Source organism: Xanthomonas theicola, assembly GCF_014236795.1.
GTDB classification, from domain to species: Bacteria; Pseudomonadota; Gammaproteobacteria; order Xanthomonadales; family Xanthomonadaceae; genus Xanthomonas_A; species Xanthomonas_A theicola.
Genome location: NZ_CP049017.1, coordinates 1,643,344 through 1,756,376, shown reverse-complemented (window position 1 = coordinate 1,756,376; position 113,033 = coordinate 1,643,344). Strand labels below are relative to the sequence as shown.

Annotated in this window: 93 protein-coding genes, 5 tRNA genes and 18 pseudogenes (2 of these 116 only partly in view); 52 read left to right on the top strand and 64 right to left on the bottom strand. The window is 67.0% G+C overall.

Annotated elements, in window-relative coordinates:
- From G4Q83_RS08025 to G4Q83_RS08010, 4 genes and pseudogenes are all read left to right on the top strand, one after another.
- Positions 1-234, top strand: partial view of a response regulator transcription factor gene (locus tag G4Q83_RS08025; RefSeq protein WP_128421527.1) — the 3' portion only. Its footprint begins 333 nt before the window's first position; only the last 234 of its 567 coding nucleotides appear in the window; its start codon lies off the left edge, out of view; its stop codon occupies positions 232-234.
- An 85-nt stretch (positions 235-319) separates the two neighbouring features.
- On the top strand, positions 320-2,107 hold the full coding sequence (locus tag G4Q83_RS08020) for a sensor domain-containing phosphodiesterase (RefSeq protein ID WP_128421528.1): 1,788 nt from the start codon (positions 320-322) through the stop codon (positions 2,105-2,107).
- Positions 2,108-2,230: 123 nt separating this feature from the next.
- A pseudogene (locus G4Q83_RS08015) lies at positions 2,231-2,446 on the top strand (IS481 family transposase); the annotation flags it as partial.
- Positions 2,447-2,898: 452 nt separating this feature from the next.
- Positions 2,899-5,070 carry a methyl-accepting chemotaxis protein gene (locus G4Q83_RS08010; RefSeq protein ID WP_128421529.1) on the top strand — a complete coding sequence of 724 codons (2,172 nt, stop codon included), beginning with the start codon at positions 2,899-2,901 and terminating at the stop codon, positions 5,068-5,070.
- Positions 5,071-5,428: 358 nt separating this feature from the next.
- Here the strand turns inward: G4Q83_RS08010 and G4Q83_RS08005 are convergent.
- A pseudogene (locus tag G4Q83_RS08005) lies at positions 5,429-6,205 on the bottom strand (IS3 family transposase); the annotation flags it as partial.
- A 201-nt stretch (positions 6,206-6,406) separates the two neighbouring features.
- Between G4Q83_RS08005 and G4Q83_RS08000 the strand changes: the two are divergent.
- A pseudogene (locus G4Q83_RS08000) lies at positions 6,407-7,092 on the top strand (IS3 family transposase); the annotation flags it as partial.
- 267 nt (positions 7,093-7,359) lie between these two features.
- Positions 7,360-9,333 (top strand): PhoX family protein, encoded by a 1,974-nt coding sequence (locus tag G4Q83_RS07995; RefSeq protein WP_128421327.1) that lies wholly within the window; start codon positions 7,360-7,362, stop codon positions 9,331-9,333.
- 193 nt (positions 9,334-9,526) lie between these two features.
- On the opposite strand, the gene pgi is transcribed toward G4Q83_RS07995, so the two are convergent.
- The 6 genes from pgi to pcnB all read right to left on the bottom strand — a co-directional run bounded on the left by pgi (position 9,527) and on the right by pcnB (position 15,390).
- Positions 9,527-11,041, bottom strand: coding sequence for a glucose-6-phosphate isomerase (pgi, locus tag G4Q83_RS07990; RefSeq protein WP_128421328.1), 1,515 nt, complete (start codon positions 11,039-11,041; stop codon positions 9,527-9,529).
- Positions 11,038-11,418, bottom strand: coding sequence for an aspartate 1-decarboxylase (gene panD / locus G4Q83_RS07985; protein ID WP_128421329.1), 381 nt, complete (start codon positions 11,416-11,418; stop codon positions 11,038-11,040). The genes pgi and panD overlap by 4 nt, the downstream gene beginning before the upstream one ends.
- Positions 11,419-11,830: 412 nt before the next feature.
- Complete coding sequence (panC, locus tag G4Q83_RS07980; RefSeq protein WP_128421330.1) at positions 11,831-12,670, bottom strand: pantoate--beta-alanine ligase; 840 nt, start codon at positions 12,668-12,670, stop codon at positions 11,831-11,833.
- Entirely contained in the window at positions 12,667-13,485 is an 819-nt protein-coding gene (gene panB, locus G4Q83_RS07975; RefSeq protein ID WP_128421331.1) for a 3-methyl-2-oxobutanoate hydroxymethyltransferase, read from the bottom strand. Before panB ends, panC begins: the two co-directional genes overlap by 4 nt.
- 31 nt (positions 13,486-13,516) lie before the next feature.
- On the bottom strand, positions 13,517-14,029 hold the full coding sequence (gene folK, locus G4Q83_RS07970) for a 2-amino-4-hydroxy-6-hydroxymethyldihydropteridine diphosphokinase (protein ID WP_128421332.1): 513 nt from the start codon (positions 14,027-14,029) through the stop codon (positions 13,517-13,519).
- A complete protein-coding gene (pcnB, locus tag G4Q83_RS07965; RefSeq protein ID WP_128421333.1) occupies positions 14,026-15,390 on the bottom strand; it encodes a polynucleotide adenylyltransferase PcnB in 1,365 nt (454 codons plus the stop codon). The genes folK and pcnB overlap by 4 nt, the downstream gene beginning before the upstream one ends.
- Before the next feature lie 82 nt (positions 15,391-15,472).
- Here pcnB and G4Q83_RS07960 point away from each other — a divergent pair.
- Positions 15,473-15,547: transfer RNA gene (locus G4Q83_RS07960), tRNA-Glu, on the top strand.
- Between the two features lie 229 nt (positions 15,548-15,776).
- Here G4Q83_RS07960 and G4Q83_RS07955 read toward each other — a convergent pair.
- Both G4Q83_RS07955 and G4Q83_RS23190 read right to left on the bottom strand, forming a co-directional pair.
- A pseudogene (locus G4Q83_RS07955) lies at positions 15,777-16,022 on the bottom strand (GTP cyclohydrolase, FolE2/MptA family); the annotation flags it as partial.
- A 25-nt stretch (positions 16,023-16,047) separates the two neighbouring features.
- Positions 16,048-16,167 (bottom strand): annotated as a pseudogene (locus G4Q83_RS23190) (IS1595 family transposase); the annotation flags it as partial.
- A 95-nt stretch (positions 16,168-16,262) separates the two neighbouring features.
- Between G4Q83_RS23190 and G4Q83_RS07950 the strand changes: the two are divergent.
- Positions 16,263-17,365 (top strand): IS3 family transposase gene (locus G4Q83_RS07950; protein WP_128421334.1). Its coding sequence is split into 2 segments (ribosomal slippage): positions 16,263-16,521 and positions 16,521-17,365, totalling 1,104 coding nucleotides; the frame shifts between segments, so codons are not numbered across the junction.
- Here G4Q83_RS07950 and G4Q83_RS07945 read toward each other — a convergent pair.
- The 4 genes and pseudogenes from G4Q83_RS07945 to G4Q83_RS07930 form a co-directional block, all read right to left on the bottom strand.
- Positions 17,362-17,550: a hypothetical protein gene (locus G4Q83_RS07945; RefSeq protein WP_128421335.1), complete on the bottom strand. Its 189-nt coding sequence runs from the start codon at positions 17,548-17,550 to the stop codon at positions 17,362-17,364. The genes G4Q83_RS07950 and G4Q83_RS07945 overlap by 4 nt on opposite strands.
- A gap of 63 nt (positions 17,551-17,613) precedes the next feature.
- A complete protein-coding gene (gene xylA, locus G4Q83_RS07940; protein WP_128421336.1) occupies positions 17,614-18,954 on the bottom strand; it encodes a xylose isomerase in 1,341 nt (446 codons plus the stop codon).
- A gap of 29 nt (positions 18,955-18,983) precedes the next feature.
- Positions 18,984-20,477 (bottom strand): xylulokinase, encoded by a 1,494-nt coding sequence (xylB, locus tag G4Q83_RS07935; RefSeq protein ID WP_128421337.1) that lies wholly within the window; start codon positions 20,475-20,477, stop codon positions 18,984-18,986.
- 718 nt (positions 20,478-21,195) lie between these two features.
- Positions 21,196-22,346, bottom strand: a pseudogene (locus G4Q83_RS07930) (IS3 family transposase).
- A gap of 63 nt (positions 22,347-22,409) precedes the next feature.
- On the opposite strand from G4Q83_RS07930, the pseudogene G4Q83_RS24540 reads away from it, so the two are divergent.
- Positions 22,410-22,536 (top strand): annotated as a pseudogene (locus G4Q83_RS24540) (IS5/IS1182 family transposase); the annotation flags it as partial.
- 117 nt (positions 22,537-22,653) lie between these two features.
- Here G4Q83_RS24540 and G4Q83_RS24065 read toward each other — a convergent pair.
- Positions 22,654-22,782, bottom strand: coding sequence for a hypothetical protein (locus tag G4Q83_RS24065; protein WP_281402009.1), 129 nt, complete (start codon positions 22,780-22,782; stop codon positions 22,654-22,656).
- A 124-nt stretch (positions 22,783-22,906) separates the two neighbouring features.
- On the opposite strand from G4Q83_RS24065, the gene G4Q83_RS07920 reads away from it, so the two are divergent.
- The 5 genes from G4Q83_RS07920 (at position 22,907) to G4Q83_RS07900 (ending at position 27,862) form a co-directional block, all read left to right on the top strand.
- The gene (locus G4Q83_RS07920) at positions 22,907-23,893 is read left to right on the top strand and encodes a LysR family transcriptional regulator (RefSeq protein WP_128421816.1); all 987 of its coding nucleotides are present in this window, start codon (positions 22,907-22,909) and stop codon (positions 23,891-23,893) included.
- A 158-nt stretch (positions 23,894-24,051) separates the two neighbouring features.
- A tRNA-Ser gene (locus tag G4Q83_RS07915) sits at positions 24,052-24,141 on the top strand.
- Positions 24,142-24,387: 246 nt separating this feature from the next.
- Complete coding sequence (locus G4Q83_RS07910) at positions 24,388-24,870, top strand: hypothetical protein (protein WP_128421817.1); 483 nt, start codon at positions 24,388-24,390, stop codon at positions 24,868-24,870.
- Positions 24,867-27,353: an HsdM family class I SAM-dependent methyltransferase gene (locus G4Q83_RS07905; RefSeq protein ID WP_128421818.1), complete on the top strand. Its 2,487-nt coding sequence runs from the start codon at positions 24,867-24,869 to the stop codon at positions 27,351-27,353. The genes G4Q83_RS07910 and G4Q83_RS07905 overlap by 4 nt, the downstream gene beginning before the upstream one ends.
- A gap of 5 nt (positions 27,354-27,358) precedes the next feature.
- Positions 27,359-27,862, top strand: coding sequence for a PIN domain-containing protein (locus G4Q83_RS07900; RefSeq protein WP_128421819.1), 504 nt, complete (start codon positions 27,359-27,361; stop codon positions 27,860-27,862).
- A 450-nt stretch (positions 27,863-28,312) separates the two neighbouring features.
- Here G4Q83_RS07900 and G4Q83_RS07895 read toward each other — a convergent pair whose 3' ends face one another.
- Complete coding sequence (locus tag G4Q83_RS07895) at positions 28,313-29,296, bottom strand: IS5 family transposase (protein ID WP_185817191.1); 984 nt, start codon at positions 29,294-29,296, stop codon at positions 28,313-28,315.
- Between the two features lie 457 nt (positions 29,297-29,753).
- On the opposite strand from G4Q83_RS07895, the gene G4Q83_RS07890 reads away from it, so the two are divergent.
- The 4 genes and pseudogenes from G4Q83_RS07890 (at position 29,754) to G4Q83_RS07880 (ending at position 32,241) form a co-directional block, all read left to right on the top strand.
- Positions 29,754-30,341 carry a type IIL restriction-modification enzyme MmeI gene (locus G4Q83_RS07890; RefSeq protein WP_343068483.1) on the top strand — a complete coding sequence of 196 codons (588 nt, stop codon included), beginning with the start codon at positions 29,754-29,756 and terminating at the stop codon, positions 30,339-30,341.
- A 42-nt stretch (positions 30,342-30,383) separates the two neighbouring features.
- A pseudogene (locus G4Q83_RS07885) lies at positions 30,384-31,182 on the top strand (IS5 family transposase).
- A gap of 64 nt (positions 31,183-31,246) precedes the next feature.
- Positions 31,247-31,516: pseudogene (locus tag G4Q83_RS24535) on the top strand (transposase); the annotation flags it as partial.
- Between the two features lie 47 nt (positions 31,517-31,563).
- A complete protein-coding gene (locus G4Q83_RS07880) occupies positions 31,564-32,241 on the top strand; it encodes an IS5 family transposase (RefSeq protein WP_211288376.1) in 678 nt (225 codons plus the stop codon).
- Between the two features lie 73 nt (positions 32,242-32,314).
- Here the strand turns inward: G4Q83_RS07880 and G4Q83_RS24530 are convergent.
- The 5 genes and pseudogenes from G4Q83_RS24530 to G4Q83_RS07860 form a co-directional block, all read right to left on the bottom strand.
- Positions 32,315-32,755 (bottom strand): annotated as a pseudogene (locus tag G4Q83_RS24530) (IS3 family transposase); the annotation flags it as partial.
- Positions 32,756-32,763: 8 nt separating this feature from the next.
- Entirely contained in the window at positions 32,764-32,940 is a 177-nt protein-coding gene (locus G4Q83_RS07875; RefSeq protein WP_158255007.1) for a hypothetical protein, read from the bottom strand.
- Between the two features lie 260 nt (positions 32,941-33,200).
- Positions 33,201-33,276, bottom strand: a tRNA-Glu gene (locus G4Q83_RS07870).
- Between the two features lie 46 nt (positions 33,277-33,322).
- Positions 33,323-33,398: transfer RNA gene (locus G4Q83_RS07865), tRNA-Ala, on the bottom strand.
- 361 nt (positions 33,399-33,759) lie between these two features.
- Positions 33,760-33,846 (bottom strand) — tRNA-Leu (locus G4Q83_RS07860).
- 135 nt (positions 33,847-33,981) lie between these two features.
- Here G4Q83_RS07860 and G4Q83_RS07855 point away from each other — a divergent pair.
- Both G4Q83_RS07855 and G4Q83_RS07850 read left to right on the top strand, forming a co-directional pair.
- Positions 33,982-34,362: a response regulator gene (locus G4Q83_RS07855; RefSeq protein WP_128420068.1), complete on the top strand. Its 381-nt coding sequence runs from the start codon at positions 33,982-33,984 to the stop codon at positions 34,360-34,362.
- Positions 34,363-34,471: 109 nt separating this feature from the next.
- The gene (locus G4Q83_RS07850; RefSeq protein ID WP_246432319.1) at positions 34,472-38,317 is read left to right on the top strand and encodes a PAS domain S-box protein; all 3,846 of its coding nucleotides are present in this window, start codon (positions 34,472-34,474) and stop codon (positions 38,315-38,317) included.
- 56 nt (positions 38,318-38,373) lie between these two features.
- On the opposite strand, the gene G4Q83_RS07845 is transcribed toward G4Q83_RS07850, so the two are convergent.
- Entirely contained in the window at positions 38,374-40,734 is a 2,361-nt protein-coding gene (locus tag G4Q83_RS07845; RefSeq protein ID WP_128420069.1) for a Tex family protein, read from the bottom strand.
- A 163-nt stretch (positions 40,735-40,897) separates the two neighbouring features.
- A complete protein-coding gene (locus tag G4Q83_RS07840; RefSeq protein WP_128420070.1) occupies positions 40,898-41,113 on the bottom strand; it encodes a hypothetical protein in 216 nt (71 codons plus the stop codon).
- Between the two features lie 175 nt (positions 41,114-41,288).
- Here G4Q83_RS07840 and G4Q83_RS07835 point away from each other — a divergent pair, with 175 nt between their 5' ends.
- Positions 41,289-42,500, top strand: coding sequence for an NAD(P)/FAD-dependent oxidoreductase (locus G4Q83_RS07835; protein ID WP_128420071.1), 1,212 nt, complete (start codon positions 41,289-41,291; stop codon positions 42,498-42,500).
- Between the two features lie 15 nt (positions 42,501-42,515).
- On the opposite strand, the gene G4Q83_RS07830 is transcribed toward G4Q83_RS07835, so the two are convergent.
- The 6 genes from G4Q83_RS07830 to G4Q83_RS07805 are packed head-to-tail and all read right to left on the bottom strand — an operon-like array spanning position 42,516 to position 46,485.
- Complete coding sequence (locus G4Q83_RS07830; RefSeq protein ID WP_128420072.1) at positions 42,516-42,968, bottom strand: hypothetical protein; 453 nt, start codon at positions 42,966-42,968, stop codon at positions 42,516-42,518.
- Positions 42,965-43,168 (bottom strand): PspC domain-containing protein, encoded by a 204-nt coding sequence (locus G4Q83_RS07825; RefSeq protein WP_128420073.1) that lies wholly within the window; start codon positions 43,166-43,168, stop codon positions 42,965-42,967. The genes G4Q83_RS07830 and G4Q83_RS07825 overlap by 4 nt, the downstream gene beginning before the upstream one ends.
- A 28-nt stretch (positions 43,169-43,196) precedes the next feature.
- Positions 43,197-43,589, bottom strand: a complete 393-nt coding sequence (locus tag G4Q83_RS07820) for a YfeK family protein (protein ID WP_386273474.1) — start codon at positions 43,587-43,589, stop codon at positions 43,197-43,199.
- Between the two features lie 40 nt (positions 43,590-43,629).
- Positions 43,630-44,706 carry a class III poly(R)-hydroxyalkanoic acid synthase subunit PhaC gene (locus G4Q83_RS07815; RefSeq protein WP_128420074.1) on the bottom strand — a complete coding sequence of 359 codons (1,077 nt, stop codon included), beginning with the start codon at positions 44,704-44,706 and terminating at the stop codon, positions 43,630-43,632.
- Positions 44,703-45,824 (bottom strand): class III poly(R)-hydroxyalkanoic acid synthase subunit PhaE, encoded by a 1,122-nt coding sequence (gene phaE, locus G4Q83_RS07810; protein ID WP_128420075.1) that lies wholly within the window; start codon positions 45,822-45,824, stop codon positions 44,703-44,705. The genes G4Q83_RS07815 and phaE overlap by 4 nt, the downstream gene beginning before the upstream one ends.
- 46 nt (positions 45,825-45,870) lie before the next feature.
- The gene (locus G4Q83_RS07805; protein WP_128420076.1) at positions 45,871-46,485 is read right to left on the bottom strand and encodes a CDP-alcohol phosphatidyltransferase family protein; all 615 of its coding nucleotides are present in this window, start codon (positions 46,483-46,485) and stop codon (positions 45,871-45,873) included.
- 137 nt (positions 46,486-46,622) lie between these two features.
- Here G4Q83_RS07805 and G4Q83_RS07800 point away from each other — a divergent pair, with 137 nt between their 5' ends.
- A complete protein-coding gene (locus G4Q83_RS07800) occupies positions 46,623-47,381 on the top strand; it encodes a 3-hydroxybutyrate dehydrogenase (protein WP_128420077.1) in 759 nt (252 codons plus the stop codon).
- Between the two features lie 260 nt (positions 47,382-47,641).
- Here G4Q83_RS07800 and G4Q83_RS07795 read toward each other — a convergent pair whose 3' ends face one another.
- The 3 genes from G4Q83_RS07795 to ppsR form a co-directional block, all read right to left on the bottom strand.
- Positions 47,642-48,130: an NUDIX hydrolase gene (locus G4Q83_RS07795; protein ID WP_128420078.1), complete on the bottom strand. Its 489-nt coding sequence runs from the start codon at positions 48,128-48,130 to the stop codon at positions 47,642-47,644.
- A gap of 85 nt (positions 48,131-48,215) precedes the next feature.
- Positions 48,216-48,686 (bottom strand): DUF1249 domain-containing protein, encoded by a 471-nt coding sequence (locus tag G4Q83_RS07790; protein ID WP_128420079.1) that lies wholly within the window; start codon positions 48,684-48,686, stop codon positions 48,216-48,218.
- A 138-nt stretch (positions 48,687-48,824) separates the two neighbouring features.
- Positions 48,825-49,646 carry a posphoenolpyruvate synthetase regulatory kinase/phosphorylase PpsR gene (gene ppsR, locus G4Q83_RS07785; protein WP_128420080.1) on the bottom strand — a complete coding sequence of 274 codons (822 nt, stop codon included), beginning with the start codon at positions 49,644-49,646 and terminating at the stop codon, positions 48,825-48,827.
- A 146-nt stretch (positions 49,647-49,792) separates the two neighbouring features.
- Between ppsR and ppsA the strand changes: the two genes are divergently transcribed.
- On the top strand, positions 49,793-52,186 hold the full coding sequence (ppsA, locus tag G4Q83_RS07780) for a phosphoenolpyruvate synthase (RefSeq protein WP_128420081.1): 2,394 nt from the start codon (positions 49,793-49,795) through the stop codon (positions 52,184-52,186).
- A pseudogene (locus G4Q83_RS07775) lies at positions 52,186-53,142 on the top strand (mechanosensitive ion channel family protein); the annotation flags it as partial. The gene ppsA and the pseudogene G4Q83_RS07775, both read left to right, overlap by 1 nt.
- A gap of 47 nt (positions 53,143-53,189) precedes the next feature.
- On the opposite strand, the gene orn reads toward G4Q83_RS07775, so the two are convergent.
- The 3 genes from orn to mntR form a co-directional block, all read right to left on the bottom strand.
- Positions 53,190-53,768, bottom strand: a complete 579-nt coding sequence (orn, locus tag G4Q83_RS07770; protein WP_128420083.1) for an oligoribonuclease — start codon at positions 53,766-53,768, stop codon at positions 53,190-53,192.
- 113 nt (positions 53,769-53,881) lie between these two features.
- Positions 53,882-54,379, bottom strand: coding sequence for a tRNA adenosine(34) deaminase TadA (gene tadA, locus G4Q83_RS07765; protein WP_128420084.1), 498 nt, complete (start codon positions 54,377-54,379; stop codon positions 53,882-53,884).
- On the bottom strand, positions 54,376-54,840 hold the full coding sequence (gene mntR / locus G4Q83_RS07760) for a manganese-binding transcriptional regulator MntR (protein ID WP_128420085.1): 465 nt from the start codon (positions 54,838-54,840) through the stop codon (positions 54,376-54,378). The genes tadA and mntR overlap by 4 nt, the downstream gene beginning before the upstream one ends.
- 147 nt (positions 54,841-54,987) lie before the next feature.
- Between mntR and G4Q83_RS07755 the strand changes: the two genes are divergently transcribed.
- Together G4Q83_RS07755 and G4Q83_RS22545 are read left to right on the top strand one after the other, a co-directional pair.
- A complete protein-coding gene (locus G4Q83_RS07755; protein ID WP_128420086.1) occupies positions 54,988-56,340 on the top strand; it encodes an Nramp family divalent metal transporter in 1,353 nt (450 codons plus the stop codon).
- Positions 56,341-56,948: 608 nt separating this feature from the next.
- Positions 56,949-57,404, top strand: coding sequence for a transposase (locus G4Q83_RS22545; protein WP_211288288.1), 456 nt, complete (start codon positions 56,949-56,951; stop codon positions 57,402-57,404).
- On the opposite strand, the gene G4Q83_RS07745 is transcribed toward G4Q83_RS22545, so the two are convergent.
- Positions 57,376-58,764, bottom strand: coding sequence for an FAD-binding oxidoreductase (locus G4Q83_RS07745; RefSeq protein WP_128420087.1), 1,389 nt, complete (start codon positions 58,762-58,764; stop codon positions 57,376-57,378). The genes G4Q83_RS22545 and G4Q83_RS07745 overlap by 29 nt on opposite strands.
- 318 nt (positions 58,765-59,082) lie before the next feature.
- On the opposite strand from G4Q83_RS07745, the gene serA reads away from it, so the two are divergent.
- The gene (gene serA, locus G4Q83_RS07740; RefSeq protein WP_128420088.1) at positions 59,083-60,324 is read left to right on the top strand and encodes a phosphoglycerate dehydrogenase; all 1,242 of its coding nucleotides are present in this window, start codon (positions 59,083-59,085) and stop codon (positions 60,322-60,324) included.
- A 181-nt stretch (positions 60,325-60,505) separates the two neighbouring features.
- Here serA and G4Q83_RS07735 read toward each other — a convergent pair whose 3' ends face one another.
- Both G4Q83_RS07735 and G4Q83_RS07730 read right to left on the bottom strand, forming a co-directional pair.
- Entirely contained in the window at positions 60,506-60,790 is a 285-nt protein-coding gene (locus G4Q83_RS07735; protein WP_170069157.1) for a hypothetical protein, read from the bottom strand.
- A 116-nt stretch (positions 60,791-60,906) separates the two neighbouring features.
- Positions 60,907-61,458 (bottom strand): NUDIX hydrolase, encoded by a 552-nt coding sequence (locus G4Q83_RS07730; protein WP_128420089.1) that lies wholly within the window; start codon positions 61,456-61,458, stop codon positions 60,907-60,909.
- Positions 61,459-61,627: 169 nt separating this feature from the next.
- Between G4Q83_RS07730 and G4Q83_RS07725 the strand changes: the two genes are divergently transcribed.
- The 8 genes and pseudogenes from G4Q83_RS07725 (at position 61,628) to G4Q83_RS07690 (ending at position 69,753) form a co-directional block, all read left to right on the top strand.
- Complete coding sequence (locus tag G4Q83_RS07725; RefSeq protein WP_128420090.1) at positions 61,628-63,097, top strand: amino acid permease; 1,470 nt, start codon at positions 61,628-61,630, stop codon at positions 63,095-63,097.
- 85 nt (positions 63,098-63,182) lie between these two features.
- Complete coding sequence (locus G4Q83_RS07720) at positions 63,183-64,619, top strand: amino acid permease (RefSeq protein ID WP_128420091.1); 1,437 nt, start codon at positions 63,183-63,185, stop codon at positions 64,617-64,619.
- Between the two features lie 9 nt (positions 64,620-64,628).
- Positions 64,629-65,270, top strand: a complete 642-nt coding sequence (locus G4Q83_RS07715) for a methylthioribulose 1-phosphate dehydratase (RefSeq protein WP_128420092.1) — start codon at positions 64,629-64,631, stop codon at positions 65,268-65,270.
- 104 nt (positions 65,271-65,374) lie between these two features.
- Positions 65,375-65,941 (top strand): 1,2-dihydroxy-3-keto-5-methylthiopentene dioxygenase, encoded by a 567-nt coding sequence (locus tag G4Q83_RS07710; RefSeq protein ID WP_128420093.1) that lies wholly within the window; start codon positions 65,375-65,377, stop codon positions 65,939-65,941.
- A gap of 3 nt (positions 65,942-65,944) precedes the next feature.
- Positions 65,945-66,643 carry an acireductone synthase gene (gene mtnC / locus G4Q83_RS07705; protein ID WP_128420094.1) on the top strand — a complete coding sequence of 233 codons (699 nt, stop codon included), beginning with the start codon at positions 65,945-65,947 and terminating at the stop codon, positions 66,641-66,643.
- A 56-nt stretch (positions 66,644-66,699) separates the two neighbouring features.
- Positions 66,700-67,824, top strand: a complete 1,125-nt coding sequence (locus G4Q83_RS07700) for a C13 family peptidase (protein WP_128420095.1) — start codon at positions 66,700-66,702, stop codon at positions 67,822-67,824.
- A 294-nt stretch (positions 67,825-68,118) separates the two neighbouring features.
- Positions 68,119-68,384, top strand: a pseudogene (locus G4Q83_RS07695) (integrase core domain-containing protein); the annotation flags it as partial.
- A gap of 385 nt (positions 68,385-68,769) precedes the next feature.
- Positions 68,770-69,753 carry an IS5 family transposase gene (locus tag G4Q83_RS07690; RefSeq protein WP_185817191.1) on the top strand — a complete coding sequence of 328 codons (984 nt, stop codon included), beginning with the start codon at positions 68,770-68,772 and terminating at the stop codon, positions 69,751-69,753.
- A gap of 120 nt (positions 69,754-69,873) precedes the next feature.
- Here the strand turns inward: G4Q83_RS07690 and G4Q83_RS23180 are convergent.
- Together G4Q83_RS23180 and tnpA are read right to left on the bottom strand one after the other, a co-directional pair.
- Positions 69,874-70,134, bottom strand: a pseudogene (locus G4Q83_RS23180) (transposase); the annotation flags it as partial.
- Between the two features lie 226 nt (positions 70,135-70,360).
- Positions 70,361-70,792 (bottom strand): annotated as a pseudogene (gene tnpA / locus G4Q83_RS07680) (IS200/IS605 family transposase).
- A 906-nt stretch (positions 70,793-71,698) separates the two neighbouring features.
- Between tnpA and G4Q83_RS07675 the strand changes: the two are divergent.
- From G4Q83_RS07675 to G4Q83_RS07660, 4 genes are read left to right on the top strand one after another with little or no spacing between them, the layout of a single operon-like run.
- Complete coding sequence (locus tag G4Q83_RS07675; protein ID WP_128421391.1) at positions 71,699-74,092, top strand: TonB-dependent receptor plug domain-containing protein; 2,394 nt, start codon at positions 71,699-71,701, stop codon at positions 74,090-74,092.
- A 22-nt stretch (positions 74,093-74,114) separates the two neighbouring features.
- Positions 74,115-75,578, top strand: a complete 1,464-nt coding sequence (locus G4Q83_RS07670) for a DUF3526 domain-containing protein (protein ID WP_128421392.1) — start codon at positions 74,115-74,117, stop codon at positions 75,576-75,578.
- Positions 75,575-76,933 (top strand): DUF3526 domain-containing protein, encoded by a 1,359-nt coding sequence (locus tag G4Q83_RS07665; protein WP_128421393.1) that lies wholly within the window; start codon positions 75,575-75,577, stop codon positions 76,931-76,933. The genes G4Q83_RS07670 and G4Q83_RS07665 overlap by 4 nt, the downstream gene beginning before the upstream one ends.
- A gap of 28 nt (positions 76,934-76,961) precedes the next feature.
- Positions 76,962-77,654, top strand: coding sequence for an ABC transporter ATP-binding protein (locus G4Q83_RS07660; RefSeq protein WP_246432318.1), 693 nt, complete (start codon positions 76,962-76,964; stop codon positions 77,652-77,654).
- Here G4Q83_RS07660 and G4Q83_RS07655 read toward each other — a convergent pair.
- The 3 genes from G4Q83_RS07655 to G4Q83_RS07645 are packed head-to-tail and all read right to left on the bottom strand — an operon-like array spanning position 77,651 to position 80,467.
- Positions 77,651-79,501, bottom strand: a complete 1,851-nt coding sequence (locus tag G4Q83_RS07655) for an asparagine synthase-related protein (protein ID WP_128421395.1) — start codon at positions 79,499-79,501, stop codon at positions 77,651-77,653. The genes G4Q83_RS07660 and G4Q83_RS07655 overlap by 4 nt on opposite strands.
- Positions 79,502-79,514: 13 nt before the next feature.
- Positions 79,515-80,285: a lasso peptide biosynthesis B2 protein gene (locus G4Q83_RS07650; protein WP_246432317.1), complete on the bottom strand. Its 771-nt coding sequence runs from the start codon at positions 80,283-80,285 to the stop codon at positions 79,515-79,517.
- Between the two features lie 11 nt (positions 80,286-80,296).
- Positions 80,297-80,467, bottom strand: coding sequence for a hypothetical protein (locus G4Q83_RS07645; RefSeq protein WP_170069199.1), 171 nt, complete (start codon positions 80,465-80,467; stop codon positions 80,297-80,299).
- 239 nt (positions 80,468-80,706) lie between these two features.
- Here G4Q83_RS07645 and G4Q83_RS07640 point away from each other — a divergent pair, with 239 nt between their 5' ends.
- A complete protein-coding gene (locus G4Q83_RS07640; protein ID WP_128421396.1) occupies positions 80,707-81,633 on the top strand; it encodes a ParB N-terminal domain-containing protein in 927 nt (308 codons plus the stop codon).
- A gap of 12 nt (positions 81,634-81,645) precedes the next feature.
- Here G4Q83_RS07640 and G4Q83_RS07635 read toward each other — a convergent pair whose 3' ends face one another.
- The 14 genes and pseudogenes from G4Q83_RS07635 to hisS form a co-directional block, all read right to left on the bottom strand.
- Positions 81,646-83,301, bottom strand: a complete 1,656-nt coding sequence (locus G4Q83_RS07635; RefSeq protein WP_128421397.1) for an ABC transporter ATP-binding protein — start codon at positions 83,299-83,301, stop codon at positions 81,646-81,648.
- Positions 83,302-83,362: 61 nt separating this feature from the next.
- On the bottom strand, positions 83,363-83,677 hold the full coding sequence (locus tag G4Q83_RS07630) for a transposase (RefSeq protein WP_128421398.1): 315 nt from the start codon (positions 83,675-83,677) through the stop codon (positions 83,363-83,365).
- Positions 83,678-83,822: 145 nt separating this feature from the next.
- Positions 83,823-84,973, bottom strand: a pseudogene (locus tag G4Q83_RS07625) (IS3 family transposase).
- 140 nt (positions 84,974-85,113) lie between these two features.
- Complete coding sequence (locus G4Q83_RS07620; protein ID WP_128420009.1) at positions 85,114-86,700, bottom strand: calcineurin-like phosphoesterase C-terminal domain-containing protein; 1,587 nt, start codon at positions 86,698-86,700, stop codon at positions 85,114-85,116.
- Between the two features lie 76 nt (positions 86,701-86,776).
- Positions 86,777-87,406, bottom strand: coding sequence for a bifunctional phosphoribosyl-AMP cyclohydrolase/phosphoribosyl-ATP diphosphatase HisIE (gene hisIE, locus G4Q83_RS07615; protein WP_128420008.1), 630 nt, complete (start codon positions 87,404-87,406; stop codon positions 86,777-86,779).
- Positions 87,396-88,172, bottom strand: coding sequence for an imidazole glycerol phosphate synthase subunit HisF (gene hisF / locus G4Q83_RS07610; protein ID WP_128420007.1), 777 nt, complete (start codon positions 88,170-88,172; stop codon positions 87,396-87,398). The genes hisIE and hisF overlap by 11 nt, the downstream gene beginning before the upstream one ends.
- Positions 88,166-88,900 carry a 1-(5-phosphoribosyl)-5-[(5-phosphoribosylamino)methylideneamino]imidazole-4-carboxamide isomerase gene (gene hisA / locus G4Q83_RS07605; RefSeq protein WP_128420006.1) on the bottom strand — a complete coding sequence of 245 codons (735 nt, stop codon included), beginning with the start codon at positions 88,898-88,900 and terminating at the stop codon, positions 88,166-88,168. Before hisA ends, hisF begins: the two co-directional genes overlap by 7 nt.
- Positions 88,897-89,499, bottom strand: coding sequence for an imidazole glycerol phosphate synthase subunit HisH (gene hisH / locus G4Q83_RS07600; protein ID WP_128420005.1), 603 nt, complete (start codon positions 89,497-89,499; stop codon positions 88,897-88,899). Before hisH ends, hisA begins: the two co-directional genes overlap by 4 nt.
- Before the next feature lie 43 nt (positions 89,500-89,542).
- Complete coding sequence (gene hisB, locus G4Q83_RS07595; protein WP_128420004.1) at positions 89,543-90,616, bottom strand: bifunctional histidinol-phosphatase/imidazoleglycerol-phosphate dehydratase HisB; 1,074 nt, start codon at positions 90,614-90,616, stop codon at positions 89,543-89,545.
- On the bottom strand, positions 90,613-91,722 hold the full coding sequence (hisC, locus tag G4Q83_RS07590; RefSeq protein ID WP_128420003.1) for a histidinol-phosphate transaminase: 1,110 nt from the start codon (positions 91,720-91,722) through the stop codon (positions 90,613-90,615). Before hisC ends, hisB begins: the two co-directional genes overlap by 4 nt.
- Entirely contained in the window at positions 91,719-93,014 is a 1,296-nt protein-coding gene (gene hisD, locus G4Q83_RS07585) for a histidinol dehydrogenase (RefSeq protein WP_128420002.1), read from the bottom strand. The genes hisC and hisD overlap by 4 nt, the downstream gene beginning before the upstream one ends.
- A complete protein-coding gene (gene hisG / locus G4Q83_RS07580; protein ID WP_128420001.1) occupies positions 93,011-93,925 on the bottom strand; it encodes an ATP phosphoribosyltransferase in 915 nt (304 codons plus the stop codon). Before hisG ends, hisD begins: the two co-directional genes overlap by 4 nt.
- Positions 93,926-93,934: 9 nt before the next feature.
- The gene (locus G4Q83_RS07575) at positions 93,935-94,258 is read right to left on the bottom strand and encodes a YerC/YecD family TrpR-related protein (RefSeq protein WP_128420000.1); all 324 of its coding nucleotides are present in this window, start codon (positions 94,256-94,258) and stop codon (positions 93,935-93,937) included.
- A gap of 258 nt (positions 94,259-94,516) precedes the next feature.
- The gene (hisS, locus tag G4Q83_RS07570; protein ID WP_128419999.1) at positions 94,517-95,938 is read right to left on the bottom strand and encodes a histidine--tRNA ligase; all 1,422 of its coding nucleotides are present in this window, start codon (positions 95,936-95,938) and stop codon (positions 94,517-94,519) included.
- 102 nt (positions 95,939-96,040) lie between these two features.
- On the opposite strand from hisS, the pseudogene G4Q83_RS07565 reads away from it, so the two are divergent.
- A pseudogene (locus tag G4Q83_RS07565) lies at positions 96,041-96,794 on the top strand (Crp/Fnr family transcriptional regulator).
- Positions 96,795-97,077: 283 nt separating this feature from the next.
- Here the strand turns inward: G4Q83_RS07565 and G4Q83_RS07560 are convergent.
- Complete coding sequence (locus G4Q83_RS07560; protein ID WP_128419998.1) at positions 97,078-97,416, bottom strand: transposase; 339 nt, start codon at positions 97,414-97,416, stop codon at positions 97,078-97,080.
- Between the two features lie 31 nt (positions 97,417-97,447).
- Between G4Q83_RS07560 and G4Q83_RS07555 the strand changes: the two are divergent.
- The 6 genes and pseudogenes from G4Q83_RS07555 to G4Q83_RS07530 form a co-directional block, all read left to right on the top strand.
- Positions 97,448-97,615: pseudogene (locus tag G4Q83_RS07555) on the top strand (recombinase family protein); the annotation flags it as partial.
- A 236-nt stretch (positions 97,616-97,851) separates the two neighbouring features.
- Positions 97,852-98,823 (top strand): DUF6662 family protein, encoded by a 972-nt coding sequence (locus G4Q83_RS07550; protein ID WP_128419997.1) that lies wholly within the window; start codon positions 97,852-97,854, stop codon positions 98,821-98,823.
- A gap of 100 nt (positions 98,824-98,923) precedes the next feature.
- On the top strand, positions 98,924-99,445 hold the full coding sequence (locus G4Q83_RS07545; RefSeq protein WP_128419996.1) for an FMN-binding protein: 522 nt from the start codon (positions 98,924-98,926) through the stop codon (positions 99,443-99,445).
- On the top strand, positions 99,420-100,277 hold the full coding sequence (locus G4Q83_RS07540; RefSeq protein WP_128419995.1) for an FAD:protein FMN transferase: 858 nt from the start codon (positions 99,420-99,422) through the stop codon (positions 100,275-100,277). The genes G4Q83_RS07545 and G4Q83_RS07540 overlap by 26 nt, the downstream gene beginning before the upstream one ends.
- Positions 100,274-100,744 carry a hypothetical protein gene (locus G4Q83_RS07535; protein WP_128419994.1) on the top strand — a complete coding sequence of 157 codons (471 nt, stop codon included), beginning with the start codon at positions 100,274-100,276 and terminating at the stop codon, positions 100,742-100,744. The genes G4Q83_RS07540 and G4Q83_RS07535 overlap by 4 nt, the downstream gene beginning before the upstream one ends.
- A gap of 137 nt (positions 100,745-100,881) precedes the next feature.
- Entirely contained in the window at positions 100,882-101,208 is a 327-nt protein-coding gene (locus G4Q83_RS07530; protein ID WP_128419993.1) for a hypothetical protein, read from the top strand.
- 46 nt (positions 101,209-101,254) lie between these two features.
- Here the strand turns inward: G4Q83_RS07530 and thrC are convergent, their stop codons facing one another.
- On the bottom strand, positions 101,255-102,550 hold the full coding sequence (gene thrC, locus G4Q83_RS07525; RefSeq protein ID WP_128419992.1) for a threonine synthase: 1,296 nt from the start codon (positions 102,548-102,550) through the stop codon (positions 101,255-101,257).
- A gap of 230 nt (positions 102,551-102,780) precedes the next feature.
- Here thrC and G4Q83_RS23175 point away from each other — a divergent pair, with 230 nt between their 5' ends.
- Together G4Q83_RS23175 and G4Q83_RS23170 are read left to right on the top strand one after the other, a co-directional pair.
- A complete protein-coding gene (locus G4Q83_RS23175) occupies positions 102,781-103,008 on the top strand; it encodes a helix-turn-helix domain-containing protein (RefSeq protein WP_246432316.1) in 228 nt (75 codons plus the stop codon).
- Between the two features lie 396 nt (positions 103,009-103,404).
- Positions 103,405-103,698: pseudogene (locus G4Q83_RS23170) on the top strand (IS30 family transposase); the annotation flags it as partial.
- 228 nt (positions 103,699-103,926) lie between these two features.
- On the opposite strand, the gene zipA reads toward G4Q83_RS23170, so the two are convergent.
- The 5 genes from zipA to rpsF form a co-directional block, all read right to left on the bottom strand.
- Positions 103,927-104,664, bottom strand: coding sequence for a cell division protein ZipA (gene zipA, locus G4Q83_RS07515; RefSeq protein ID WP_128419991.1), 738 nt, complete (start codon positions 104,662-104,664; stop codon positions 103,927-103,929).
- Between the two features lie 58 nt (positions 104,665-104,722).
- Entirely contained in the window at positions 104,723-108,226 is a 3,504-nt protein-coding gene (gene smc / locus G4Q83_RS07510) for a chromosome segregation protein SMC (RefSeq protein WP_128419990.1), read from the bottom strand.
- A gap of 229 nt (positions 108,227-108,455) precedes the next feature.
- Positions 108,456-108,905 (bottom strand): 50S ribosomal protein L9, encoded by a 450-nt coding sequence (rplI, locus tag G4Q83_RS07505; RefSeq protein WP_128419989.1) that lies wholly within the window; start codon positions 108,903-108,905, stop codon positions 108,456-108,458.
- Between the two features lie 142 nt (positions 108,906-109,047).
- Positions 109,048-109,278: a 30S ribosomal protein S18 gene (rpsR, locus tag G4Q83_RS07500; protein ID WP_005926280.1), complete on the bottom strand. Its 231-nt coding sequence runs from the start codon at positions 109,276-109,278 to the stop codon at positions 109,048-109,050.
- 11 nt (positions 109,279-109,289) lie between these two features.
- Entirely contained in the window at positions 109,290-109,724 is a 435-nt protein-coding gene (rpsF, locus tag G4Q83_RS07495) for a 30S ribosomal protein S6 (protein ID WP_128419988.1), read from the bottom strand.
- A 425-nt stretch (positions 109,725-110,149) separates the two neighbouring features.
- Between rpsF and G4Q83_RS22540 the strand changes: the two genes are divergently transcribed.
- Complete coding sequence (locus G4Q83_RS22540; protein WP_246432315.1) at positions 110,150-110,929, top strand: 4'-phosphopantetheinyl transferase family protein; 780 nt, start codon at positions 110,150-110,152, stop codon at positions 110,927-110,929.
- Positions 110,930-110,941: 12 nt separating this feature from the next.
- Here G4Q83_RS22540 and G4Q83_RS07485 read toward each other — a convergent pair whose 3' ends face one another.
- Positions 110,942-111,277, bottom strand: a complete 336-nt coding sequence (locus G4Q83_RS07485; protein WP_128419987.1) for a HesB/IscA family protein — start codon at positions 111,275-111,277, stop codon at positions 110,942-110,944.
- Between the two features lie 141 nt (positions 111,278-111,418).
- Between G4Q83_RS07485 and asnS the strand changes: the two genes are divergently transcribed.
- Both asnS and G4Q83_RS07475 read left to right on the top strand, forming a co-directional pair.
- On the top strand, positions 111,419-112,819 hold the full coding sequence (gene asnS / locus G4Q83_RS07480) for an asparagine--tRNA ligase (protein ID WP_128419986.1): 1,401 nt from the start codon (positions 111,419-111,421) through the stop codon (positions 112,817-112,819).
- A 4-nt stretch (positions 112,820-112,823) separates the two neighbouring features.
- Positions 112,824-113,033, top strand: partial view of an ADP-ribosylation/crystallin J1 gene (locus tag G4Q83_RS07475; RefSeq protein WP_128419985.1) — the 5' portion only. 165 nt of this gene lie beyond the right edge of the window; only the first 210 of its 375 coding nucleotides appear in the window; it begins with the start codon at positions 112,824-112,826; the stop codon falls past the right edge of the window.

The window sequence follows — 113,033 nt, the reverse complement described above, 5'->3', positions numbered from 1 at the left end:
ACGATCCTGCGCGCGCTGAGCCTGGAGGCGGGCAGCGCCGAGGACGGCGATGCGGCGGACCTGCCGGACGCGATGACCCCGTTGAGCCGGCTGCAGTGGGAGCACATCCAGCAGGCCATGCACGAGACCGGCGGCAACGTCTCGGCGGCCGCGCGCCTGCTCGGCATGCACCGCCGCTCGCTGCAGCGCAAGCTGTTCAAGCGCCCCAGCTCGCAGCGCGAGCGGCCGCGCTGACCGGGCCGCCGCCGCGGCGCTCGATGCGCGCGGACGGCGCCTTGGGTAGGATTCAAGTCGTCCGTCTGCGGGCCGCTAACCAGACATGCACCTCTCGCCGTCTCCGCCGCGTCCCGACGAAGCCACCCGACTGGCCGTCCTGTCCAAGCTGTGTTTGCTCGACACGCCGGCGGACCGGGTGTTCGATCTGATCACCGGGCTGGCCGCGCGCAGCCTGGGCACGCCGATCGCCCTGGTCTCGCTGATCGACGAGCAGCGCCAGTGGTTCAAGTCCAGGATCGGCCTGGACGTGGCGCAGACTCCGCGCAGCCAGGCCTTTTGCGCCTACGCGATCGACAACCCCGAGCTGATGCTGGTGCACGACGCGCGACAGGATCCGCGTTTCTGCGACAATCCGCTGGTCACCGGGCCGCCGTACATGCGCTTCTACGCCGGCGCGCCCTTGCTGATGGCCGACGGCGTCAGCCTTGGCACGCTGTGCGTGATCGACACCGAGCCGCGCGCCGAGTTCGACGACGCCTCCCGCCGCACCCTGCAGGACCTGCGCGACCTGCTGCTGCTGCGGATCGAGACCCTGCGCAACACCGGTTTCGTGGATGCGTTGACCGGGCTGCCCAACCGCAGCCGCTTCGACGAAGACCTGAGCATGTGGATGTCGACGCAGCGTGCGAACCAGCCCGATACCGGGGTGGCGATCGATGTCTGCGGCATCGAGTACTTCCGCGACATGGTCAAGGCGCTGGGCTGGGAATACGCCGAGGGCTACCTGCTGGCCACCCGCGACCGCCTGCTGGAGGCGCTGGACGGGCTGCCGGCCTACCGCATCGACACCACCAGTTTCGCCTTCGTGGTGAAGGACGGCGACCAGGCGCAGCTGGCGCAGCGCTGCGAGCGCGTGTACGGCGCCTTCGCCGCCGCGATCGAACACCAGGGCATTCCGCATGCGGCGACAGCGTCGATCGGCGCGGTGCGCCTGGACGGCGCGCTGAGCGCCAACCATACATTGCGCTCGCTGACCACCGCGGTGGACATGGCGCGTCAGCACGGCCAGCCGTGGAGCCTGTACGAGCGCAGCCACGACGCCAGCCAGCGCAATGCGTTCCGCATCCTGGCCGCGCTGCCGGAGGCGCTGGCCGCGCCCGACCAACTGAGCCTGCACTACCAGCCGCGCGTCAGCATGCACAGCGGCGACTGCATCGGCGTGGAGGCGCTGCTGCGCTGGCGGCATCCGCTGCTCGGCGCGGTCGCGCCCAACGAGTTCATCCCGCTGGCGGAAAAGACCGCGCTGATGAGTCGGGTCACCGCCTGGGTGCTGCAGGCCGGCATCGCCCAGGCCGCGCTCTGGCAGCAGCGCGGGCATGGCTTCAGCGTCGCGCTGAACGTGTCGGCGGTGGACCTGGAGCAGGCCGGTTTCATCGCCATGCTGCGCGAGCTGCTGGCGCGCCATGCGCTGGAACCGGGCCGCATCGAGATCGAATTCACCGAGAGTGCGATGATCCGGCATCCGCAAGGCGTGGCCGAACAGTTGCAGGAAATCAGTGCGCTGGGGGTGAAGATCGCGATCGACGACTTCGGCACCGGCTATAGCAACCTCAGCTACCTCAAGCGCATTCCCGCAAATGCGCTGAAGATCGACCAGTCGTTCATCCGCTCGCTGCCGAGCAGCCGCACCGACAGCATGATCGTGCCGTCGATGATCCGCCTCGGCCACGACTTCGGCCAGCAGGTGGTGGCCGAAGGCATCGAGACCGAGGAGATCTACGAGATGCTGCGCGCCTGGGGCTGCGACGAGGCCCAGGGCTACTGGATCGCACGGCCGATGCCGGCGATGGCGCTGGACGCGTGGCTGGCCAAGCCCTGGCGCGCGCCCTGAGCGCGCCCCGCCCCAGGAACCGGCGGCGGCGCCGTTCATGAGAACACCGCGTACAGCGCGATCAGCTTTCCCCTGTTATCGACGTCCCTGTCGCGGCGGGACAGGGATTGGGCGCATGTCCGCTTATCCGTGGAGGATGAGGCGGCAATCCTGGCCTTCCGCAAGCCCACCTTGCTTCCCCTGGACGACTGCCTCTACGCGCTGCAGCCGAGCCTGCCGCAGCTGACTGGCTCCTCGCTGCATCGCTGCTTGCAGCGCCATGGCGTCTGGCGGCTGCCCGAGATCGGGGGCGACAAGCCTGCCAAGCAGCGGTTCAAGAGCGACCCCATCGGCTGCTTCCCTACCAAGCAGGTACCGGCGCGCATCGATCGGCGCCGAGATTTTCCACGTCTAGTGCGAGCACGCCCGCTTACGGATTACTGGAGATGCGGCCGACCGCTCATCTCTTGCGGCGTGCAGACAAAGATCGCATACAGGCGACTCATAAGCTCATTATGCAACGCATGTCTCATTTATTTTTGTAAAGACTGCGTGATGGCGGCCGTTATTGAGAGAGCGCCTAGCTCCCGAATGCGATCAAGGTTGCCGCCGACATACGGAAGCCGACCCCGATAGGGCGGCATCTCCATGCGTCGCACATCGATTGCTGATGCGCTAGCTGACGTTGCACGCATCCGACGTTCTTTAGTGCCGACACGGAAGACGCAACTGGGTTGGTTTGGCTCGCAGGCTTCACTGATCCCTGCCAGCATTTTCTTGCGCCGCCCACACTTACCACCACGAGGCCCAAAATGCTATCCACCATCAAAAACAAGTTCCTACTTGCGTTGTTGGGAACTCTCATCCCGAGCATCCTTCTCTGCCTGTCCCTGCTTAACAGCTTGCACACGTCCAAGGAAAGTGTGGGTGCCCTCTACACGCGGGACTTCACCGGCTCCGCACTGGCCAGCGATGTCGACGGCCAGCTGACCCGGGTAGACATCAATATCCTGCGCATGATCGCCATCGGTACGCCCGAACTGATCGCGCAGTGGAAGCAGGAGAACGACAAACGCTTCACAGGGGTCGAAGCCAGCATCGCAGAACTCACCCGTTTGCTGACAAACGAGCAGGAGCACAAGGCGCAACTGCAGAAAATCAAGGCCAGTTATGGCCTGATGCGCTTGGGCATGCAGCGCCAAGTGGCCTTGATCGAAGCCGGCGATATCGCTGGCGGTGCGGAAGTGAACCGCACCCAAGTCAAGGACAACGCCAACGCCACCTTCGCCGGGCTTGCCGCGTTGCGGGCAGACCTGAGCGCTTCAGCCAAAACGCGCTACCAGGATCAGCAGGCCGCGGATGCGCGGGCCATGATGCTGTCCGCGGTCGCGCTGTTGCTGATCGCGCTGGCCGGCATCGCCATTGCGCTACTGCTGGGCAACGCCATCTCTCGCTCGATCAGGCAGGCAGTGACGGCGGTCCAGCAGCTGTCGCGCGGCGTGCTCGATGTCAACGTCAAGGTGACCGGCAAAGACGAGACGGTGCAGTTGGCCAGCGCCGTGTATCTGATCCGCGACCGCCTGCAGGGAGTCATCGCCGCGCAGCTGGACATGGCGCGCCGCCACGACGCGGGCGAGATCGGCTACCGCATGGATGAAAGCGCGTTCCCCGGCGACTACGAGCACATGGTGCGCGGTGTCAACGCGTTGGCAGGCTCGCATATCGCGGTGATGATGCGCCTGGCGCAGATCATGGGCCGTTATGCGATCGGCGATCTTTCCGAGGACATGGACCGGCTGCCGGGCGAGAAGGCGGTGCTTACTGAAACGATGGAAACGGTCAAGCAGAACCTGATCGCGATGAATCGCGAGATCGGCCAGTTGGCCGCGGCCGCAGCCGCCGGCGACTTCAGCGTGCGCGGCGACGCCGAGCGCTTCCAGTATGACTTCCGCGCGATGGTCGAAAGCCTCAACACCTTGATGTCCACCGCAGACGGCAACCTTGAGGCGCTGTCCAAGCTGCTGCGGGCCATCGCCGCCGGCGACCTGACGGTGCGCATGCAGGGCGATTTCCATGGCGTGTTCGCGCGTATGCGCGACGATGCCAATGCCACAACCGAGCAGCTGGCCGATATCGTCGGCCGCATCCAGCTGGCCGCCGGCAACATTAATACCGCCTCCAGTGAGATCGCCAACGGCAACGATGATCTGTCGCGCCGCACCGAGCAGCAGGCCGCCAGCCTGGAAGAAACTGCCGCCTCAATGGAAGAGTTAACCTCTACGGTCAAGCAGAACGCCGAGCACGCGCGTCAGGCCAACCAGCTCGCAGTCGGAGCGGCGACGGTGGCCTCGCAGGGCGGCGACGTGGTCGGCCAGGTCGTGGCCACCATGAACGGCATCGAGACTTCGTCGAAGAAGATCGCCGACATCATCTCGGTCATCGACGGCATCGCCTTCCAGACCAACATCCTCGCGCTCAACGCCGCGGTGGAAGCGGCGCGTGCCGGCGAACAGGGCCGCGGCTTCGCCGTGGTCGCCTCCGAAGTGCGCACCCTGGCCCAGCGTTCGGCCGGTGCGGCCAAGGAGATCAAGGGCTTGATCGACGATTCTGTCGCCCAGGTCAGCAAGGGCTCGAGTCTGGTCGGCCAGGCCGGGCAGACCATGCAGGAAATCGTGTCCTCGGTGCAGCGCGTCACCGACATCATGGGCGAGATCTCCGCAGCGTCGCAGGAGCAGTCCGCCGGTATCGAGCAGGTCAATCAAACCATCACCCAGATGGACGAAGCGACCCAGCAAAACGCGGCGCTGGTCGAGGAAGCCACCGCGGCGGCGCGCTCGATGGAGCAGCAGGCCGGACAGCTGACCGATGCCGTGTCGGCATTCAAGATCCGCGCGGGTCTGACGCAACCGCAGCGCCTCACCGCGCCGACAAGGCTGAAGTCGGTTGGACCCAGAGCGGGCGCGGCGCTCCCAACGGTTCGCTGAAGGCCCGAACCACACGCGGCCGATTGGCGTCGGCCGCGGCAGTGCCTTTGGCAAATGCTGCTCCGGGCAACTTGCGCGGAGTGGTCAGGTCGAGTGGCGCACGCCAGCGCACCTACTCGGTTAGGTTGGTGCGCGCGCGGAAAACATTTGTCTATCCTCGTAGACGTTTTGAGCAGCCTGGAGTTGGCGCTTGTGCGCGACGGCATCGAGGGCCAACCAGACCCGGGTCATTGCCGAGGCTGTATTCGGATGGGCGACGTGTTCCGGCCCGTCGCTGGGCGAACGGTTGCTGCTGGCGAAGAACAGGAAATCCAACTGCCGATCGCGCACCACGAGGCTGCCATCGGCCGCGTCCTCCGCCGCGACTGTGCGCCAGCCGGTCCAGCACGCGCGCAACGCCTTGTCCCGAGATCGCGCGCTCCACGTCGCTGGCGACCGCTTCGTGCGTCGCGTCGTCCACGATCACCAGACACTGGATCACCCGACCTTCGGCAGTGCGGTCGAACACGAAGTCCATCGACCACACCTCATTGGCCTGCGATGGCCGCAACAGCGGCTGACGCTCGCCCACTGGCACCTTTTTGCGTCTGCGGCGTCGGACCTGCAGCTGCTGCTCGCGATACAACCACTCCACACGTGTGTCGTTCGCCAGCCGTCCTTCCTGTCGCAGTTTGAGATAGATCATCCCCACGCCGTAGCGGCGATGGCGATGCGCCAGCGCAAGGATGCGTTCGCGTAGATCGATGTTGCGGTCTTCGCGCGGGCGATAGCGCAACGCACTGGCGCTCATGCCGATCGCTGCCAAGGCGCGACGCTCGTTGGCGCCATGCCCGATTCACTCGCGCACCAGCGCACGACGCGCCGGTGCGCTCACCACTTTTTTTCGCAGCGCATCCTTGATCAGGTCGTTCTCGAACACCTGCTCGGCCAGCAACTTCTTCAGCCGTGCGTTCTCTGCCTCCAGGTCCTTGAGCCGCTTGGCATCGGGCACGCTCATCCCGCCGAACTTGCTGCGCCACAGATAGTAGGAGGCCTCGCTGAAGCCATGGCGCCGGCACAGGTCCTTGATCGCCACGCCCGCTTCGGCCCCACGCAGGAAGCCAATGATCTGTTCTTCGGAAAAACGCTTCTTCACGTCCAATCTCCTTGGGGTAGGGAATTGGACTCCAAACGGGGGCGCTACTCAAAATCGGGGGGGACGTCGCCCAGATCGTGTTGCCGTTCGGGTAGTCGACATGCTTGATGCCGGTGCGCTGCCAGTTGAATCGCCCCGGCTTCCCTAGACATCCTCGAGCCTCAAACCTGAGGCCCAATAGGAGGTGCCATGACGAGCAAGTACCGCAAGCTGACGCTGGACATGCGTGATCTGGGTGAACGCTGTGGCAAGCACCGCGTGGCGCGTCTGCTCAAGCTGGAAGGGCTACGGTCGCAGACCGGCTACCGTCGTCGACCCGGCAGACGCGCGGGCAAGCCTGCTGTCGTGGCGCCCAACCCCCTGCAACGCCAGTTCACGGTGGCTGAGCCCAATCAGTCCTGGGTCACCGACATCACCTACATCCGCACTCATGAGGGCTGGCTCTACCTCGCAGTCGTGGTCGATCTGTTCTCGCGCCAGGGGGTGGGCTGGTCCATGGGCAGCCGCATCGATACGGGTCTGGTCCTCGATGCACTGCTGATGGCCTTGTGGCGTCGCCAGCCCAGTGGGCCCGTGACAGTGCATTCGGATCAGGGCAGTCCGTTCACCGGGCATGCCTGGCAGGACTCGCTGCGCGACCACAACCTGATCTCCGGCATGAGCCGCCGCGGAAACCGCCACGACAACGCCGTCGCCGAGAGCTTCTTCCAGTTGCTCAAGCGCGAACGCATACGTCGCCAGATCTACCCAACCCGCAGCGATGCACGCACTGTTGTCTTCACCACATCGAGATGTTCTACAACTCCCGACGACGTCATTCGTCCGCTTCCGGCCTGGCACCGGTAGAGTGCGAACAGCAACATTCCCAACGGCTCAGAAGTGTCTAGGGAAGCCGGGGCGGTTCAAGTTCAGCCTCAGCCACTGCGTCGGGCTGGCGTCTTACTTGCCGCCGGGATCGGAATTGCCGCCGGCCAGCACCGAACCGATGTGGTAGATGTGGACTACGCAGTCCACGGCATTGAGGCGCGGCATTGTCGGCGCAACTGCGGTCGCCGGTTTCAAGAAAGCGTCACAAAGCCCGCCTAAGCTTGGAGCGGAGTCGGCGGTGCGTAGGGGGGCCTGCCATGCATTCCCACCCTCTGGAGAACCTCCCGATGTCACAGCTACCCGATTCCGGTCGCCGACGCGCCCTGCGCCTGCTTGCAGGCACGCCCTTGCTGCCCCTCGGCACCTTGTCCGCTGCAGCGCTGTTGAGTGCTTGCGACGCCGTAGGCGGCACGCCCGGCCATGGCGGCAGCGCGCCACCTCCACCGCCCGGCTCCCCACCCAAGCCGCGACTGCGCTCGGTGAGTTTCGACGGCATGGCCGCGCCCTCGCTGGCCGATCCCGCGGCGATGGCCACCACCACGGTGCGCTCGCACGTGGACATCGTCCTCGGCGACGGCAGCCGGCACCGCTACGCCCTCGCCTATCACCCGTTCTTCGTCACCGGCGACCAGGTGCCCGATGGTGCCGGCGGCAGCGTACTGGCCGGCGGCTACTACGACATCCACAACCGACCGATCCTGGACCGCTCGGTCCCCGGTGCCGAGCGCCCGTTCTTTTCCGATTGTCCGGATGGCTCCTCGCTGCTGATCCTGCCGCAGGCGCGCGTGGCCGGCGTGCACGGCAACACCGTGTTCGCGGTGGTGCAGTTCGAGTACACCACGCGCGACCTCGCCGGCAACGGCACCTCTCGCCAGTTGCCGGCGCCGATCGCGGTGCTGACCCTGGACCAGGATCCGCGCACCGGCCAGTTGCGCCTGGTCAAGTACCACAACGTCGATACCGCGGCGGTGCATGGCCTGTGGACCACCTGCGGCGCCAGCCTGTCGCCATGGAACACGCACCTGTCCAGCGAGGAATACGAGCCCGACGCGGCCAGCATCGCCAGCAACACTCAGTTCCAGCGTTTCAGCGAACATCTCTATGGCGACGCCACGCGCGCCAATCCCTACCACTATGGCCATTTGCCGGAAGTCAGCGTGAACGCGGACGGCACCGGCAGCATCCGCAAGCACTATTGTCTGGGTAGGATATCGCACGAGCTGGTGCAGGTGATGCCCGATCGCCGCACCGTGCTGATGGGCGATGACGCCACCAACGGCGGCCTGTTCCTGTTCGTCGCCGACCGCGAATGCGACCTGTCCAGCGGCAGTCTGTACGTGGCCAAGTGGCAGCAGCTGTCGGGCAGCGGCCCCGGCGCGGCCGCACTGCGCTGGATCCGCCTGGGCAGCGCCAGCAGCACCGAGATCGAGGCCATGGCCGGCGCGCTGCGCATCGCCGACATCATGGACGTGGCCATCCGCGATCCCGGCGATCCCAGCTATACCCGCATCCCCTACAGCGGCAGCTTCAACTGGATCCGGCTGCGTCCGGGCATGGAGCAGGCCGCCGCGTTCCTGGAGACCCACCGCTATGCCGCCCTGGTCGGCGGCAGCCTCGGTTTCACCAAGATGGAAGGCACCACCGTCAACGTGCGCGACAAGATCGCCTATTCGGCGATGTCCTACATCCAGAGCAGCATGCTCGACGGTTCCGGCGACATCCGCGTCGAAGGGCCGACGTCCGGCGCGGTCTACGCGCTCGACCTGCGCGGCGGCCAGCACGACCGCGACGGCCAGCCGATCCGCAGCGACTGGGTGCCGGTGCACATGGCCGCGCCGAGCGCCCTGGTCGGCCGCGACCTGCCCAGCGCCGACGCGCTGGGCAACCTCGCCGACCCCGAGCGCATCGCCAACCCGGACAACATCAAGTTCTCCGAGCGCCTGCGCACGCTGTTCATCGGCGAAGACAGCGCCATGCACGTCAACAATTTCCTGTGGGCCTACAACGTCGACACCGGCAAGCTGTCGCGCCTGCTGTCGGTACCGGCCGGCGCCGAATCCACCGGCCTGCACGCGGTCGACGAGATCCACGGCTGGACCTACGTGATGAGCAACTTCCAGCATCCCGGCGATTGGGAAAGCCCGCTGCACGACAAGGTCAAGGCGCAGCTCGACCCGTTGGTGCGCGCCAACTACAAGGACCGCTACGGCGCGGCGGTGGGCTATCTCACCGGCGATGTGGTCGGGCTGCGATTGGGCTAGGACGCGTCATTCATCCATTCCCGGGTCGACCGCGTTAGGCCGGCCAGGCCGTCAGCGGATGCCGCACGGCGCCGGCTGGCGGCCTGGTCGGCCCACGATGCCGACATGCTCTGCTGCCGCCGCGCGACGTCGGTGACGCCGCAAAAAGAACGGGGCCCGCAAGCCCCGTTGTCATGACGACCGAACCCGCGTCTCAGCCGCGCAACCGCGCCAGCACCGCGCGCGTCACCGGGTCGGCGACCTCGGTGGTTTCGCCCTGCAATGCCGGCAGCAGCTGGCTGGCCAGTTGCTTGCCCAGTTCCACGCCGAACTGGTCGAAGGCGTTGATGCCCCAGATCACCGACTGCACGTAGACGCTGTGTTCGTACATCGCGATCAGCGCGCCCAGCGCCTGCGGGGTCAGCGCGTCGAGCAGGATCAGCGTGCTCGGGCGGCCGCCCGGGTAGTCGCGGTGCGGGTCGTCGCTGCCCTGCCCGTTGGCCAGCGCCTCGGTCTGCGCCAGCAGGTTGGCCAGCAGCGCCTGATGGTTGACCGTGTACGGATCGTCGTTGCGGATGCAGCCGATGAAGTCGGCCGGCACGATGCTGGTGCCCTGGTGCAGGGCTTGGAAGAAGCTGTGCTGCACGTCGGTGCCGGCACCGCCCCACCACACCGGCACGGTATCGGCCTGCACCGGGCTGCCGTCCAGGCGCACGCGCTTGCCCAGGCTCTCCATCACCAGTTGCTGCAGATAGGCCGGCAGCAGCGCCAGACGCTGGTCGTAGGTCATCACCGCCTGCGTGGCGTAGCCGAGCACGTTGCGGTTCCACAGCGTGGTCAGCGCGTGCAGCACCGCCACGTTGCGCTCCAGCGGCGCGCTCAGCGCGTGCGCGTCGAACTGCGCGGCGCCGGCCAGCAACTGCTCGAAGCCGTCGGCGCCGATCGCCAGCGCGATCGGGAAGCCTACCGCCGACCACAGCGAGTAGCGCCCGCCGACCCAGTCCCACATCGGCAGCACGCGGCCGGCGGCGATGTCGAAGGCCTTGGCGGCGCGCTCGGGGTTGGCGCTGACCGCGTACAGGCGCTCGCTGCCGCCGAGCCAGTCGCGCAGGATCTGGCCGTTGAGCAGGGTTTCCTGGGTGCCGAAGGTCTTGGAGATCAGCACGCTGGCGGTGCGCGCCCGATCCAGCGCGGCCAGCGTGCGCTGCATGGCCGCGCCGTCGACGTTGGAGACGAAATGCACGCGGAAACGCGCGCGGTCGACCGGACGCAGCGCGTCGGCGACCAGGCGCGGGCCCAGGTCGGAGCCGCCGATGCCGACGCTGACGATGTCGGTGACTTCGGTCTGCGCCAGCGCGTCGATCAGCGCGCGCATGCGCTGCTGCACCTCGCGCGCCGCGGCATGCGCCTGCGCCGCGACCGGTGCGTCGCTGAGATCGCCGCGCAGCGCCGTATGCAGCGCGGCGCGGCCTTCGGTGGGGTTGACCGTCTCGCCGCGGAACAGGCGCTGGAACGCGCCTGCCACCTCGTGCTCGGCGGCCAGCGCAAACAGCGCGTCAAGCGCGGCGCGGTCGTATTTCTGCCGCGCGAAATTGCAGTACAACGGTCCGACCTGCACTGCCAGAGCATCGGCGCGGCCGGGTTCGGCCGCCAGCAGTTCGGGAAGGCGCGCCCCGCGCAGGCGCTGGGCGTGGGAATGCAGTGCGTCGAAACCGTTGGACTGTGTCATGCGGCCTGCTTCGGAATGCTGTGGTTAGTGTGGGTGATCTTGTTCTGGCCGTCCACGTAGACCAGGGTCGGCTGGAAGCGCGCGGCCTGCTCTTCGCTCATGCCGGCGAAGGCGGCGATGACGATCAGGTCGCCGACCTGCACGTGGCGCGCGGCGCCGCCGTTGAGCGAGACGATGCCGCTGCCTTCGTCGGCGCGGATCGCGTAGGTACTGAAGCGTGCGCCGTTGCTGACGTCCCAGATGTGCACCTGCTCGAACTCGCGGATGCCGGTGGCGTCCAGCAGCAGCCCGTCGATGGCGATCGACCCTTCGTAGTTGAGTTCCGAGTGGGTGACGGTGGCGCGGTGGATCTTGGTCTTCAACAGGCTCAGGTGCATGCTTGCGGTACTACGGCGAGGAAAGACGCGCGAGTTTATCAGCCGAGGGGTTAAACGGCAGTGGCGGCAAGGGCTGGCGGCGCATGCGGCGTTGTCCGGCATGCGTCCCGGCCTATCGGTGACAGGACAGGGTTTGACCTTTGCAGGAACGCCATCGAAGCGACGGCGGATGGCTCCGGGCCGTCGCTCACGACAGGCGACACCGTCGAACGTCCGAATCCGCAAAGCCTCGGGGGTGAAGCCCCTCCCACAGTGCGCCCAGCCGGCTTGCCGCAAGCCCCCTGCAGGAGCGGCTCCGGGTGGCCTCGGGCCATCAGCCGCGACGGGCGACCCAACCGACATGGCGCACGCTCAGCGGCGTCCAGCACCGTATCGACGCATGCGCTGCGGCAGCCGCCACCCGCTGCCGCGCTCAGAACTCCAGGTTGTCGATCAGCCGGGTGCGGCCCAACCGCGCGGCGATCAACGCCACGCGCGGGCCTTCATCATCGTGCGGCTCGCTCAGGTCGGGCAGGCGCAGCACGGTGTAGTCGACGTCGAAACCGGCGGCCTGCAGCTGCGCGCTCGCCGCCGCCTCGATCTCGGCGCGCGGGCGCCCGGCCACCTGGCCGTCGCGCATCGCCAGCAGGGCCTGGCGGATCTGCGCGGCGCGCGGCCGCTCTTCGGACGACAGGTACTGGTTGCGCGAGCTCATCGCCAGGCCGTCGGCCTCGCGCACGATGCTGCCGCCCAGGACCTCGATCGGGAACGCCAGATCGGCGACCATCTGCCGGATCACCGCCAGTTGCTGGTAATCTTTCTTGCCGAACGCGGCCAGGTCCGGCTGCACCTGGTTGAACAGGCGCGCGACCACGGTGCAGACGCCGTCGAAATGGCCCGGCCGGCAGGCGCCCTCCAGTACTTCGCTGACCCCGGGCGTGTGCATGCGCAGCGCCAGCTCCACGCCCAGCGGATACATGCTCTGCACCGTCGGCAGCCACAGCACGTCGCAACCGGCGCCTTCCAGGCCGCTGGTATCGGCGTCGGGGCTGCGCGGATAGCGGGTGAAGTCCTCGTTCGGCCCGAACTGGGTCGGATTGACGAACACGCTGGAGACCACCCGATCGGCGTACTGCCGGGCCAGCATCACCAGCGAGAAATGCCCGGCGTGCAGGTTGCCCATGGTCGGCACGAAGGCCACCCGCAGGCCCTGCCGCTTCCAGCCGGCGACGACGGTGCGCAGCCGCGCCAGGTCGGTGATGGTTTCGATCATTTGGCGTAGGCGTGTTCGACGTCGGGGAAGCTGCCGGCGCGCACCGCATCGGCATAGGCGCGCACGGCGCCGGCGACGGAGCCGCCCTCGGCCAGGAAATCCTTGACGAAACGCGGCCGCCGGTGGCCACTGTCCAGGCCCAGGAAATCGTGCAGCACCAGCACCTGGCCGTCGCAGTCGGGACCGGCGCCGATGCCGATGGCGGGGATGTCGAGCGCAGCGGTGATCCGCGCGGCCAGCGGCGACGGCACGCATTCGAGTACCAGCAGCGCGGCGCCGGCGGCGGCCGCGGCCTTGGCGTCGGCGAGCAGCTTGGCCGCCGCGGCCTCCTCGCGGCCCTGGATCTTGTAGCCGCCGAAGGTCAGCACCGACTGCGGGGTCAGGCCCAGGTGCGAGCACACCGGGATGTCGCGTTCGCTGAGAAAGCGGATCACCTCCAGCTTGTGCCCGGCGCCTTCCAGCTTGACCATCTCCGCGCCCGCCTGCAGCAACCGGGTCGCCGCGTCGAGCGCGCGCTCGGGGGTGGCGTCGGACTGGAACGGCAGGTCGGCCACCAACAGCGCGCGCTGCAGCACCCGCGCGACCGCGGCGGTATGGTAGGCGATGTCGTCCACGGTCACCGGCAGCGTGGAGTCGTGGCCCTGCACCACCATGCCCAGCGAATCGCCGATCAGGATCATGTCCACCCCGTTGGCGTCCAGCACGCGCGCGAAGCCGGCGTCGTAGGCAGTCAGCATCACCAGTTTCTGCTGGCGGCGCTTGGCCTCGGCCAGGGCGGGAACGGTCCAGGGCTTGCTGTCGAGGTGGCTGCTCATAGGCTCATGCGGCACGGTGATTAGCCGGTCATTATCTACCGATTGCCACGATCCCGTCGCTTCCGATGCGGTCGCGTACGTCACGCACCGTTCCATGGCCGGGGATGGTCGCCTCCGCGGCGATCTCGGCCAGCGGCAGCAGCGCGAAACCGCGCAGGTGCAGGTAGGGGTGCGGCACCTGCAGCCCGGGCAGGTCGATCACCGCGTCGGCGTACAGCAACAGGTCCAGATCCAGGGTGCGCGGTGCCCAGCGCTCGCCGCGGGCGCGCTGGCGGCCATGGCGACGTTCCAGCGCCAGTAGCACCCGCAGCAGCGCCGGCGCCGGCAGCGCGGTCTGCAGCACCGCGGCGGCGTTGACGAAGTCCGGCTGCGTCTGGTTGCCCCAGGGCGGGCTGCGGTACAGCTGCGAGGCCCGCAGCAAGCGGGTCTGCGGCAGCGTGTCCAGCGTGGCCAGCGCCGCACGCAGAGTGGCGACCGCATCGCCGAGGTTGCCGCCCAGGCCGATGCAGGCCTGCACCGGCGCGGCGCGCAGCGGCCCGCTCACTCGGCTGGGATGGCGGCATCCGGCCGGCGCCGCCGGCGCCGCCGGCGCTTGGGGGTTTCCTCGCTGTCGGCCGGGGCCACCGCCACCTCGTCGCCGACATAGTCGATCTCCGGGTCGAAGCCGCGCGGCGGCGGCGCATAGCCGGGCTGCTGCTGCAGTTCGCGCCAGTAGGCGATGTCGGCCTCGTGCTCGGCCGAGGCCGACTGGCGCAGGATCAGGAAATCGAACGCGGCGCGGAAGCGCGGGTGCGACAGCGTGCGCAGCGCCCGCTTGCGCTGGCGCGAGGTGAAGCGCGACTGCAGCAGCCAGATCTCCTGCATCGGCAGCGAGAAGCGCCGCGGCAGCGCAACCGTGCTCAACTGGTGCAGGGTCACCCGGTCGGCGGCGCGGCGCTGCGCCTCCTCCACCTGCATGCCCTGCTTCTGCAGCGCCATCAGCGCACGGCAGTAGGCCGGCCACAGCAGCAGCGCGAACAGGAACGCCGGCGACACCGGCTCGTCGTTGGCCACCCGCGCATCGGTGTTGCGCAGGCCCTGGACCAGCATCCGGCGCAGTGCGCCGCTGCGGTTGCAACGCAGCGCCGCCGCGCTTTCCGGGAACAGCGCGGCCAGCAATCCGTAGCGCTCCAGGCCCTCGAAGCTGGCCACGCCGTTGCCGGACAGGAACAGCTTCAGCACTTCCTCGAACAGCCGTGCCGGCGCCGCTTCGGCCAGCAGCCCGGCCAGGCGCGGGAGCGGCTCGGCAGTGGCCGGTTCGATCTCGAAACCCAGTTTCGCGGCCAGGCGCACCGCGCGCAGCATGCGTACCGGATCCTCGCGATAGCGCTGTTCGGGATCGCCGATCAGGCGCATCAGCCGCGCCTGCACGTCGGCGAAGCCACCGGTGTAGTCGCGCACCGAGAAATCCTCGATCGCGTAGTACAGCGCGTTGCAGGTGAAGTCGCGTCGCACCGCGTCGTCCTCGATGCTGCCATAGACGTTGTCGCGGACCAGGCGGCCGTTGTCGAGCTCGCGGTCGCCGCTGCCGTCGTCGACGTTGGCGCGGAACGTGGCTACCTCGATGATCTCGCGGCCGTAGACCACGTGCGCCAGGCGGAAGCGGCGGCCGATCAGGCGGCAGTTGCGGAACAGCTGCTTGACCTGCTCGGGGGTGGCGTCGGTGGCGACGTCGAAGTCCTTGGGCTGCAGGTCGACCAGCAGGTCGCGGACCGCGCCGCCGACCAGGTACGCACCGAAGCCGGCTTCGCGCAGCCGGTACAGCACGCGCAGCGCGTTGGGACTGATGTCTTTGCGCGAAACGTTGTGCTGATCGCGCGGGGTCAGGTGCAGAGTGAACGGCGATGGAACTGGCGGATTGATGATGGCGCTTCCGTATCGAGTTGCGGGATTGCCGGCGGGCGGCTAGCTCCATATACTAGCGCCCTGCAACCGACGCGACCAATACGCTCCCTTCGTCTAATGGTTAGGACGTGGCCCTCTCAAGGCTAAAACAGGGGTTCGAGCCCCCTAGGGAGCACCACCGCCGCTTTGTCTGCAGTGAAGACCGCAAAAGCCCCGCCTCGCCGGGGCTTTTGCGTGATGGGCAACGCACTGCGGCCTGGTTCGCGGAGACGCCGTCGGACGACGCCCTGGTGTAGGACCAGGCAGGCGCGCTCGTCGGCGATCACCGGGGCGCCGCGCCCGCTGCACCAGGACGGATCGTCGGCTCCCTCGCCGGCCGCGAACCGGTCTGGAGACGCGGCGCCGCGGTCTCTGCTCTCGGCCACCGCATCGTGCGAGTGCAGGCTTTCCAGGTGACGTACCTGGATCCGCACGCCGTCGTAGCGCATCGCCAGCGTCTGCTGCAGGCGCCACGCCGCATCCTCTAGGACACATCAGGTTGGCGTCGTTGAGACGGGCGAATGCCTGTCGTCGGCGCGTCGCACCGCCGCCTGCACCGGCGTGGGCAGGCTCTGCTCGGCCAGTTCGATCAGCGCGTCCAGGTCCAAACGCACCACGCCGCCGAGCATCCGCCCCCGCTTCCCGTTCGTCCATGGCCTGCATCCGCTTGTGCTTCATCCGCCAGGCAGCTGGACAGCTCACCCCACGATGCCGCATCAACTCCAAAGCCGACAGGTTCGTCTTGCTCTGGCCCAGCAGCAGTCCAGTCCTCAGCGGCAGCCGGCGACGACATCCCCCGATTTTGAGTAGCGCCAAGGTTTGGAGTCCAATCCCCGCCGATCAGGAGATTGGACATGAAGAAGCGTTTCAGCGAAGAACAGATCATCGGCTTCCTGCGGGAGGCTGAGACCGGCGTGGCGGTCAAAGACTTGTGCCGGCGGCACGGGTTCAGCGATGCCTCCTATGACCTGTGGCGCAGCAAGTTTGGCGGGATGAGCGTGCCCGATGCCAAGCGCTTGAAGGATTTGGAGGCCGAGAACACGCGCTTGAAGAAGCTGCTGGCCGAGCAGGTGTTTGAGAACGACCTGATCGAGGATGCCTTGCGAAAGAAGTGGTGAGCGCACCGGCGCGGCGTGCGCTGGTGCGTGATTGGAAGGACAAGGGGCTGAGCGAGCGACGGGCCCTTGCTGTGATGTGCATGAGCGCCAGCGCGCTGCGTTATACGCCGGCCCAGGACCGCAATGTGGAGCTGCGCCGGCGGATCGTGGAGCTGGCGTATCGGCACAAACGCGACGGTGTGGGAATGATCTATCTCAAGCTCCGCCAGGAGGGATGGCTGGTGAACGACAAGCGCGTGGAACGGCTGTATCGGCAAGCGCAGTTGCAGGTGCGGCGGCGCAAGCGCAACAAGGTGCCATTGGGCGAGCGCCAACCGTTGCTCAAGCCCGAGGCCGCCAACCAGGTGTGGTCGATGGACTTGGTGTTTGATCGCACCAGCGAAGGCCGAGCGCTCAAGTGTCTGGCCATTGCCGATGATGCGACCCATGAGGCGGTCGCGATCGAGGTCGAGCGGGCCATCTCGGGGCATGGCGTGTGCCGTGTCCTGAACCGCCTGGCCGTGAGCCGCGGGCTGCCGCAGGTGATCCGCACGGACAATGGCAAGGAGTTCTGCGGCAAAGCGATGGTGGCCTGGGCACACGAAGGTGGCGTACAGCTTCGTCTGATCCAGCCAGGCAAGCCCAACCAGAACGCCTACATCGAGTCGTTCAACGGCCGCCTGCGCGAGGAGTGCCTCAACGAACACTGGTTCCCAAGCCTGCTGCATGCACGGACGATCATCGAAACCTGGCGCAGGGAGTACAACGAGGAACGGCCCAAGAACGCACTGTGCGGGCTGACGCCCGCCGCCTACGCCAAACAGCTGGCCAACACCGATATCATCAACCCCGGACTCTAAAGTCGACCGCTACTCAAGGCGGGGGGATGTCGCATCGGCGCTGACCGCACCCGGTCCTTGCCGCTGATGACGCCGCTGTCGAACCCGAACAGGAAGCCGCCGATGGTGGCCACGCAGCTGATCAGGATGATGAAGCGGGTGTTTTCGCCGGCGCCGGCGGTGCGGTCGAGGGGAACGCTGGACATGGAGTCGCTTGGTGTCGTGCAAGGAAGGGCCGGCGCATGTGGCGCGCCGGCCCGGGGACCGCGTCAGCGGAGCAGGTACTGGTTGATCAGGTTCTCGTAGGCCTCCTGGCGGCCGCTGCGCTGCTGCGGCGCGCCGCTGCGGCTGGCGTGGGCGTGCAGGTCGGCCAGCGAGCTGCGGCCGGCGGCGAAGTCGGCGCCGGCGCCGACTTCGAAGCTGGCGTAGCGCTCGCGGCGCCAGGTCTCCAGCGGCGAGGTCGTCAGCAGTGCGTGCGCCACTTCCAGGCCGCGCGCGAACGCGTCCATGCCGCCGATGTGGGCCAGGAACAAGTCCTGCGGATCGGACGACTCGCGCCGCACCTTGGCGTCGAAGTTCAGGCCGCCCGGGGCCAGCCCGCCCTGCCGCAGCACCACCAGCATGGCGCCGACGGTGTCGTACAGGTCGGTCGGGAACTGGTCGGTGTCCCAGCCGTTCTGCGGGTTGCCGCGGTTGGCGTCGATGCTGCCGAGCAGGCCGGCGTCGGAGGCCACCTGCAGGTCGTGCTCGAAGCTGTGCCCGGACAGGGTGGCGTGGTTAGCCTCGATGTTGAGCTTGAAGTCCTGGTCCAGGCCGTGCTGGCGCAGGAAGCCGACCACGGCGGCGCTGTCGAAGTCGTACTGGTGCTTCATCGGCTCCATCGGCTTGGGCTCGATCAGGAAATTGCCGGTGAAGCCGATGCTGCGGCCGTAGTCGCGGGCGATCGTCAGGAACCGCGCCATATGCGCCTGCTCGCGCTGCATCTGGGTGTTGTGCAGGCAGGCGTAGCCCTCGCGGCCGCCCCAGAACACGTAGTTCTCGCCGCCCAGCTCGACGGTGGCGTCGAGCGCGGCCTTGACCTGCACCGCGGCGCGCGCGACCACGTCGAAGTCGGGATTGGTCGAGGCCCCGTTCATGTAGCGCGGGTGGCTGAACAGGTTGGCGGTGCCCCACAGCAGCTTGACGCCGGTGTCGGCCTGGCGCTGCTTGGCGATCGCCACCATGTGCCGCAGGTTGGCCTCGTACCCGCCGATGTCCTCGGCATCCGGCGCCAGGTCCACATCGTGGAAGCAGTAGTACGGCACGCCGAGCTTGGTGAAGAACTCGAACGCGGCATCGGCCCTGGCCTCGGCGCGCGCCAGCGGCGTGGCCGCCTGGTTCCACGGATAGGCGCGCGAGCCGGGGCCGAACGGGTCGGCGCCGTCACCGCAGAAGCTGTGCCAGTAGGCTACGGCGAAGCGCAGATGCTCGGCCATGGTCGTGTCGCCGATGCGCTTGTCGGCGTCGTAGACCTTGAACGCCAGCGGGTTGTCGGAGCCGCGGCCCTCGAACGGGATGCGGCCAATGCCCGGGAAGTACTCGCGGGCGCCGATGAAGACGGAAGTGCTCATGAAGGGGCCTTGTTGCTCGGGGGAAAGGATCAGCCGGCGTAGAGCGGGCCGACGGCATGCAGATGGGAGAGGAACGTACGGTAATGCACCTGGTAGCGCATGACGCGCTGCGGGTGCGGGGTGGCCGCGAGGTCGGCGTCGACCTGCTGGTGCGCCAGCACCGCCGTCGCCAGATCCGGCTCGCCGCCGTCGTCACGCTCGCACGCCCACAGCGCCTGCAACGCGGCGCCGAAGGCCGCGCCTTCCGGCTCGCGCGGCACTGCCACCGGCAGGTCGAACACGTCGGCGACCATCTGCCGCCACTGCGCGCTGCGGCTGCCGCCGCCGGTCAGCAGGACCGTGTCGAAGCGCAGCCCGGCCGTGGTGAAGGCATCGTAGCCGTTGCGCAGGCTGTAGGTCGCGCCCTCCATCGCTGCGCGATAGACGTGCGCCGGCGTGGTGTTGTGCAGGTCCATGCCGAACAGGCAGGCGCGCGCGGCCGGCAGGTCCGGGGTGCGCTCGCCGTTGAAGAACGGCAGCATCAGCAGGCCGTCGGCTCCCGGCGGCGTGGCCGCCACCGCGGCCTCGGCCTGCGCGCGGTCGAGCCCGAACAGCCGCATCGCGGTCTCGGTGGCGACGGTGCAGTTCATGGTGCAGATCAGCGGCAGCCAGCCGCCGCTGGAGGAGCAGAACGCGGCCCAGCGCGCCGCCGGGTCCACCACCGGGCGGTCGGCATAGGCGAACAGTGTGCCGGAGGTGCCCAGGCTCATCGTCAGCCGCCCGGGCACCACGTTGCCGGTACCGATCGCGGCCATCATGTTGTCGCCGCCACCGGTGGTGACGCGCACCCCGGCCGGCAGCCCCAGCGGCTGCGCGGCGGCGGCCGACAGCGCGAACACCGTGCCCAGGTCGACCAGCGGCGGCAGCGCGTCGGCGAGGTTGCGCAGCGGGTCCACCGCCTCGAGCATGGGCGCAGACCACTGCCGCGTGCGCACGTCCAGCCAGCCGGTGCCGGAGGCGTCGCCGACCTCGGCGAAGCGCTTGCCGGTGAGCCAGAAGTTCACGTAGTCGTGCGGCAGCATCACCGTGGCCATCGCCGCGTACGCCTTGGGCCGGTGGCTGCGCGTCCACGGCAGCTTGGAGGCGGTGTAGCCGGCCAGGATCGGGTTGCCGGCGACCGCCACACTGCCGGCCACGCCGCCGACCGCGGCCATGATCGCCTCGCACTCGGCCTGGGTGCTGGTGTCGCACCACAGCTTCACCGGCGCGGTGACGCGGCCGTCGGCGGCCACCGGCACGAAGCCGTGCTGCTGCCCGGACACCGCGATGCCGCGGACGCGCGCGCGCTGGCCGGCATCCAGCCCGGCGAAGCAGTGCACGATGCCGTCGATCCACCACTGCGCCTGCTGCTCGCGCGTGCCGTCGTCGCGGCTGACCAGTTGCATCGGTGCGGCGACGGTGGCGACCACCTCGCGGCGCTGCGGATCGTAGGCCACCAGCTTCACGCTCTGCGTGCCCACGTCCAATCCCACGTACAGACTCATCGTTTCACCAGTCGGTTGTTGTAGTCGCAGTAGCGCGATTCCACGCCGAGGCAGCTCTCGTTGCGGGTGTCAAGCAGGTTCACCCCGTCCAGCGAGATCGACGGGGCATCATAAAAGCAAACCGTCCGACGACGCATCGTTATGCCTAAAGCGCTGTCAAAACGGAGGTGGACCATTGGCTTCAGGACGAATCGGGGCGATACCTGCTTACGGACCAGATGGCAGCCGGTGTATAGACGGCATGATCTCAATACAGGCTTCGGTACGGAACGTGAGAACCTTGTTCCAGATGCAAAGGGAAATGACGAGTGGCCGACACCATGAGGAAGAATACCGACGCTGGGATGAGGGGCGGAGCCTCCCGTAGTAGCGATGAAGCCTCTGTCATGGGGGTGGAGCGAAGGGGCGGCGTTATCCTGCCGACGAAGGTCGCCAACCTCCGGGGATGAGCGGCGTGAACTCGGCGAAACCTTACGGCATAGCGAAGCGGACGGTATGGGAGGCATACCAGCAGGTCAAGGCCAACCGCGTGCGGCCGGCGTCGACGATGAGACCATCGCCGACTTCGAGCAGGGCCTGTCGAAGAATCTGTACAAACATGTGGAACCGGATGTCGTCGGGGTCTTACTTCCCGCCGTCGGTCAAGCAAGTGGAGATTCCAAAGGTATCGGGAAGCACGCGAAAGCTGGGAGTGGACCGGCCAGATTTCCGTAGACACTCAGTCGCCGCTCTGCGCGTAGCGCCTTTCAAACTCTACCGGTGACACGCCGCCAGCGGAACCATGCCGGCGGATCGGGTTGTAGAACATCTCGATATAGTCGAACACGTCCGATGCCGCCATGGCGCGTGTCGGGTAGATCCGACGCTTGATACGTTCCTTCTTCAAGACGCTGAAGAAGCTCTCGGCCACGGCGTTGTCATGGCAGTTCCCGCGTCGGCTCATGCTCGGCACCATCCGGTGCGCCTTCAGGAACGACTGCCAATCGCTGCTGGTGAACTGCCAGCCCTGGTCGGAGTGCACCATCACGCCAGGACCGGGCTTGCGCCGCCACGCCGCTGCCACCAGTGCCTGCAGCACCAGATCGCTGGTCATTGTCGAAGCGGTTGCCCAACCCACGATCTGGCGCCAATACAGCTCCATTACCGCTGCCAAGAACAGCCAGCCCTCGTAGGTGCGGAGATAGGTGATGTCCGTGACCCAGACCTTGTTCGGGGCCTGCGGAATGAAGTCCCGGTTGAGCACATTCGCCACCACGCCGACCGGACCTCCCCGCTAACGCGGCTTGCTGCCGTAGCCAACCTGCGCTCGCAAGCCTTCGGCCTTCATCAAGCGCCGCACCCGGTGACGGCTGCAACGCTCGCCGGCCTCACGCAGATCCAGGGTGAGCTTGCGATAGCCGTACACCGCGCCGCTGGCCAGCCAGTGGTGCTTGATCAGGCCCAGCAAGCGCTGGTCCTCGCGTTCGCGGACGCTGGTGCCGTTGCGCAGCCAGGCCTAGTAACCACTGCGATGCACGCCCAGCACCCGGCACATCGTCGCCAGACGAAACTCCCGGACGTGCGCACGCATGAACGCGTACTTCGCCCTTACCCCTTGGCAAAGTACGCGGCGGCTTTTTCTAGGATGTCGCGCTCCTCGGTTACCCGCCTCAGTTCGGCCTTGAGCCGGCGAATCTCCGCTGAGTCGGTCGACGCCGCTGCAGCGCCGGCTGCCGGCGCCATCTTCCTGGCGGCCTGCACCCACCCGTATAGCGTGTGCTTGGGAATCCCGATTCGGGAGGCCACATCCACCACCGTGAAGCCGCGTTCGATCACCTGCTTCACCGCCTCGGCCCGGAACTCATCCGTGTACTGCTTGCTGTTGCCCATAAACACCTCGGTCATTGCCATCAATTATGGCGTCCGGATGTCTACGAAAGGCTGGCCGGTCCAATCAAGCGCCAGTTCGGCGACACCCAGGTCCGCTATCGCGGCCTGGCCAAGAACTCGGCCAGGTGTTGACATTTTTGCGCTGTCCAACCCATGGATGGTGCGCCGGCAATTGCTGCCGACCAGGGGGATGCTGCCTGGCGGCAGGATAAGCCGCCAGTTAAGCTGCATGATTTACGCGATTCGAGCCAGCTGCACCCCTCCTCTCAGCGATGATGATTGAAGCAGAGAGATGCTGGTCAGTTGCTCAGACCTTCCCTAAATCGGGCGAGATCACTACTTCAGCAAAACGCGCCGCTGGATTGTCCTCGACCGCGCCCGCCTGAAAGCACCCAATCACGCTCGCCACCGAGCGGTGCCGGGTCATCGCCATCACGGTCGGCAGGGGCACTCCTTGCTTGCCGGCCTCCCGGTCACACCGCATGTATCGTGGTGGGAGTAGAGAGTAGGTAGAATGACCCTGACGCGATTTCACCCACCGTTCTAAATATTGAAAGAACATGCACGATCTCAACGACCTGTACTATTTCGCGATGGTGGTCGACCACGGCGGCTTCGCCGCGGCCGAGCGAGCCCTGGGCATCCCCAAGTCGCGTCTCAGCCGCCGCATCAGCCAGTTGGAGACCGACCTGGGCGTGCGCCTGCTGCAACGCTCCACCCGCCGTTTCGCCGTCACCGACCTGGGCATGAGTGTGCATCGCCATGCGCAGACGATGCTGGCCGAGGCGCAGGCGGCGCGCGAGGTGGTGGATCGGCTCAGTGCCGAGCCGCGCGGGTTGGTCCGGGTCAGCGTGCCGGTGTCGCTGGCGCAGATGCAACTGCCCCGTTTGTTGCCGATGTTCCTCGACCAATACCCCAAGGTGCGGTTGCAGCTGAACATCAGCAACCGCCGCGTCGACATCATCAACGAAGGCTACGATGTCGCGCTGCGCGTGCGCTCACGCCTGGACGACGACGGTAGCCTAGTCATGCGCAGCTTCGGCCACGTGCAGGAACTGCTGGTCGCCAGCCCTAAGTACCTCGACCGCGCCGGCCGTCCCAAGGATCCAGAAGAACTGAATTCGCACGTGACCTTGAGCATCAGCGAGGACGAAGCGAGGCAGCGCTGGGAACTGCACGGGCCGGCCGGCGAAGTGCACCGCGTCGATCTGCAGCCGCGCGTGGCCGGCTTCGACTTCCCGCTGCTGCAATCGATGGTCAAGGACGGCTTCGGCATCACCCTGCTGCCGGAGACCGTCTGCGCCGATGCGGTGCGCAACGGCGAACTGGAAGTGGTGCTGCCGGAATGGTCGCTGCCGCAAGGCATCTGCCATGCCGTGTTCGCCTCCCGCCGCGGCCTGCTGCCGGCGGTGCGCGTGTTCATCGACTTCCTCGCCGAACACCTGCCGCGGCAGATCGAGGCCTCGCGCCTGGATTGCAGTAGCTGTCCGGAACGGGCCAAGGCCAAGCATTCGACCCTGGGCGCGATGGCGGTCGAGGCCGGCTGAGCAAAACCCATGCGATCGTGCGAAAATGCGCGGCCGCACATGTACCCTACCCTCCCGCGCTGCATGGCCACGCGCTCCACGACACGTGGCGGAAGCGAGTGCAGGGGCAGGCACAGTGAGCGTCGCGGCGCGGAAGTGCGCCCGGGTTGCTTGCAATCGGAGAGATGGCCGAGCGGTTTAAGGCACCGGTCTTGAAAACCGGCGAAGGGTCAAACCTTCCGTGGGTTCGAATCCCACTCTCTCCGCCAAACACCGCCGATTACCGCACAAATTGGTCAGCTATCTCTTTGATTATCAACCAGGTAGCGTCTTTTTGTTGGCTGCCCTGCCGACACCGGTTCTCGCACAGGCCCTACCAATTCCGTAACCCTCGTCGGGTTGCACCGCCACCACCGCTCCGCTCTCGCAGCAGTGTCAACATCGCCTAGAAGGGCTTGCGCGCCGGAAGCAAACAGGGCATCTTGTGGTCAGCAACATGTTGATAGCGCCACGAAATGACAGTTTTCTACACACCGGGCCAGTTAAGGAGCGCCGTCTCGATTGCGCCGGAGACATATCGGCACTGGAAAAAGGCCATCGTTTCGCTTGATCGCGGTCGCGGACATAGCCCCTGTTTCAGCTCAGGCGACATGGTCGCCGCGTCGGTCATTCGAGCGCTTGCTATCGACCTTTCGGTTCGTGTTGGTGCACTCGCTCCGATGGCGGAAACACTGTTTGAGCTGTGCAACAGATCACCGTGGCCGGTTCTCGAACGTACTAAGGTTGTCTTAAATTTGCAGGAGGCGGAGGTGCGCCTCGCTGAAGAGCTGGCGGAAGCGCACAGCGATCAACCGCTGATAATCATTCCTCTGAGAGCGATTGTTGCGCACTTGCGCGAGCAACTGCTTGCAGCAACCGATCATGTGGAGCGACGATCTTTGCTCTTTCCACCCATCCCGATCGCGAGCGCTGCAACGGCGCAACGAGGTCGGCCATGAGCGCGCTCGATCAGATAGCCTTGGCTGCACACCGCGCGGGGTATCGTGCCGAAGCCGTGGTGCGGGACTATGCGTTTGCTGATGTGCTTGCGGAAGGCAACGATACGCGTACCGTGCCACTGGTTGCGTTCACACGAACCCCTCCGTCTTATCGTTCGGCTGCCTTTGGCGTAGTTGAAAGTGACGGACGCTCCACCATCGAGCTCGTCCAGTCGCACCGTGCGCTCGGTGCGCCGTTGTTGTTTGTCATCGACCGCGATGATGTCACGGTCTGGCAAATTCGCAGCGAAGGGCCGCCGAGAGCGATCGAGAAGGTCAAGGTTGACCAGCTCACCCACCTATTCGAACGCAACCAAGCGGACTGGCATCCTGATGCGATCCATCGCGCAAAGGCGGTGGGGAGCCCCGCAGCCGGCCATCAGCTTGACTTCGTCGACCTAGGGCTCCTGCCGGCGATTGAAGGGGAAATCCATCTCAAGCTTGACCGCCTGCTTATCGAGACGCTCGATCTGGCCCGCAAGGCACCTGGTGGGGGTCGGCTCGACGTGCGAACCATGTTCAGGGTGGTATTCCGCTTGTTGGCCGCTAAGGTTCTAGAGGATCGCCGCCACCCGTTCTCGGCGGAGTGGAATGCGGACAATCTGTCTTCGGTTCTGACGGCTATCGAGCGTTATTATAGCCTGTCACAAATCGATGGGCGGACTAATCCCATACTGACACGTATGTTTGGTGCGGCATGGGCACATCTTCGCGCTGGAATTAACTTTTCCAACATCTCCTCGGACGATCTTGCATTCGTGTATGAGAATACGCTGGTGACGCCGGAGGCCCGCAAGCTGTTCGGGACGCACAGCACGCCGCGCCAAGTGGCTGAGTATATCGTTCAGCGACTAGAGTTGCACCGCTATAATCCGAGCGACCTTCAGATCTACGAGCCATGCGCTGGTGCAGGCGTCTTTCTAGTATCGGCGCTCAGACACTTGCGCGACCTGCTTCCCGTGGGATGGTCGGATCAAGAGCGTCACAACTTTCTGATCGAGCACATCGCGGGTGATGAAATCGATCCCTTCGCCTGCGAGGTGGCAACGCTTTCTTTGATCCTTGCTGACTATCCCAACCACAATGGCTGGCACATATGTGAAGCGGATCTATTCGTCGACGGTGCGTTGGCAAAGGCGCTGGTCGGCAAGAATGTGATCGTCTGCAACCCTCCTTTCGAAGCGTTCACCCAAGAAGAAAAGGAGCGTTATCCGGAAGCGAGCCGGAAGCCGACCAAGGCGGTCGCAATGCTCAGCGCGGTGGTTGATGCGCAGCCGCTCGCCATCGGGTTCGTATTGCCGCGGTCCTTCATACTGGAGAAGCAGTTCTCGGAACAGCGTCGCCGCATCGAAGATCTTTACGGCTTCGTCGAGATTGTTGAACTGCCGGACCGGATTTTTGGCGCATCGAGCGTCGAGTCCGCTGTACTGGTCGCGCGCGATCTGCGAGCCGAAGGATCGACGCGTGTTACAATCCGGTCAACAGAAGTTGCCGACCGAGATCGGGCGGAGTTCCTGAGAACTGGCCGCACGACGGTTCAGCGCGAGACCACTCGGGAAGTCGTCCAGCCGGCGGGGGAGCTTTGGATTCCGCCCCTGCACGATTTGTGGTCTTATCTTGCAGAAGCTCCGCAGCTCGGAACGATTTTCAAACCAAGATGGGGGCTCCGCTGGAATTATGAACAGGATCTCGCTGCAAGCGATGCCGAGAAGGAAGGCTTTCGCAGAGGGTATCTGAATGCCCGACGCTTCCAACAATATGTCGGCGTTCACGCTACCTGGCTGGATTTTAATCTAGAGAATCTGCGTGAGGGCTATGAGCAGGATTGGTCGAAGCCGAAGCTCATCATGAATGCGACACGGCTTAGCCGAGGTCCCTGGCGGGTAGGTGCGGTCGCCGATCGGGAATCGCGCCTCTACTCGCAGCAGTTCTTCGGGCTGTGGCCGCTCACCGACATGACGCCGGAAAGTCTGCTTGCTTTTAGCGCAGTTATGAATGGCCCAATCGTCAATGCCTATCTTGCTGTTCATTCACCAAGGGATCGCTTCCGTTCAAACGTGGTCGCACAGGCTCCGATGCCGAGCTACATTCCGAAGGAGCTGCCCGAGCTTGTCCACGAATATCTAAGTGTCCTAACCAAGGGTCGTCTCTTTGCAGAAGGCAGTGCGGATCTTGCCCATCTGCTCGCGGCGATCGATGCCGCCGTACTGCGTGGGTATGACCTGCCGCTGCGGCATGAGCGCCAGTTGCTGAACTTTTTCCGGGGTGCCGAGCGCCCGGTTCCTCATCAATGGGCGCATTGGGACGACTTGTTTCCGGTGCCGGGACTGACGCTTGCCGAGCGAATCTCCGGCCGGTTCCGGGCGAGTGGCGACTGGGTCAGAAAGGTCTTTCGTGCACTTCCCGATGAAGAGGTTACGCTGCTACGCGACTATGTGGCTTGACCAGGATGGACGCTTATTTCCTCGATACGACCGTTTTATCGATTTATCTTGATCTGACGCATCCGCTTCATGCTGAGAAAAGCCAATCTTTGAACGCGTTGCCAGCCGAAGCGCCACGCTTCGTTTCTACGGTCGCGCTTGCCGAACTCGCGTTCGGGACGCGCCTCGCGGCCGTTATCGGCAAGGGAAATCTTCCCGCACTTGACGCCATCCTTGCAGAAGCGCGGACCTACGCCGTCCTAGATATCACTCACCATACCGCGGCTGCCTACGCCGATCTGAAAGCTCGAATCGCGCAAAAGTATCTCGCCAAGGTTTTGCGAAAGGATCGTCCGAAATATATTGAGGAATGGGTAGACAAGGCCACAGGCAAAAAACTCGGCATCGACGAAAACGATCTGTGGATGTGCGCGCAGGCCAAGGAGCGCGACCTCGTTTTCGTGACCGCCGACGCGCGCATGAAGCGCATTCCCGATGCGGATGACGAAGTTAGAATGCTGATCGTCTAAACGACAACCATGATGAGACCGCACGACCTGAAATTATTATGGCCCTCTTGCATGTATTTGCTGTTGACTGGCCAAATGCTGTAGAAGAATGCGCTAAAATCAAATTGAAAATAGATCTGTCACCCGGCGTCAATCGATTCGGCGGCGGAACGCGACAGATGCGAACAGCAACAAGGCTAGGAACAAGTCGAAGAATATGCTGACACCGGGGGAAATATACTCCAATCTTGACGATCTCGCCGCGAAGCCTCCAGCAGGAGGCGAGTTCGGCTTGGCGTTGATGGAGGCGGTGGGCGCACCGCGTGCTACCATCACGAAACTGCGCGATACCGCTAAGGATAGTCTGATCAACGCGGTCGGAGGATGAGGCAAGCCATATCGACCACGCCCACGGCGCTCAGACCCTCGGTTTTTCGCCGTTTCCGGCGCATTTCCGGGGTATTTCCCGGATTACAGGCACACCCTCCCCACGACAGGCAGCAACTGCTTTCGCTTCAGCCACAGGTTCGACAGCGCAAACAGCGTCAGCACTTGCGCCGTGTTCTTCGCCAGGCCGCGATAGCGCACCTTGACGTAGCCAAACTGGCGCTTGATCACCCGGAACGGATGCTCCACCTTCGCCCTCAGGCTGGCCTTGGCGTGCTCCCAGCGCTGTGCCCACTTCAATTCGCGCTTGCTCTTGATCTGCTTCAGCTTCGAGGGCTTCTCCGCGATCAGATAGCGCAGCTTGCGCTTGCTCGCCATCTCCTCGCGCTTGGCCAGCCCGGTGTAGCCGCTGTCGCCGCATACCGTGTCTTCCTTGCCGTGCAGCAGCTTGTGCGCCTGGGTGATATCTGCGGCGTTGGCCGCCGTGCATTCCAAGTGGTGCACCAGCCCGGACTCATCGTCCACGCCGATGTGCGCTTTCATCCCGAAGTAGTACTGATTGCCCTTCTTGGTCTGGTGCATTTCCGGGTCGCGCTCGCCGTTCTTGTTCTTGGTCGAGCTGGGCGCGGCAATGATCGTGGCGTCCACGATGGTGCCGCCGCGCAGGCTCTGGCCCTTGCGCGATAGGTGCGCGTTGACCCGGTTGAACAGCGTGCGCGCCAGATCGTGCGTCTCCAGCAACCGGCGGAAGTTGAGGATCGTGGTCTCGTCCGGCACCTCATCCAACCCGCCGATCCTGGCGAAACGGCGCATCGACGCCGTGTCGTACAAGGCTTCTTCCGCGCCCGGGTCGCTCAGTGCGTACCACTGCTGCAGAAAGTGGATGCGCAGCATTGTCTCCAGCGGGTACGGCTGACGGCCCGGATGGCCCGACTTCGGATAGTGCGGCGCGATCAGCGCCAGCAGGTCTTTCCACGGCACCACCTGATCCATCTCGGCCAGCAACCTTTCGCGCCGCGTCTGCTTGCGCTTGCCGTTGTACTCCGCGTCGCCGAAAGACAATTGCATCGTCGTTGTCCTGTTGGGCTTTGTACGATTGTCGCAGGATCAGAGGGAGTTGTTCAGACCATCCCTAAAGACGGTGCATTCTTGTGGGCTCGGATGCTCCGTTTCGAAGCGACCGGACATGGAGGGGCGGACGCGGCGCTGGACCGGATACGCGTGGAAGCTGACGCTGCACCTAAGGGACGACGTCCTCGGATATTGCTCGTCTATGATGGTGAGCGCATCGCTGCCTATGATACAAGCCCGAAGTTCGACGAGGAACCGCTGCGTGTCGGCCTCGATATGCTCTCGCTGGAGGGCGACGTTTTTTTCCGCTTGGCGGACACGAGCGATACGTTCCGAAAAAAGAGCGCATGGCCGATGTGCGGGCCACGCGATTCATTTCGCGCTTCCATGACGCGGTACGGTACGCGACGCCAATCCTGGTTGGAAGACAGATGCGGATCGTCACGCGCTTAATATCTTCATGGCGCGCATACTATTTTGCCTGTTCTCGGATGATGTCGGCATCTTCGATAAGGACGTGTTTGAAACCGCTGTGCGGCAGTCGAACGTGGATGGCAGTGATCTTGCCGCGTTTTTTGACAGCGCTTTCAAGTACATGGACACATCACCAGAGAAGCGATCGTCAGAGACGCGTCCTTGGTCGAAGCTGAAGTATGTAAACGGCTCCTTGTTCGAAGAAGACGTGCCCATGCCGGTGCTGGATGGGCGTTGCCGCAAGCTTCTGCTCGACTGTGCAGGGCTGAATTGGAAGCTCATCAATCCTGACATCTTTGGCTCAATGCTTCAGGCCGTTGTTGACGTTGAGAAGCGCGGCGAACTGGGGATGCAGCATTACACATCGCCAGCCAACATCATGAAGGTGCTGGAGCCCATCCTTCTCGATTCACTGCAAGCGGAGTTGGAACGGGCTGGAGCGAACATGGGGCGCCTGCGCGAATTCCTTGAAAGGCTCGGCCGCATCCGCGTGTTCGACCCGGCATGTGGCTCCGGCAACTTTCTGATCCTCGCCTACAAGGAGCTGCGGACTCAAGGGCACCTCTAAGAACCTGTTCACGATCTTTCCCGGGTAGTGCAAACTCTGCGGATGCGCACAAAGACGTATCCGAGTGACATGAGCCGGGAGCGGTTCGAGCAGATCCGCTCCATTCTGGAGCAGGCGCGCAAGCGTACCAAGCCACGGACCGTGGATCTGTAGGACGTATGGTGCGCGGTGCTGTACCTGCTGCGCACCGGCTGTCAGTGGCCAGCGCTGCCCAGCGACTTCCCGAAGTGGCGCACCGTGCACTGCTACTTTGCCAAGTGGAGCGAACCAGACGATGAAGAAGTGAGCCTGCTGGAGCGGGCGCTCAAAAAATCAGGTTGGCGCGGCCCGCCAGAGACAGGGGCGCAACGCTTGCAGCACGTTCTTGATCGTGGACGCACAGAGCGTGAAGAACACGGACACGGCCGGCCAGAAGGGTTATGACGCGGGCAAGAAGGTCTCGGGGATCAAGCGTCGCATCGCCGTCGATACCCAAGGCCTGCCGCATGCGGTCGCGGTGACGAGGGCGGAAGTGACCGACCGCAAAGGCGCGCTCCAATCCCTGGATCGTTGCAAGCCGAACCTGGGACACGTGCAAAGCCTGTTGTGCGATAGCGGCTATACCGCAGAACCATTCGCCGAAGGCGTACGAGAGATCCTGGGCAAGCAAGTCACGGTGCAGATCGCCAAACGCAGCGAACTGCACACCTTCAAGGTCATGCCCAAGCGCTGGAGCGTCGAACGCAGCTTTGCGTGGCTGGAAAAGAACCGAAGGCTATGGAAGAACTGCGAGCGTAAGCTCAACACCAGCTTGCAGTTCATCCACCTGGCATGCCTGACACTACTACTCAAAAGATCGTGAACAGGTTCTAAAAACCCCCGATTCTTGGCATCATGATTTTATTGCCATCGAGGGGTAAGTGCCGATGATCAGTCTGTTTGCCGGAGCCGAGCGCGAAGCCAAGCGCGAGCAATTGAGCGATCCACTGGAGTTGCTGTGGCGGCACATCGACTTCGCCGCGATCGCAGCGGTGATCGATGGCCGACTTCGCCTGGGCACCGGCCGCAAGGGCGGCCGCCCGGCGTGGCCGACGGAGTTGATGATCCGGCTGCTGTTGCTGCAACAGTTGTACAACCTGTGCGAGGAGGCGCTGGAGTACCAGGTACTGGACCGTCGCAGCTTCCAGCGCTTCCTGGGACTGGAGCACAGTGGCAAGGTGCCCGATGCCAAGACGATCTGGGTGTGGCGCGATCGGCTCAAGAAGCAGGATCTGATCGGCGAGATCAGCGGGGCGGGTTCATTGCCCGGGGCGGACAGATCGTCGATGCGAGCATCGTCAGTGCGCCGATCCAGCGCAACACGCCGGAGGAGAACGCCCAGATCAAGCAGGGCCAGAAGCCGCAAGGCTGGAGCGATGCCAAGCGAGGGCAGAAAGATGTACAGGCGCGCTGGACGCGCAAGCATGGCAAGGCCCATTACGGCTACAAGCTGCACGCCAACACGGATCGGCGCAGGGGCTTCATCGGCCGGCACGAGGTGAGCGCGGCCAACGTGCACGACAGCCGGCACTTTGAGACGCTGCTCGATCCGGCCAACACCGGGCGTACGGTAGGGGCCGACAGCGCCTATGCCAACCGGGCCCGGGAAGCCGAGCTCAGGCGACAAGGCTACCGAGCGGACATCCAGCACAAGGGCCAGGCGGACCAGCCGCTCAGTCCGGTCCAGCAGCGTCGGAACCATCGCATCGCCAAGGACCGGGCGTTGGGCGAACACCCGTTTGCCCGGCTCACCCAGCAGGGCGGCAAATGCCGACGGACGATTGGCCTGGCGCGTGCCCAGGTGGTGATCGGCCTGAAGGTCGCCGCGCACAACCTGATGCGGCTGGCGCGGCTGCAGAGCCAGGGGATCGTGCCCGCGTGAGCGGAAACGGCGGCTGGCAGACCCGCTTGGCGGGCATCGTCGGGGCCATCGCCCAGCCCACGATCTTGCGCGAGTACAGGTCCAGCACGGCGGCCAGATACAACCAGCCGCGTTCTGTGCGGATGTAGGTGATGTCGGCCACCCAGGCGTGGTCGGGTGCGCTGGGCTTGAAGCGCCGGTCCAGGACGTTGGCCGCCACGGGCAAATCGTGCCGGCTGTCAGTGGTATGGATGAACTTGCGTTTCCAACGCGCCTTCAGTCCTTGCTGCTTCATCAGCCGGCGGACCCGGTGGCGGCCAGCGGGCAGGCCCTGGGCCTTCAAGCTGGCGCTCAACCGGCGACTGCCGTAATTGCCGCCGCTGGCCTGGAAGGCGGCCTGCAAGGCCGCCACGAGCGCGCCAACGCGCGGGGCTGACCGCCGTCGGCGCGCCGCGTACACCCCCGAACGACTCACTCCCAGCAACCGGCACAGCCGGGCAGTCTGCTGGGCCTTCTCCTGCCACTGCTGGATCACCTGCTGGATCACTTCAGTTCTCGGGCGAAGAAGGCCGATGCTTTTTTTAACAGGCTGTTGTCCTCACGCAGCCGCTGGTGCTCCCGCTCCCATTCACGGATGCGTTGCTGCTCCTGCGTCAGCAGCCGGCCTTGTCCCGGCTGGCCGCTCTGCTCTGCCTGGTGCTGGGCCAGCCAGCGACGCACGGCACTATCGACCAAATCCAGATCGCGGCATCACTGGCCCACGCTCAGGCCCTGGTCTCGGATCATCTGCACTACCTGCAGCTTGAAGGCACTATCGATGTTTCTACGCGGGCGGGAGGTCATGTCGGGCTCGGTTCTCGTTGGGGATGATCTTCCCCTATCGAGGTGTCCACGAGAATTAGACTAGGACACTCTCCACCCGGTTGGGTGAAGAACCAAAAAAATCCGGCATCGCCGGACTTGGGGTTCTTGCGAAAATGTGGCGTCCCCACGGGGATTCGAACCCCGGTCGCCACCGTGAAAGGGTGATGTCCTAGGCCTCTAGACGATGGGGACGCTGATAACGATGTCGCTTTGCGGACAGGCCTGACGCCCGAAAAGTTGGTGGAGCCAGCCGGGATCGAACCGGCGACCTCTTGCATGCCATGCAAGCGCTCTCCCAGCTGAGCTATGGCCCCACGTGTGCTGCGAGGAGCAGAATAGTAGCGATAGCATCGGAGGCGCGCAAGCGTTTTTTGAAGCTTTTTTAACGCGGCGGACACGCGACGACGCCGTCGGCATTGGTCAGCGTCGCCGCGGCGTTGACGCAATCCCCTGCGATTGCGCAAAACGTCGCGCGCATGGGAGCGAACTGGTCGGGCGGCAGGGCCGTTGGCAAAGGCTGCACGGCTTTTCAGCAGGAAGATGCCGTGCGCATCCGCTGCAACGCCTGCACCGCTGCACGTGCGCCGACCGCTACCGGCACGCGCGCACGCTGCGATCGTCGTGGGATGGCACGTCGCGGAAATGAAAACGGCAGCCGAAGCTGCCGTAAGTCATTGGTGCCGAAGGTGGGACTCGAACCCACACGCTTTTAAGGGCGGCGGATTTTGAGTCCGCTGCGTCTACCGATTCCGCCACTTCGGCGCGGCTGATCAGTATAGACGAGTACAGGAACCAGCGACAGTGGTAAATGCTTCATCTTTACCGGGATCGGCGTCTCGACGAGGCGATCATGGCTGCCGCTATACTTTTATTTTCCAAGACCTTAACGAGCAAGCGATGTCGGCATTGCGGGGCCTGCGTATCCTGGTGGTTGAGAACGACGCGATGAACGCCACACTGTTGGAGTTGCAACTTGCTCAGGCTGGCGCCGAGGTCGTGGGCCCGGCCGAGTCGGTACAGCAGGCGCTGTCGATGATTGAACGCGAACGACCGAACCGTGCGGTGCTCGACTTCCGCTTGGCGGCCGGCGAGACCAGCGAGCCGGTTGCCAGGGTACTGAGCGAGCATGCAATCCCGTACGTCCTGGCCACGGGCGTCGCCGCCGACTCGCTGCCTGTCGGCTTCGCCGCCGGTGTGGTGCTGACCAAGCCCTATCTGTCCGAACAGCTGATCAAGGCGCTGCACGATGCTCACGCAAAAATGACCGGTCGACCTTGATACTCCTACGTTTGCAGCCTGCACTGCGGCAGGGATCGATTCGAGGAATATCGCCATCAACGCCCACGAATGCCCGCCCTCCCCTGTCAGGCTCCCTGCCGGCAGCGCCATGGGAGAGTTGCTGCGCGCCACGGATTGGTCACGCCACGAACTGGGACCGATGGAGAACTGGCCGCAAAGCCTGCGCTCGGCACTGTCGATCTGCCTGAGTTCGCGCTTTCCGATGGTGATCCGCTGGGGCAAGCGGCTGATCAATCTGTACAACGACGCGTATATCCCGGTGCTGGGGATGCGTCATCCCCATGCCTTCGGGCGTGCGGTGAGCGAGGTGTGGCCGGACGTGTGGCCCGCGTTGGCGGGCCAGGCCGAACAGGTGCTGGCGACCGGCGAATCGACCTGGAACGAGTACGTGCCGTTCGTGATGATGCGCAACGGCTACAGCGAAGACGTGTACTTCACTTTTTCCTACAGCCCGATCTTCGACGACGACGACGGCGTCGGCGGAGTGTTGTGCGTGTGCATCGAGGACACAAAGCGGATCAAGCTCGAGCGCGAGCGCGATGCGCTGCTGAAGGCGCTGGACGCGCAGCGCGCACAGATGACGGAAGCGTTCGAGCAGTCGCCGGCGGCGCTGGCGATCCTGCGCGGCTCGGATTACGTGGTCGAGCGCGTCAACCAACGGTACCAGCAACTGGTCGGCCCGCGCGATGTGGTCGGCAAGCCGTTGGCCGAGGCGATCCCGGAGACCCTGCAACAGGGCTTCATCGGACTGCTCAACAACGTCCGCGCCAGCGGCCAGGCGCTCGCCGGCAGGTCGATGACCTTCAACCTGCGCCGCACCCCGCAAGAGGCGGCGTCGGAGACGACGCTGGAATGCGTGTACCAGCCGATGGGTGACGCCGAGGGCAACGTTACCGGGGTGCTGATGCACGGCATCGATCGCACCGAGCAGGCGCGCGCGCAGGCCCACGACAGCTTCCTGCTGATGCTCGAGGATGCGCTGCAGAACCTGGACAGCGCCGAGGCGATCTGCGAAACCGGTGCCGCCTTGCTCGGCAAGCACCTGCATGCGAGCCGCTGCGCGTATGCAATCGTCGATCCCGACGAGGATGCATTCGACCTGCGCGCCGACTACGTCGATGGTGCGACGCATGTGATCGGCCGCTTCCGCTTCAGCGATTTCGGCAGCGACCTGCAGGAGTGCATGCGTGACAACCGGCCATGGGTGGTGCAGGACACCGAGGCCTATGCACCACCGATGCGCTTCGACGATCCCGGCTACCGGCGCCTGGGCGCGCGCGCGATCCTGACCGCACCGCTGCACAAGGCCGGCCGCCTGGTCGCCGCGATCGGCGTGCATCAGCTGCAGCCGCGGGCGTGGACCTCGGCGGAAATCGAACTGGTGCGGCTGGTCGCGGCGCGCTGCTGGGAGTCGATGGAGCGCGCCGGCGCGCAATCGGATCTGGCGCGCAGCGAGGCGCGCCTGCGCGAGCTAGCCGACGCGATGCCGCAGATCGTGTTCACCGCCACGGCCGATGGCAATGTCGACTATTTCAACCAGCGCTGGTACGAATACACCGGCCTGCCGGCCGGCGAGTCCGGCTACGAAAGCTGGCGCAAGGTGCACACCGAGCAAGGCCTGGCGCAGGCGATGCAGGCCTGGCCGGAAGCCGTGCGCAGCGGCCAGCCCTATGAGATCGAATATCCGCTGCGCCGCCACGATGGCAGCTATCGCTGGCATCTGGGCCGCGCTCTGCCGATCCGCGATGGCGACGGCCGGGTGGTGCGCTGGATCGGCACCAACACCGACATCCACGATCGTCGTGTGGTCGCGCAGCGCCTGCAGGAAAGCGAGCTGCGCTTCCGCACCCTGTGCGACAACGCGCCGGTGCTGATCTGGATGGCCAATGCCGATGGCGATTGCGAGTATGTCAGCCGCCAATGGTATCTGTTCACCGGGCAGACCGAGCAGGAGGCGTTGGGATCGGGCTGGATGGAGAAGATCCATGCCGACGACGTCGCTGCCGTGGGCGGCGTCCTGGCCCGCAGCGCCGCCGATCGCCGTGCGTTCACCATCGAGTACCGGCTGCGCCGCCACGACGGCGAGTATCGCTGGTGCGTGGACACCGCATCGCCGCGCTTCAGCGCCTCGGGGCAGTTCCTGGGCTTCATCGGTTCGCTGCTGGACATCGCCGAGCGCAAACGCATCGAGAACGCCACCGCCGCCGAGCGCGCGGCGCTGGAGATGATCACCACCGGCAGGCCGCTGAGCGCGGTGCTGGAAGCGATCGCGCGCGGCATCGAGGCGCAGAGCGACGTCGGCCTGCGCTGCACGATCATGCTGGTCGACGAGTTCCGCCAATACCTGCTGGAAGGCGCGGCGCCGAGCATGCCGGCGTCCTTCCGCAGAAGCATGCATCGCCTGCCGATCCGCAAGGACAGCGCCTGCTGCGGCCGCGCCGTGGCGCTGCGCCGGCAGGTGATCTGCAGCGACGTGCGTGCGGACGCGAACTGGCGCGAGTACCTGATGGCGGTGACCGAGGCGGACATCGTGGCCTGCTGCTCCACGCCGATCATGACCGGCGATGGCCAGGTGCTGGGCGTGGTCGCGCTGTATTACCCGTTCGTGCACTACCCCTCGGCGCACGAACAGGACCTGGCGCGCTCGGCGTCGCATCTGGCCGGCATCATCATCGAGCGCCGCGAGACCGACCAGCGCCTGCAGCAGTTGCTCTCGGCCGAGCAGAGCGCGCGCGGCGAAGCCGAGCGCGCCAGTCGGATGAAGGACGAGTTCCTGGCCACCCTGAGCCACGAGTTGCGTACCCCGCTCAACGCGATCCTCGGCTGGTCGCGGCTGATGCAGGGCGATGCGGTACGCGAGAAGGACCTGGCCAAGGGCCTGGAGGTGATCGAGCGCAGCGCCCATGCGCAAGCGCAGATCATCGACGACCTGCTCGACATGAGCGCCATCCTGTCCGGCAAGGTGCGTCTGGAGGTGGCCGAACTGGACCTGCGCGCGTTGCTCACCGGCGCGATCGACGCCGCCCGGCCCAGCGCCGAGAGCAAGGGCATCGACATCGCCCTGGCGCCGTCCACCGGCGATGCCGCCCTGCCCTATCTCGGCGATGCGGTGCGCCTGCAGCAGGTGCTGACCAACCTGATCGGCAACGCGATCAAGTTCACCCCCAGCGCGGGCGCGATCACCCTGGCATTGGACAGCAGCGCCACCCGCGTGCGCATCAGCGTCAGCGACAGCGGGGTCGGCATCGATGCGGGATTCCTGCCGCACGTGTTCGACCGTTTCCGCCAGGCCGATGCCAGCAGCACCCGCAGCGCCGGTGGGCTGGGCCTGGGCCTGGCGATCGCCAAGCAGCTGGCGGAAATGCATCACGGCCAGTTGTCGGTGAGCAGCGACGGGATCGGCATGGGCGCGACCTTCACCCTGCTGCTGCCGCGCAACGATCTGGCGGGTACGCGCCCGATGCGTCGCGGCGATGGCTGGGCGGCCATCCTTGCCCACGGCGGGATACGGCTGAACGGCCTGCGCGTGCTGGTGGTCGACGACGACATGGACTCGCGCGGCGTCACCCAGCGCTTCCTGCAGGAAGCCGGCGCGGTGGTGGAGGCCGCGGTCTGCGCCGACGACGCCGAGGCCCTGCTGCGCGAGCGCCCCTACGATCTGCTGGTCAGCGACGTGGGCATGCCGCACCGCGACGGGCACAGCCTGATCCGCAGCGTGCGTGCGCGCGGCGCCGGGGCGGTCAACCGCATCCCGGCGATCGCGCTGACGGCCTATGTGCGCACCGAAGATCGTTCACAGGCGCTGGATGCCGGCTTCAACGCGCACCTGGGCAAGCCGGTGGATCCGGTCAAGCTGGTCGCACTGGCCGCCTCGCTGACTCAGTCGCAGACTCCCCGCGAGCAGGATCCTAACGCGCGCGCCGCACCGGCCTGAACCGGCGCGGCGGCGCATCGCCGGGCGGGCGCCGTGGCCGCGGGGGCACAGCCGGCTCAGTCGCGCTTGGCGCGGGCGAAGGCGTCGGCCAAGGCGCTGTTCACTGGCGCTGCGGCCGGGCTGCGCTGCTTGCCGCCGCCGCCATTGCCGCCGCGCGCATCGCGCTCGCGGCGCGGCGCGCCGGGCATGGGGCGCCCGCCAGCGTCGCGATCACCCGCGCGCGTCGGCGCGGGCGCGTCGTCCAGGCGCCGGGTCAATGCGATGCGCTTGCGCGCCACATCCACTTCCAGCACCTTGACCTTGACGATGTCGCCGGCCTTGACCACCTCGCGCGGATCCTTGACGTAGCTGTCCGACAGCGCCGAGATGTGCACCAGCCCGTCCTGGTGCACACCGATGTCGACGAAGGCGCCGAACGCGGCGACGTTGCTGACCACGCCTTCCAGCACCATGCCCGGACTGAGGTGCTTGATGTCCTCCACGCCCTCGGCGAAGCGCGCCGCCTTGAATTCCGGGCGCGGATCGCGGCCCGGCTTCTCCAGCTCCTTGAGAATGTCGCGCACGGTCGGCACGCCGAACTTCTCGTCGATGAACTGGTCCGGCTCGAGCGCGCGCAGAAAGCCGCCGTCGCCGATCAGCGCCTTGATCGGCTTGCCCGTGGCGCCGACGATGCGCTCCACCACCGGGTACGCCTCCGGGTGCACCGCCGAGGCGTCCAGCGGCTCGTCGCCGTCGGCGATGCGCAGGAAGCCGGCGCATTGTTCGAAGGTCTTGTCGCCCAGCCGCGGCACCTTCATCAGGTCCTTGCGGCGCTTGAACGGGCCGTTGTCGTCGCGATGGCGCACGATGTTCTCGGCCACGCTGGCCGACAGTCCGGACACGCGCGACAGCAGCGCCGCCGAGGCGGTGTTGACATAGACGCCGACCGCGTTGACGCAGTCCTCTACGCGCGCATCCAGCGCCCGCGCCATGCGGTACTGGTCCACGTCGTGCTGGTACTGGCCCACGCCGATCGCCTTGGGCTCGATCTTGACCAGTTCCGCCAGCGGATCCTGCAGGCGCCGCGCGATCGACACGGCGCCGCGCAGCGACACGTCCAGCTGCGGGAACTCCTTGGCCGCGAACTCGGACGCCGAGTACACCGACGCGCCGGCCTCGCTGACCACGATCTTCTGCAGCTTCAGCTGCGGGTTCTGCCTGATCAGGTCGGCGGCGAGCTTGTCGCTCTCGCGGCTGGCGGTGCCGTTGCCGATCGCGATCAGCTCCACCCCATGCTGCGTGCACAGCCGTGCGAGGGTGTGCAGCGACTGGTCCCATTGCTTGCGCGGCTCGTGCGGATAGATGGTATCGGTGGCGAGCAGCTTGCCGGTGGCGTCGACCACCGCGATCTTGCAGCCGGTGCGGATGCCCGGATCCAGGCCCAGGGTCACCCGCGGACCGGCCGGCGCCGCCAGCATCAGATCCTGCAGGTTGTCGCCGAACACCGCGATCGCCTCCGCCTCGGCCTTCTCGCGCGCCTGGTTGAACAGGTCCAGCAGCAGGTGCATGTGCAGCTTGGCGCGCCAGGTCAGGCGGCACGCGTCGAGCAGCCAGCGGTCGCCGGGACGGCCCTGGTTGGCGATGCCGGCGCGCAGCGCGACGCGGCCTTCGGCGTACTGGTGGCCGGCCTCGGCGTCGCTGCCCGGGTCCAGTTCCAGGTAGACGACTTCCTCGCGGCGGGCGCGGAACAACGCCAGCAGCCGGTGCGAGGGAATCCTGGCCAATGCCTCGGCATGGTCGAAGTAGTCGCGGTACTTGGCGCCTTCCTGTTCCTTGCCCTCGGCCACGCGCGCGCGGATCACGCCGACCTCGCCGAGCCAGCCGCGCAGTTCGCCGACCAGCGCAGCGTCCTCGCCCCAGCGCTCCATCAGGATCGCACGCGCGCCTTCCAGCACCGCCTTGACGTCGGCAACGCCCTTGTCCGCATCGACGAAACAGGCCGCAGCCAGCTCCGGCGCCTGCGACGGATCGGCCAGCAGGCCGTCGGCCAGCGGTTCCAGCCCGGCTTCGCGGGCGATCTGCGCGCGAGTGCGCCGCTTCGGCTTGTACGGCAGGTACAGATCCTCGAGCCGCGACTTGGTGTCCGCAGCGGCGATCTCCGCGCGCAGTTCATCGCCGAGCTTGCCTTGCTCGGCGATGCTGGCCAGCACCGCGGCACGCCGCTCCTCCAGTTCGCGCAGGTAGGTCAGGCGGACTTCCAGGTTGCGCAGCTGGGTGTCGTCGAGGCCGCCGGTGACCTCCTTGCGGTAGCGCGCGATGAACGGAACGCTGGCACCTTCGTCGAGCAGGGCGATGGCGGCGCGGGCCTGGGCCGGCTGTGCGCCGATCTCGACGGCGATGGTGGTGGCGATCTGCTGGGCGAGCTGAGTGTCGTGCATTGCGTCCGGCCGGAGCCGCCTTGCGGGAAACCGCCATTTTCGCAGCGTGCCTGCCGTCGGGGAACCCGTTGACAGGCGGGCACCGACCTGTTTGCATCGGCGCGACGCAGCGGATCGCCACCGGCCCCGGCCGGGCGTCGCCGGTGCGGGGGGCACGCCACGCTCAAGGCGCGTAGTAGCTGTGCAGCCGTTCCGCCACGATATCGTCCTGCAGCGATTCAAGCGCCATGATCCGGACCCGACGATCACGCAGCGCGAGCACGCGCTCGACGTAGATTTCCGGCCCCGACGCGGTTTGCTTCATCGATTTGCTGAAACCGTAGGGCATCACGCCCTTCTCGCCATCCTTGCTGCCACCGATATACAGAACGACCGACATGACGCTTCCTCTGTTGGGAGTTCTCGAACTGGCGCGCAGCCTACACAGTGCGTCGTGAGAGCAATCTGCACGCAGGTTAATCGCGACTGTTTGCCTGCAGATGACGCGCATCCGCCTCACGCCGGCTTAACCGGACCTGCGCATTAGTCGCGCACCCCTTCGGTGGCGAACACGCATGGATCTCAAGAGCGGCTACCCCTTCTGGTCGGTACGCAACGGCCTGATGCAAGCCTTTCCGCAATTGCGCGGCGACCTGCGCTGCGACGTGGCGGTGGTCGGCGGCGGCATCACCGCGGCCTTGATCGCCGACGAGCTGGCGGCCCACGGCCATGACGTGGCGGTGCTGGAACAGCGCGACATCGGCTGGGGCAGCACCGCGGCCAGCACGGCGCTGCTGCAATACGAGATCGACACGCACATGCTCGACCTGGCCGAGCGCTACGGCGAGACCGCCGCCTCCCTCGCCTACCGCTCCTGCGCGCAGGCGCTGGAGCAGTTGCGCTCGCTGGTGCGGCCGCTGCGCGACGTCGACTTCGGCTGGAGCGACAGCCTGTACTACGCCAGTCGCCGCCGCCACGTGCGTGTGCTGCAGCAGGAACTGCAGTTGCGCGCACGCCATGGGCTGGAGGTGGAGTGGCTGGATACACAGGCGCTGCGCGCCGAGTACGGCGTCGCGGCGCACGGGGCGATCCTCAGCCGCCAGGCGGCGCGGGTAGATCCCTATCGCCTGACCTATCGCCTGCTCGGCCGCGCCCTCAAGCGCGGCGTCGGGGTCTACGACCGCACCCGCATCGAGCACATCCAGACCAACGGCCGCGGCGCCACGCTGCACACCGACCAGGGCGTGCAGGTGCGCGCCGGCCATGTGGTGATGGCGGCCGGCTACGCCAGCCAGGACTGGCTGGACCGGCGCGTGGCCAGGAACCGCAGCAGCTACGCCTTCGTCAGCGATCCGCTGGACGACGCGCAGCTCGGCGCGCTGAAGGACACCATGGTGTGGGAAAGCGCGCGCCCCTATCTGTACCTGCGCACCACCGGCAACGGGCGCATCGTCGCCGGCGGCGAGGACGACAGCGTGGACATCCCGGTGCGCCGCGATGCGCGCGTGGACAGCAAGGCCCGCAAGCTGTGCCGCAAGATCGCCAAGGCGCTGCCTAGCCTGGAACTGCAGCCGGCCTTCGCCTGGGGCGGCACCTTCGCCGAGACCGCCGACGGCCTGCCGTTCTTCGGTCCGCACCCGCAGCACGGACCGCGCATGCAGTTCGCGATGGCCTACGGCGGCAACGGCATCACCTACAGCATGCTCGGCGCGGACCTGTTGCGCGCGCAGATCGAGCGCCGCGCGCATCCGCTCAAGCAACTGTTCGGTTTCGCCCGGCTGGACTGAGACCCGTGCCGAGGCTCAACGCCGCCCCGGCCACCAGCCGTGGCCGTGCAAGGCATAGCGATCGGCGGCGCGCTCGAGCGGATTGCGCACGCTGACCCCGCCGCAGGCGAAGTACACCGGCAGGAACAACGGGCCCAGCAGCAGGTATTGCAGCACGTGCGCACGCTCGTGGTCGCCCAGGCGCACGTTCGGGTGCCGGCAGCGGCCGGCCGCATGCTCGTAGGTGGCGCAGACCACGTCCAGGTCGTCGCTGCTGGCCAGGATCACGTTGCCAAGGGTCAACGCACCGGCCGGTCCCCACGGAAAGCGCTCGAACACCAGCGCCAGGTCGCGCCAGCCGACCCGCACGCGCGCGCCGAACGCCAGGCCGGCAAGCCCGGCGACCAGCCCGAGCAGCGTATTGGGCGAGGTCCACAGCGCGCCCAGCACGCAACCGGCCAGACGCAGCGCGCTCGCCGGCCCGGTCAATCGGCTTGGTTGGGGATCAGCAGCCACAGGATCAGGTAGACCAGGATGCCGGGGAATGCGGCCGAGGCGATCGAGCCCACCACGTAGACCACGCGCAGCAGCGTTGCGCTCCAGCCGAAGCGGTGCGCGATGCCGCCGATCACGCCGGCGATCATGCGGTCGTTGAGCGAGCGCGACAGCGTAGGGGTGGGCTGGGACATGGCGACGGCTCCTGCGGCGAATGCGCGCTCAGTGTGAGTGCGGCGCCGCGGACGCAGCGTGACGGCGCAGCGCGGCCAGTCGCTGCGCGAACCAGGCGGCCGCGTCCTGTTCGGGCTGACCCGGACAGGCCACCCGGTAGGGCTGCCCACTGACGCTGCTGCGGCTGGCGCCGCGCTCGATGAACTGCTCCGCGCTGGCGGCCAGGTCGCGCTGGCGCAGGTAGTCGTACTTGCGCTGCAGATGCGCCCTGGCCTGCGCGCCGGAGTACCAGCTGCCGTTGCGCTGGAACCGGCATGGCGATGCCTGCAGGGCCGCCAGCAGGCTCCGGATCTCGCGCGCGGCGGCCTGCGCCGGCACGGCCACGGCCGCCATGGCGGCCACCACGCCGGCGCAGGCCAGGCCGAAGGCCATCAGCCGCATGCCGCGCCGGCGCCGCAGTGGCGGACGCCGCGCACCGCGCTCATTGGCCGCCATCGCGCTCGCCCAGCCAGCGGTGCAGCGCCGCCGGCACTTCGCGCTGCGCGCGGCCGGACACGTAGATGCCGATGTGGCCGCCGCGGAAACCGAGTTCGGCATAGTCGTCGCTGCCGACCAGGCCGCGCAGCGCCCGCGACGCGTCCGGCGGCACCAGGTGGTCCTGTTCGGCGTAGATGTTCAGCACCGGCATGTCGACCCGGGCCAGGTCCACGGCGTGCGCGCCGATGCACGCACGGCCATGCACCAGCGCATTGTCCTGGTAGAACTGCTTGACGAAATCGCGGAACGTCTCGCCGGCCAGGTCCGGCGAATCGAAGATCCATTTTTCCATGCGCAGGAAGTCTTCCAGGGCGCGCGGATCGTCGAGGATGTCCAGCAGCCCCACGTACTTCTGCAAATTCAGCCGGAACGGCTTGAGCATCAAGTAGCTGGCGTTCATCAGGTCCGCCGGCACGTTGCCCAGCGTGTCCACGAACAGGTCCACATCGACCTGCCGCACCCAGTTGGAGAGCATGTTGTCCGGGGTGTGGAAATCCACCGGCGTGACCATGGTGACCAGGTTGCGGATCTTCTCCGGCTGCAGCGCCGCATAGCACAGCGAGAAGGTGCCGCCCTGGCAGATGCCGAGCACGTTGACCGGTGCGCCGGCACCGGCATCGCGCAAGTGGTCGACCGCGCCATCGAGGTAGCGCAGCAGATAGTCTTCCAGGCTCAGGTAGCGCTCGGAGCGGTCCGGATAGCCCCAATCCAGCACGTACACGTCCTCGCCCAGCGCCAGCAGGCCCTGCACCAGCGAGCGGTCGGCGTGCAGGTCGACCATGTACGGGCGGTTGACCAGCGCATAGACGATCAGCAGCGGCACCTTCGCGCTGGGAGGGCGTTCGCCCACGAAGCGGTACAGCACCACCTTGCCGTCGCGCCACACTTCCTGCCGCTCGGTGGCGCCGTACTGCACCTCGTCCAGCCCCGGCAGCACGTGCAGCCCCTGCAGCAGCTTGCGCTGCATTTCCAGGGTTTCCTGCAGCAGGTCGTCGCTGCTGAAGCTCAACGGCCCTTTCATGCGCGGCTCCGACGCGGCGCCATGCCCGGCTTGCCGCGCGCCGGCTTGGCGACGGCATCGGCGGGCGGCGTGGATTTGGAGGCGGCGCGCGCCGCGGGTGCCTGCGCAGCGCCCAGCCCCGCATTCGCTGCCGGCTGTGTCGATGCGGGCGCAGCGGGCGCGGCAGGCCTGGGGCGCGGCCGTGGGCGCGCCGCCGACGCAGCGGCGCCGGCCGCCGACGCACCGCGCTCCAGCCGCCGCAGCCGTCGCTCCAGGTCGGCGATGTGCCGATGCGCCGCATCCAGTTCGGTGCGGGTCGGCAGGCCGAGCTGCTCGCACAACTGTTCGGTTTCGCGCTGCAACAGCGCGCGCAGGCGCATCTGCGCGTTGGCGAAGCCGGCATAGACCTGGCGGAACTCTTCCGACAGTGCGGAAGCGGCATACGCCTCTTCGGCCGCGTCGATCCACAGATCGAACATCGCCCGCGCATTGGTCAGCTGGCGGCTGGGATCCTCGTGCTCGCGCAGCTTGGCCTCGAACACCTCGAAGGCGCGATCGATCGCGCCCTGCAACTGGCCCATATAGGCCTGCAGTTGCGCCTGGTATTCCTGTTGGGCCTTGGCCAGCGCGCGCCAGCGCGCGTGGTGGTTGCGGCCCGGGCCGAAGCCCGGCATCTGCAACCACGGTCCGCTGTCGCGCTGCCAACCCTGCAGCCATTGCGCCGCCTGTTGCAGCCACGGATCCACGCCGGCCTGGCCGGCGCCGCGCACGGCGCCGAGCAACCAGCGCAGCATCTGTTCGCGCTGGCCCTGCACCTGCTGCTTCCAGGCGTCGGCCACGTCCGCGCTGCTGGCATCGCGGCCGGCGAACTGGGCGGCCACCTGCTGCATCGCACCGAACCAGTCGCCGGCCTGCTGCTGCAGGTGCGCCATCGCGTCCTCGGTGTGCGGCCCTGTCCCACGCGGCAGCCATTGCGCCCAGCTGGCGATCGTCTCCCGCCACGCGTCGCCGCCGCCATCCCCCACGGGCGGCGCAGCGAGCACGGCGCCGCCGTGGCGCAGGGCTTCGCTCCAGGCGCGCCAGTACTGCCGCGCCAACGCCTCGAAATCGCCGGCACCGATGCCGCCGCTAGCCTTCATCGCCACCCTCCCAGGTCAGACGGGGATGATAGCAACCCGCGCCCGCTCAGGGCTTGGGAATGCGCAGGGTCTTGCTGACCATCAGCGAACCGGACAGCGCGAACAGCAGCACCAGCGGATGCAGCAACCATGGCCCCAGCCGCCATTCGCCCCACCACAACGCGTCGCCGAGACGGCCCAGATGCGCGGCCACCGAGAGCACGATCACCAGCGCCAGGCTGCTGGGGATCGGCGTGCCCTCGAAATACGGCACCTTGTCGCCGTCGCCGGCCAGCTGCTCGGCGGTCACGTTGTAGCGTGCCAGGCGGCTGACCCCGCAGCACACGAAGAAGCTCAACACCAGCCAGTCCCAGCCGCCCTGCATACCGCAGGCATAGGCCAGCGACGCCGGGGCCACGCCGAAGGAGATCACGTCGGCCAGCGAATCCAGTTCGCGGCCGAGCGTGGACGAGGACTTGCGCCAGCGCGCCACGCGCCCGTCCAGTGCGTCGAACACGAACGCCAGCGGGATCAGCGCCATGCCGATCAGCAGGTCGCTGCGTCGGCCCTCCTGCAGGAACCGCATCGACGCGAATATCGCACCGGTGCCGCAGAAGGCGTTGGCCAGGGTGAACCAATCGGCCAACTGGAATTCGCGCAGCATGGAAAAGTGGCGTTTCATCGGCATAGGGTGGCGGGTCCGGGATGAGAACGGTGCGACAAGGACAGGGTAGCGTGGCATCTGTGCACTGGCGAGCACGGCCGCCGGGCCGCCACGAGACGCTGTTACGCTGCGCACTTTCCCCACAGGTGCTCGCCATGCAGACCATCCTGATCACCGGCGCCGCCAGCGGCATCGGCGCCGGCATCGCCCGCGAACTGGCCACCGGCGGCCGCCATATCGTCGTCAGCGACCTGGAGGCGGGTGCGGCCGCCACGGTAGCCGCGCAACTGCGCGAGGCCGGCGGCTCGGCCGAGGCGGTGGCGCTGGACGTGGCCAGCGACGCCAGCATCGGCGCCGCACTGGCGGCGCTGTCGCGGCCGGTGGATGTGCTGGTCAACAACGCCGGGCTGCAGCACGTGGCGCCGCTGCAGGAGTTCCCGATGAGCAAGTGGGGCCTGCTGGTCGAGGTGATGCTGACCGGCGTGGCGCGCCTGTCCCAGGCGCTGCTGCCGGGCATGCGCGCGCGCGGCTTCGGCCGCATCGTCAACATCGGCAGCATCCACTCGCTGGTCGCCAGCCCCTACAAGAGCGCCTACGTCGCCGCCAAGCACGGCCTGGTCGGGTTCTCCAAGGCGATCGCGCTGGAGACCGCCGATACCGACATCACCATCAACACGCTCTGCCCCAGCTACGTGAAGACGCCGCTGGTGGACAGGCAGATCGCCGACCAGGCGCGCACCCGCGGCATTTCCGAGGCCGACGTGATCGCGCAGGTGATGCTCAAGCCGATGCCCAAAGGCGTGTTCATCGACTACGACGAACTGGCCGGCTGCGTCGCGTTCCTGGCCTCGCCGGCGGCGCGCAACATCACCGCGCAGACCATCGCGATCGACGGCGGCTGGACCGCACAGTAGCGGCGCGGTGCGGGCGGCGAAGCCGGCGTGCGCCGCACGGATACTTGTCGGCGGCGCATTTTTCGCCAGCATGGCCGCGACCGTTGCGGCGCAATGCGGCCACGGCCTTCTCCACAGACTTCCACCGATTCCATCCACACCCATTGTGGAGAATCGCACAGGAACTGGTGAATCTTTCGCCAGCGGCGGCCGGCGGGCCCCGGGCTTGTGCGGCATCGATCCACAGCGCGTGTGGACAAGCGGGCGCGGACGCGCAGCGCTCAGACCCGCGAATAGCGCCACGACAGCATGCGCCCGTCGCGATACGGCATCACCCCATGGAACGGACGCGGGTCGGCGTCGAACACCAGGGGCAGGAAGTGGCGGTCGCCCTCCCACAGCGGCAGCGACTGCATGTCCGCCACCGGCACCCAGGCCAGCGTGCCCTCGGCGTTCTCGGCGAAGGGTTCGCCGCTATAGACGCTGATCAGGAACAGGAAACCCAGCCAGTCCTCGCCGTGCTTGCCGAAGCCGGGCCAGCTGATGGTGCCGCGCAGCCGCAGCGCGTCGCATTCGATGCCGGCCTCCTCGCGGATCTCGCGGCGCATGCCGTGCAGCACGTCCTCGTCCGCCTCGACCTTGCCGCCCAGGCCGTTGTACTTGCCCAGGTGGTGGTCGCCGGGCCGCGCGTTGCGATGGATCAGCAACACCTTGGACCGGTCCGGAGACAGCACGTAGCCCAGGGTGGCGACGATCGGGGTGTATGGCATGCGGCGTTCTGGCAAGTCGGCGGGTGCGCAGTATGCCGCATCCGGCGCAGGCCGCGCCTAGGGCGCCGGCGTTGCCGCGGCCGCGCTACAGCGGCGCGGCCGGCTTCAGCGTGGCCACGCCGTGGCCGCGCTCGGCCAGGTACTCCAGCCACTTGCTGAGGAAGGTGTTCATGCGCATGCGGTGGCTGATCAGTTCCGCCGGCGGCGGGTACAGCCCCATCACGTCCTGCCAGCGGCGGCCGACGTAGCAATGCGTGGTCTCGGCCTGGCGTGCGTCGCGGTACAGGCGCACATAGGCCGACGGGTCCGGCTCGCCGGTGAGCGGGTCGCACAGGTCGTAGGTGATGCGCAGTTCCACCGTATAGCGGTGGTGCTCGATCACGTCCAGGCGCAGGTCCAGCCCGTCGCCGATCGAGGACAGGTAGGTGCCGACGGTCAGGTCCGACGGCACGAACAGGCGATTGAGGTGGACGTAGTTCTCGGCGTACAGACCCATCAGCCAGCCGAATCGGCTGAGCCGGGGGATGCGTTCGCTGCGGGTCAGGGCGTGTTGCATGGCGCCGATGCTACACGCTGCAACGAGCGAGCGGCAGCATTGACGGATCGCCCGCGCAGGCCTATCTTGGAAATCTCCGCACGGTGGCGGTCACGCCTTCCTTGCGCGCATGTCGCGCCAGGCGCCGGGGACATCGCGTCAGAACATCTCGCGCTGCAGGCCCAGCGTGGCCAGTACCTTGCTGGAAATCTCCTCGATCGAGGTATGCGTGGTGCTCTGGATCGGGATCCGCTCCATCCTGAACATGGTCTCGGCCGCGGATACCTCGCGCCGGCAGGTCTCCAGGTTGGAATAGCGCGAATTCGGCCGCCGTTCCTGGCGGATCTGCTGCAACCGGTCCGGATCGATGGTCAGCCCGAACAGCTTGCTGCGGTAGGGACGCAGCCGCGGCGGCAGGCGGTCGTGCTGCAGATCCTCCTCGGTCAGCGGATAGTTGGCCGCGCGCACGCCGTAGTGCAGTGCCAGGTAGATGCAGGTCGGCGTCTTGCCGGCACGCGAGACGGCGACCAGGATCAGGTCGGCCTCGTCGTAGTTGATCGCAATGCCGTCGTCGTGGGTCAGCGCGAAATTCATCGCGTTGATGCGGCGGTGGTAGGTCTCGAAATCGACCAGACCGTGCGCCTGCCCGACCCGCGCGTGACGCGGCGCGTTCAACTCGCGCTCCAGCGGTTCGATGAAGGGCGCGAACACGTCGAGCATCAAGGCGCCGCTTTCGGCCAGCAGCATGCTCAGCTGCGGGTCGACGCAGGAGTTGACCACGATCGGCCGCACCTGGTACCGCTCGCCCGCGGCATGGATCCGCTGTGCCGCCTCGCGCGCTTTTTCCGGATCGTCTACGAACGACATGCGATCGGTGACGAAGCTGAAACCGCTGAACTGGGTGAGCAGGCTATGCCCGATGGTTTCAGCGGTGATACCGGTTCCATCGGACACGTAGAACACCGGGCGGATCATCGACATTGCCTGGATTCTCCTTGCTGAAACCCAACGGATGCGCCCGCTCAAGCTTGTGCCGACTCGGGTGCGCACTGCATGATATCGGCTTCTTCCCCCACGGACGCGGCCACCCAGCCCGCTTCGGGCGATGGCCCAACGGAGCATCGCGCTTGAACGACAACATCCTTTGGTTGCACGAGTTGCGCCTGACCGACCTGGCTCGCGTCGGTGGCAAGAACTCCTCCCTCGGCGAAATGATCGGCAACCTGTCAGGACTCGGCGTCTCGGTGCCAGGCGGCTTCGCCACCACCGCCGAAGCATTCAAGGCGTTCGTCGCCCACAACGACCTCTATCAGCGCATCTTCGACAAGCTGGAAACGCTCGACGTGGAAGACGTGGGCGCGCTGACCGCAGCCGGCAAGGAAATCCGCGGCTGGGTCACCGAGGCGCCGCTGCAGCCGGAGCTGGACCAGGCGATCCGCCAGGCCTACGCGCAGCTGTGCGAGCACAACGGCAGCGGCGAGGTGGCCGTGGCCGTGCGCTCCTCGGCCACCGCCGAGGACCTGCCCGACGCCTCGTTCGCCGGCCAGCAGGAGACCTTCCTCAACGTGACCGGCGCCGACGCGGTGCTGCACAAGGTCAAGGAAGTCTTCGCCAGCCTGTACAACGACCGCGCCATCGCCTACCGCGTGCACCACGGTTTCAAGCACGAGGACGTGTTCCTGTCGGCCGGCGTGCAGCTGATGGTGCGCTCCGGCGTCGGCGCCGCCGGCGTGCTGTTCACCCTGGACACCGAGTCCGGTTTCCGCGACGTGGTGTTCGTCACCTCCAGCTTCGGTCTCGGCGAGATGGTCGTGCAGGGCGCGGTCAACCCGGACGAGTACTACGTGTACAAGCCCACCCTGACGGCCGGCAAGCCGGCGATCCTGCGGCGCTCGCTCGGCAGCAAGGCGATCCGCATGGTGTACTCGGATGCGCCCGGCGAGCGCGTGCGCATCGAGGACACCCCGGCCGAGCTGCGCGCCACCTTCTCGATCAGCGACGAGGACGTACAGGAACTGTCCAGGCAGGCGCTGGTCATCGAGAAGCACTACGGCCGCCCGATGGACATCGAGTGGGCCAAGGACGGCGTCAGCGGCAAGCTGTTCATCGTCCAGGCGCGTCCGGAGACGGTGAAGTCGCGCAGCCATGCCACCCAGATCGAACGCTTCGCGCTGGACCGCAAGGGCGCCAAGGTCCTGGCCGAGGGCCGCGCCGTGGGCGCCAAGATCGGCGCCGGCGTCGCCCGCGTGGTGCGCTCGCTCGACGACATGAACCGGGTGCAGCCCGGCGACGTCCTGATCGCCGACATGACCGACCCCGACTGGGAGCCGGTGATGAAGCGTGCCTCGGCGATCGTGACCAACCGCGGCGGCCGCACCTGCCACGCGGCAATCATCGCCCGCGAGCTCGGGGTGCCGGCGGTGGTCGGTTCCGGCAACGCCACCGAGGTGATCGGCGACGGCCAGGAAGTGACGGTCAGCTGCGCCGAGGGCGACACCGGCTTCATCTACGAAGGGCGGCTGCCGTTCGAGCGCACCACCACGGACCTGGGCAACATGCCGCCGGCGCCGCTGAAGATCATGATGAACGTCGCCAACCCGGAGCGCGCGTTCGACTTCGGCCAGTTGCCCAACGCCGGCATCGGCCTGGCCCGGCTGGAGATGATCATCGCCAGCCACATCGGCATCCACCCCAACGCGCTGCTGGAGTACGACAAGCAGGACGCCGACACCCGCAAGAAGATCGACGCCAAGATCGCCGGCTACGCCGACCCGGTCAGCTTCTACGTCAACCGCCTGGCCGAGGGCATCGCCACCCTCACCGCCTCGGTCGCGCCCAACACCGTGATCGTGCGCCTGTCCGACTTCAAGTCGAACGAGTACGCCAACCTGATCGGCGGGCCGAACTACGAGCCGCACGAGGAGAACCCGATGATCGGCTTCCGCGGCGCCAGCCGCTACGTCGATCCCTCGTTCGCCGCCGCCTTCGCGCTCGAGTGCCAGGCGGTGCTGAAGGTGCGCGACGAGATGGGCCTGGACAACCTGTGGGTGATGATCCCGTTCGTGCGCACGCTCGAGGAAGGCCGCAAGGTGATCGAGGTGCTGGAGCAGAACGGCCTGCGCCGGGGCGAGCGCGCCGACGGAAAGCCGGGCCTGAAGATCATCATGATGTGCGAGGTGCCGTCCAACGCGCTGCTCGCCGACCAGTTCCTGGACATCTTCGACGGCTTCTCGATCGGCTCCAACGACCTGACCCAGCTGACCCTGGGCCTGGACCGCGACTCTTCGATCGTCGCGCACCTGTTCGACGAGCGCAATCCGGCGGTGAAGAAGCTGCTGTCGCTGGCGATCAAGGCCGCCCGCGCCAAGGGCAAGTACGTCGGCATCTGCGGCCAGGGCCCATCGGACCATCCGGACCTGGCCGAATGGCTGATGCAGGAAGGCATCGAGTCGGTGTCGCTCAATCCCGATACGGTGGTCGATACCTGGCTGCGCCTGGCCAAGCTGAAGAGCGAAGCCTGATGGGGGTTGTCGCCACCTTGCTGGCCACCGCGGCCGGCACCGCCGCGGCCGCTCCGGCGGCCGCGCAGTCACGCCCCCTGCGCTGGAGCGAAGTCGACTGGGCGCAGATCCTGCTGAACTGGGGCGTGGCGCTGATCATCCTGGTCGTCGGGATGTGGCTCGCCAAGCGCCTGAGCCTGTGGCTGCAGCGTGCGCTGGTCCGTGCGCGCGTGGAAACCACGCTCAGCAATTTCCTGCGCAACGTCGCCTATGCGCTGCTGTTGGTGCTGGTGTTCGTGTCCGCCCTGCAGAAGATCGGCGTGCCGCCGACGTCGCTGTTCGCGGTGCTCGGCGCCGCCGGCCTGGCCGTGGGCCTGGCGCTGAAGGACTCGCTGTCCAATATCGCCTCGGGCGTGATGCTGATCGTGTTGCGGCCGATGCGCGACGGCGACCACGTGGTGGTCGCCGGGCAGGAAGGCGTCGTCGACGAGATCCGGATCTTCCAGACCCGCATCCGCACCTTCGACGAGCGCATGGTCACCCTGCCCAACAGCACCATCACCACTGCGCCGATCGTCAACTACAGCACCTTGCCCACCCGGCGCCTGGAGATCACCGTCGGCGTCGGTTACGGCGACGACCTGAAAAAGGCCCAGCGGTTGCTGCTGCAGATCGCCCAGCAAAACCCGAGCATCCTGCCGACGCCGGCGCCGTTCGTGCAGGTCACCAACCTGGGCGAGAGCACGGTGGACCTGATGTTGTTCGCCTACACCAAGAACGGCGATTTCGGCGCGGCCAAGAGCGCCACCCTGGAACAGATCCGCGACCAGCTGCTGGAGAACGGCCTCAGCATTCCCTACCCGCAACGCGATCTACACGTATATCACCACGACGCCAACGGCCGTCCCATCGCCGATCTGCTGCTGCAGGGCGCGACCGACGACGACGAGACCACGCCGGGGCCGCCGCTGGCGCGCTTGACCAGGCCATCGCGCGGGGCCGCGGACGGGCCGCGCGGCGTGGCTCAGCGCGTGGCGCCGCCCTGCCCGCCCAGCGCACCCATGAACGGGCGGTAGTAGCGCAGTTCGTCGATCGAGTCGTGCACGTCGCTGAGAGCGGTATGCGAGGACGTCTTGTTCAGTCCCGATGCGATCGCCGGCGCCCAGCGACGCGCCAGCTCCTTCAGCGTGGACACGTCCAGGTTGCGGTAATGGAAGAAGCCTTCCAAGCGTGGCATCTGCCGGTGCAGGAAGCGCCGGTCCTGACAGATCGAGTTGCCACACATCGGCGAGGTGCCGGCCTTGCACCACTGCGCCAGGAACGCCATGGTCTGAGCCTCGGCCTGAGCCACGGCGACCTTGCTGTCGAGCACGCGCTGCCACAGCCCGGAATGGCGGTGCTGGTTGCGGTTCCACTCGTCCATCGCCTGCAGCGTCTGCAGCGGATGCGCGATGGCGAACTCCGGGCCCTCGGCCAGTACGTTGAGCTGCGCATCGGTGACCACCGTAGCGATCTCGATGATCGAATCCTTGTCGGTATCCAACCCGGTCATTTCCAGATCGATCCAGATCAGACGATCGCTGTCCACGTGCGGCTCCGCCATATCACCTTCCAGTCGTTTGCGGCGGCGCTGCCGGCGCGGGGTTTCGTATCGGCCTTGCATGATACCGCGCGTGACGCAGCGACTGCAGGCCCGGCGGCCGCAAGCCCACCCGTTCAACCGCCGAGCAGCGGCTTGCCGCGCTTGGCGCGGAAATAGTTGGTCAGGCGCAGCCCAGCCGGCGCCGCCAGGACGCCGCCGCGCACCAGCACGCGGTGGTTGTGGCGCGGATCGGCGAGCAGGTCGAACACGCTGCCGCAGGCGCCGGTCTTCGGATCGGCGGCGGCATAGACCAACTGCGCCACGCGCGCATGCACCACCGCCATCGCGCACATCGCGCACGGCTCCAGGGTCACGTACAGGGTGCTGCCGACCAGGCGGTGGTTGCCGAGCCGGCGCCCGGCCTGGCGCAGCGCCACGATCTCGGCGTGCGCGCTGGGATCGTGCTCGGCGATGTTGAGGTTCCAGCCCTCGCCCAGCACCTCATCCTCGGCCGAGACCAGCACCGCACCGACCGGAATCTCGCCGAACTCGCGCGCGGCGCGGTCGGCCAGGGCGAGCGCGTGCAGCATCCAGCGCTCGTGGCGCGCGGAGATCTGCCCGTCGCCGTTCATCGCGCCGCGCCGTGTTTGCGCACGAACTCGGCGAACACCGCCAGCGTGGCTTCGCTGACATGGTGCTCGATGCCTTCGGCATCGCGCCGCGCAATGTCCGGGTCGATGCCCAGCGCCAGCAGGAACTGCTCCACGGTCTGGTGCCGCTGCCGGCTGGCCGCCGCCAGCGCCTCGCCCTCGGCGGTCAGGAACACGCCGCGATACGGCCGCTGCGCCACCCATCCGCCCTTGACCAGGCGCTTGAGCATCTTCGCCACGGTCGGCTGGGCCACGCCCAGGCGCGCGGCGATGTCCACCTGCCGCGCCTCGCCGCCGTCGGCCAGCAGGTCGGAGATCAGCTCCACATAGTCCTCGATCAGCTCCAGCCGGTGCGCCTCGCGCACCTGGCGGAAGCTTTCGACCTGCACTTCGGCGTCGAGCAGCGCCGCTCCTGGCACCGTCAACTTTCCGCTTTTCTGCATCGCAACGCCCTTGTCAGGTGCCGGCGAACGCCGACCGGTGCCTATTCTGGCCGAAATCGCGCCTATCGCAGCGATCGGATTTGCAGATGCTTAATATAATAGCAATTGCTATATAATCGAACGCACCCCTCCCCACGTCCTCCCGCAATGGCCACTCCCCTGCCGCTGTCCGATCCCCATGCCGCGCCGCCCCCTTCGGGTGGCCCGCCGCGGCGCAGCCTCGGGCGAATAAACGGCAGCGTCGCCGTGCCCAGCGGCGGCCTCGGCTGGCGCCGTTTCCTTGCATTCCTCGGGCCGGGCTACATGGTCTCGGTGGGCTACATGGATCCAGGCAACTGGGCCACCGACATTGCCGGCGGCTCGCACTTCGGCTATTTGCTGCTGTCGGTGATCCTGTTGTCGAACCTGATGGCGATCGTGCTGCAGGGCCTGGCGGCGCGGCTGGGCATCGCCACCGGCCGCGACCTGGCGCAGGCCTGCCGCGAGCATTACGCGCGACCGGTCAATATCCTGCTGTGGCTGGCCTGCGAGACGGCGATCGTGGCCTGCGACCTGGCCGAGGTGATCGGCACCGCGATCGCGCTGAAGCTGCTGTTCGGCATCCCGCTGGCCCTGGGTGCGATCATCACCGCGATCGACGCGCTGCTGGTGCTGTACCTGATGCGGCGCGGCTTCCGTACCCTTGAAGCCTTCGTGATCGCGCTGCTGATGGTGATCTTCGCCTGTTTCGTGGTGCAGATCGTGCTGGCCGCACCACCGCTGCGCGAGGTGCTGGCCGGCTTCGTCCCGCGCGCCGAGGTGGTGACCAACCCGGCCGCGCTGTACCTGGCGATCGGCATCATCGGCGCCACGGTGATGCCGCACAACCTCTATCTGCATTCGTCGATCGTGCAGACCAGGGCCTACGAACGCAGCGACAGCGGCCGCCGCTCGGCGCTGCGCTGGGCGCTGGCCGACAGCATCATCGCGCTGAGCCTGGCGCTGTTCGTCAACGCTGCGATCCTGGTGCTGGCCGCCACGGTGTTCCATGCGCACGGCCGCACCGACGTGGAGGAAATCGAACAGGCCTACGAACTGCTGGCGCCGATGCTCGGCATCGGCCTGGCCTCGACCCTGTTCGCGGTGGCGCTGCTGGCCTCGGGGATCAATTCCACGGTGACCGCGACGCTGGCCGGGCAGATCGTGATGGAGGGCTTCCTCAACCTGTGCATCCCGGCCTGGGCACGGCGTCTGCTGACCCGCGGCCTGGCGATCGTGCCGGTAGTGGTGGTGACTTGGATGTACGGCGAGCAAGGCACCGCCAAGCTGCTGGTGCTGAGCCAGGTGCTGCTGTCGATGCAGTTGCCGTTCGCTGTGATCCCGCTGGTGCGCTTCGTCGCCGACAAACGCAAGATGGGCGCGCTGGGCGCGCCACGCTGGCTGGTGTGGCTGTCGTGGGCGATCGCCGCCCTGATCGTGGCGCTGAACGTGAAGCTGCTCGCCGCCACCCTGCTGCACTGAGCCGGCGCGCCCCCGGCCGCCGTATGCGCCGCGCGCCTGTGCTGCAAACGGCGACCCGGGTCGCCTGGTAGCCCAGCTGAAGCAGCATTTCGTCGACCATTGCGGCCACTTCTGGGCACCTCTAAAAACCGCCCTGTTTTGGCATCATAAAGGCCTGAAAGAACAGCCGAGGCCCTGCGATGATCCGCTTGTTTGCCGGACATCAGCGCGAGTCCAAGCGCCAGCAGAGGGGCGATCGGCTGGCGCTGGAACTTGCGCCATATCGACTTTGCGGCGATCGCCCAGGCGGTGGACGCGAAGCTGACCCTGGGAACGGGTCGGCGTGGCGGCCGTCCGGCCTGGCCGACGGGGGCATGGCCAAGCTGGAGGCGCGGGTGCTCAATCGCACGCTCCAGCACCTGCCCCGCGACGGCTCGAGACATTGGAGCCGCCGCGAACTGGCTGCCGAGCTAGGGGGATGTGGCGTTCTCCGCCGTGCAGCGCATCTGGCGCAAGCACGGCGTGCGTCCACTCCGGCTGGATCCCCATAGGGTGTCCAACGACCCGGGCTTGGAGACCGAGGTGGCCGACGTGATCGGGCTTACCTGGAGCCACGCGCGCATGCTGCCGTGTTCTGCGTCGACGAGAAGACCGCCATCCAGGTGCTGGACCGCAAGGACCGGATGCTGCCGCTGTCAACCGGACGCGCCCAGGGCCACGGCTTTGAGAACCAGCGCAACGGTCCGCTCAGCCTGTTTGCGGCACTGAACACGGCCACCGGCCAGGTGCTGGGCAAGACGGAGGCGCGTCACATCCGCGAGCAGTTCGTCAACTTCCTCGACGACATTGTCCTGAGCCAGCCGAGGCACCACGAGATCCACGTCATCTGCGACAACCTCGGCAGTCAGCAGACACCGCTGCTCCACGCCTTTCCGACCAAGCGTCCTCGCGTTCATATGCATGACACCCCAACGTCCCCGTCCACCCGAAGCCCTCGACGTGGACATATGCCGATCCCAATCAACGCTTCACATCCGATTCTTCGGATTCAGTGCACTAGGGATCGAACAGCTTGCCCGGGTTGAGCAGCCCGGCCGGATCGAACACGCGCTTGACCGCGCGCATCAGCGCGATCTCCTCGGCGCTGCGGGTGCTGTCCAGATACGGCTTCTTGACCAGGCCGATGCCGTGTTCGGCGGAGATGCTGCCGCCATGCTCGGCCAGCACCTGCGCCAGCAGCTTGGTGACCTGCTCGCAGGCGGCGATGAAATCCGCGTCGGCGGCGGCGTCAGGCTTGAGCACGTTGATGTGCAGGTTGCCGTCGCCGATATGGCCGAACCAGACCACGTCGAACTGCGGGTAGGCCGCGCCAAGCAGCGCCTGGGTCTGCGCCAGGAACGCCGGCATCGCCGAGATCCGCACCGACACGTCGTTCTTGTACGGCGTGTAGCGCGCCACCGCCTCGGTGATGCCTTCGCGCAGGCGCCACAGCTGCGCCGCCTGCGCATCGCTCTGGCTGATCACCCCGTCCAGCACCCAGCCCTGCTCCATGCAGGTCTCGAACGCGGCCAGCGCCGCGGCTTCCTGCGCCTCGTCGCCGCTGGCGTATTCGGTGACCACGTAGTACGGATAGACCGTATCGAACGGCGCCTGCGCGCCATGCGCCAGCACGTGCTGCAGGGCGCGGTCGGTGAAGAATTCGAACGCCTCCAGTTGCAGGCGGCTGCGGAACGCGGCGAACACCTGCATCAGCACTTCGAACGAGGGCAGCGCCAGCAGCATCACGTTGCTCGGCGGCGGCGGATCGGTCAGCCGCAGCGTGGCCTCCACGACGATGCCGAGCGTGCCTTCCGAGCCGATCAGCAGCTGGCGGAAATCGTAGCCGCTGGAATTCTTGATCAGCCCGCGGTTGAGGTCGAGCAGCTCGCCGCTGCCGGTGACCACTTTGAGCCCGGCGATCCATTCGCGGGTATTGCCGTAGCGGATCACGCGGATGCCGCCGGCGTTGGTGGCGATGTTGCCGCCGATCGAACAGGAGCCGCGCGCGGCGAAATCCACCGGATACACCAGCCCGTGCTCGCGCGCCGCGTTGTGCACCGCCTCCAGCGGCATGCCGGCCTGCACGGTGAGGTTGCGGTCGACCGCATCGAACGCCAGCGCCTTGTTCATCCGCTCCAGGCTCAGCACCAGTTCGCCGTGCGCGGCCACCGCCCCGCCGGACAGGCCGGTGCGGCCGCCGGAGGGCACCACCGCCGCCGCATGGGCGTTGGCCCAGCGCAGCACCGCCTGCACTTCGTCCACCGTCGCTGGCAGCGCGATCGCCAACGGCGCCGGCGTCCAGCGCCGGGTCCAGTCGCGGCCGTAGTGCTCCAGATCGGCGGGATCGGTCTTCAGGCGCAGTCCGGGGACGGCGTGCGTAAGGGCGTCCAGGCGCGGGTCGGTCATCGGTTCGGAGGTCGGGCGAAGGCAAGCGTTCAAGCCTGCCAGCGTTGCGCGGCGGCGTCCAGTTGGGCGCGGGACTGGGGACTGGGGACTGGGGACTGGGGACTGGGGACTCGGAAGAGCGACGGTCTGCAGCATGAAGCCAAGCGGCACGGTCAGACGCACGCTTCCTCCGAGTCCGGAGTCCCCTGTCCCGAACGGATGCAACTGAAACCTTTGCCAGCGATGCGCTCGCGCTGCCCCGGCGTCCTATTGCGGCGCACCAAAGCGCGGACGCATCTGGCATAGTGACCGACCCTTTCGCCTCGCCGTGTCGTCGCAATGTCGCCCAAGAGAACCTCGTTTCCGAAGCAGGATATCCGCGTGTTGTTGCTCGAAGGCATCAGCCAGACCGCCATCGACGTGTTCCGCGCCGCCGGGTACTCGCAGATCGAACTGCACGCCAAGTCGCTGCCGGAAGAGGAACTGAAGGCACGCATCGCCGAGGCGCACATCGTCGGCATCCGCTCGCGCACCCAGCTCAGCGCCGAGGTGCTGGCGCAGGCCAAGCGCCTGATCGCGGTCGGCTGCTTCTGCATCGGCACCAACCAGGTGGACCTGGACGCGGCCGAGCTGGCCGGCATCCCGGTGTTCAACGCGCCCTACTCCAACACCCGCAGCGTTGCCGAGCTGGTCATCGCCGAGGCGATCCTGCTGCTGCGCGGCATTCCGCAGAAGAACGCCGAATGCCACCGCGGCGGCTGGTCGAAGTCGGCCGCCGGCAGCCACGAGACCCGCGGCAAGGTGCTGGGCATCGTCGGCTACGGACATATCGGCACCCAGGTCGGGGTGCTGGCCGAATCGCTGGGCATGCAGGTGATCTTCCACGACATCGAGGCCAAGCTGTCGCTGGGCAACGCGCGCGCGGCGACCGACCTGGACGACCTGCTGGCGCGCGCGGACGTGGTGACCTTGCACGTGCCGGAAACCGCAGCGACCAAGGACATGATCGGCGCGGCGCAGATCGCGCAGATGAAGCCCGGCGCGCACCTGATCAACGCCTCGCGCGGCACGGTGATCGACATCGCCGCGCTGGACGCGGCGCTGCGCTCCGGCCACATCGGCGGCGCGGCCGTGGATGTGTTCCCGGTCGAGCCAAAGGGCAACGGCGACCTGTTCGAATCGCCGCTGGCCGCGCACGACAACGTGATCCTGACCCCGCACGTGGGCGGCAGCACGCTGGAGGCGCAGGACAACATCGGCGTCGAAGTGGCCGCCAAGCTGGTGCGCTACAGCGACAACGGCAGCACCCTGTCGGCGGTGAACTTCCCCGAGGTCACCCTGCCCGAGCATGCCCAGAGCCTGCGCCTGCTGCACATCCACCGCAACGTGCCGGGCGTGCTGTCGCAGATCAACGAACTGTTCTCGCGCCACAACGTCAACATCGACGGCCAGTTCCTGCGCACCGACCCCAAGGTCGGCTACGTGGTGATCGACGTCGCCGCCAGCGAGGCACTGGCGGCGGTGCTGAAGGACGAGCTGGGACAGATCGCCGGGACCTTGCGGACGCGGATTCTCTACTGAGCGGACTGGGGACTGGGGACTGGGGACTCGGAAGAGCGGCGGCGCTGGCGAGTCCGTTCTCCAACTGCGATCGGGCCTGGATTGATTGCGGTGGCGCAAACACGCGAAATGCTCGAATAAGGGCGGAAATGCAGATCACGCAACCTACGCTCTTCCGGGTCCCGGGTCCCCAGTCCCGCCATCACCACTCTCCGGGCTGCAGCTCGCCGCGCAGCCCTTCGCTCAACAGATAGTCATCGGCCTTCAGGTACCACCGCTCCGGGCCGGTGGCGACCGCCTCCATGTACAGGCCGCCGCGGTCCTCGCGCGGCGGGCGCTGCACACGGACGATCGCCACGCCATGCGGCGGCCCGCTCAACGCCAGCAGCGCACGTTGCACGGTGCGCGCCAGTTCGACCGACTCCATCCGGTCGTCGACCGGGCGGAATGCCAGGCGGTAGGTGAACGACGCAGCGGCGCGGGACATGGGCAGGGACAGGCAACGGGCACCCAAGGGTGCCCCATCCCGCCATGCCCGCCCAGCCAGCGGCGCACGCCCAGTACCCGGACCAGCCAGTCCGGCAACGCCTGTCGCCGGGTGCCTCAGCTGTCGCTGTGCGCCAGCCACTTGCCGGCCATCCGCCGCAGCGACGGATCCAGGTCCGGCTCGGCCAGCAGATCGGCGATCGGGCGCCAGGCCAGAGCCAGCGATTCGGCGCCGACCGCGAACGCCTCGTCGGCGCCGGCACGCACCACGTAGCGCGCGTCGAAGTGCCAGTGGCCCGGCACGTCCTGGCGCTCGGGGATCCAGTGCCGGTCCAGGTCGAACAGAATGCCATCGTGCAGCGCCAGTCCGGGCAGTCCCGACTCCTCCTCGGCTTCCTTCAGCGCCACCAGCGCCAGGTCGCGGTCGCCGTCGGCGTGCCCGCCCAGCTGCAGCCAGCGCTGCAGCTGGCGGTGGTGGGTCAGCAGGGTGCGTGCGCCGTCGGCGCTGACCAGCCAGGCCGAGCCGGTGAAATGGCCGTCCAGGCGCGCGCGCGCGAACGGGTCCTGCGCATCGTCCAGCAACGCCAGGAATTGCGCGGCAACTTCGGCCTCCTGCGGCCAACGGGCGGCATAGGCGCACAATTGACGGCGCAGGGAGAGCTCGGGCATGGGCGGTTCTCGCGATCGGGGCGGTCCATTATCGCCGCCGACGGCGCGACGCGGCTTGTGGCGGCGGCCCGGCTTTGGCATGGTACGACGATTGCGTGTCCCGCTCTGGGCCCAGCGCACCAACTTTGCCGGGGCGATACCGCCCCGATCGCCACTGGGGATGCACCGCATGCTGAAGTCTCTGTTGAGGGTCAAGCCGATCGAGCCTGCCGGCCACGTCGATGCCGGCGAACCGGTCGAAGGCAGCCTGGAAGGCGAAGCCACGCTGCAACGGACCCTCACCGCCAAGCACCTGGTCATGCTCGGCATCGGCGCGGTGATCGGCGCGGGCATCTTCGTGCTGACCGGCCAGGCCGCGGCCAACCATGCCGGCCCGGCGGTGATGCTGTCGTTCGTGTTCGCTGGCGTCGCCTGCGCCTTCGCCGGCCTGTGCTACGCCGAGTTCGCGGCGATGATGCCGGTCTCGGGCAGCGCCTATTCCTACTCCTACACCACCCTGGGCGAAGGTGCGGCCTGGTTCATCGGCTGGTGCCTGGTGCTGGAATACCTGTTCGCCGGCTCCAGCGTCGCGGTCGGCTGGTCGGCGTACCTGATCAGCTTCCTCACCGGCACCCTCGGCCTGCCGTTCCCGGCGGAGCTGGCCAGCGCGCCATTGGCCTGGAACGGCCATGCCTTCGTCGCCTCAGGCGGCATCGTCAACCTGCCGGCGGTGCTGATCGTGGTCGCGGTCAGCGCGCTGTGCTACGTCGGCGTCACCCAGTCGGCGTTCGCCAACGCCATCGTGGTGGCGATCAAAGTCGCGGTGATCTGCCTGTTCGTCGGCTTCGGCGTGTCCCACGTCGATCCGGCCAACTGGCATCCTTTCATCCCCGAGAACACCGGGCCGGGCGAGTTCGGCTGGAGCGGCGTGTTCCGCGCCGCGTCGATTGTGTTCTTCTCCTACATCGGCTTCGACGCGGTCTCCACCTCCGCCGGCGAGACCAAGGACCCGCAACGCAACATGCCGATCGGCATCCTGGTGTCGCTGGCGGTGTGCACGGTCATCTACATCATCGTCTGTGCGGTGCTGACCGGCCTGCTGCCCTACACCCAGCTCGGCACCGCCAAGCCGGTCGCCACCGCGCTGGAGCACTACCCGAGCCTGGCATGGCTGAAGACCGCAGTGGAGATCGGCGCCATCGCTGGCCTGTCCTCGGTGGTGCTGGTGATGCTGATGGCGCAGCCGCGTATCTTCTACACCATGTCGCGCGACGGCCTGCTGCCGAAGCTGTTCGGCAAGGTGCACCGCAGGTTCCATACGCCCTACGTCGGCACCCTCTTCGTCGGCGTGGTCGCCGCACTGCTGGCCGGGTTGATCCCGCTGGACGTGCTCGGCGAACTGGTGTCGATGGGCACCCTGCTCGCCTTCGCCACCGTCTGCGTCGGGGTGCTGGTGCTGCGCTTCACCAAGCCGGACCTGCCGCGCCCGTTCCGGGTGCCGTTCGCGATGCTGATCTGCCCGCTCGGTGCGCTGGCCTGCCTGTTCCTGTTCCTGCAGGCCTTCCAGGAACATTGGAAGGTGTTCGTCGGCTGGACCGTGATCGGCCTGTTCATCTATTTCGGCTACGGCATCCGCCACAGCCGCCTGGCCAAGGCCTGATCCTTTCCCCGAAGACCGGCGCCCGCGCCGGTCTTCGCGTTCGTCTCCTCGTCCATCGCGCGCAGCGCCAGGCTGGAACCCCTCCATGCTCAAACAACTCTGGGCCACCAAACACCCCCACGCCAGCCACGAGGATGCCGGCGGCCTGGGCCTGCAGCGCGCGCTCGGCCCCTGGGGCCTGACCGCGCTGGGCATCGGCGCGGTGATCGGCGGCGGCATCTTCGTCATCACCGGGCAGGCCGCGGCCAACCATGCCGGCCCGGCGATCATGCTGTCGTTCGTGCTGGCCGCGCTGTGCTGCGCGTTCTGCGCGCTGGCCTATGCCGAATTCGCGGCGATGGTGCCGGTGTCCGGCAGCGCCTACACCTACACCTACGCCACCTTCGGCGAGCTGGCCGCCTGGTTCATCGGCTGGATGCTGGTGCTTGAGTACGGCGTGTCGGCCTCGGCGGTGGCGGTGAGCTGGACCGGCTACTTCCTCAGCCTGCTCGACCATTTCGGCATCCACCTGCCGGCGGCGCTGGTCAACGCGCCGCTGGACGGCAAGCTGCAGCGCACCGGCGCGATCGCCAACCTGCCTGCGGCCGGCATCGTGCTGCTGCTGACCTGGCTGTGCTACGTCGGCATCCGCAAGTCCTCGGCGATGAACATGGCGATGGTGGTGCTGAAGACCGGGCTGATCCTGCTGGTGATCGCGGCCGGCTGGACGTACGTGGACAGCGCCAACTGGCACCCGTTCATTCCGGCCAACGAAGGTCCGGGCAAGTACGGCATGGAGGGCGTGCTGCGCGGCGCGGCGATGGTGTTCTTCGCCTACATCGGCTTCGAGGCGGTGTCGGTGGCGGCGCAGGAATCGCACCGGCCGCAGCGCGACCTGCCGATCGGCATGATCCTGTCGCTGGTGATCTGCACCGTGCTGTACATCGCCATGGCCGCGGTGATGACCGGGCTGGTGCCCTACACCCAGTTGGGCACCGACGAGCCGGTGGTGACCGCGGTGGCCGCACATCCGTCGTTGGCCTGGCTGCGGGTGGTGGTGGAGGTCGGCGCGCTGATCGGCCTGTCCTCGGTGGTGCTGGTGATGATCATCGGCCAGCCGCGGATCTTCATGATCATCGCCCGCGACGGGCTGCTGCCGCCGGTGTTCACCAAGATCCATCCCAAGTACCGCACCCCGCACGTCAACACGGTGATCACCGGCATCGGCATCGCGCTGCTGGCGGCGCTGTTCCCGCTGGACGTGCTCGGCGAGCTGACCTCGATGGGCACGTTGATCGCCTTCGCCGCGGTCTGCGCCGGGGTGCTGATCCTGCGCCGCACCCAGCCGGACCTGCCGCGCCCGTTCCGTATCCCGTTCGCCTGGCTGATCTGCATCGCCGGCGTGCTCAGCTGCCTGGCGCTGCTGTCGGCGATGACCGCGCACAACTGGCTGCTGATGGGCGGCTGGACCGTGCTCGGCCTGCTCATCTATTTCGGCTACGGCTTCCGCCACAGCCGCCTGCGCGCCACACAGGCTCGCTAGAATGGGGGCATGAATGCACCGCCCTACGATACCGAACGCCTGCGCACGCTGGCCCTGCTGCTGATCGGCAACATCCGCGAACTGTCGGCGGCTGGCTGGACCCCGGCCACCAGCAGCAACTTCTCGCACCGGCTCGACGCCGCGCATGCCGCGATCACCGTGTCCGGCCGCGACAAGGGGCGGCTGGTCGAGGCCGACATCATGGTGGTGGACTTCAACGGCAAGGCGGTCGGCAGCGATCACCGGCCCTCGGCCGAGACCCTGCTGCACACCCAGCTGTATCGCCGTTTTCCCGAGATCGGCTGCGTGCTGCACACGCACTCGCCGGTGCAGACCGTGGCCTCGCGGCTGTACGCCGGCGCCGGCAAGGTGCGCCTGGAAGGCTACGAGCTGCTGAAGGCGCTGCACGGCAACCAGACCCACGAAACCGCGGTGGACCTGCCGGTGTTCGCCAACACCCAGGACATGACCGTGCTGGCCGCGCAGGTGGACGCGCTGCTCGACCGCACCCCGCTGTGGGGCTACCTGATCGACGGCCACGGCCTGTACGCCTGGGGCCGCGACATGGCCGAGGCGCGCCGCCACCTGGAAGCGATCGAATTCCTGCTGCAGTGCGAACTGGAACTGCGCAAGCTGCGCGCAACGGGCTGAGCCCAGGCGTACAGCGCCCGCGCGACAGCGTTCCAGCGCCGCAACGGCGGCCTGCCCGCCAGCTGCTACCCTCTCTCTCCTCCACGACGCCCTCGCCCGCCGCCATGAGCCGACTCCGCATCTTCGCCGAAACCACTCCCGACGCACCGCTGTTCGACAGCCGCGATGGCGACGCGATCGCCGCCGAGCTGCGCAAGATCGGCGTCACTTTCGAGCGCTGGCAGGCCGACCAGCCGATCGAGGCCGGCGCCACCCCGGAAGCGGTGATGGCGGCCTACAAGACCGACATCGACCGGCTGGTGGCCGTACACGGCTTCAAGACCGTGGACGTGGTCAGCATCGCCCCTGACCATCCGCAGCGCGAGGAGATGCGCAAGAAATTCCTCGACGAGCATTTCCACAAGGAGGACGAGGTGCGTTTCTTCGTCGCCGGCTCGGGCCTGTTCACCCTGCACGTGGACGGCAAGGTCTACGAGATCGAATGCGTGCACAACGACCTGATCGCCGTGCCCGACGGCACCCATCACTGGTTCGACATGGGCCCGGAGCCGCGCTTCGTGGCGATCCGCTTCTTCACCGAGCCGGACGGCTGGGTCGGCCATTTCACCGGCACCGACATCGCCCAGCGCTTCCCGCGCTACGAAACGGCGCTGCGCGGCGAGGCGAACTGAGTGATGAGCGCCCCCCGCGTGATCCTGACCGACATCGAAGGCACCACCAGCAGCATCTCCTTCGTCAAGGACGTGCTGTTCCCCTACGCGCGCCGAGCCCTGCCCGGCTTCGTCGGCGTGCACGGCCAGCAGCCGCAAGTGCGGCAATGGCTGGATGCGGTGGCGGCCGAGTGCAGCGGTGCCCGCAGCGACGCGGCGCTCGTGGAGACCCTGCAGGGCTGGATCGACCAGGACCGCAAGCACACCGCGCTGAAGGCGCTGCAGGGCATGATCTGGGAGGCCGGCTACCGCGACGCCGACTTCGCCGCGCACATCTACCCCGATGCCGCAGCGGCGCTGCGCCGCTGGCATGCCGACGGCCACCGGCTGTACGTGTACTCGTCCGGCTCGGTGCCGGCGCAGAAGCTGTTCTTCGGCCATAGCGACGCCGGCGACCTGCGCGGGCTGTTCTCCGGCTGGTTCGACACCGAAGTCGGCGCCAAGCGCGAGGCGGCCAGTTATGCGCGCATCGCCGAGGCCACCGGTGCGGCGCCGGCACAGATCGTGTTCCTGTCCGACGTCGTCGCCGAACTCGATGCCGCACGCGACGCCGGGCTGGACGCGGTGCTGGTCGATCGCCGCCAGGACTATCCTGCACCGCGCCTTGGCGCGGCCTGCAACGGCCACCGGCGCGTGGACAGCTTCGCCGACCTGGCAGTGTGAGTCCCGCGGCCGCCGCTGCGCGTTGCCGTTCGCTTCCTGTGTCGCCCATGCCGCCCATGAAATGGTTCCTGCGCCGCATCGGCGTGGTGCATCGGCGCCTGGCCCTGGCGCTGCTGCTGGCGCTGCTGCTGCCCGCCTGCCATCCGAACGCCGGCGCGGCGCAGGCGCCGACGGCGGCGCAGACGCCGGTCGATCCGCGCGACCAGGCGCAGCTGCACAAGGCGCTGGCCGCGCTGCGACCGCAGCGGCCGGGGGTGACCGACCTGTACGTGGTCGGCTTCGCCGGCGACGCCAGCGAAGACGTGTTCCGCAACGAGACGCTGTACCTGCGCCAGCTGTTCGCACAGCGCTTCGATGCCGCCGGCCGCATCGTCACCCTGATCAATCATGCGGACAATCTCGGCGCCCACGCCTACGCGCCACAGGCCTCGTACGACAACCTGGCCGATACGCTGCAGCGGATCGGCAAACTGATGGACCGGCGCGAGGACGCGCTGCTGCTGTTCCTGACCAGCCACGGCACCGAGCAGCACGAGCTGTATGTGCAGTTCGGCCCTGGCGAGGACGCCGACTATGATGCCATCACCCCGGCGGACCTGCGCCGGCTGCTCGACGACGCCGGCATCGGCAACCGGGTGATCGTGCTGTCGGCGTGTTACTCCGGCGGCTTCGTGCCGGCGCTGAAGAGCCCCGACACGCTGGTGATCACCGCCGCACGCCGCGACCGGCCCTCGTTCGGCTGCGGCAACACCGCCAGCGCCACCTATTTCGGCCGCGCCTGGCTGATCGACGCGCTGGCGCGCACCAGCGATTTCGTCGAGAGCTACCGTCTGGCCGCTGCCGAGATCGCCGCGCGCGAACAGGCCGAAGGCGAGGCGCCGTCGTATCCGCAACTGTACGTCGGCGCACGCATCGCGCCGCTGCTGCAGCGCTGGCGCGCGCAGCTGCAGCCGGTTGCGGCGCCGGCGTATCCCTATCCGGAACCCGAAACGGGCCACGACACGGACACGGCGGCACCGCCGGACGCGGCTGGCGACGGCAAGGCCAAAGCGAAACCGCGCACCGCTCCGGGTCCGGATGCCGCTGACGGAACCGAGCCAGTGGCGGCAGCTTCGGCGCACGCTGCATCGCCGGCAAGGGCGGCGGCAACGGCGTCGGCGACGCCGTCGTCCTCGCCCTGAACCCTGTGCAGCGCTGCGTGCGCGCACAAGTGCACCGCGCGGCACGCAGCGCGAGATCTAGCCCATCTGTTTCGCGTGCTTGCGCGCCAACAGATGCGAGTGATTCGCGTTTTATCGCGAAACCGCGGTGCCCGCTAGACTTCGTCCCGCAACAAGCCCGCCAGCCTCTACGCCAGCCAGCTGCGCCCGATCCTCCCGCCCGCTCGCCTTCGCTCGCCAGCCAGGATCACCTGCTTTCGCCGGCCTCCCTCGTGGAGGCGTTTTTGTTTGTGGGGTCGGCGCTAGATCGGCCTGCTGCTGGCCCGCCATGGCCTAGTCGCCAGCATGAGCGGCAAGGGTAACTGCTGGGAGCGCCCAGCCTGCCCTCGGCGCATAACGCGGTGATGGAACGGTTTTTCCTGAACTTGAAAATGGAACGGGTCTGGCAGCGGTGCTACGCCAACCCGGACGAAGCCATCGCCGACATCACCCACTACATCGTCGGCTTCTACAACACCCACCGGCTGCACTCCACCCTCGGCTATCGATCTCCGGCCGACTACGAGAACGCCACTACCTGAAATCTCCTATCACGGGGTCTACCAGAACTTGACCACGACACTAATCCCTGGTCACTCCGTTGTCGTCGGCCCAGCGATCCATCACGATCGAGATGAACGCACTGCTGCTATCTATCGGTCTGGATCCGCCAAAAATCATAGCGGACACGCGCAGCGGGAATCTCTTCGATCCGCCGAAGCAGTGGCGCGTCAGCACTCTCCCGGGCACTGGTAGTGCTGCGCCGAACGGCTCTGCTCGACGACCGTGCAAGCCCAGCGAATCCCGTCACGATAACGGTCGACCAGATGGCCCACCAGCGTCTTGCGCTGCGTGGGCCTTAGGGATGGTCTGAACAACTCCCTCTGATCCTGCGACAATCGTACAAAGCCCAACAGGACAACGACGATGCAATTGTCTTTCGGCGACGCGGAGTACAACGGCAAGCGCAAGCAGACGCGGCGCGAAAGGTTGCTGGCCGAGATGGATCAGGTGGTGCCGTGGAAAGACCTGCTGGCGCTGATCGCGCCGCACTATCCGAAGTCGGGCCATCCGGGCCGTCAGCCGTACCCGCTGGAGACAATGCTGCGCATCCACTTTCTGCAGCAGTGGTACGCACTGAGCGACCCGGGCGCGGAAGAAGCCTTGTACGACACGGCGTCGATGCGCCGTTTCGCCAGGATCGGCGGGTTGGATGAGGTGCCGGACGAGACCACGATCCTCAACTTCCGCCGGTTGCTGGAGACGCACGATCTGGCGCGCACGCTGTTCAACCGGGTCAACGCGCACCTATCGCGCAAGGGCCAGAGCCTGCGCGGCGGCACCATCGTGGACGCCACGATCATTGCCGCGCCCAGCTCGACCAAGAACAAGAACGGCGAGCGCGACCCGGAAATGCACCAGACCAAGAAGGGCAATCAGTACTACTTCGGGATGAAAGCGCACATCGGCGTGGACGATGAGTCCGGGCTGGTGCACCACTTGGAATGCACGGCGGCCAACGCCGCAGATATCACCCAGGCGCACAAGCTGCTGCACGGCAAGGAAGACACGGTATGCGGCGACAGCGGCTACACCGGGCTGGCCAAGCGCGAGGAGATGGCGAGCAAGCGCAAGCTGCGCTATCTGATCGCGGAGAAGCCCTCGAAGCTGAAGCAGATCAAGAGCAAGCGCGAATTGAAGTGGGCACAGCGCTGGGAGCACGCCAAGGCCAGCCTGAGGGCGAAGGTGGAGCATCCGTTCCGGGTGATCAAGCGCCAGTTTGGCTACGTCAAGGTGCGCTATCGCGGCCTGGCGAAGAACACGGCGCAAGTGCTGACGCTGTTTGCGCTGTCGAACCTGTGGCTGAAGCGAAAGCAGTTGCTGCCTGTCGTGGGGAGGGTGTGCCTGTAATCCGGGAAATACCCCGGAAATGCGCCGGAAACGGCGAAAAACCGAGGGTCTGAGCGCCGTGGGCGTGGTCGATATGGCTTGCCTCATCCTCCGACCGCGTTGATCAGACTATCCTTAGCGCTTTTTCGACAGCACGTCCTGCAGCACGACCTTGTCCAGGCCCAGATCGGCGACCAGCTGCTCGCGCTTGCGGTTCTCTTCCTCAAACTGGCGTCACCAGCGCAGTTCGGCCACGCCCAGCCCGCCGAACGCCGTGCGCCAGGCGTGGAACGTGGCCTGGCTGATGCCCCTCTTGCGGCAGATCTCCTCGACTATGTTGCCGCTCTCGGCCTGCTTCTGGGCGAACGCGATCCGCTCCTGGCTGAACTTTGACTTCGTCATGGCGACGGGCACCCTTAGCCCTGAGTGTCGCCGAATTTTCTAGTGCTGGCTGGTCCAAGTTATAGGGAGAGGGAGGAGGTCAAACACCCTCGCAGCAGCACATTTGATAAGGCATCCTGAGTAAATATCCCCCGGCAAAGCCGGGGGCTTTAGAGATGTGAGCCGCTCAAAGCGGCTGCGGGAGCGCTACGCGCCTCCCTTGTTAGGGCCACCTGAAGGTGGCCGACTACCTCAGCAACTGCAATTGGTCCAAGCGCCGATCTTCCGCCTCTTGGTTCTGGATGTATGCCCCGATCAACCCTTCATCCCGACCTACCCTCGTAACGAAGTAACCTCGCGCCCAGAAGCTCTGCCCTACAAAGTTCCGCTTCCGCTCCCCATACACCCGCGCTAGGTGGATGGCGCTCTTGCCCTTGATATAGCCCACCACCTGCGACACCGCCTACTTCGGCGGAATCTTCAACAGCATATGGACGTGATCTGGCATCAGATGGCCCTCCTCGACCCGGCTCTCCTTCTGCTCGGCCAATCGCCGGAACACCTCTCCTAGATGCTTCCTCAGACCCACATACAGTGTCTTACGGCGACACTTCGGTATGAACACAACGTGGTACAGACACTCCCACCTGGTGTGACTTAAGCTCTCAAACTCATCCATCTCGGTTTCTCCGTCTCGTGTGCTTGGCCGCTCACGTTGCGGAGTCTCCGGGATGGACTCCCGGATACGTCAAACTTCTACTGCCTCCCCGGCAGAGCCGGGGGAACTCTCAGGTTGGTTTAGCCCTGATTCTCAGCCAGCTTTCAGGCATGGGCCGCTTGCGGTGCGACTCGTCCGAAGCTTCCTGTCGTTTCAACCTCAACCTCAGGCTTTGCCTGCCGAAGTGCTGGCGCGACTTTCCGCAGCCGTGATGGGCTTCCAGCCTGGACTGTGGCCCGTTCTGCGAGGGGCTCGCCATCGCAGCGGCTGAGGGTCAGGGCTAATCAGGTAAGGCATTGGCCCACTCGTCACTCAGCGGCTGACCGAACAGCAAGCGAAGATAGCAGGACACGCGGAATGTCCACGTCTGTACGAAAGCAGCCAGTCGCCACCCCGGCTTGCAGCACCTCGGTCGATCTGCGCCTGAGCGGCGTGGAGAAATCTTCGAGGGCTTACAGTGATCGGTTCACGCTAGCTCCGTCGTCTTTCGCTCCCGGTATCGAGCATGGACACGATCAAGAACCGAGCGAGAACTGCATTGATGGCCGAGAAGATCGGCAAGGTCGAGCTGTTATCGGCTAACAACGTCAGATAGGCGCCCCGTACGCCCTATTGAGCCAGCAGAACAAGCCAGCGCGCGACGTTGAGCTCCTGGCCATTCCAGCAGACGCTTGCGCGACGAGTTGGCGAGCGCACGGACCGGGCCTTGCACCAATCTCCACCCGATGCACGCTGGCGGCGCTATGGCACATCACTCGTATTCCGTAGCGTTTTACTATAAAAATACAGTGTTACACTGTAACACCTAGGTTCTCATCCTACAACGCCTGCCGACGGCCAGATCACGCTCGAGTATCAAAACTAACCATGAAGAACATGTCCATCGTCAGGCCGAAGACATTACTGGCCGCAGGCTTGGCTGTTGTATCGTATGCAAGCACGCACGCGTACGCGCAAGACCTCGGTGTCCCCAGTGCAACCGGCGCTCATCAGGAGAGAGACGCTACTTCCGATGCTCCTGCCGTGACGTTGGAGCAGGTTCTGGTCACTGGCAGTCATATTCGTGACACTGCGACCAGCAGATCGTCTCCAACGATCGTCTTCGACAAGGAAGCCATCGATCGCACTGGCGTCGCCACGATGCAGCAGTTCTTCGAAAAGCTTCCGCAGAACTTCGGCGGTGGCGCCAACGGCGCCAATGTCGCCAACCTGGGGCTGGATCGCGACAGGGGGAGCAACTTCGGCCAGGGCACGTCGATCAACCTGCGCGGACTGGGCACGGGCACGACACTGACGCTGGTCAACGGTCACCGCGTCTCCTCATCGAACCGTTACCAGTACGTCGACATGTCGCTGATTCCGTTGAGCGCCGTGGAGCGAGTGGAAATACTGACCGACGGCGCTTCCGCCATCTACGGCGCCGATGCCGTTGGCGGCGTCGTCAACATCATTCTGCGGCGGGATTTCACCGGATACGAGACCTCGGTACGTTACGGAACCGTCACCGCGGGAAACATGGACGAATACCAGGCGTCGCAAGCCACAGGTTGGTCGTGGGATGGCGGCCACCTGATGGCCAGCTATGAATTCCTGAAGCAGGACAATCTTTCGGCAACCGACAAGGATTTCTCGGAGAAGGTCACTGTCAAGCCGTACGACCTGTATCCGGGCTCGAAGCGGCACAGCGTCTACGTCGATGGCGTCCAGCAGATCAACGACGTGCTGACGTTCAATGTGTCCGGCTCCTTCTCCAAGCGGGACATGGACACGACGATTTCAAACTCGTCCGATGACACCCGCCTGTTTCCCTCCACCGAGCAGTTCGACCTGTTTGCCGGGCTTACCCTGGACCTGCCGCACCAGTGGCAGGCCCGCTTGAATTCCGGATCCGGGAAAAGCGACGTGAGATACGAACGCACCACCATCTCCGGCGGTTCGGCGACTACCGCGTTGCCAACGAACATGAACTCGGACACCCGCTACCTGGAGCTGGTCGCGGATGGCGACCTGTTCACGTTTCCCGCCGGCGACGTACGTGCGGCATTCGGCGCCAGCTATCGGCGCGAGAGCTACGACTTCCATGACGCCCGCGGATTGGAGGCGGCATTCGATCAGAGTCGCAACATCCGCTCCGCCTTCACCGAATTGAATATTCCACTACTGAAAGACCTCCCGGGCGTACGCAGCCTATGGCTGACCGCGGCAGCGCGCTACGACGACTACAGCGACTTCGGCTCCACGACCAATCCGAAGTTCGGCCTATTGTGGGAAGCGACCGAAGGACTGTCGTTCCGTACGAGCTATGGGCGATCGTATCGGGCGCCGGTGTATCAGGACATGCTGCCGAACAACACCGTCGTCGCCGGCAACGTGCCGAATCCGAATGCGCCAAGCGGCCGCACGATTCTGATGATGATCTCCAACGGCAATCCCGACCTCGATCCCGAGCGCGCCAAAACGTGGACGGGCGGATTCTCGTTCGCGCCACCGTCGATCCCGGGCCTCAAGCTCGATGCGAGCTACTATCACATCGACTATGACGACCGGATGGATACGGGATACGGGGGCAGCTATCCATCCCTCTTCCTCAGTTCCACCGAACCATACGCTGACATCCTGACCTTCAACCCGACGTCCGAACAGATCCAGGCGGTTCGCCAGCTCGGGTTGTCCGGCAATGGGTTGTACGTCAGTCGGGCAGGCCCATATGCCATTCCCGGCGACAGGGACGAAACGGACACCGAGGTCATCCTCGACAACCGCGTTCGCAATGTCGCGTTCACCAAGCAACGGGGTGTCGATTTCAATGCTGCGTACAGTGTGGACGCGGGCGAGAGCAACATCGCACTGAACCTTGCGGGCCAGTACATCATCGAATCCAAGCGCCGCGTGACCGGTACGGCCCCCTTAGCCGATGCCGTGAACCTGCTGTACCGGCCGGTCGATCTCAACGTCCGTGGCGGCGTGGCGCTGACCCGGCGCAACGTGGCGGGCGGCCTCTTCGTGAACTATGTGGACAGCTACCACGATCCGTCGAACGCGACCGACCCGCATATAGACTCCTGGACCACCGTGGACTTGAATCTCAAGTACAGCTTTACGGCTGGCTCGCAGGACGGAACGAGCCTCGCCTTGAACGTCCAGAATCTCTTCGACAGGGCCCCGCCCTTCGTCGTCAACAGCATCAATTCCGGTTTCGATCCCACCAACGCCACCGCGCTGGGGCGCTTCGTGTCCCTGACCCTGACGCACCGGTGGTAAGCCGGCGACCGGAATGATCCCAATGACAGTTCTCTTCCCCGTCCACACTGCGGCGATGTCGGCGTTGTCACTGACATTCGGCGTAGCCGCAACGCAACTCCGGCTGATGTGGCGCGAGCGGCGGTTGCTCTGGCTCGCGCTCGCGGTCCTGCTCCTTGCCGGGACGTCGGTCGCCACAAGCACAGCCCGCCTGTCTGCCCAGGCCCAGGAGCGCCAGGCTGTCGCCGAGGAGGAAGCGATGCTCTGGGACAGCCAGGGCACGATCGACCCTCACAGTGCCGCCCATGTCGGCCGCGCCGTACCCGCACCGGTAAGGCGGCTGGCGGCTTTCGATCCCGGCGTGTCCAATTTCGTCGGCTCGTCGGTGTTCATCGAGGGCCACGCGCAGAACCCAGCCCGCCACAGGCCGATCGAGGCGGGCGCGGCCTTGAGCCGTTTCGGCGGATTCTCGGCGGCCTGGGCGCTGCAGGTCGTCGTGCCCTTGCTGATCATTCTCGCCGGCTTCTCCACGATGTCCGGCGAAGTCGCCCGGGAACGGCTCCGCCAGGAACTCGGCACCGGGGCCTCGACCATGGCCCTGGTGGGCGGGAGGCTGATCGCCTTGGCGATGGCGGCCGGATTGCTCGCGCTCGCCATGATCGGCGTGAGCCTTCCGGCAATCCTCCTGCAGGATGCGGGCGTGGCCGAGGTGGCAGGACTCGCCGCCATCGGCTCCGCCTACGCGCTCTACCTTTTCGTATTCTGCATCCTGACCGTCGCCGTCTCGGGCTTGTTCGCCTCGGCGCGGATGTCCTTGGTCGTGCTGCTCGGTTTCTGGGTGGTCGCCGCGCTACTCGCACCGCGTGTCGCTCCCGCCGTGGCCGAGACCCTGGAGCCGACGCCCTCCGCCCCGGCATTCAGGGCGGCCGTCACCCAGGAAGCGGAGAACGGCGTCAGCGGCCACGACCCGGCCGACAAGCGGCTGGACGCTGTCAAGGCCGAGCTGTTGGCACGCTACAACGTCGATGATGTCGCGGATCTGCCGGTCGACTTCCGCGGCGTCGCCCTGGAATACGGGGAGAAGAACGCCACGGAGACCTACACCCGGCATTTCGAGCGCGTCTACACCGCTTACCGCCGGCAGGAGACCATGCAACGCGCGTTCGCACTCCTCTCCCCGACCATCGCACTGCAACCCTGGTCGCGCGCCTTCGCCGGCACCGACTTCGCCGCGCACCTGGCCTACCTGCGCGACGTCGAGGACTATCGCTATCGGCTGATCCAGACGCTGAACCACGAGGTGAAAACCCACAAGCCGCCATCCGGCGAGAAATACCTCGCCGATATCGCAACCATCACTCGTTCGGTCGTCTATACCCCGCGCCAGGAGCGCCTCGCCGACGTTGCGGCCGCGCAGGCTCCCAACCTGGCGATCCTGCTGGCCTGGGCCGTCCTTGCCCTCGGCCTAGCTGTGGTCTCGGCCTTGCGCCTGGGCCGGCACGCATGAGCAGTCTCGCCATTGCCGGCTATGAGGCCCGTCGCCTCCTCCGAGACCGCGCCCTGCCAGCCCTTCTACTCCTGCTCCTGGGGTTGAGCGCTTACGCGGCGTGGAATGGCACCGACTGGGTCCAGCAACGCGAGGTGGCCATCGATCTGCTCAAAACGGAGGAGCAGGCCATGGCCGCACGCATCCGAAAGTTCGTCGGGAGCATGCCGGCGGTGCTGCCACGGTCGCAGCCGGTGCTGCCTCCCGGATCGATGGCGCCGCTGTCGATCGGCCAGGCCGATGCGTATCCTTTCACCGCCGATGTCGTTGCGCTGGGCGACTACACGCATCTTTTCAAACGGGTGTGGGCGGATATCGGCAGCCCCACCGCACGCGCCGCCGGCCGCTTCGATCTGGCCTTCGTCGTCGTCTTCCTGCTGCCGCTCGTCATCCTTGCCGTGACCTACGATCTGTGGTCGCGCGAGCGCGAACGCGGCATCGCGGCGATGGTGCTGTCGCAGCCGGTCGCAGCCGGATCGCTGATCGCCGTCGAGGCGCTGGCCCGCGGCTCGATCGTGCTACTCCCATCGATCGCGATCATCGTTGCCGCTGCGGCGTGGGCCGGAGCGCGAGACCCGGCCGGCCTGATGGCGCTGGCGCTGACGATCCTGACCTATGGAAGTTTCTGGCTGGCGGTGGTGGTGATCATCGGCCTCCTCGCCCAGCGCTCGACCGAAGCGGCCATCGCTGTCGGCGCGATCTGGCTGTTGGTCGTGGTCATGGCGCCGTCGCTGACCCTGGCGACCGTCGATCTGCTTGCCCCGCCTCCATCGGAGATGCGGTTGGCCACCGACATGAAGGCGCGGCTGGCTGAGATCACCGAACGCCAGCGCCTTCATGGCGAAGCCAAGCCGGCGCCGGTCCGCACGCCAGCGCCCAGGATTCCGGATCACGTGCGGGACACGTATGCGGAACTCATCGCTCCCGACCTTGAACTGGCGCCGATGATCGCCGCCCACAAGCAAGCATTGGATGCCCGGCGCCGCCTACTCGATCAGGTGCGATTCTTCCTGCCATCGGTTGCCGTACAGGATGCACTCGACCGCATCGCCGGCTCGGACGCCGATCGTGCGCTTGCCTTCCAAGACCAAGTCATCGCGTTCCGGCAGGAGTGCCGGCTGCTGTATCGAGGCTATCTGGATCGCGACCGCCCCCAGACCCTCGCCGAGTACGACAATCTGCCGCGCTTCCAATTCCGCGAAACAGGCGGCGCCTTCCAGGCCGGCGTGCTGGCGGATTTCGCCGCATTGATCGTGGCTACCCTGCTCATCTTGATCGCCGCTTGGGCTCTTCGGGGCCGAGCCGCAACGCCATAGGGGACTTCACATGCTTTCCGCAAAGGCCTTGACCAAGGACCACGGCACGCATCGGGCGCTCGACAACCTGGACTTCACAGTGAAGCCTGGGGAAATCTACTGCCTGCTGGGCGCCAATGGCGCCGGCAAGTCGACGACCATCAAGCTCTTCCTTGGCTTCCTCAAGCCCACATCCGGCTCCGCCGAGGTGGATGGTCTCGATGCTCAATTGGAACCGCAGGCTGTGCGGCGTCGGCTGCTCTACATCCCCGAGATGGTCACCCTCTACGACGAACTGACCGGCTACGAGAACCTCGACTATTTCGCGCGGCTGGCCGGCGTGTCGGGCCGCTCACCTGCCCGCTTGCGCGAGGCTTTGCACGCGGCCGGCCTGGCCTCCGACGCCTTCGGCCGACGGGTCGGCCACTACTCCAAGGGGATGCGTCAGAAGGTCGGGATCGCCCTTGCGATCGTCAAGGAGGCCAAAGCCCTGCTGCTCGACGAGCCCACCTCGGGCCTGGATCCCGAGGCTTCGGCCGAATTCCATGAGCTGCTCGTGCGTCAGCGCGACCGCGGCGCGGCGATCCTGATGGCAACCCACGACCTCTTTCGTGCGCGGGAGGTCGCAACCACGATCGGCCTCATGCAAGGCGGCCGGCTGCGCAGGACGCTGGAGGCCGCAACAATCACGGCGAACGATCTGGAGAACCTCTACCTGGAGGAAATGAGCCGGCATCCCTAGCTGGCCGCAGCTTCAAGGCTGCCAAGGCCACCCGACCAGCGCCTGAGCCACGCCTCGATATTCAGCTGCGGGCCGGAGATCCCGAGCACCTGCGACGAATTGTCAGGGCTCACGCGGCGTATGCCGGCATCGGCGGAGGCGCTGTCGATGAACCCATGTCTCGCCAGAACCCCATCGACAAGCATGCTTCGGATGAACTCCCGGTGGTATTGAGTGACCGCGACCGAATGATCATCCAGGTAGCTCTTCACCCTTCGTGACAGGAGGGCATCCGGAAGCAGACCTGCAAAAGCACGGCGTGCGATCGTCCGATCCTCCGCGCCGGCCATCAGCAAGTAAATGGGTATGCGAGCGAACAACTCGGCGACCGGCTGCGCACTGATCGGCGAAACAACACGCCAGCGACCGGCATCCTCGAAAGGGTCCAGAATGCTGGCCGGGAAGATCATTCGGCCGATGTGATTCATTTTTTGCGCAGATACGCGGCGCCCCTGCGCGAGGGCATGCCGCATCCAGGCAGGCTGCCTAGCTGCATCCTGAGCAACGCCAGCCCGCACCCATTCGCATGGATTCCCCCAACTCCCGTTGATCCGGCGGGGCTTCTTGAACACGCCATGATAAATGGCATCCTTCATTACGCCGTAAAACGAGTCGCCAGACTGAGCCGTCTCGAACGCGACACGCAACAATTTACGATCGATGCCATGACGCCACGCATAGTCGATTGCAGCGGCGTTCCCCTTGAAACGAAGAAAGATGCCATCGCCTCCCATTCCGGTGAAGTGCACCGACTCGCCGCCCGAGGCGCTGCCTAGCCAGGCATGGCGGTGGAGAAGGTAACCGGAACAATGCGCAGGCCGGGCAGTTCGCGGAAACGAGAGAGTTTCCTCTAGTGAGCAGTGCGGTGTTCGCTCGTACTCGATGTACTCGCAGCTCCGGCCCGACGACTGACAGGCACCCGAAACCGCCATTCTTGCAAACGCCCTCTCATCCGCTCCGATGCCGGAATCGTAGTGATGGATGCACTGCACATCGGGCTTTGAGGGCGCATGAAGCAAGCCCGCCAGGACAATCGAAGAGTCGAGTCCACCAGACAACTGCAGCTGGATGTGCGTATGCTGGCTTGCCAATGCGCCAATGCAGCCCAGCAGGGTCGATTTCGCCAAACGCACGGCTTCATCCAGGTCCGTGATCGGCTCCTCGGCCGCGGCCATCGCGACATCCCAGTGACACTGCCGGGCTACGGGTTTCCCATTCTCGATCGTGATCGCCTCTCCGGCCTCGATCGCCGTGATTTCCTCGAAGCCTGTCTGGACCGTATCCCGGAACGGGAACCATAGCGAATAGGCCAGATACGACCAGTCGATGGTGAACTCCCTCAGGCCCAGCAGCAAGCAGTCTTCCATGTTGGAAAAGACGACTGTCAACCCGTCCACGACCGTTACGTAGCACGGAATCTCCGCTGTCGGGTCGCGCACGGCGAACCAGCTCTGCGCCTGCTCGTCATAACCGAATGCCACGTACCGCCCCCAGTACCGCTGCACGAGAGCACGGCCCTGAGTGCTACAGACGTCATGGGCAGAAGCAACGCCGAGGACGGTGCGTTCAGGCATATCCCCCGCGCCAAAGTTCTTGGTAAACACCTTGCCAAGAACGACGAGGTCGCCCGTCCGATTGCACTCAAAGAATCCCTGATCGTCGCTTTGAGAGTAGATTGCAGCGTCCATACTCCGTAGAGCACAGGAAATTCCTGGAATTCCTGTTTCTATTTTTTCGACGACATAGCTCGCTTGCTCTCCTGCCGAGTTTGACAGGCCATTCCAGAATACGGCGATGTATCGGTACATTGGCCGGACTTTGTCATAGCACCAGGATGGGAACCATCCGGCGCAAATTGAAGGGGATGTCGGTCAGCACCTGATCGTCGTACTGCAACCAGCAGTGCGCCACGAACGGATCTGCACGAACTGCAAATACCCAGGAGGGGAAGATTCCGTATTTCGACAGGAACTCGCTCAGCGCCAGGCAGTAGAGGAAGCACTCGTTGGTCTTCTTGAACGCAAGCGGCCGGAGCCAGTCGAATACGCGCACCAGCGATGCCAGTTTCCCGACATCGGCCTGCGAGCCTTGCACGGCCTGCTTCCTTTCGTGAGTTCTCGCTACCGTGTATTTTAATGGAGAGAACTTCTTACTCAAGGCTGCATACGCCACCGATGCCATGAATCTGCGCAATTCGCGAACCCCGATATCGGGGCACCCCCGTGGTTCGCTCTCCCGTATCCAATGCGTCGGGAGTTCAATCGCGGAAGGAGTAGCAGACTTCCCTGAATCGGGGTCGTTGGTGACCAGACCGCGATCAATCAATGACCGAAGCACCGTCGGGGCGGCTCGACCGTCGGACTCTACCGGCCAGCCCATGATGGAGGCACCGAGGCCCGCGGCCTTACCCTTGTCGAGCGACAAATATTTGCCTGTCGTCAGGTCCAGTATGAAGACGACATCATTGGCCACGCATACGTAGGCCTGCCTGGACAGGAAATAGGGAGGCGCCATCGATTCCATCTCGCCGTTGTTCTTCCCGTGGAGAACCGAGGGCGGTGCATGCTGAGCATGCACCGCCGGCACTTTCACAATGACGTGCGTTACGGCGACGTGGTCGCGATGAAGGACGCCTCCAAGAAGGTTCCGTGGTTATGTGCCTTGGTCTCCGAAACCACCGAACCCAGCTCGACCAGATCGCTGCCATCCAGGCCAGCCTGATCGTGCGCACTGGATTCCCCAGCCACCATGCCCAGCTCAATCAACTCGTTCATGAACATCTCCTTTTGGTCAGTGGACGTACCCGGAAATTGCACTGGGCACGCTTCGAATCTACTGACCAGAGCCCCCCCTGTCGACGCGTTGCTGGCGTCGCATATTGATGTTATTGTGTAACATTTTATCGGGTATCCCAACCGGATGCAGACCTGTCGGGTGCCGCGATGATCGACGCACAGCATGGGTCTCGAGCCACCATCCGCGATGAGCCGAATATCAGACGGAGCGTAGAAGCATGAGTGCCAATATCAGCAACGATGGAATTGATCCGACCGCAATCCTGAGAGGGCTGCTTCCGTTGCCGAGATTGATTCGCTTTGTCCGCGAGCGATGCCCACCGCGCAGCCTGGACGAAGCCATGTTGATGCACGAATGGCGAGAGGCGAGAGCCGTGGCGCTTCGCCTCATCGACGAGGAAGCTGGTCACGCCGACGATGTCGGTGTGCAAGCGCTGCCGGAAGACATGAAGGCTTTGGCCGACCACGTCCTGCGGCAACCCTCGATGCACCGTTTGACTTCCCTGGTGCCACGGTCATGGTGCATGGTGGAAATCGATCGCCTGATCGTTTTTCAGGAATCCATCAACCTGCGCCATGCCGACCAGCTCAAGGCCTCTTTGCCGCCCGCTCCGAGCGCGCAGGACGTCATGGATCTTGCCGCCTGCAACGGAGCGCATTCCCATCCCGAGGTGCGTTTCACGCAGTCCGATGGCGAATATACTTTCGCGTCGGAATCCAACGACCTGCGCTTTCTGGACGTCACGACCGTCGAGCCAACGGCCATTGCGAACTACGAGCCGTTCGGCTCGGCAAGTCATGCGATCGTGATCTATCTTGGATTCAGCGACAACGTGATCAGCGCCACGCGGTTTGGCAAGCGGATCATCCTGACAAACGGGTCACACCGCGCATATGCGTTGCGTGAGCTTGGGCTCCGTTACGTCCCATGCCTGCTGACGGATGCCTCCAACGAGGATACATCCGATTTCCTTTTGCCTGCGGCCGTCAAACAGGATCGACAGTTCTATCTGCGCGCGCCAAGGCCGCCGTTGTTCAAGGACTACACCGACTCTCGCCTGACGCGGATCGTGCCTGTCGTCCGCAAGCATTATGCCCTCAGAGCCAAGCTGGACTTGCAGAGGATCACAGTACCTGCACTGTAGTGGCTTTGTCGCTCAGGCGATTCGGTCGCTGCCGAGATGTATCAGCCGATCCGCATAGGCGATTACTGTCCGCCGATGGGTAATGGCCAGCACAGTCACATCGTCTGCGAGCGCGCGGATGTGGGTCATGATTTCACGCTCGGTCGAGTCATCGAGTGCCGAGCTCGCCTCGTCCAGGAAGACAATCGCAGGATCGCCGTAGAGCGCACGGGCGATGGCGATCCGCTGGCGCTCGCCACCGGAGAGCTTCAGGCCGCGCTCGCCCACCGTGGTCTCGAAACCTTGCGGCAGGCCGTCGATGAACGGCAGTATTGCCGCCTTCCGCGCGGCGTGGCGCAGGCGGGCGTCGTCGCGTGGGCGGCCGAGCAGGATGTTGTCGGCCAGGCACTCGTTGAGCAGGACAACATCCTGAGGAACGACAGCGACCGTCGCGTACCAATCGGCACGGTCGATGCCGGTGAGGTCCACACCATCGACGAGGATGCGGCCGGTGTCGGGCTCGATCGATTTCAGTGCCAACTTGAACACTGTCGACTTCCCCGCTCCGGTCTCTCCCATCAGAAAAGTGATACCGCCCCGCTCGGCATGGAACGACACGCCCGATACGCCACGGCCATTGTCATAGGTATAGCCGACGTTCTCGAAGACGATCCGGCCGCTGCCTAGCGCAAAACTCGTCGCATTCGATACCTGCCGTTCCTCCGGCGCTGCCCACAAGGTCGCCAGCGGGGTGAGCATGGCCCACGAGCGGGCGACATCGTCGATGGAACGGGCGATCATCTCGAAGGGCATGTTGAGCTGGAGCAGCAGGATGTTGAACAGGACGATATCGCCCACGCTCAGAACACCGCTCTGGTAGCGCGGCAGCAGGAGCATGAAGGTGACGCCGAACTGGATCGCTAGGCACAGGCCCAGCAAGGCCATGTAGCCGACGCGCCGTAGGACGTAGGCACGCCAGTTGTCCCGCACCTCCTGCGCCTTCTGCTCGAACCGCCGGCTCATCCATGCATGACTGCCGAACTGGCGCAGGGTCTCCATTGCGTTCATGGCATTGCCGACGAAGCGGGCGTTCTCCTGGCCGGCCTCGACGGCCGCCTCAAGATTGGCTCGCGCACGCCGGGTGGCGATCGTCGAAAGGCTGACGGCAACGACGCCATAGACCACCACGATCGCCACCACTTGGAGGTCGATCAGCGCACCGAGCGTGACCAGCGTCAGCAGGATTTGCAATATGCCGGGAATGAACGCGACTAGGCCCAATTGCACCAGAGTCTTCAGTCCGCTGCGTCCCTTCTCGCCTGCCGACTGGATTTCCGCCGGATTGTGCTCGAAGAAGAAGCCGGCAGTTTTCTTCAGGATGCGGGCAAAGTAGCGGGTGCTGATGATGAAGCCAAGGTTCTCCGAACTCATGAAGGACAAGTACTGCACCATGTATTGCAGCGCAGAACCAAGGCCGAGTAACGCCGCGTAGAACACAAACGCCCAGGCCAGCGCCGGGACACCTTCCTGCGGGAGCCGATCGATCAAGCGTGAGAACAGATAAGGCGCACCGACCGTCGTCATGCTGGACAACAGCACGACGGCGACGACCAGAATCAAAGCCCAGCGATCAGACCTCCAGTAGGCGGCAAGGACCTCGGGTATCGGCAGGGCCGTAGTCTTGGTCATCGGCGGCAGGCCAGTACCTGTGCGAGTGGGATAGTATGACGGCAAACTACACGCAATTTCGCTAGCCTTCCGGAACCTCGCTCTGCTTGAGCCGGGCATCCTCCTCGCGCGCGTTGCGTTGGATCGGCGCGCTGACGGTGCATACGTCAAGGATCTGTCCGCCCAGGGAATGAACCCGGCCCGCGGCAGTAGGCCGCTCACCGCCGCGCGAATGTCGCCGATCAGTTCCTTTTTCTTGAACCGTCTTATGCCACATCGAGATCGTCTTGGGGTCCGGCGCCTTGCGGCGGTGTCCTATCTCCAGGAAGCGTTGGACGCTGCGAGAGGCCAGCACCTGGTGCTCCAACGCCTCGTCGGACGGGTTGAGCAGATTCAACCGGTCGTCGCAACACCAGATTGTTGAACAGATTTCAGATACGCGTCCAGTGCTTCGGCCGGTGTCTTCCAACCAAGCGTTTTTCGAGGCCTGGAGTTGAGTGTATTGGCAACGGCCTGTGGACCGGCCAGATTTCCGTAGACACTCAGTCGCCGCTCTGCGCGTAGCGCCTTTCAAACTCTACCGGTGACACGCCGCCAGCGGAACCATGCCGGCGGATCGGGTTGTAGAACATCTCGATATAGTCGAACACGTCCGATGCCGCCATGGCGCGTGTCGGGTAGATCCGACGCTTGATACGTTCCTTCTTCAAGACGCTGAAGAAGCTCTCGGCCACGGCGTTGTCATGGCAGTTCCCGCGTCGGCTCATGCTCGGCACCATCCGGTGCGCCTTCAGGAACGACTGCCAATCGCTGCTGGTGAACTGCCAGCCCTGGTCGGAGTGCACCATCACGCCAGGACCGGGCTTGCGCCGCCACGCCGCTGCCACCAGTGCCTGCAGCACCAGATCGCTGGTCATTGTCGAAGCGGTTGCCCAACCCACGATCTGGCGCCAATACAGCTCCATTACCGCTGCCAAGAACAGCCAGCCCTCGTAGGTGCGGAGATAGGTGATGTCCGTGACCCAGACCTTGTTCGGGGCCTGCGGAATGAAGTCCCGGTTGAGCACATTCGCCACCACGCCGACCGGACCTCCCCGCTAACGCGGCTTGCTGCCGTAGCCAACCTGCGCTCGCAAGCCTTCGGCCTTCATCAAGCGCCGCACCCGGTGACGGCTGCAACGCTCGCCGGCCTCACGCAGATCCAGGGTGAGCTTGCGATAGCCGTACACCGCGCCGCTGGCCAGCCAGTGGTGCTTGATCAGGCCCAGCAAGCGCTGGTCCTCGCGTTCGCGGACGCTGGTGCCGTTGCGCAGCCAGGCCTAGTAACCACTGCGATGCACGCCCAGCACCCGGCACATCGTCGCCAGACGAAACTCCCGGACGTGCGCACGCATGAACGCGTACTTCGCCCTTACCCCTTGGCAAAGTACGCGGCGGCTTTTTCTAGGATGTCGCGCTCCTCGGTTACCCGCCTCAGTTCGGCCTTGAGCCGGCGAATCTCCGCTGAGTCGGTCGACGCCGCTGCAGCGCCGGCTGCCGGCGCCATCTTCCTGGCGGCCTGCACCCACCCGTATAGCGTGTGCTTGGGAATCCCGATTCGGGAGGCCACATCCACCACCGTGAAGCCGCGTTCGATCACCTGCTTCACCGCCTCGGCCCGGAACTCATCCGTGTACTGCTTGCTGTTGCCCATAAACACCTCGGTCATTGCCATCAATTATGGCGTCCGGATGTCTACGAAAGGCTGGCCGGTCCAAAGGTCAATGACTTGCATGGCAAGTCATTGACTTTCGAGGGCTGTGGACCAGTATTTCACAGTATTTCAGCAACCTGTTAGGGCATCGCCTCCTGCAGGCGATAGCCGGTGCCGGCGCGCTGCTCGCCGCGCCAGCGGTCGAAGGTGCGCACCTCGATGCGGTGCGCGCCGGCGCCCAGGTCGGTCGGCAAGGCGCCGCGCCACAGGTGCGGCGACGGGATCGCTTCCGGCGAGCGGTCGTAGCCGCGCAGCGCCTCGGCCGCATCGTCGCGGGCGTTCTCGGCGAGCAGGTCCGGATCGGGCTGCTGCACGCGCACCATCGGCTTCCATGCGCCATCGTCGATGCGGTACTCGACGCGGCTGTCGTCCTGCCCCATGAACACGTTCGCGTACACCGCCCAGGCCGGATAGGCGCCGCGGCGCAGCACCTTCGGTGCATGCAGGGTCATCTGCGCATCGTCGGCGGCGCGCGCGGCGTGATAGGCCAGCGCGTAGCGGCCGTCGCGCTGCACCATCAGCAGCGCGTAGCCGTTCGGGGTGCCGTCGGCCATCGTCGCCGCGGGAATGCCGTCGGCATCCTTGGCGCCGGACCAGAACGCGCCGCAGGCCGCGCCCACGTTGTATTCGTGCAGCGGCTGCGCGCCATGCCAGCCGTCGTCGGCGCCGTGATAGTAGTGACGCTGGGTATGGCTGTGGCCGCTGAGCACCAGCACGTGCGGAAACGCCTGCAGCAGCGCCAACAGGCGCGCGCGGTCGGCATGGCGGAAGGTCTCCTTGCCCGGCGCGGCGTCGAACAGCGGAATGTGCATGCCCAGCACCAGCAGCCGCTGTTTCGGCAGCGTCGCCAGGTAGGCCTGCAGGAACGCGAACTGGTCCTCGCGCAGGCCGCCGATGTACTTGGGTTGCTGCTGCGGCTGGTAGACCACGTCGTCGAGGAACACGAAGCTGGCGCCGCCCTCCTCCACCGCGTAGGTGTCCGGGCCGTAGGTCGCGCGCCAGCTGGACAGCGAGCCGGCATCGTCGGCCGCATCGAAGTTCAGGTCGTGGTTGCCGGGCACATGGAACCACGGCACGCCGAGCTTGGTGGTTTCGGCGTTCAGCGCCGGATACAGCGACAGGTCGTCGCTGACCACGTCGCCCAGGGTGGTGCCCAGGCGCGCGCGGGTCTTGCCGCGCAGCGGCGCGACGATGGTGCGCGCGTAGTAGCCGACGTCGGTCATCGAGGCCGTCTGCGTGTCGGCGAACACCAGCACCTCGGTGCTGGCCGTTGCCGGTTGCGCGCGCAACGCGAAATCCCAGCCGTCGGTGGCGCCGCCGGTCGGCGCGATGCCCGGATACTTGAGCGCGGGCGATCCGGCCGGCGCATAGTGCCGCCAGTAGGCCGGCAAGCCGTTGCCGGCGCTGGCGAAGGCGTAGCCGTCGGGCTTGATCACGAACACCGTGCGCCCCGGCTCCACCTGCAGCCGGTAGCGGCCCTGCGCATCGGTGCGCACGATGTGCACGCCATCGGACACCTGCACGCCGGCGAGGCCGCGCTCGCCGCTGCCGCGGCCCGCCTGGCCGTCGCGCTCCTGGTAGACGCTGCCGCTGATCGTCGCCGTCTGCGCCAACGCGGGCGCGGCGGCGGTCAACAGGCACAGAAGCACTACGGCGCGCAGCGACATGCGTGAGGTCCTGCAATCGGGGAACCGCGATTGTAGCCATCCACCGCGGCACGGCGATGACCGCCGTCGCCCGCGCCTACTGGTGCCGCGCTTCCAGCGCCGCGACCGCGTCGGCCAGGGCCAGGCCGCGCGCGCGCAGCAGCACGGTCAGGTGGTACAGCAGGTCGGCCGATTCGCCGAGCAGCTCGGCATCGCCCTGCGCCACGCCGGCCAATGCGGTCTCCACGCCTTCCTCGCCGACCTTTTGCGCGATGCGCCGCGTGCCCTTCTCGAACAGCTGGGTGGTGTAGCTGCCGGGCGGACGCTCGCGTTCGCGCTGTGCGACCAGCCGGTCGAGCGCGCCCAGGAACTGGCCCGGCGCCTGCGGGAAGCAACTGCTGCGGCCCAGGTGGCAGGTCGGCCCGTGCGGGTGCGCGGTGACCAGCAGCGTGTCGCGGTCGCAGTCGGTCTCGATCGACACCAGGTCCAGGGTGTTGCCCGAGCTTTCGCCCTTGGTCCACAGGCGCTGCTTGCTGCGGCTGTAGAAGGTGACCTTGCCGCTGGCGCGGGTCGCGGCCAGCGCGTCGGCGTTCATGTAGCCGAGCATCAGCACGCGCAGCGTGGCCGCGTCCTGCACCACCACCGGCAGCAGACCGTCGCCCTTGCTCCAGTCCAGTGCCGCATCTGCGGTCGCGGTCGCGACGGCGGCTTCGTGCTCATGCGCCATCGCGCACCTCGATCTGTCGTTGGCGCAGGAAGCGCTTAAGGTCGGGAATCGGAATCGCGCCGCTGTGGAACACGCTGGCGGCCAGCGCGCCGTCCACGTCGGCCTGTTCGAACACGTCGGCGAAATGCTGCATCTGCCCGGCGCCGCCGGAGGCGACCAGCGGCACCTTGCACAGCGCGCGCACCTCGAACAGTTGGGCGATGTCGTAGCCGCGGCGCACGCCGTCGTGGTCCATGCAGTTCAGCACGATCTCGCCGGCGCCCAGCTGCTGCGCCTCCACCACCCAATCGACGGTGCGCACGCGCAGCGCCTGGGTCTTGCTCGGGTCGCCGGTGAGGCTGCGCACGCGCCATTGGCCGTCGTCCTCGCGGATCGAATCGATGCCGACCACCACGCACTGCACGCCGAAGGCCTCGGCCAGCTCGGCGATCAGCGCCGGCCGCTCCAGCGCCGGCGAGTTGATCGAGATCTTGTCGGCGCCGGCGTGCAGCACCGCGCGCGCGGTGGCCACGTCGCGGATGCCGCCGGCCACGCAGAACGGGATGTCGATCAGCCGCGCCGCGCGCGCGACCCAGGCGTAGTCCACCGAGCGCCCTTCCGGGCTGGCGCCGATGTCGTAGAACACCAGTTCGTCGGCGCCCTGGTCGCGGTAGCGCAGCGCCAGTTCGACGATGTCGCCCATGTCGACGTGGTCGCGGAACTTGACTCCCTTGACCACGCGTCCGTCACGTACGTCCAGGCACGGGATGATGCGCCGGCTCAGCATGCCAGCGCCTCGTCCAGGCGCAGCCGGCCTTCCAACAGCGACTTGCCGAGCACCGCGCCGGCGCAGCCGACCTCGCGCGCGGCGCGCACGTCGGCGGCGTCGCGGATGCCGCCGGAGGCCTGCACGTCCAGACCCGGCGCGATCTCGCGCAGGTAGGCGTACAAGGCCAGGTTCGGCCCGGACAGCATGCCGTCGCGGGCGATGTCGGTGCACAGCAGGTGTTCCAGCCCGGCCGCGGCATATTCGACCGCCAGCGCTTCCAGGGTCAGCGAGGAGGTCTCGGTCCAGCCCAGGACCGGCAGCCGCCAGACGCCCTGCGCGTCCTGGCGCGTGTCCAGGGCCACGGTGATGCGCTCGGCGCCGAACTCGGCCAGCCATTCCAGCACCGACTCGCGGTCGCGCACCGCCAGCGAGCCGATCACCACCCGCGCCGCGCCGGCGTCGAGCATGCGTTGCACGTCGGCGCGCGAACGCACGCCGCCGCCGGTCTGCACCTGCAACCCGGTCTGCGCGCCGATCCGGCTCAGCAGCGGCGCCAGGGTGTAGCCGCCGGCGCGCGCCGCATCCAGGTCGACCAGGTGCATCCAGCGCGCGCCGGCATCGGCGAAGGCCTGCGCGCGCGGCACCGGATCGTCGCCGTAGTGGGTTTCGCGGGCGTAGTCGCCTTGCGCCAGCCGCACCACGCGGCCGTCGCGGATGTCCAGCGCGGGATAGACGATGAAGCTCATGGGAAATCGGTCTCGAGGAAGTTGCGCAGGATATGCGCGCCGGTGCTCGCCGAGCGCTCGGGATGGAACTGCGCGCCGCAGCGGCGGCCGCGCTCCACCACGGCGGTGAACAGGCCGCCGTGGTCGCAGGCGGCCACGGTGTCGGCGGTGACCGGTGCGGCGTAGCCGTGCACGAAATAGGCGCTGGCGTGCTCCGGCAGGCCGTCCAGCAGCGGCGACGGACGCATCGGCAGCAGCCGGTTCCAGCCCATGTGCGGAATGCGGATGCCCAGCGCCGGCGGCATGTGCCGGACCACGCCGCCGAGCAGGCCCAGGCAATCGACATCGCCTTCTTCCGAATGCTCGAACAGCAGCTGCATGCCCAGGCAGATGCCGATCAGCGGCGCCTGCAGCGCGCGCAGCGGCGCGATCAGGCCTTGCTCGCGCAAGCGCGCCATCGCATGCGGCGCGGCGCCGACCCCGGGCAGGATCACCCGGTCCGCGCCCTGCAGTCCGGCCGCGTCGCGCACCAGCCGGGCTTCCACGCCGAGGCGCTCGAGCGCGTAGCGCACCGAGCCGAGATTGGCGCCGCCGGCATCGATCAGGGCGACGTCGCTCATCGCAGCCCCCCTTCGCGAGCGGCACGCATCACGGCACGCCCCTTCACAACACGCCCTTGGTCGAAGGCAGCGCGGCGCCGTCGCGGCGCACGGCCTGGCGCAGGGCTCGCGCCAGCGCCTTGAAGCAGGCCTCGACCTTGTGGTGGTCGTTGTCGCCGTGCACGCGCAGGTGCAGGTTCAGGCCGGCGGCATCGCACAGCGAGCGGAAGAAGTGCGGGACTAGTTCAGTCGGCATGTCGCCGACGCGCTCGCGCCGGAACTCGCCCTCGAACACGAAGTACGGGCGCCCGCTGAAATCCAGCGCGGCGCTGGCCAGGGTCTCGTCCATCGGCAGGGTGAAGCCGTAGCGGCCGATGCCGCGCTTGTCGCCCAGCGCCTGGCGCAGGGCCTGGCCCAGCGCCAGGCCGGTGTCCTCGATGGTGTGGTGCTCGTCGATGTGCAGGTCGCCGGCGGCGCGCACGTCCAGCGCGAAGCCGCCGTGCTTGCCGATCTGCTCGAGCATGTGGTCGAAGAACGGCAGGCCGGTGGCGCAGTGCGGGTCGCGCGCCAGGTCCAGGTCGATCTCGACCGAGATCCGGGTTTCCTTGGTGTCGCGCTGCACGGCGGCGCGGCGCGGCGCATCGGCCAGTGCGTGGGCGATGCCGGCCCAGTCCCAGTCGCCGCCGAACTGCTCGGTCTTCAGCTGGAAGCCGCGGATGCGCAGGTTGTCGGCGAACTGGATGTCGGTGAGGCGGTCGCCGACCATCGCCGAACGCGCCCAGTCGATGCTGCGGTCCTGCAGGTATGGCAGCATCAGGCCGATGCCCGGCTTGCGCGTGGGCGCGTTGTCGGCCGGCCAGCTGCGGTCGACCAGCACCTCGCGGAACGCGATGCCCTGGCTGGCGAAGATCTGCAGCATCAGGTCGTTGGGGCCGTCGAACGCGGCCTGCGGATAGGCCTCGCCGCCCAGGCCGTCCTGGTTGGTGACGATCACGAACTGGTAGCCGGCATCACGCAGCTTCAGCATCGCCGGGATCACCCCTTGCACGAAGCGCAGCTTCTCGTAGGCGTCGATCTGGAAATCGGCCGGCTCCTCGATCAAGGTGCCGTCGCGGTCGACGAACAGGATCGGGGTCATGCCGCCGCCCTCCCCGCCTGCAGCGCGCCGAGCACGCGCTGGTTCTGTTCCGGGGTGCCGACGGTGATGCGCAGCGCATCGCCCAGGGTCGGTGCGGCACGCTGGTCGCGCACCACCACGCCGGCGCCGAGCAAGGCGCGGAACGCGGCGTCGGCATCGTCGAAGCGCACCAGCAGGAAGTTGCCCTGCGAGGGATACACCCGGCGCACGCCGGGCAGCGCGGCCAGCGCGGCGTGCATGCGCTCGCGCTCGCGGCCGATCTCGGCCACGCGCGCCGCGGTCTGGCGCAGCGGCTCGGGTTGCAGCGCGGCCAGCGCCAGCTGCGTGCACGGCGCCGGGATCGGATACGGCGCCTGGCAGCGGCGCAGCACCGCGATCAGCGCTGGATCGGCGATCACGCAACCGATCCGCGCCGCGGCCAGCGCATGCGCCTTGGACAGCGTGCGCAGCACCGCCAAATTGGCGTGGCGCGCCAGCAGCGCGGTCGCCGAGGGCACGTCGGAGAATTCGCCATAGGCCTCGTCGACCACCAGCAGGGCGCGCCCCTGCAGGCGCTCGGCGGCACGTTCGATGTCGGCCAGCGCGATCGCCGCGCCGCTGGGATTGCCCGGCGCGCACAGGAACACCAGCTTGGCCATCTGGCTCAGCGCCGCCTCCACCACCGCATCGACGTCGGTGACCAGGCCGGCCGCGTCCTCGCGCAACGGCACCTCGACGATGCGCGCATTCTGCAGCCGCGCGCACACCGCGTACATGCCGAACACCGGCGGGGTGATCACGATCGCGTCGCGGCCCGGCTCGCACAGCGCGCGCAGCAGCAGGTCGATGGCCTCGTCGCTGCCGCGGCCGAGCAGCAGTTGTTCCGGCGCGCAGGCGTACAGCGACGCCAGGGCGGCCCGCAATGCCGGCGGCTGCGGGTCCGGATAGCGGCGGTTGCCGGCGTCGCGGTCGGCGGGATTGGCCCAGGCCGATTCGTTGGCGTTGAGCCAGACCTCGCCCTGCAGCGCGCTGCTGCGCGCCGACGAATACCCGGCGAAATCGCGCAGATCGTGCCGCACCAATGCCAGTATCGATCCCGGCGCCTGCGTCTCGAACGGCGCGCTCATGCCGCCTTCTCCATGCGCAGCGCCACCGCATTGGCGTGCGCGTCCAGGCCCTCGGCGCGCGCCAGGGTCACCGCGCAGGCGCCGATCGCGGCGATGCCGGCACGGCTGGCCGCCTGCACGCTGACGAAATTCTGGAAGCTGGCGACGCTGACCCCGCTGTAGGCGCGCGCCGCGCCGTTGGTCGGCAGCACGTGGTTGGTGCCGCTGCAATAGTCGCCCAGCGCTTCGGGGGTGAAATCGCCGAGGAACACCGAGCCGGCGGCCTCGACCCGCTCCAGCCAGGCGCGCGGTTCGCGCAACGCCAGGATCAGGTGCTCGGGCGCGTAGCGGTTGCTGATCGCGAAGGCGTCCTCGAGCGCGCCGACCTGGATCAGCCGCGACGCGGCCAGGGCCTGGCGTGCGATCGCCGCACGCGGCAGCGTCGCCAGCTGACGCTCGATCTCGTCCTCGACTGCGTCGATCAGGTCGGCGCTGTCGGACAGCAGCAGCACCTGCGAATCCGGGCCGTGTTCGGCCTGCGACAGCAGGTCGGCGGCGACGAAGGCGGCATCGGCGCCGACATCGGCGATCACCAGCACCTCCGACGGGCCGGCCGGCATGTCGATCGCCGCCGCGCCGGCCTGCGCCACCTGCTGCTTGGCTTCGGTCACGTAGCCGTTGCCCGGCCCGAACAGCTTGTCGCACGAGGGCAGCGACTCGGTGCCGAAGCCCATCGCCGCGATCGCCTGCGCGCCGCCGAGCTTGAACACGCGATCCACGCCGGTCAGCCTGGCGGCGACCAGCACCGCCGGATCGGCTGAACCGTCGGCGCGCGGCGGCGTGCACAGCACCACCTCGCGGCAGCCGGCCAGCGCCGCCGGCACGCACAGCATCAGCGCGGTGGACGGCAGCGGCGCGCTGCCGGCCGGCACGTACAGGCCGACCCGGCCGATCGGCCGCACCACCCGCTCGCAGACCACGCCCGGCGCGGTTTCCACCGCATACGGCTGGGTCATGCCGGCGCGGTGGAAGCTCTCGATCCGCGCCGCGGCCTGCGCCATCGCCTCGCGCAGCAGCGCCGGCACCGCGGCTTCGGCGGCGGCGAACTCGTCTGCGGTGACTTCGAAACTCTGCAGCACCACGCCGTCGAAACGCGCGGTGATCTCGCGCAATGCCGCATCGCCGCGGCCGCGCACGTCGTCCAGCAGCTGCGCCACCGCGGCGCGGGTCTGTGCGGCGACGGTCTGCGCCGGCCGGGTCAAGGCCTGCGTGCGCGCTTGCGCGTCGAGCGAATTCCAGTCCAGTCGGTTCATGCCAACGAGCGCTCCACCGTCAACACCATCAAGCTCTGCGCGCCGGCGCGCTCCAGTTCCTCCATGCGCTGCCAGGTGATCGCCCCGTGGCACATGGTCTGCAGCTGCAACGGACCGTCGCCGTCGCCGGGCAGTTGCACCAGCGGGTCGGCATCGGGCAGCAGCCGGGTCAGTTCGGCGACGTGGTCGCGCGAGGCGCGGAACATCAGCAGCTTGCTGTCGCGCAGCTTGAGCACGCCGTCGAGCCGACGCAGCAGCATCGCCGCCAGCCCGGCGCGGGCGTCGCCCGGCTCGCGCACCGGCCCGGCCAGCACCGCCTCGCTTTCCAGCAGCGTCTCCACCGGCTTGAGCTGGTTGGCGGCCAGGGTGGCGCCGCTGGAGACCAGGTCGCAGATCAGGTCGGCGGTGCCCAGGCGCGGCGCGATCTCCACCGAGCCGGACAGCTCCACCACCTGCGCGTCGATGCCGCGCGCCTGCAGCCAGTCGGCCAGCACCGCCGGATAGCTGGTGGCGATGCGCTTGCCCTGCAACTGCTCCGCGCCGGTCCACTCCCAGCTGTCGGGCACCGCCAGCATCAGCCGGCACTGGCCGAAGTTGAGCTCGCGCAGCGCGCGGTAGGCCTCCGGCATGCCATTGCGGCGGCGTTCGCCGGCCTGCTCTTCCAGCTCGTTGCGGCCGACGATGCCGAAATCGCAGACGCCGTCGGCGATCAGCCCGGGGATGTCGTCGTCGCGCACCAGCAACAGGTCCACCGGCAGCGACTCGCCGTAGCAGAACAACTTGTCGCGGCTCTCGCGCCAGCTCAGCCCGCAGGCGGCCAGCACCGCGCGGGCCGGCTCGGCCAGGCGGCCGCTCTTCTGGATCGCGATACGCAGCCGGTCACGCGCCGGCGCTGCCAGGGAAGCACTCATCAGGACATCTCAATGGGAATCGGAAGGGCGCACCGCTTGCCGGCGCAGCGCCGCGGCATAGCCGCCGGCGCCGTATTCCAGGGTCCGCGCGACGCGGCCGATGGTGGTGACGCTGACCTGGGTCAGCTCGTGGATCTCGCGATACGGCACGCCCTTGAGCAGCAGCGGCACCACCCGCCAGCGGTCGGATATCGCTTCCAGTTCGGCAGGCGTGCACAGGTCCTGCAGGAACGCAGCGACCTCCTGCGGCTTGCTCAGGTGGGCCAGGGCCCGCGACAGCGCCCTGAACGGGGCGTCGTCGCGATCGGTTGCGGGGGCGGGTCGTTGTTTCATTGCGATAATGTAATAGCGTGTTAGTACATTAACGCCATTGGACGGCATGGGTCAAGCCGCGGCGGGCGGGCGTTCGGTGGGAGTGTTCGATGCCGATGGATGCGAGGCCGCCATGCGACCGGTCGCAGTTGAAGCCGCTCCTACAAAAGCACGCACACCGCTCCCTGTAGGAGCGGCTTCAGCCGCGACAGGCACTCGCAGCGAACACCGGCCAAGGCGCGCGCGTACCGCGCCGCCTGGACCGCATGCCAGGCCCGCTCAGGCCATCGCCTTGGCCTGCTCCAGCTCGACCAGCAGGGTGCCGGCCAGTTCGTCGCGGGCGACCTCGAACTGCTGCTCGCGCACCAGGTCCTTGACCGCGACCACGCCGCGCGCCAGTTCGTCGTCGCCGGCCAGCACCACGAAGCGGATGCCGGCACGCGCGGCGTACTGGAACTGCTTGCCGATCTTCTTCGGCTCCATCTGCACTTCGGTATTGATGCCGCCGATGCGCAGGCGGCGGGCGATGTCCAGCGCATCGGCCAGCCTGGCCTCGTCCATCAGCGCCACCATCGCCTGCACGCTGCTGGAGGCGATGCCCTCGATCAGCCCGGCCTCGCGCAACTGCCAGAACAGGCGGGTCAGGCCGATCGAGATGCCCACGCCCGGCAGCTTGGACTTGCTGTAGTGGCTGGCCAGGTCCTCGTAGCGTCCGCCCGAGCAGATCGAGCCGATCTGCGGGTAGTCGGTCAGCAAGGTCTCGTAGACGGTGCCGGTGTAGTAGTCCAGGCCGCGGGCGATGGAGAAGTTCAGGCAGTACGCGGTTTCCGGCACGCCCAGCGCCTCGACCAGGGCCAGCACCTCGCGCAGCTCGGCCACGCCCTGGCGCAACGTCGCGCTCGATTCCGACGCCGTGGCCAGCGCGTCCAGCCGCGCCAGCGCGTCGTCGTGGCCGCTGGAACGCACCGCGACGAAGCCGAGGATCTGTTCGACCTGCGCGGCCGGGATCGCGAAACCCTCCCCGGCCAGCGTCTCGCGCACGTAGTCGGCGCCGCGCTTGTCGAGCTTGTCGACCTCGCGCAGCACCGCCAGCTGGCGCTCGCCCTCGGCCACGCCCAGGCTCTCGAAGAAGCCGCGCATCAGCTTGCGGTTGTTCAACTGCACCGCGAAGGCGCCGATACCCAGTTCGGCGAACACCGCATGGATCACCGCCAGCACCTCGGCGTCGTAGCGGATGCTCAGCGCGTCCTTGCCGATCACGTCGATGTCGCACTGGTAGAACTCGCGGAAGCGGCCGCGCTGGGCGCGCTCGCCGCGGTACACGCGCTGCATCTGGTAGCGGCGGAACGGGAAGCTCAGCGCGTGCTCGTGCTCGGCCACGTAGCGCGCCAGCGGCACGGTCAGGTCGAAGCGCAGCGCCAGTTCCGGGAGGGAGTGTCCCGGCAGCCCGCCCTCGCCGCCGGCGTCGGGCGCGGCGGCATTGGCCAGCGCCCCGGTGGACTGCACGAAATACACCTGGCGCTCGGTCTCGCCGCCGGACTTGGTCAGCAGCACGTCGGACAGCTCGAACACCGGCGTCTCCACCGGCAGGAACCCGAACCGCTCGTAGTTGCGGCGGATGACGTCCAGCATGCGCTGGAACGCGATCTGCTCGCGCGGCAGCAACTCCATGATGCCGGGCGGCGTACGGGGCTTGATCACGTGCAAAACTCCTGCGGTTCCGAGCGAGCGAAGGACCAATTCTAGCCGCACCGGCCGCAGCCGGCCGCATCGTCGTATCATTTCCCCGCCGCCGCCATGCCCATGACCAGGCCTCTTTCCGGATTCGCCCTGTCCTATGCCGAGCCCGCCCCGGTATGGGACACGCGCACGAACGAATGCCTGCACTGCGCAGTGCGCCACCTGGCGATCTGTTCGGCGCTGGGCCGCGACGAGGTGCAGGCGTTGGAACGGGCGACGACGTCGCAGACCTATGCCGCCGGCGCCACCGTGGCCCGCACCGGCAAAGCCCGGCAGGCCGTCTACACCGTCGCCTCCGGCGCGTTGCGACTGTTGCCGACGCTGGCCGACGGCCGCCGCCAGGTGGCCGACTTCGTGCTGCCCGGCGATTACGTGGGGCTGAGCGAATCGGCCAGGCACCGCCACGACATCGAAGCGATCGCCGACAGCCGCGTGTGCCGGGTTCCGCTCGTGCAGATGCAGCAGTTGCGCGGCCAGTTGCCGCAGCTGGAGCGCAAGCTGCTGCAGCGCGCCTGCCTGGAACGGACGCCGCGCAGGACGCGGCGCTGGCGCTGGCGCGCCTGCAACCGACGGAGAAACTGGCCGGTTTCTGCTCAAGCTGGCCGCGCTCGCGGCCCGCCAGGGCGACCCCGGCAACAAGGTGACCCTGCCGATGGGCCGCGGCGACATCGCCGACCATCTCGGCTTGACTATGGAAACGGTCAGCCGCACCTTCACCAAGCTGCGCCAGCAGGGCCTGATCGCGCTGCCGCAGTTGCACGTGGTCGAGATCCGCGACTTCGCCGCCCTGCATCGGCTGGCCGCCGACGAGGCGTGATCGGGGTGCGGCGGCGTTTTTTTCGCCAGCCCGGCTCCTGTCCCGCGGCACCGCGCCCGCACGGACTTACCCACAGGTTTCCAGGGCAACGCTCCACATACGTTGTGGACAACCGCTGCGGACGCGGTCCTAGCAGCTCGATTGCCGGCGCACCGCACGTTGCCTCCGTCGCCCGGTGGGAGGAAAGGCCGTGCCTGCGTCCAGGTGCGCCACGCTCTGTCGCAGGACCGCCCGTCTCTTCGGGGTTTGGGGCGCAATGGAACGGAAAACCGGCATAAGCCGCTCAGTCCTCGTACGCAAGGCTTTCCGGATAGATCGCAGTGATGGCTGACAACGTGGCTTGGATGCTGTTGAGTGTTTTCAGCCATTCACCGATCTGGAGTTCAATGTCGTTGGTCAGGTCAAACAGTTCGTGGATTTCGACCGACGTTCCGGACTTACGCACTGCCTGCGCCGATCGATGCAACTGCAGCAACTCATCGCGCATCGCGGACAGACCGCCTTCGCTGGAGTTAGCCAGCGCGGTACGCAACCGATCCAGGGCGTCCACAGCACACAAGATCGCCGACGTGTCGAGGCCGTCCTCAAGGGCTTGCCACTCTACTTCCGTGATTGGAGCCATACGCTGATTCCTCAATCCTTCACGGGCGGCCAGCCGCCAAGCCGAGATCGAGCACAGCACGCGGGCGGCTGGGTATTACGTCGCGGGCGTGTACCGCGAGAAGGCCTCCGGCGCCGATGCGGACCGGCCCGAGTTGCTGCGGATGATCGCCGACCTGCGCCCTGGCGAGGTCGTCGTTGCCGCGTCATCGCCAAGGCTCGATGAGTCTCTCCCTGATTTCCAGGTTCCGCTGAACTCAAAGGTCATTGTTCGGCGTTTCGTCGGCGGTTGGCGTGTGAACGCACGCATCGGACGCTTATGCCGGTTTTCCGTTCCACTGCGCCTCAAACCCTCTTCCAAGACCGGCGGCCTGACATTTTTTTGACATTTCGACAATTTTTCGACATTACATAAATGAGAATGACTCGCATAACCAACCACACAGGCAGTGAGTCGATGCAAACGGAGCAAAAGGCGGACTTGGCGGCGGGCGACGGGGCCGATGCGGCGCGGCTGCACGCAATTGCACGGTGGCGCAGCACCGGCCGGCCGCGGCCATGGGTGATCGCCGGGCTGTTACTGCTGGCCAGCGGCAGCGCCACGGCCGGGGAAGGCCTGTTCGCCCGCACCTACACCACCGATACCACGCCGGTCGGGACGTACGAGTTCGAACAGGTGTTTCGGGACCGCTCGCAACGCGCGTTCGGACAGTTCGAGGCGATCGATTCCTCCACCGAGATCGAATACGGCTTCACCGACAAGCTGCAGGGATCGCTGTACCTCAACAGCGTCCACATCGCGGCCAACAAGTCGCCCGACGACGACGATCCGCTCGGCGGCACCGGCTTCACCCGCCACGGCACCTATGGACAGAGCGTCTCGGCGGAATTCATCTACCGTGCCCGCAGCCCCTACGTCGACGGCTACGGCCTGGCCTTCTACGTCGAACCGTCCTACATGTTCCACGACCTGCACAACGGTCTGAAGTACGACGGCACCTACGAGCTGGAGACCGGCCTACTGCTGCAGAAGGACTTCTACGACGACCGCGTGGTGCTTGCCTACAACCTGTTCCTGGAAGTGGAGAACATCCGCTTCCAGGGCGAGGCCGACCACACCAGCGAGTTGGATTTCAACAACAGCCTCGGCCTGAGCTACCGCTTCCGCCCCAATTGGTCGGCGGGACTGGAGATGCGCAACCACAACGAGATCGGCTCGTTCCACGTGCACGAGCATTCGGTGTACTGGCTCGGGCCGGTGCTGCACTACGGCGGGCGCAAGGCCTGGTTCACCCTCGGCTGGCTGGAGCAGGTGTATGGCGATCCCAATGGCTACCAGGACGACGCCTACGTCGGCAACCATCTGTTCCTGCGTTCGCACGAGCGCCGCGAGATCTCGCTGAAGTTCGGCGTGCCGTTCGGCGGATGACACGCTTCGCGGCGGCGGCACGGGCCTGGCCTGCGCCGCCGCACCTGCGGATCCGGCGCCTGTCCGCGGATCCGGCCACGATCCCCCCTTGGGCATCCGCATGCACTACCGATTCGCCGCCATTCCACTGATCGCGCTCGCCGCGGCCCCGTCGCATGCGACGACCTACCTGACGCTGGAGCAGGCGCAGGCGCAGATGTTCCCCGGGCGGACGCTGACGCCGGACTTCCGCACCCTGGACAGCAGCCAGATCGCCGCCATCGGCAAGGCCGCCGGGGTCTCGCCGCTGTCGCCGGAACTGAAAGCCTGGCGCGCCTCGGGCGGCGGCTGGCTGATCGTGGACCATGTGGTGGGCAAGCACGACTTCATCACCTTTGCGGTGGCGCTGGATGCGGCCGGGGCGGTCGCCGACGTGGAGATCCTGGAGTACCGCGAAACGTACGGCGGGCAAGTGCGCGAACCTGGATGGCGCAGCCAGTTCGTCGGCAAGACCGCCGATTCGGCGCCGCAACTGGGCAAGGACATCCGCAACATCTCCGGCGCCACGCTGTCGTCCAAGCACCTCACCGACGGCGTGCGCCGCCTGCTCAAGACCTATGCGCTCGTCCTGCGCCACGCCTGAGCGGGAGGACATCCGGCGCTGCAAACCGCTGCTCGGGACATTCGTCGAGATCCGCGTACCCGCCGGCTGCCAGGCCGCCGCGGACCTGGCGTTCGCGCAGATCGCCCACGTGCACGCGCGCATGTCCTTCCATCAGGAGGACAGCGACCTCGCCGCACTGCGCCGGGCCCCCCCCGGCAGCGCCGTCCAGGTCGACCCGGACACGGTCGAGGTCCTGGCGCTCGCCAAGGCGTTGCACCGGCGCTCGTCCGGCCTGTTCGACGTGGCCGTCGGCGCGCGTCTGGTGGCGTCCGGCTTCCTGCCGAGGCCGCCCGGCATCGACCTGCGCCGGATGCGCGGCACGACCGCGGACCTCGAGATCGTCGGCTGCGACCGGGTGGCATGCCGGCGCGGGCTGCTGATCGACCTGGGCGGCATCGCCAAGGGCTTCGCCGTGGACCGCGCCATCGCCTGCCTGCGCCAGGCCGGGATTGTGCGGGCGGTGGTCAACGCCGGCGGCGACCTGCGCGTGCTCGGACATGCGCAGGTCCATCTGCGCGGCGGCAAGCAGGCCATCGACGGCGTCGTCGAACTGCACGACAGCGCCATCGCCAGTTCCAGCAACCTGCACCAGCGGCGCCCCTACCGCGGGCGCGAGCACAGCCCGCACCTGGACGGACGCGGCCGGCCGGTGCTGTCCGCGGGCGCGGTCAGCGTCGTCGCGCCGTGTTGCGTCCTGGCCGATGCGATGACCAAGATCGCGCTGCAGGCGCCGGCGCTGGCGGACGCGATGCTGGCCAGCCACGGTGGTTTCGTGGTGCGCCAGGCCCCGCCGCCGGGCCTGGCGGCATGAGCGCACACCCGGCCTCGGCACGGCTGGCGCGCTGGCAGGTGCTGCTGCTCGCCGGCAGCGGCGGGGCGCTCTGGTGCAGCGGGATCGCCTGGCTGCTGCTGCACCATCTGTGGCAGCTGCAGGGGCCGTACGGGCCGGAAGTGAATCCCGGCGAGCCATGGATGCTCCGCACCCATGGCGCGGCGGTGCTGGGCTTCGTGCTGGGCGTCGGCAGCCTGACCGCCATACACTTCGTGCAGGGCTGGCACAACCGTAGGCAACGCTGGATCGGGCTGGGACTGTTGCTGCTGGCCGGCGCGCTCGGCGTCAGCGGATACCTGCTGTACTACGTCGCCGACGAGGACGCGCGGCAGTGGATCAGCGTGCTGCACTGGGTCGCCGGCATCCCCGCCCTGCCGCTGTTCCTCTGGCATTACCGGCGCGCGCGCCGCTTGCGCAGGCGCGCGCGGCCAGAGGGACCCACCTGATCGCGACCGATCGGCCGCGAATGATGAATGGTTCAGTATGACGGCATGCCTTGTGATGCGCATGGGCATAGACTGCGATCAGCAGCACACCTGCGGCGGCGCCGCGGTGCCGGTGGGGGGCCTTACGGAGGACAACCATGCGCGTCGCCATCGATGTGCAGCAAGACCCACGCGCCTGCGTGATGTTGGATCGCGAAAGAGAACTGGAATTCTGGAAGGCGCAGTTCGCGCAGGCTCCATTCCACCAGCCCGGACATACGTTCTTCGACTACGAGCCGGCGCTGAAGCTGGCCTACGACGCCTACCTCAAGTACCACGGCCAGCGCTTCGAGGACGTGGTGCCGCACCTGCGCGAGGTGTTCCTGCGCGACCACCCGCGCTCGCGCCTGGACTGGCTGCAGGTCCGCAGCGTGGTGCAGGCCGCGTGGCAGCGGATGCAGCCGCAGGAGCAGGGGCAGGCGTGAACCTGCGCGCCGGCGCCGGTTGCGACGGCGGCCGCTGCGGCGGTCATCAGCCGGCCAGCAGGCGCGCACGCAGCGCCGCGTAGTCCGGCGCGATCGGCTCGGCATGCGCCGGCCGCTGCAGCAATGCCGCCAACGCCGGCGGCACGGGCACCGGCTGGCCGATCAACGGCTCGACCACCACCTCGAACTTGGCCGGGTGCGCGGTCGCGGCCACGGCCCAGTCGCCGGCGTCGGCGCCCTCGGCGCGGATCTGCTGCAGCACGTGCAAGGCGGTCGCGGTGTGCGGGCAATGCACCTCGCCGTAGCGGCGGAAGCGTTCGCCGATCAACTGGCGGATCTGCGCATCGTCCACCGAATAGGACTGGAACTGCGCACGCAATGCGGCGTCGCCGCCGCGGTACAGCCAGCGCAGGCGCTCGAAGTTGCTCGGCGCGCCGACATCCATCGCATTGGCGACGGTGGCCACGCTGGGTTGCGGCGCATAGTCGGCGCCGGCGAAGTAGTCCGGCAGCACGCGGTTGGCGTTAGTCGCCAGCACGATGCGGCCCAGCGGCACGCCCAGCCCGCGCGCCAGGATCGCCGCCAGCGCATTGCCCAGGTTGCCGGTCGGCACCACCAGGTGCAGCGCCTGCGCATGCGCGGCATGGTGGAGCAACGCGCTGTGCGCGTAGTAGCTCATCTGCGGCAGCAGCCGGCCCAGGCTGATGCTGTTGGCCGAGCTCGACGGCGCCTGTGCGTGCAGCTCGGCATCGTTCAGGGCCTGCTTGACCAGCGCCTGGCAGTCGTCGAACGTGCCGGCCACGCGCAACGCCTGGATGTTGTCGCCGAAGCATCCCAGTTGGTGCGCCTGGCGCGGCGACACGCGCCCGTCCGGATACAGCACCACCACGCGCAGCCCGGGCTGGCGATGGAAGGCGGCGGCGACGGCGGCGCCGGTGTCGCCGGAGGTGGCGACGAGGATGGTCAGCGGCGTAGCGGTGTCGCGGCGCAGCCGGGTCAGGCAGGCGGCGAGGAAGCGCGCGCCGAAATCCTTGAACGCGGCGGTCGGCCCGTGGAACAGTTCCAGGGCGTGGTCACCGGACGTGGCCAGCGGCTGCAGTGGCGCGTCGAAATCGAAGGCTTCGGCGCAGATCGCCGGCAGTTCGGCGGCGAGTGCGTCGCCGTCGAAGAACGGCGCCAACAGGCACGCGGCGGTCTCGGCCAGGCTGGCGCCGGGACGCAGCTCGCGCGCCGGCGGCATGCGCTCGGGAACGTACAGTCCGCCATCGGGCGCCAGGCCGGCGACGATGGCCTGGCTGAGGGTGGCGGTGGGGGCGGCATTACGGGTGGAGATGAAGTTCATCGCGATCCATCGGTAGTAAGGAATTCGATCCGCACGGTTGCTCTGGACGTTGCTGTTGTTCTAGCGGTTGCCTTTGCTGTTGCTACTGCCGTTGCTGTTTTCGCTGCCGTCCCTCGTGAGGGCCGGCGTGCTCGCTGACCCCGCGCTTGCGCGGGGCGGTCTGCCCGGGGGCGGTTTTCTTTTGCTTGGCGGAGTCCATAGTGAAGCGCAACACGCCTTGGAATGAACCGATGCAAACGTCCTATTTGCAATTGAGTGCCCAAGAGCGGGATGCGCGGATGGCGATGCAGCTTGAGCAGGCCAGTGCCCGTGCCATGGCGCGTGCGCTTGGACGCGCGCCGAGCACGATCACGCGTGCGTTGCGACGCAATGGCGACGTGCCCGCGCGCGAGCAAGGGACGGATGGGACGCTCACGCATTGCCGGCGGCTACGACGCACATCGGGCTGGCGTGCGTAGCCGGCGCGTACGCAGGCAGGCGCGGCGTCCGCGCAAGTTGGCGCTGGAAGGCGCGTTGTGGTCTCAGCTGCGGCTGTTGCTTGAGCAGGGTTGGTCGCCCATGCGCGTTGCCGTCACACGCAAGCGTCAACACCCTGGGCAGCCTGCCTTGCTCGCCGCCCACGAGACGATTTACACAAGGATCCACCCGGCTCCACGCGGCGCGCTTGGCAAGGAACGGGGGGCATCGCTGCGCCAAGGGCACGGTGCTCGCAAACCGCGCACGCCCGGTACCGACCGGCACGGGATGCTGCAGGACATTGTCGGCATTCACATGCGCCCGCCCGGAATCGATGACCGGGTCATGCCCGGACACTGGAGGGAGACTTCATCAAGGGCGCACGCCACCAGTCCTCGGTGGGTGTGTCGGTTGAACGCACCACGCGGCTGGTGGTGCTGGCCAAGATGGTGGATGCGACGTCCGCTTCGGCGCTGTTGGGATTGACGGCCAAATTCAATGCGATTGCCGAACCGATGCGTCGGAGTCTGACCTATGACCGGGGCAAGGCGATGGCGCAGCATGCACAGTTCAGTGCGAACACCGGTGTGCATGTGTCCTTTTGCGATCCGTACAGCCCGTGGCAGCGATGGACCTGCGAGAACAGCAACGGCTTGCCGCGCCAATCCCTGCCCAAAGGGGCCAACCTGTCGGTCTATTCGCAAGATCGACTCGATGCCATTGCCGACCGCCTCAACACCCGGCCGCGCAAAGCGCTGGACTGGAGGACGCCGCTTCAAGCATCTGCGCTGGCATTGAGTGGTGATTCTCACCCGATCCATCCCCAGTCGGTCATGGGTTGCTGTTGGAGATTGAAACCGCCCTCGACAGCGGTCCGTCCCGGGACATCATCCTGCCGTCCGGAGTCCCGAGTCCAGGCCCTACCAGCGCGGAGCCTTGGTCAACGGCGGCGCCTGATGCTGCCGGTCGTAGGCGCGCAGGTCGTCGCGGATATGCGCGATGCGCTGGCGGCCGAGGGCGTTGCGGCTGTCGTCCAGGACCACGCCGTCGAGCAGCTCGCCCATGCGCTGCACCGTCGGCAGCATCTTTTCCCAGGCGTCGAGCGCGCTCAACGGCGCCGGCAGGGTCAGGAAGAAGGCGATCGCCGGGGTCTCCATTTCGCGGATGCGGGCCATCTCGAAGCTGCCCGGCTTCATGATGCTGGCCATGCTGAAGATCGGGCCGCGTTCGGAATGGCCTTCGACCAGGCGGTGGAACACGTTCATGTGGCCGAACACCAGCCCGGTCTTCTCGGCGGCGACGACGATGTCTTCGCCGCGCAGCACCTGGCCGGCGCGTGCGGCCACGTACAGCGAGACGATCTTGTCGAAGTCCTGACTGGGCCGCTTGCCGAGTTCGGCGCTGGCCGATTCGGGGGCGGGCAGGCCCAGTTCGGGCTGGCCCAGGGCCCCGTCCTGGCCGGTTGCGGCGCCGGCCTCGCCGTCGATGGGCGGCGCGGCATCGCCGAGCGAAGGCTCGCGGCGCGGCGCGGCCGGATCGGCCGGTTCCACGCGCCGGCCCTGGGTCGGTTTCTTCGGGCGGCCGAACAGGAAGATCGCCGCGATCAGCAGCAGGCCGGCGGCGAGGATGCCGATGCGTAGCAGTGCCATGTCGGACATTCGGAGGTTACTCCGGCAGGGGTGCGTAGGGGGAAGACACGGTATTTAGCATGTCACGTCAGGCCGCGCCCGCCAAACGCGCAGCTTCCTCCAGGTCCACGCTGACCAGGCGGCTGACGCCGGGCTCGCGCATGGTCACGCCGCTGAGCTGATGCGCCGCTTCCATCGTCGCCTTGTTGTGGCTGACGAACAGGAACTGCACCTTCTCGCTCATTTCCTTGACCATCGCCGCCAGGCGGCCGACGTTGGCTTCGTCCAGCGGCGCATCGACCTCGTCGAGCAGGCAGAACGGCGCCGGGTTGAGCTGGAAGATGGCGAACACCAGCGCCACCGCAGTCATCGCCTTCTCGCCGCCGGACAACAGCGAGATGCTGGACACGCGCTTGCCCGGCGGCCGCGCCATGATCGCCACGCCGGTGTCGAGCAGGTCTTCGCCGGTGAGTTCCAGATACGCGTGCCCGCCGCCGAACAGGCGCGGATACAGCGCCTGCACGCCGGAATTGACCCGGTCGAAGGTATCCTTGAAGCGGCCGCGGGTCTCGCGGTCGATCTTGCGGATCGCGTCTTCCAGGGTTTCCAGCGCGGTGTTCAGGTCCACGTCCTGCGCCTCCAGGTACTCGGCGCGCTGCGCGGCCTCGCCATACTCGCTGATCGCGGCCAGGTTGACCGGCTCCAGGCGGCGCATGCGCCCATCGATTTGCTGCACCGCCTGCTCCCATTCGGCCGGATCGGCCTGCTCGGGCAGGCCATTGATCACGTCCTCGAGCACGAAGCCGGCCTTGACCACCGCCGCCGACAACTGCTCGGCGCTGAGCACCAGCGCCTGCTGCTCGAGGCGGCGCTGGGCGATGCGCTCGCGCTGCGCCAGGGCCTGTTCGTCGCGCTGCTGGCGGGTCTGCTCCAGGCCGCGCAGTTCGTTGTCGATGCCGTCCAGTTGCGCGCGCGCCTCGCCGAGCACGCGGTCGCTGCGCACGCGTTCGCTCAGCGCGGCCTGGTGCTCGGCTTCCAGCGCATGCACCGGCGAATCGCCTTCGTTCAGCTGCGCGCTGAGCTCGCCCAAGCGCGAATCCAGTTGCCCGCGCTGGTTGCCCATGCGCTCCAGCGCCTGGCGCAGCGAGGCGATCTGCGCGCGTTGCGATTCCAGGGTCAGGGCCAGCGCGTGCGCGGCCTCGCGCACCCGCCGCGCGGCGTCGCGGGCCAGGTCGCGCGCTTCGGTGAGCTGGCGGCGCTCGCTCTCCAGCGCGTGCCGGGTGGTTTCCAGGTCGCCCATGCTGGCGACCGCATCCTCCAGCTTGGAACGCGCCGCGCGCGCCTGCGCGCGGCTGCCGTCCAGGGTTTCCAGCAACTGCGCGATCTCCACCTCGATGCGCTCGATGCGGGTGCGCGCGGCGTCCACCTTGCCCTGCTGGCTCTGCAACTGCCCGGCCAGTTCGGAGACGCTGCGGTGGGCCTGGTACAGCTGGCGCTGCGCGTCCTCGCGCTGCTGCTCGGCGGCCAGCGACTGCTCGCGCAAGTTGGCCAGGCGCTGGTCCAGTTCCGCTTCGCGGTCCTGCAAGGCGTCGATCTGGCCGCGCAAGGCCTGGATCTCGCGCTCGCGCAGCAGCGCGCCCTGCTTGGCCGCGCCGGAGCGCGACACCCGCAGCCAGCCCTCGCCCAGGCGCGCGCCGTCGCGGGTGACGATCGAATCGCCCTCGCCCAGCTGCGGCAGCAGGGCGCGCGCGGCGGCGAGGTCGTCGGCCGCATGCAACCGCGCCAGCAGCCGACGGATCGCGATCGGACCCTGTACCTTGGCGGCAAGCGAGGTCGGCGCGAAGTCGCCGGTCTGTTCTTCGCCGCTGACCAGGGCGATGCGGCCTTCGCCGAGTTCGCCTAGTGCATCGACCAAGGTCTCCGGCGCATCGACCAGCACGCCCTCGATCAACTGCCCGAGTGCGCCTTCGACCGCGTTCTCCCAGCCGCTTTCGACGCTGATGCGCTCGCCCACGCGCGCCGCCGAATCCAGCCCGCGCGCCTGCAGCCAGGCCACCGCGGCGCCCTGCTCCTGGCCGAGCGCGGCCTGCTGCAGGGTTTCCAGCGACGACAGCCGGCCGCGCGCGGCCTGCGCCTGTTTGCGCACCTCGGCCAGCTCCGCCTGCGCGGTGCGCTGCTGCTCCTGCAGCGCCGCCACCGCCTGCTTGCGGGTTTCGACCTGCGCGTTGAGCCCGTCCAGCGCGGCGCGCCGGGTCTGGTGCTGCAGTTCCACCTGCTCGAAGGCGGCGGCCAGCGCGTCCAGGTCCAGTCCGGCGCGCTCGGCGACCAACGCCTCGCGGCGGCGCTCGGCTTCCAGCGACTGCCGGTCCAGGTAGTCGACGCGGGTACGCTCGACCTCGCCGGCACGCAAGGCCTCGGCGGTGTAGCGCTGGTGCGCTTCCCAGCGCTGCTGCCAGTCGCCGAGCGTGCCCTCGACCTCGCGCAGCGCCTCCTGCTTGCATTCGTTGTCTTCCTGCAACTGCTCCAGCTGCGGGCTGGCCACGTCCACCGATTCGCGCAGCAGGCCCAGCTTGGCCTCGTCGCCGCTGATGTGCTGGCCGAGCTCGACCAGCGCCAGCTGCGCTTCGTCGCGCGCCTTGTGCAGGCGCTGCGACAGATCGCGCTGGTGCTGGATCTGCTGTTCGATGCGCGCCAACGTGCTGCCGACCTGGTAGACCTCGGCCTGGGCCTTGTTCAAGGCGTCGGCGGCCTCCTCGCGGCGCACGCGGCCGGTCTCGATCCGCGCCTCGGCATCGCGCTGTTCGGCGATGAACTGCTGCAGGCGCGTCTCTTCGTAGCCCAGCGCCTCGCGCAGGCCCTGCAGACGCCCGTCCAGGCCGCGGTACTCCAGCGCCTTCCACTGCGCGTCCTTGACCCGGCGCTCTTCCTGCAGCGCCTGGTACTGCTCGGCCTGGCGCGCCTGGCGCTTGAGGTGCTCGAGCTGCTTGCCGATCTCCTCGCGCAGGTCGCCCAGGCGCTCCAGGTTCTCACGGGTATGGCGGATGCGGGTCTCGGTCTCCTTGCGCCGCTCCTTGTACTTGGAAATGCCTGCCGCCTCCTCCAGGTACACGCGCAGATCCTCCGGGCGCGCCTCGATGATCTGGCTGATCATGCCCTGCTCGATGATCGAGTAGCTGCGCGGCCCCAGGCCGGTGCCCAGGAACAGGTCGGTGATGTCGCGGCGACGGCACTTGCTGCCGTTGAGGGAGTAGCTGCTGCTGCCGTCGCGACTGACCTGGCGCTTGACCGAAATCTCGTTGAACGCGGCGTACTCGCCGGCGATGGTGTGGTCGGAATTGTCGAAGATCAGCTCCACCGTGGCCTGCGACACCGGCTTGCGCGCCGAGGAGCCGGAGAAGATCACGTCGGTCAGCGAGTCGCCGCGCAGGCGGCTGGCCGAGCTTTCGCCCATCACCCAGCGCACCGCGTCGATGATGTTCGACTTGCCGCAGCCGTTCGGACCGACGATGCCGGTCATGTTGGTCGGCAGGTGCAGCGTGGTCGGATCGACGAAGGACTTGAAGCCGGACAGCTTGATGGTCGACAGGCGCATGGGGGCGGGCAATCCGTGGCAGGCGCGGCCGGCGGGCCGGCACACGCTGCCGCTAATGAATATCCAGGTGAAGTCCTGCTTCCAACCCCTTGATACGGCTATGATCGCCGGACAGGAAACAGGCACGAACCGGTGAGTATAACGGCCCCAGCGGGCGCCGGGGCCGGAGGTCGCAAACGAAACGGGCACCTTGCGGCGCCCGTTTCGGTAGAGCTATGGAAGCCGGGAATCAGGCTTCGGCTTCGACCACGACCTTGACCGTGGTCTCGACGTCGGCGTGCAGGCGCACCAGCACCTCGTACTCGCCGATGTTGCGGAACGCGCCTTCGCCCAGCACCACGTCGCCCTTCTCCAGCGGCAGGCCGGCGGCGGTGAATGCCTCGGCGATGTCGCGCGGGCCGACCGAGCCGTACAGCTTGCCTTCGGTCGACGCGTTGGCCTTGACGGTGACGCTGGCGCCTTCCAGCCTGGCCGCACGAGCCTGGGCGTCGGCGTGGATCGACTGCGCCTTGGCCTCGTACTCGGCGCGCTTGGCTTCGAACTCGGCGACGTTGGCGGCGGTGGCCGGCACGGCCTTGCCCTGCGGCACCAGGTAGTTGCGGCCATAGCCCGGCTTGACGTCGACCTTGTCGCCGAGACCGCCCAGGTTGGTCACTTTCTGCAGAAGGATCAGTTGCATGGTGTTGCTCCGTTATTCGTGAGCGCCGGCTCGCGGCCGACGCAACGCGTGCTGTCCGAATAGGACGGGAATGGAGAGTTGAGAGCCGCTTTCCTGTTGGACCCCGCACATGCGATGTGCGGGCTCTTCCGAGGGACTCGGATCAAATATCGTGGTTGTCCGTGTACGGGATCAGCGCCAGGAAACGCGCGCGCTTGACCGCCGTGGCCAGCTGACGCTGGTACTTGGACTTGGTGCCGGTCACGCGGCTCGGCACGATCTTGCCGTTCTCGGTGAGGTACTGGCGCAAGGTGTTGAGATCCTTGTAGTCGATCTCTTTGACGCCCTCGGCGGTGAACTTGCAGAACTTGCGGCGACGGAAGAACTTGGACATGGCAGTGTTCCTTAGGCGGCTTCGGCGGCGTCGCCGTCGGTTTCGGTGGCGGCGGCAGGCGCATCGCCTTCCTCGTCGTCGCGACGCCGGCGCTCGCTGCGCTCGGGCTTGTCGCCCTTCTCGTCCTTGCTCTTCATGATCAGCGACTGTTCGGTGTCGGCGCCGTCGCGCTTGATCACCAGATGGCGCAGCACCGCATCGTTGAAGCGGAAGCTCTCGACCAGCTCGGCGAGGATGGCCTGGTCCACTTCGATGTTGAGCATGACGTAGTGCGCCTTCACCAGCTTCTGGATCGGGTAGGCCAGCTGGCGGCGACCCCAGTCTTCCAGGCGGTGGATGGTGCCGCTGCCGTTCTCGACCAGCGACTTGTAGCGCTCGATCATGGCCGGGACCTGCTCGCTCTGGTCCGGATGGACCAGGAACACGATTTCGTAATGACGACTCATGTGGTTGTACCTTTCGGATGTGGCCCGAGGGCCGGACAGCCCCCCGCCAGGCCCAGGACGGGTGCGGTGGGGCAAGGGTTCCCGCCACGACGGGCGCAGCAAGCCATAAAGTATGGCAGCGCAGATGCCGCGCCGCAAGGTTTGGGGTTCCGCCCGCCCATGCAGGCGGCGGCCTGGCGCCCGGCAGTGCCGCCGGGATCGCAGCTGCCGCGCCGCGGTCGGTTTTGCGACACTGGCAGGGTGAACCGCATCTCCCTTGCCATCTCAAGCACCGCGGCAGCCGCGTTGGCGCATCCGTGTCGGCCTGTCCTGCCTGCCGCCGCAGCACGCCGCGACCGCACGACCAGGCCGCCCCGGATGTGTCGCGCCGCAAGGGACACCGCTCCCCATCGACCGCTGCGCGACACGCCCGCCGAGTGCGAGCAGTGAGCGCCGACCTGCGCGCCGGCCACACCGGCCAACCGTTGCGGCTGGACCTGCCGCCCGCAGTGACCACGGCCTTGCGCGGCGCGCGCCGCTACCTGCTCGACGACGGCACGCCGCTATACGCGCTGGCGTTCGATGCCGCGCGCTTCCAGCCGCAGGCCTTCGCCGCGGCGGCGATCGCGTGCCCGGACAGCATTGCGCGCAGCGTGCGCAAGCGCCAGGCGGAATTCCTGTTCGGGCGCCTGGCCGCGCGGCTGGCGCTGGGCGCCGCGCTCGGCCCGGTGCAGGCGCAGGCCGAGATCGCGATCGGCACGGCGCGCGAACCCTGCTGGCCGGCCGGCAGCCTGGGCAGCATTTCCCATGGCGACGGCTGCGCGGCGGCGGTGGCGCTGGCGGCCGGGCAGCACCAGGGCATCGGCATCGACCTGGAACGGCTGCTCGCGCCGGCCGCGCGCGACGCCGTGCTGGGCGTGGCGATCGATGCGGCAGAGGCGGCGCTGCTGGCCGCGGCCGCCGATGCGCAGTGGTCGCCCGATGCGCTGCTGACCGCGCTGTTTTCGGCCAAGGAGAGCCTGTTCAAGGCCGCGTTCGGCGTGGTCGGGCGCTACTTCGATTTCGCCGCGGCGCGCGTGTGCGGGGTCGATCTGGCGCGACGGCGCCTGCGCCTGCGGCTCACCGAGACGCTATGCGCGCAGTTCGTCGCAGGACAGGTCTGCGAAATCGGCTTCGCGCGCCTGGACCTGGATCCGCAGCTGGTGCTGACCCATTACGCGTGGTGAGCGCGGCGGCGCTCAGCGCGCGGCGGCGGTGGTGAAGCTCTCGCCGCAGCCGCATTCGGCGGTGGCGTTGGGATTGCGGAAGACGAAGGTCTCGCCCAGGCCCTGCCTGGCGAAGTCGATCTCGGTGCCGTCGACCAGCGGCAGGCTGGCGGCATCGACATAGATGCGCACCCCGTCCTGCTCGAACACCGCATCATCCGGGTGCGCCTCGCGCGCCAGGTCGGTGACGTGGCCCCAGCCCGAGCACCCGGTGCGTTCGACGCCGAAGCGCAGGCCCAGCGCGCCGGGGGTCTGGGCGACGAAGCGCTGCACGCGCTCGAAGGCGACGGGAGTGAGGTGGATGGCCATGGCGAACGACTCCGGGGACGGCGAACGGTCATTATAGGGAGGAACCGATGCGGCGGATGCGCGCCGCGCCTCGCAAGCGCCGCAGTTCAGCCAGTACACTTGCTCGTTCCATATCGAGTCGCTGCGGCGAGGATTCAAGTCATGACGGTGGTGAGCGTTGAGCATGCGCTGGCCGGGAAGATCCCGGCCGGCGGCGAAGTGACGGTACGCGGCTGGGTCCGCACCCGGCGCGATTCCAAGGCGGGGCTGTCCTTTGTCACCCTCAGCGACGGCTCCTGCTTCGCGCCGATCCAGGTGGTGGCGCCGGCTGCGCTGCCCAACTACGAATCGGAAGTGAAGCGGCTGACCGCCGGTTGCGCGGTGATCGCGCGCGGGCGCCTGGTCGCCTCGCAGGGCCAGGGCCAGCGCTTCGAGATCCAGGCCGAGGCGATCGAGGTGGTGGGCTGGGTCGAGGACCCGGAGACCTACCCGATCCAGCCCAAGGCGCATTCGCTGGAATTCCTGCGCGAGGTCGCGCACCTGCGCCCGCGCACCAACCTGTTCGGCGCGGTGGCCCGCATCCGCAACTGCCTGGCGCAGGCGGTGCACCGCTATTTCCACCACAACGGCTACAACTGGATCAGCACCCCGATCATCACCACCTCCGACGCCGAGGGCGCCGGGCAGATGTTCCGCGTGTCGACCCTGGACCTGGCCAACCTGCCGCGCGACGGCAAGGGCCAGGTCGATTTCGGCCGCGACTTCTTCGGCAAGGAGACCTTCCTGACCGTGTCCGGCCAGCTCAACGTCGAGGCCTACTGCCTGGCGCTGAGCAAGGTCTACACCTTCGGCCCGACCTTCCGCGCCGAGAACAGCCACACCCCCCGGCACCTGGCCGAGTTCTGGATGATCGAGCCGGAGATCGCCTTCGCCGATCTGGCCGAGGACGCGCGGGTGGCAGAGGACTTCCTCAAGTATCTGTTCCGCGCGTTGCTGGAAGAGCGCGGCGACGATCTGGCGTTCATCGCCGAGCGCGTGGACAAGACCGCGATAGGCAAGCTGGAGGCGTTCATCAACGCCCCGTTCGAGCGCATCGAGTACGGCGAGGCGATCGCGCTGCTGCAGAAGTCCGGGCACAAGTTCGAGTTCCCGGTGGAATGGGGCCTGGACCTGCAGACCGAACACGAACGCTGGCTGACCGAACAGCACGTCGGCCGCCCGGTGGTGGTGACCAACTACCCCGAGCACATCAAGGCCTTCTACATGCGCCTGAACGACGACGGCAAGACCGTGGCGGCGATGGACGTGCTGGCGCCGGGCATCGGCGAGATCATCGGCGGCAGCCAGCGCGAGGAGCGGCTGGACGTGCTGGACACGCGCATGGTGCAGTTCGGCCTGGATCCGCAGCACTACGGCTGGTACCGCGACTTCCGCCGCTACGGCACGGTGCCGCACGCCGGCTTCGGCCTGGGCTTCGAGCGCCTGGTGGTCTACATCTGCGGGCTGAGCAACATCCGCGACGCGATCCCCTACCCGCGCGCGCCGGGCAGCGCCGAGTTCTGAGGCGATGGCCGACGCCGCCACGGTGACCATGTACCGCCCGCTGGGGCCGGAGGAGTTCGCGCTGCTGCGCGACTCCGGGTTCCGGCGTTGGCCGCCGCGGCTGCCCGAGCAGCCTATCTTCTATCCGGTGACCAACCAGCACTACGCCGAGGAGATCGCCGGGCGCTGGAACGTCAAGGACAGCGGCGTCGGCTACGTGGCGCGGTTCGCCGTG

Excerpts from the sequence above, each read along its gene's own strand:
- G4Q83_RS07920 (WP_128421816.1), top strand. The coding sequence starts at position 22,907 with ATGCACGATCTCAACGACCTGTACTATTTCGCGATGGTGGTCGACCAC.
- G4Q83_RS07700 (WP_128420095.1), top strand. The coding sequence starts at position 66,700 with ATGAAATGGTTCCTGCGCCGCATCGGCGTGGTGCATCGGCGCCTGGCC.
- G4Q83_RS07720 (WP_128420091.1), top strand. The coding sequence starts at position 63,183 with ATGCTCAAACAACTCTGGGCCACCAAACACCCCCACGCCAGCCACGAG.
- hisIE (WP_128420008.1), bottom strand. The coding sequence starts at position 87,406 with ATGGCGCATGAGCACGAAGCCGCCGTCGCGACCGCGACCGCAGATGCG.
- G4Q83_RS07540 (WP_128419995.1), top strand. The coding sequence starts at position 99,420 with ATGCGCTCGTCCTGCGCCACGCCTGAGCGGGAGGACATCCGGCGCTGC.
- G4Q83_RS07485 (WP_128419987.1), bottom strand. The coding sequence starts at position 111,277 with ATGGCCATCCACCTCACTCCCGTCGCCTTCGAGCGCGTGCAGCGCTTC.
- asnS (WP_128419986.1), top strand. The coding sequence starts at position 111,419 with ATGACGGTGGTGAGCGTTGAGCATGCGCTGGCCGGGAAGATCCCGGCC.
- xylA (WP_128421336.1), bottom strand. The coding sequence starts at position 18,954 with ATGAGCACTTCCGTCTTCATCGGCGCCCGCGAGTACTTCCCGGGCATT.
- G4Q83_RS07945 (WP_128421335.1), bottom strand. The coding sequence starts at position 17,550 with ATGTCCAGCGTTCCCCTCGACCGCACCGCCGGCGCCGGCGAAAACACC.
- G4Q83_RS07635 (WP_128421397.1), bottom strand. The coding sequence starts at position 83,301 with ATGACCAAGACTACGGCCCTGCCGATACCCGAGGTCCTTGCCGCCTAC.
- G4Q83_RS07805 (WP_128420076.1), bottom strand. The coding sequence starts at position 46,485 with ATGAAACGCCACTTTTCCATGCTGCGCGAATTCCAGTTGGCCGATTGG.
- phaE (WP_128420075.1), bottom strand. The coding sequence starts at position 45,824 with ATGAAGGCTAGCGGCGGCATCGGTGCCGGCGATTTCGAGGCGTTGGCG.
- G4Q83_RS07745 (WP_128420087.1), bottom strand. The coding sequence starts at position 58,764 with ATGACCGACCCGCGCCTGGACGCCCTTACGCACGCCGTCCCCGGACTG.
- mtnC (WP_128420094.1), top strand. The coding sequence starts at position 65,945 with ATGAGCGCCCCCCGCGTGATCCTGACCGACATCGAAGGCACCACCAGC.
- G4Q83_RS07790 (WP_128420079.1), bottom strand. The coding sequence starts at position 48,686 with ATGCAACACGCCCTGACCCGCAGCGAACGCATCCCCCGGCTCAGCCGA.
- G4Q83_RS08020 (WP_128421528.1), top strand. The coding sequence starts at position 320 with ATGCACCTCTCGCCGTCTCCGCCGCGTCCCGACGAAGCCACCCGACTG.
- G4Q83_RS07675 (WP_128421391.1), top strand. The coding sequence starts at position 71,699 with ATGAAGAACATGTCCATCGTCAGGCCGAAGACATTACTGGCCGCAGGC.
- G4Q83_RS07670 (WP_128421392.1), top strand. The coding sequence starts at position 74,115 with ATGACAGTTCTCTTCCCCGTCCACACTGCGGCGATGTCGGCGTTGTCA.
- panD (WP_128421329.1), bottom strand. The coding sequence starts at position 11,418 with ATGCACCTGAGCCTGTTGAAGACCAAGATCCACCGCGCCACCGTCACC.
- hisB (WP_128420004.1), bottom strand. The coding sequence starts at position 90,616 with ATGACCCCGATCCTGTTCGTCGACCGCGACGGCACCTTGATCGAGGAG.
- G4Q83_RS07665 (WP_128421393.1), top strand. The coding sequence starts at position 75,575 with ATGAGCAGTCTCGCCATTGCCGGCTATGAGGCCCGTCGCCTCCTCCGA.
- G4Q83_RS07835 (WP_128420071.1), top strand. The coding sequence starts at position 41,289 with ATGGATCTCAAGAGCGGCTACCCCTTCTGGTCGGTACGCAACGGCCTG.
- G4Q83_RS07825 (WP_128420073.1), bottom strand. The coding sequence starts at position 43,168 with ATGTCCCAGCCCACCCCTACGCTGTCGCGCTCGCTCAACGACCGCATG.
- G4Q83_RS07545 (WP_128419996.1), top strand. The coding sequence starts at position 98,924 with ATGCACTACCGATTCGCCGCCATTCCACTGATCGCGCTCGCCGCGGCC.
- zipA (WP_128419991.1), bottom strand. The coding sequence starts at position 104,664 with ATGTCCGACATGGCACTGCTACGCATCGGCATCCTCGCCGCCGGCCTG.
- hisD (WP_128420002.1), bottom strand. The coding sequence starts at position 93,014 with ATGAACCGACTGGACTGGAATTCGCTCGACGCGCAAGCGCGCACGCAG.
- mntR (WP_128420085.1), bottom strand. The coding sequence starts at position 54,840 with ATGCAGAAAAGCGGAAAGTTGACGGTGCCAGGAGCGGCGCTGCTCGAC.
- G4Q83_RS07855 (WP_128420068.1), top strand. The coding sequence starts at position 33,982 with ATGTCGGCATTGCGGGGCCTGCGTATCCTGGTGGTTGAGAACGACGCG.
- pgi (WP_128421328.1), bottom strand. The coding sequence starts at position 11,041 with ATGACACAGTCCAACGGTTTCGACGCACTGCATTCCCACGCCCAGCGC.
- hisG (WP_128420001.1), bottom strand. The coding sequence starts at position 93,925 with ATGAGTGCTTCCCTGGCAGCGCCGGCGCGTGACCGGCTGCGTATCGCG.
- G4Q83_RS07840 (WP_128420070.1), bottom strand. The coding sequence starts at position 41,113 with ATGTCGGTCGTTCTGTATATCGGTGGCAGCAAGGATGGCGAGAAGGGC.
- orn (WP_128420083.1), bottom strand. The coding sequence starts at position 53,768 with ATGGCGGAGCCGCACGTGGACAGCGATCGTCTGATCTGGATCGATCTG.
- hisC (WP_128420003.1), bottom strand. The coding sequence starts at position 91,722 with ATGAGCGCGCCGTTCGAGACGCAGGCGCCGGGATCGATACTGGCATTG.
- G4Q83_RS07710 (WP_128420093.1), top strand. The coding sequence starts at position 65,375 with ATGAGCCGACTCCGCATCTTCGCCGAAACCACTCCCGACGCACCGCTG.
- xylB (WP_128421337.1), bottom strand. The coding sequence starts at position 20,477 with ATGAGTCTGTACGTGGGATTGGACGTGGGCACGCAGAGCGTGAAGCTG.
- G4Q83_RS23175 (WP_246432316.1), top strand. The coding sequence starts at position 102,781 with ATGCAAACGTCCTATTTGCAATTGAGTGCCCAAGAGCGGGATGCGCGG.
- G4Q83_RS07905 (WP_128421818.1), top strand. The coding sequence starts at position 24,867 with ATGAGCGCGCTCGATCAGATAGCCTTGGCTGCACACCGCGCGGGGTAT.
- thrC (WP_128419992.1), bottom strand. The coding sequence starts at position 102,550 with ATGAACTTCATCTCCACCCGTAATGCCGCCCCCACCGCCACCCTCAGC.
- G4Q83_RS07655 (WP_128421395.1), bottom strand. The coding sequence starts at position 79,501 with ATGTACCGATACATCGCCGTATTCTGGAATGGCCTGTCAAACTCGGCA.
- hisH (WP_128420005.1), bottom strand. The coding sequence starts at position 89,499 with ATGAGCGACGTCGCCCTGATCGATGCCGGCGGCGCCAATCTCGGCTCG.
- rpsR (WP_005926280.1), bottom strand. The coding sequence starts at position 109,278 with ATGTCCAAGTTCTTCCGTCGCCGCAAGTTCTGCAAGTTCACCGCCGAG.
- G4Q83_RS07755 (WP_128420086.1), top strand. The coding sequence starts at position 54,988 with ATGGCCACTCCCCTGCCGCTGTCCGATCCCCATGCCGCGCCGCCCCCT.
- hisA (WP_128420006.1), bottom strand. The coding sequence starts at position 88,900 with ATGAGCTTCATCGTCTATCCCGCGCTGGACATCCGCGACGGCCGCGTG.
- G4Q83_RS07995 (WP_128421327.1), top strand. The coding sequence starts at position 7,360 with ATGTCACAGCTACCCGATTCCGGTCGCCGACGCGCCCTGCGCCTGCTT.
- G4Q83_RS07815 (WP_128420074.1), bottom strand. The coding sequence starts at position 44,706 with ATGAAAGGGCCGTTGAGCTTCAGCAGCGACGACCTGCTGCAGGAAACC.
- panB (WP_128421331.1), bottom strand. The coding sequence starts at position 13,485 with ATGAGCAGCCACCTCGACAGCAAGCCCTGGACCGTTCCCGCCCTGGCC.
- G4Q83_RS07895 (WP_185817191.1), bottom strand. The coding sequence starts at position 29,296 with ATGCAATTGTCTTTCGGCGACGCGGAGTACAACGGCAAGCGCAAGCAG.
- G4Q83_RS07730 (WP_128420089.1), bottom strand. The coding sequence starts at position 61,458 with ATGCCCGAGCTCTCCCTGCGCCGTCAATTGTGCGCCTATGCCGCCCGT.
- G4Q83_RS07850 (WP_246432319.1), top strand. The coding sequence starts at position 34,472 with ATGGGAGAGTTGCTGCGCGCCACGGATTGGTCACGCCACGAACTGGGA.
- G4Q83_RS07530 (WP_128419993.1), top strand. The coding sequence starts at position 100,882 with ATGCGCGTCGCCATCGATGTGCAGCAAGACCCACGCGCCTGCGTGATG.
- smc (WP_128419990.1), bottom strand. The coding sequence starts at position 108,226 with ATGCGCCTGTCGACCATCAAGCTGTCCGGCTTCAAGTCCTTCGTCGAT.
- serA (WP_128420088.1), top strand. The coding sequence starts at position 59,083 with ATGTCGCCCAAGAGAACCTCGTTTCCGAAGCAGGATATCCGCGTGTTG.
- rpsF (WP_128419988.1), bottom strand. The coding sequence starts at position 109,724 with ATGAGTCGTCATTACGAAATCGTGTTCCTGGTCCATCCGGACCAGAGC.
- G4Q83_RS07800 (WP_128420077.1), top strand. The coding sequence starts at position 46,623 with ATGCAGACCATCCTGATCACCGGCGCCGCCAGCGGCATCGGCGCCGGC.
- G4Q83_RS07620 (WP_128420009.1), bottom strand. The coding sequence starts at position 86,700 with ATGTCGCTGCGCGCCGTAGTGCTTCTGTGCCTGTTGACCGCCGCCGCG.
- G4Q83_RS07900 (WP_128421819.1), top strand. The coding sequence starts at position 27,359 with ATGGACGCTTATTTCCTCGATACGACCGTTTTATCGATTTATCTTGAT.
- rplI (WP_128419989.1), bottom strand. The coding sequence starts at position 108,905 with ATGCAACTGATCCTTCTGCAGAAAGTGACCAACCTGGGCGGTCTCGGC.
- G4Q83_RS07820 (WP_386273474.1), bottom strand. The coding sequence starts at position 43,589 with ATGCGGCTGATGGCCTTCGGCCTGGCCTGCGCCGGCGTGGTGGCCGCC.
- G4Q83_RS07735 (WP_170069157.1), bottom strand. The coding sequence starts at position 60,790 with ATGTCCCGCGCCGCTGCGTCGTTCACCTACCGCCTGGCATTCCGCCCG.
- G4Q83_RS07550 (WP_128419997.1), top strand. The coding sequence starts at position 97,852 with ATGCAAACGGAGCAAAAGGCGGACTTGGCGGCGGGCGACGGGGCCGAT.
- G4Q83_RS07640 (WP_128421396.1), top strand. The coding sequence starts at position 80,707 with ATGAGTGCCAATATCAGCAACGATGGAATTGATCCGACCGCAATCCTG.
- G4Q83_RS08010 (WP_128421529.1), top strand. The coding sequence starts at position 2,899 with ATGCTATCCACCATCAAAAACAAGTTCCTACTTGCGTTGTTGGGAACT.
- G4Q83_RS07910 (WP_128421817.1), top strand. The coding sequence starts at position 24,388 with ATGACAGTTTTCTACACACCGGGCCAGTTAAGGAGCGCCGTCTCGATT.
- G4Q83_RS07715 (WP_128420092.1), top strand. The coding sequence starts at position 64,629 with ATGAATGCACCGCCCTACGATACCGAACGCCTGCGCACGCTGGCCCTG.
- tadA (WP_128420084.1), bottom strand. The coding sequence starts at position 54,379 with ATGAACGGCGACGGGCAGATCTCCGCGCGCCACGAGCGCTGGATGCTG.
- G4Q83_RS07535 (WP_128419994.1), top strand. The coding sequence starts at position 100,274 with ATGAGCGCACACCCGGCCTCGGCACGGCTGGCGCGCTGGCAGGTGCTG.
- panC (WP_128421330.1), bottom strand. The coding sequence starts at position 12,670 with ATGATCGAAACCATCACCGACCTGGCGCGGCTGCGCACCGTCGTCGCC.
- G4Q83_RS07645 (WP_170069199.1), bottom strand. The coding sequence starts at position 80,467 with ATGAACGAGTTGATTGAGCTGGGCATGGTGGCTGGGGAATCCAGTGCG.
- G4Q83_RS07725 (WP_128420090.1), top strand. The coding sequence starts at position 61,628 with ATGCTGAAGTCTCTGTTGAGGGTCAAGCCGATCGAGCCTGCCGGCCAC.
- hisF (WP_128420007.1), bottom strand. The coding sequence starts at position 88,172 with ATGCTGAGCCGGCGCATCATCCCGTGCCTGGACGTACGTGACGGACGC.
- G4Q83_RS07690 (WP_185817191.1), top strand. The coding sequence starts at position 68,770 with ATGCAATTGTCTTTCGGCGACGCGGAGTACAACGGCAAGCGCAAGCAG.
- ppsR (WP_128420080.1), bottom strand. The coding sequence starts at position 49,646 with ATGTCGATGATCCGCCCGGTGTTCTACGTGTCCGATGGAACCGGTATC.
- G4Q83_RS07560 (WP_128419998.1), bottom strand. The coding sequence starts at position 97,416 with ATGGCTCCAATCACGGAAGTAGAGTGGCAAGCCCTTGAGGACGGCCTC.
- G4Q83_RS07575 (WP_128420000.1), bottom strand. The coding sequence starts at position 94,258 with ATGAAACAACGACCCGCCCCCGCAACCGATCGCGACGACGCCCCGTTC.
- G4Q83_RS07845 (WP_128420069.1), bottom strand. The coding sequence starts at position 40,734 with ATGCACGACACTCAGCTCGCCCAGCAGATCGCCACCACCATCGCCGTC.
- G4Q83_RS07795 (WP_128420078.1), bottom strand. The coding sequence starts at position 48,130 with ATGCCATACACCCCGATCGTCGCCACCCTGGGCTACGTGCTGTCTCCG.